The sequence below is a fragment of the Roseibium sp. genome (assembly GCF_050301095.1).
Classification (GTDB): Bacteria; Pseudomonadota; Alphaproteobacteria; order Rhizobiales; family Stappiaceae; genus Roseibium.
This window is the reverse complement of the sequence record NZ_JBNKYW010000053.1, coordinates 1-84,840: the sequence shown is the minus strand read 5'-3', so window position 1 is coordinate 84,840 and position 84,840 is coordinate 1. Positions and strand designations below refer to the sequence as shown.

The following is an 84,840-nucleotide window of genomic DNA, read 5'->3' as shown; positions in this document are numbered from 1 at the left end:
GATCGACAGAAGCCTGTGTTCGACCTGGATGACCAGGTCACGGGCTTCGGCCGCCGACATGTTGCCGCGCCCCGAAACCAGCACGACGGCCTGTTCAGGTTCTTCGTCGATGAAGAACTGGACACCGGTGGGGTTCGCCGCGAACGCCATGAAGATGGCGGCACCGGAACCGACCAGGATGAACAGGGCGGCAATGTTGCCGACGGGGTTGCCGGCGAACAGTTTCAGGATGCGAACATAGATCCCGGTGAACCCGCTGACCTTCTTGACGTCGAAGGCTTCCGTTCCGGAGAGCGCTGCGGCTTCCGACCGCTCCAGCTCGGCCCGCCTTGCCGCACGTGCCTGTGACCACCGGACAACCGGGCGCAGCACCTTGTAAGACACATAGGTTGCAACAATGAAAGTCAGAAGGCCGCACAGAACTGCGAGTCCCTGTGCCATTTCTGCCAGGCCAGTACCGGCAAGTGCTGCAGGTACGAACGGGCCCATGGCGATGGTGGCACCGAAAACCAGCCCCGCCACCAACGCCAGGATCAACGTTGCATGACGGCTCAGCCAGTGCGAGACCGCGGCAAAGATACCGCCGGTGACCGGCAGGAACACCATGGCCGTGAACAGCGAAGCGGTCAGGACGATGATGACCATGATCGGCAGGTAACTCATGAACTCGCCTGCGACGCCCGGCCAAAGGAGCATCGGCAGGAAGGCCACCAGCGTCGTTGCCGTGGACGAGACGATCGGCCAGAACATCAGCCGGGCGGCACGGATATAGGCTTCCCGGTCTTCCATGCCTTCATGGATTTTCCGGTCCGCGTATTCCGTCATCACGATGGCGCCGTCGACCAGCAGGCCGACGGTCAGCACCAGGCCGAACATGACCATGTTGTTGACCGTGTAGCCGACGCCGCCGAGGATCAGGAAGCCGACCATGAAGGAGGTCGGGATCGCGAGCCCCACCAGCAGAGCCGAGCGCAGACCGAGCGCGGCCAGCACCAGGATCATCACCAGGAAGATCGCAGTCAGGATCGAGGACTGCAGCGAACCGAGCACCTCGAAGATGTTGTTGGACTGGTCCAGCATCATGTTGACGTGGATCGTCTCCGGCCAGTCCTTTGAAGCGTTTTCAACCACGTCGCGAACGGCGGTGTTGTTCTCGATGATGTTGGTGCCGATGCGCTTGACCACCTGAAGGGCGATGGCCGGATTGCCATTGACGCGTGTGTAGGCGTTGGCGTCCTTGAACGTGCGCCGGATTTCGGCAACGTCGGCCAGGGTCACCACGCCTTCGCCGCTCTGTTTCAGCGGCAGGCTGTAAACATCTTCGGCGGTTTCGACGAGGCCGGGCACCTTGACGTTGAAGCGGCCCTTGCCGCCGTCGATGAACCCGGCAGGCACCAGCTGGTTGTTGAGTTGCAGCGAATTGAGCAATTCCTGCTGGGTGATCGAGTAGGATTCCAGCTTCTGGGTGTCGATCAGGACTTCAAGAAGTTCTTCCCGGTGACCGGTGAGGTCGGCGGACCGGACAGTGTCGATTGCCTCGATCTGGTCCTTGAGCCGGCGAGCGTGCTGATAGAGCGTGCGCTCCGGAACATTGCCCGACAGCGCGATGATCATGGTCGGAGCGAGCGCGAAGTTCATTTCCGTGATCGTCGGCTCTTCGGCCTCGTCCGGCAGCTTGCTCTTGGCCTGGTCGACCTTGTCGCGGACATCCGCGAGCGCTTCGTCCTTGTTGAACGAGATGTCGAACTCGAGGACGATGCCCGCGTGGCTTTCCGACGCGATCGCGGTGATTTCCTTCAGGCCGTCCAGCCCGCGCAACTCGGTCTCCATGGGCCGCACGAGCAGGCGTTCGGAATCTTCCGGCGAAATGCCCTGCTGAGCGATCGAAATATAGAAGATCGGCAGGTCGATGTCCGGGCTGGCTTCCTTCGGGATGGAAATATAGGTGGCGACGCCGGCTACGATCAGCGCCAGCATCATCACGAACACCGTCTTTGGGCGCCGGAGGACGCCTTCCAGCATGTCTATCATTGGCTCACCTCTGCCGTCTCGAAGACCGGTTCCACAAGTTCTCCGTCAGAGACGTATTCCTGCCCCACGGTGATGGCGACCACTTCATCCGGCAGCCCGCCAATCCACATTCCATCCTGTTCGCCGCCCAGCACCCTGACCGGGTAGAAGACGGTCCTGTTGTTCTCGTCGACGGCGCGTATGCCCACCTGACCCGCATCGTTGAGCGTCAGGATCGCCGGTGAGATCTTGTGTGCCTTTTCGGAGGCGAGCGGCAGCAGGGTGACGGCGGTCACGCCGTCCCGGGCCTCGCCGTCCGGATTGGGCAGCTCGACTTCGATACGGAAGGTCCTGGTGTCCGGGTTTGCCGACGGCGAGATGTAGCGCACCTTGCCGTGGAAGGTCTCCCCCGTCACCAGTTCGACCGTCGCCTGCATGCCCAGAGAAACGTCGCCGATGTTGAGTTCAGACACTTCGCCGATTGCGATCATCGGATCGGCGTCGACCACCGTCGCGCAAATGCCGCCTTGTTCGAGCTGCGCGCCGACATCCGCCAGCGGGCTCTGGATGACACCGTCTATCGGTGAGCGGATGACAGTATGCTCAAGCTCCAGTTCGGCTTCCTTGAGCCGTGCCTTTGCAGCATCAAGTTGGGCTTTGACCGCTGCGAGGCGGGTCTGTGTGCCGAAACCCTTGTTTTTCAGCTGCGTGGCCGCGGCGTGATCCAGCTCTGCCTGGGCAAGGGCGGCCTTGGCCTCAAGAATGCGCGCCTCACGCGTTCCCCGGTCAAGCACGCAAAGCACGTCTCCTGCCGACACATGCTCGCCCTCATGCGCGGGCAACTCGACGACATCGTCGGTGGTTTCAGAGCGGACGGCGACCTTGGCTTCGGCCTCGGTCCGGCCGCGCACTTCCAGCACCGCACGCCGGTCCTCCGCAATCAGGCGCTCGACTTTGACCCGGAAAGCCTTGACGGTTGTTTCACTGATCCGCAGAGCCGGAGGCGGCGTGGCATGTTCGCTGTCACCGACACCGCCGATCACCATTGTGCCGCTGTACATCCACGCGCCGATTGCCGCCGTCAGACCGGTGGCCAGGATGTAGGAAAATTTCACGTGCATATGTTTCTAACTCCAGAAATCCGGGCCTACTCGGCAGCTGCCACGACAGGCTTGGCTGCGTCTTCAGCAATCTTGATCAGGGCTTCGCCATGTTCTTCGAGATAGGCGAGGGTAAAATTCATGCAGGCGATCCCGTAGTCGCTTGTCCAGTCGGAACCTGGGTGCGGGCAATCGCATTCCTTGTGGCATTCCAGCAGCAGGCGCAGTTCCTCCTGCACCTGAGCCTTGCGCCGCTCGACAGCTCTTCGCACGACTTCGGGCGGAAGCAGGCCCGCGTTCAGGGCGATCAGCAGGAACGGCGACTTGAAGGTGTCCGGTGCTTGCGGTTCGCACAGGGAATTGACGAATTCGACGCGTCCGGCGTCCGTGATGGAATAAACCTTCCTGCCCGGTTTGCCGGCCTGCGGTTCCTCGCGCACGGTCACCAGGCCTTCGGACTCCAGACGGGCCAGGGCGGGATAGATCGAACCGAAACTGGCGTCATCGAAATAGCTGAACCGGCCCTCGGTGGATTCCTTCCGGATTTCGTATCCGGTGGCGTCTCCGAAGGACAGGATCGCCAGACACAGACTGCGTACACTCATCGGTATCTCCACGCACGGGAGCGTCCTCCCGGCTCGGCAGACTTCTTCAGGTCGGTGTATCGGTGGTTCGACGGCACCCGTAACCCTGTAAGAAGTGACATATGTTGGTTCGATATATCGAACAAATATATGCCCTTTCGGCGGGTTTCAAGTGTGTGATGCACAATTCTACCAAAAATAGAAGAAATTAACAGGCGCAACAAAAACGGGATTCTACTCGTTTCAAATGACAGGTTGTTGAAGACTGGCTATCGGCGCTACGCTGAGTGTGTTCTTTGCACCAGCAGCCGCCGGAGAAACCCGCATGCCCCGCTTTGGCAAGGCGTTCATTCGCCCAGGATTGCCCGCAGATCCATTGCTTCGGCTACTGACCGTCAATGGTCTTGCCGGACTGGCGGTTGCCGCCCTGGTTCTTGCCGGCATTTTCCTGACCAATATCGGCAATCTGCGCAATCTTGTGCTCAATTCTGCCGAGCCTGTCATTCCCGTAATCCTGCTCGCCTGCGGACTGGCGGTTACCCTGGGGTCGGTCGTCATAGGGTCCGCGATCATGCTGCTGGGAGAGGGCCGGCGGGGAGGCGGCACACCTCGGAAAGTCTCTCACCTGTTCACCCACAGGCAACTGCGGCCCGTTCCGGTCAAGGCGACACGTGGGACCGGCAAGCACCCGGCACACTGATGAAGCCATCACCCTCTCGCGGTGCCGCCGCTTGGCGTTAATGCGCCAAGGTGTGAGGACCGGTGCCCGCCTTGGCCGTCATTGCCGGGCGCGGGGTGAAGTCGGCAAAAACGATCATGGCGGCGGCAGCCAGAATCAACAGCAACCCTGCTGATGAAAGCCTCATCTCTCCTGTCCTTTCCCGGGCGAACTGAACGCGCATCTTGTTGGGTCCGATTCCTAAGCGTGTTGCGCCGCTTATAGGCGGGGCCATCTAAGGCCTCGGTAACAAGACATGTAAAATTTTACGCATTGACATATCTGACAGCCGGAATTTCCCGTAAAGCGAACGCGAGGCAGGTGTTCAACGGCTGCAGGACGTCCACCTGATAGCCTTTTAAAAGGGGTGTTGGAACTGGCTGGAGCATCTGTTTTTTCAGCGTGATGATTCGCTATGCGCTTGAATAAGGTACGTTTTCAGCGTTAACCAAATTCCTTAAAATTTATCTTGATATCGACCGGACCCGTTGCCTGCGGTACTTCAATGATCTACGACCTTGAGTAGGTTAGGAATTCATTAACCAATACATAGGGTTGCAATGAAGTACTTTGCTCGAAACTGGAACGTGTTTGCTTTTGCATTTTTTTTCCTCCTTGCCGCACTGGTCGTTGCCGTCAGTCCGGATCGGGCGGTTGGCCTGATGCAGACCGTGGTCGAGGACGCAGAAGAAGTCGGAGACCTGGCGCGCGGCGCCTACCGAGACATCAGCAGCGTGAACCTGCGGGAGGCTGCGGAAGAGGCCAGGTCATTCTACGTCGCGGCCCTCCGCATGCCGAGTTTGTTGTTCGAGCGCATCGCGGATCAACTGCGGGAGGTCGCGAGGTCAAAAGCCATTCACATTCAGGCGCAAGTGTCCGACCAGTTTGGAGCATGGTCCGGCGCAACGCTCATGTGACACGGCGGCTCGTCAAGTCACACGGCCGCCAGGGCCAGCGCGATTCCCTGACCGACGCCGATACACATCGTGGCAAGGGCCAGTTTTCCGCCACGCTTTTTCAGTTCGAGGGCAGCCGTTCCGGCAATGCGTGCACCTGACATTCCCAGGGGATGTCCGAGTGCAATCGCACCGCCGTTTGGATTCACATGTTCGCCGTCCTCAGGCAGGCCGAGATCGCGCATGACGGCCACGGCTTGGGCGGCAAAGGCCTCGTTCAGTTCGATGACATCGAATTCAGCCAGTGCAATGCCGTGACGGGCACAGAGCTTGCGCGTGGCGGGAGCCGGGCCAATGCCCATGATCCGCGGAGGCACGCCGGCCGTTGCACCGCCGACGATCCGGGCAATTGGCTTGAGATTGTATCTTTCAACTGCTGCCTCCGATGCTATCAGCAAGGCTGCTGCGCCATCGTTGACACCGGAGGCATTGCCCGCGGTGACCGTACCGTTTTCCCGGAAGGGCGTCTTGAGGCCGGCAAGCGTGTCAATGGTCGTATTGGCTCGCGGATGTTCGTCCTTGCTGACGAGAACCGGATCGCCCTTGACTTGCGGGATCATGACCGGAACGATTTCCTCCGCCAGGCGGCCGTTTTCCTGGGCCTTTACGGCCCGTTGCTGGCTGCGCAGGGCGAAGGCATCCTGGTCCTCGCGGGAAATGGCAAAGTCTTCCGCGACGTTCTCCGCTGTTTCCGGCATGGAATCGATGCCGTACTGGCTTTTCAGAAGTGGATTGACGAAACGCCAGCCGATCGTCGTATCGTGGATTTCGGCATTGCGTGCAAAGGCGGTGCCGGCCTTGGGCATGACAAAGGGCGCCCGCGACATGCTTTCGACGCCGCCTGCAATCGCCATGTCGATTTCACCGGCCTTGATGGCCCGGGCCGCTGTCATGACGGCATCCATGCCCGATCCGCATAGCCGGTTGAGGGTCAGCCCGGGCACAGTGTCCGGAAGGCCCGCGAGGAGGGCGGACATGCGCGCGACGTTGCGGTTGTCTTCGCCAGCCTGGTTGGCGCAGCCCAGAAACACATCGTCGATCTCCGCCCAGTCCGTATCCGGATTGCGTTCCATCAGAGCCCCGATAGGGATCGCGCCAAGATTATCCGCACGCACGGATGAAAGCGTGCCGCCGTAGCGGCCAATGGGCGTACGGACATAATCGCAGATGAAAACGTGGTGCATCTGATCTTCCCCGCTTCTGGTTCCGCTGCGGCCGATGGCCCTCCTGCCCATCGGCCGGCCTGGCTGAAGTCTTGCCGAAACACCGGAACGAAGGCAAGAAAACGTCACGCGAAAGAATTGGTCTCAGCTGTCCTGTGACGGTTCTGAATGCCTGAGGATGTCGTCTTCGTCGAGATAGGTTCCGGATTGTACCTCGATCATGCGAACCGGAATCCGGCCGGGATTGCGCAAGGTGTGCAGCGCCCCGAGAGGAACGTAGGCCGACTGGTTTTCCGTCAGCAGGCTTGTCCGTCCGTCGATCGTGATTTCCACCGTACCGGACACGACGATCCAGTGTTCGGCCCGGTGCAGATGGCTCTGCAGGCTGATGCTTTTGCCCGGATTGATCATCATGGACTGCACCGCAAACCGGTCACCTGTGTTGATGCGTTCCGTGTAGCCCCAGGGCTTGTAGGCACGCGGGTGCTGCTCGGCTTCCTTCCGGTTTTCGGCCTTCAACTGCTCGACCACGGTCTTGACGTCTTGCGCCTTGTCCTTGTGCGCTACCAGCACGCTGTCGGTGGTGGCGATCACCATGACATCTTCCAGTCCGATGACGGAGACAAGGCCGCGTTCCGCGTAGGCAAGGCAGTTTCTGCTGTCCAGAAAACGGGAATCGCCTAGCGCCGAGTTTCCGTCTTCGTCCTTGTCCAGAACGGTCCAGATCGCCGACCAGGACCCGAGATCGTCCCAGTCGGGCGCCACCGGAGCGCAGGCGACATTCGCCGCCTTTTCCATGATCGCGTAGTCGATCGAGATATTGGCGAGCTTTTCAAAGCTCGCCTGGTCCAGCCGCGTGAAGTCCAGATCACTGTGTCGGGTTGTCATGACCGCCTGAACGTCCTCGAACAACGCCGGTTGCAACTGCTTGAAAGCATCGATCATCGTCTGCGCGGAATAAAGGAAGATGCCGGCGTTCCATGCGTAGCTGCCGTCTTCCAGAAACGCCTGTGCCCGGTCGAGGTCCGGTTTCTCGACAAAGGCTTCCACCGGCCGCACGGCATCGCCGCCCGGCGCTACCTTGATATAGCCATAGCCCGTATTGGGTTCCGTCGGTGTGATGCCGAAGGTGACGATCGAGCCTCCCTTGGCCGCTTCCCGGGCGGAAAGCACAGTGTCGATGAAATGGTCTTCCTTCTGGATCAGGTGATCCGAAGGGAGCAGGAGAATGAGTGCATCGGGGTCTGTCTCGGCGGCAATCAGCGCCGCCATCAGGGCCGGAGCGGCCGTGTTGCGGCCTACCGGTTCCAGAACGATGGAGTTGGCTTCTAGGCCGAGTTCCGAAAGCTGCTCGCCGATGAGAAACCGGTGGGCATTGCTGCCGATGACGATGGGAGCGGCGAAGCCGGCGCGTCGCACGCGCTTGCAGGTTTTCTGGAAAAGGCTTTCACCACCGAACAAAGGGAGAAACTGCTTGGGCCTGTCCGGCCGCGACAGCGGCCAGAGCCGGGTCCCGACGCCACCAGACAAGATACAAGGGTAAATCATGAGCACGTCCTGAAATAATGCGGCTGGGTCCCCCGGGACGGGGCCGGTTTGATCCGGACCCTACTCATCGCCGGATCGTGTTGCAAGAACCGGACTTGACGTCTACTTATGTAATAACGTAACGCGGGCGGTCGTTCGATTCCGCGCATCAGGTTTGATTGAGCATGAAAACTTCCGAAACTCCGCTGGTTCAGTTGACGCGCGCCGGGATCCGCAAAGCGGGCGAGTGGCTGGTGCGCGGCGTCGATCTGACGGTTTCGCCGGGTGAAATCGTCACGCTGATCGGTCCGAACGGGTCCGGAAAGTCCACCACAGCCAAAATGGCTCTGGGCATCCTGAAGCCCAGCGAAGGGGCCGCCGTCAGACGGCCAGGCCTCAAGGTCGGTTACGTGCCGCAGAAGCTTGCGATCGACTGGACGTTGCCGCTGAGCGTTCAGCGGTTCCTGCGGCTGACGAACCCGCTGTCGGAAGAAGAAAGCCGCAGGGCGCTGGCGCGGACCGGGGCCGAGCGGTTGCTTCGCTCCCAGATGAGAAACCTCTCCGGCGGCGAGCTGCAGCGGGTCCTGCTGGCACGGGCGATGGCGCGTAACCCGGACCTTCTGGTGCTGGACGAACCTGTGCAGGGGGTCGACTATGCCGGCGAGATCGAAATCTACGACCTGATTTCCGAGATCCGGAGTGCGCTCGGTTGCGGCATTCTCATGATTTCCCACGACCTCCATGTGGTTATGGCGGCGGCCGATCAGGTGGTCTGCCTGAACGGTCATGTCTGTTGCCGGGGAACACCGTCCGAACTCAGTTCCAACGAAAACTACCATGCCCTTTTTGGCAGCCGGGGAGGGGCGGCGCTCGCCGTCTACGAACATCATCACGATCATGTCCACCTGCCGGACGGCAAGGTACGGCTGGCCGACGGCACCGTCTGCGAAGAATGCCCCGGCGCACATCATGATCACGCTCACCCTGATCATGCCCGCGGGAGCCATGACCACGAACACCCCAACAAGAGCGGCCGCCTGACAAATGCTGGATGATTTCTTCACACGGGCCGTTATTGCCGGGATCGGGGTTGCTCTGGTTACGGGGCCGCTCGGCTGCTTCATCATCTGGCGCCGGATGGCCTATTTCGGCGACACGCTGTCTCATGCGGCCCTTCTGGGCGTTGCCATGTCCCTGCTTCTGGACATCAACACGACCCTGGCGGTCGGCGGCGTGTCCATAATCCTCGCTCTCCTGCTGGTCGCGCTCAGGCGAAGCGATACGCTGTCCTCCGATGCCCTGCTGGGGCTGCTGTCCCATTCCGCGCTGGCCCTGGGACTGGTCTGCCTTGCCTTCATGACCTGGGTGCGGGTCGATCTCCTTGGTCTGCTGTTCGGTGACATCCTGTCGGTCACAAGGCTTGATATCGCGATGATTTATGGCGGCGGCGGGTTTGTTCTGCTTGTCCTTGTCTTCATCTGGCGCCGCCTGTTCGCTGCAACGGTCAGTCCGGACCTTGCTGCCGGCGAGGGGCTTCAGCCCGACTGGACCGAGCTGGTTTTCATCATGCTGACGGCAATCGTGATAGCCATTTCCCTCAAGATTGTCGGAGCGCTGCTGATCACCGCGCTGTTGCTCATTCCCGCGGCCATGGCACGGCGGCTGGCCGCTACACCGGAGCAGATGGCGGTGATTGCGGCCCTTGCCGGTGCGCTATCCGTCACCGGCGGGTTGTTCGCTTCGCTCAACTACGATACGCCGTCTGGCCCCTCGATCGTGGTTGCGGCGATGGTTCTTTTTTCCCTTAGCCTGTTCCCTGGCGGGGTCTTGATCAGAAAATTGAGGGCAAGAACGGGAGGAGACCGGTCATGAGTGATCATGCGCATCCTGACTTGACGAAAAACCAGGCACTGGTGTTCGGATCCCTGTCGGAAGCCGGGGGGCCGCTGACGGCCTACGCGATCCTGGATCTGCTGCGCGGCAGCGGCTTCCGCGCGCCGCTCCAGGTTTACAGGGCGCTCGACAAGCTGGTCGAATACGGCATGGTTCACCGCCTTGAGAGCCTCAATGCCTTCGTGGCCTGTTCCCACAAGGGCTGCTCGGGTCACGGTACGGCGGCCTTCGCGATTTGCGAAGAATGCGGAGACGTGAGCGAGTTTACCCCGCAAGAGGCGATCCGGCTGCTGAAAGCCTGGACCGAAGAGCAGGGGTTCCGGCTCGCCAGAACCACGATCGAATTGCGCGGTACCTGCAAGGCCTGCCAGGCCGTGAACTAGGATCAAATTGAAGGGTTTCCCCGAGAGATTTTTTCTGCTTCACGGTTCCCTAGGGGAAACAGTTGAAGAATCAGGAATTATTTCAGTTTCAAAGTGCGCGGCCACTCCGGGTTTAATCACATTTCAGGTGGAGGGCGGCCATGGCAACTGGTCTGAACCGTGAGGTCGGGTTGCGGCTACATCTACCTCTACCTCCGGAAGCAGGCTGGCGCGGAACTTCAGGGAAAACGCGATGAATTGGTTTGAACGCAAGGGGTTGGCGGCGCTCATCGGTGCTGCCGCAATGATTTGCAATGGACTGGCTTTCGCAGGCAATGGCGCATACGAAGCCGTTCGCGTGCGCTGCGGCGAGCCGATCCCGGTCGAAGACACCGGTGCCCTGGAGGAACACCTGAACGAAGGGCGGTCCGTGGCGGCAAGCCTGCCGAATGTGAGCTGCATCGCCGTGCTCTTTGCCGACAGTGCGTCGGGTCCGTATCCGTTTCATCACCAGAGTCACGTGCTGCGGTTTCAGCCGGCGGAAAACGGAAGGTACTTTTTCACGGCGAAATATGGTTTGAGCGAACGGCCGGGGCGGGATCTCTATTGGTTCAATCAAACGCCGGTAACGTTCCTTGGGGCTTCAAAATCGGGGAAGTTCGATCGCAACATCACCCGCTGGGAATTTCCCTGGACCGGTTTTTCGCTGGTAAAAGAGCATCCACTGTCTGTCCGCCGCGTTTATCAGGATCCGGAAAAAGGTTCGCATGACCAAACCCTGACGATTGTCGGATCATTTCCGATTGAAGTTGGAGGCGAGCTTGTCGACCGCCTCCATGTCGTGGTCGATGACTGGGGACGGTGGCGCAACCCGGACGATCATGAAGTGGGGTGGATGATCTATTCCGAATTCGCAAATGCAGCCATACGTCCGCGTTCGACGCTTTTTGTCAAAGGATTCCCGGGAGCGAGCCATCTCAGAAACCTTCACAGCTTGATCTTTCTCGGTGCGAACGGAGACGTTCAATTGTCCATTCCCGCGTCCGCGCTGAAATCGCTCAATGAATTTTTGTATGATTTCGACGTGCGCACCTACTGACGGCGAGCCGGTTGCCGTCACCGTTCCGGCAAGGGTCTGCATCAAAACCCGTTGCAGCTGCCGGGCAGGGCTCTTATGTTCCGCGAGCGGTATGGACAAATTTGCGTAGAGCCATGCCATTGACGGGCTGAGTTGGGGAGAGTGGCATGACCTTGTTGGTTGCCGGATTGGTTTTGTTTTTGGGAATACATTCTCTGCCGATGGTGCCGTCGGTTCGCGGGGGATTGCAGTCTAAGCTCGGCGAGAACGGCTACAAGGGACTGTTTGCCCTGGTCTCCTTCGCGGGCTTTGGCCTCCTGATCTACGGTTATGGCCTTGCGCGTATGGACGGCTCCCCGATCCTTTACGATCCGCCCCTGTGGGCACGGCATCTCACCATGCTGCTGATGCTGCCTGTCTTCATTTTCCTGGTTGCCGCATATGTTCCCTGCAGGATCAAGGTGGCCTTGAAGCACCCGATGCTGGTTGCAGTCAAACTCTGGGCCTTCGCGCATCTCCTTGCCAATGGCGACTTGGCCTCCGTGCTGCTGTTCGGCGGTTTCCTGGTCTGGGCTGTTGTCGACCGGATTTCGGTCAAGCGCCGTGGTCCGGGGGCAGGCCAGTTGGCCTTCGTTTCGGGCAAGCCGGGCAAACTGTCCGATATCGGTGTGATTCTGGCCGGGCTTGTTGTCTACGGGCTGTTTGTCTGGAAGCTGCATCCGCTTCTCATCGGCGTACCGGTCGTCTAACCTCGGCCGAAACGGGGCAAAATTCGTCAAGGAATTCGTCTTTTCAGCGAAGATTGCCCCACTTGCGCCACGATGGACCTTTTAAAGCCCGATCAGGGAATTGCCCGAACCGGTTCAAATGGATAATGTGCGCCACTCAATTGGGGGCGCGGCCCGGCGGTTTGGCTGGGCCGGCAGAGTGAATGCAGGAACAAGACACGCATGTCTGATATTTTTCGTGAAGTCGATGAAGACATCCGGCAGGAGAAATACCGTCGGCTTTGGGATCGCTTTGGCCCATGGGTGATCGGTGTTGCGGTCTTGATTGTTGTCGGCACAGGCGGCTATCGCGGCTGGCTCTATTGGCAGGAAACCCGTTCACAGAGCGCGGGCGATACCTATTTCGAAGCCGTGAATCTGTCCGAAGCGGACAAGTACCAGGAAGCCGCCGAGCTTTACGGCGAGCTGGAAGGCGCGATCGGCGGCTATCCTGCCCTGGCGAAGTTGCGGCAGGCAACGGATCTGGCGAACGCCGGCCAGACCGATGAGGCGCTGGCCGCCTTTGATGCACTTGCGGCCGACAGCAGCCTGATGGAAGCCATACAGAGTGTGGCCGCTATTCGTGCCGGCTATCTCGCCGTCGATACGCAAGACTATGCCGCCGTTGCCGATCGGGTTGAGAAGCTGACCGGGGACACCGGTCCGTTTCGCGCGGCCGCACGTGAGCTTCTTGCACTAAGTGCCTGGAAAAACGGAAATATCGAAGAGGCGAGGAAGTGGCTTTCCGCGCTCCGGGATGATCCGGAAACGCCGGTCGAAGTCGGTCGCCGCACCGGGCTCCTGGCCGATGTCATTCGCGCCGCCAACGGCGATGCGGATACGGACAGTGAAGGAAACAACTAAGTGAGACTTGCGACCGTATTTTCTTGCCGGCGCGGACTGCTGGGGGCAATGGCCCTGTCGCTTGCGCTGACCGGCTGCGGTTCGGTGAGCGAATTCACCGAGAGCGTCAATCCCTTCAGCCGGGAAAAGACGCTCCCGGGTGAGCGCCAACCCGTTTTCGACGGCGCGGATCCGGCTGCGCAGGCGCTCGGTCAGACCGCGAAGGTCGGACCGGCCACCGGTGGGCAGACCTGGACGACCGCCGGCGGCGGATTGACCAACGATCCCGGCAATGTCGCCATTTCTGTTTCCGGCAGCAAGGCCTGGCGGTCGAATGTCGGCTCTTCCGGCCGGGGACTGACATCCTCGGCCTTGCGGGTTTCGGCACGCCCCGTCAGCGATGGCAGCCGTATTTTCGTTTACAAGCCGAACGGTGAAGTGGTTGCGCTTTCAACGGCCGGCGGCCGTCTTTGGACGCAAAACCTGCGTCCGGAAGGCGAGCGCGACGTCGGTCCGGGCGGCGGCGTTGCCGTTGCGGGCGGCGTTGTCTATGCGGCCACCAGCTACAGGCAGCTTGTCGCTCTGGATGCCGGATCGGGCCAGGTAATATGGACCGCGGATCTGGACACGCCCGCCCATGGCGCGCCGGTTGCCGGCGCCGGCCATGTTTTCGTGGTCTCCCAGTCCAACGAAGTCTATGCCCTCTCCCAGGAGGACGGCAGTCTGAAGTGGTCCTATACCGGCGTTGAGGAAACCGCGGGTCTCCTGTCCGCCGCCAATCCGGCCATCTCTGGCAACCGCGTGATCGTTCCCTTCTCCTCCGGCGAGATCATGGCGATCGACATCAAGACCGGGGAACCTGCCTGGATCGACGGTGTTTCGCGCGGCTTCCGCACACTGGCCCTGTCCGGCCTTTCGGATGTCTCGGCCAGCCCGATCGTCGCAGGCAATACGGTCTATGCAACCGGGGTTGCCGGACGCACGGTTGCCGTCGACATCCGCACCGGCCAGCGCCAGTGGGAGCAGAATCTCGGCAGCGTCCACACACCGGTCGTCTCCGGCGGTGCCTTCTTCATGGTGGATCTGGACGACCGCATGGTGGCGCTCAGCCTGAAGTCGGGTGAAACGCTGTGGGCGACGTCGCTGCCGAGACCGGCAAAGAAGAAGAAACGCCGCAACTGGGCCGGTCCGGTCCTGGCCAACGGCACACTCGTCGCCTTTTCCAGCGACGGACAGATCGCCATGGTCGATGCCGCTACCGGCAAAATCATGTTGACCCAACGGACCAACACGGATGTCTATGTGTCACCGATCGTGGCTGGTGGGCGCGTGGTCGTCCTGAGCGGGACCGACGGCGTCGCGGCCTTCAACTAGAGCACCGGCGTCGCGAAGACGCCTGACAAGGCTCTGAATAATAGAAATCGGGCAACCGGTTTTCGGGAGAAATCCTGAAAACCGGTTGCTCTGGCATTCAAGGACAGGTCCATGGAGGCCTGCCTGTCAGGAGTAACTGCTGTGGGCGCTACAGTCGCCATTATCGGCCGGCCGAATGTCGGCAAGTCTACGCTTTTCAACCGTCTGGTCGGCAAACGTCTGGCGCTCGTCGATGACACGCCAGGTGTCACACGCGACCGGCGGCCAGGGGAAGCGCGTCTCGGAGACCTGCGATTCACCATCGTGGACACCGCGGGCCTGGAAGAAGCGGACAGGAACTCGCTGGAAGGGCGCATGCGCCGCCAGACGGAGGAAGCCATCGAGACCGCCGACGCGGTGCTCTTCCTGATCGACGCCCGTGCCGGCGTAACACCGCTGGACGCGCATTTTGCCGAAGTCGCCCGCAAGACCACCCGCCCGGTGATCCTTCTGGCCAACAAGGCCGAAGGCAGGGCAGGGGAAAGCGGCCTTTACGAATCCTATGCGCTGGGCCTTGGCGATCCGATCGCGATTTCCGCCGAGCACGGCGAGGGCCTTGCCGATCTCTACGACGCTCTGAAGCCCCATGTGGACCGGGTCGACGCGGAAGAAGAGGCCAAACGCGAGGAAGCCGTCACCAACGTCGATGTCAACGAGGACGGCGAGATCGTCGACGAGGAGGAGCCGGTCGGCACCCGCGAGCGGCCCTTGCGCGTCGCGATCGTCGGCCGTCCGAATGCCGGCAAGTCGACGCTGATCAACCGGATGCTAGGTGAAGACCGCATGCTGACCGGCCCGGAAGCCGGCATCACGCGTGATTCCATCTCCGTCGACTGGACCTGGCACGACCGCCACATCAAGCTGTTCGACACGGCCGGTATCCGCAAGAAGGCGCGCGTCCAGGAAAAGCTGGAGAAGCTGTCCGTCGCCGACGCTCTGCGAGCCATCAAGTTCGCCGAAGTGGTCGTGGTTACGCTCGACGCCACCATGTCCTTCGAAAAGCAGGACCTGCAGATCATCGATCTGGTGGCGCGCGAAGGCCGCGCGCTGGTGATCGCGATCAACAAATGGGACCTGATCGAAGACCGGGAAGCGGCCTGGAAAAAGATCCGGGATGCCAACGAGCGCTACTTCAACCAGATCCGCGGCGTGCAGATTGCCACCTTGTCCGGCATACAGGGACAGGGCGTCGACCGTCTGGTCGAGAGTGTCTTTACCGCCTATGAGGCCTGGAACGCCCGTGTCTCGACCGCCAAGCTGAACCGCTGGCTCGACCGGGTGACGGTGAACCATCCACCGCCCGCGGTCTCCGGTCGCCGGGTGCGCCTGCGCTATATGACCCAGCCGAAGACGCGGCCGCCGCATTTCGTGGTCTTCTGTTCCCGGCCGGAGCAACTGCCGGAGAGCTATACCCGCTACCTCGTGAACTCGCTCCGTGAGTCTTTCAATATCCACGGCACGCCAATCCGCTTGTCCTACCGCAAGGGTGAAAACCCCTACGCGACCAAGAAGAAGCGTAAAATCCAGTAGCGGAAATGGATCGTACCGACTTTCAAACGAAGCTATTCGATTGCCAAGAACAGCTTTTCTTCTGCCAACTCCCTTCAAAGGAGATTTTCGATGTCGACAGAACGGCTTGATTTCGCCGAAAGCCTGGCCCGCAAGGCGGGTGAACTCGGACTGGAGTACTTCCGCAAGCTGGACACCTTGACCATTACGCGGAAGGGCCATCAGGACCTTGTGACAGAAGCTGACCGGAACGTGGAAACGCTCATTCGTGAAGAGCTCGCAAAATCCTATCCGGACGACGGCATTCTGGGCGAAGAGCATGGCATGGAAGAAGGCACCTCCGGATATACCTGGGTCACGGATCCGATCGACGGGACGGCCAACTTCGTTGCCGGTATCCCGCAATGGTGTGTGATCATTGCCTGCGTCCATCAGGGGCAGGTCATCGTCGGCGTCATTCATGATCCTGTGTCCGGGGAAACCTTCAAGGCGGCCGCGGGTCACGGCGCTTATTTGAATGATAAACCGATTAAAAGCTCCGACAGCGAGAGCCTGGCGAATGGATCGGTCGGTGTAGGCTTCAATGGCCGGACCGCCGTCACCGACGCTGTCAACGTCGTCGGCGCGCTTGTCTCCAAGGGCGGGGTCTTCTTCCGCAACGCTTCCGGCGGCCTGATGCTGGCCTATGCCGCGGCAGGGCGTCTGATTGGCTATGTGGAGTCCCACATGAACGCCTGGGACTGCCTGGCGGGCATGCTGATCACCAGGGAAGCCGGTGGTCAGGTCATGGAGCAGGACATCAATCACGCGCTTTACCACGGCGCCCGCGTGGTCGTCGGGGCGCCGGGCGTGTTCGCCGATCTCACCGAAATCGCCGAAAGCTCCTTCTCGCCGCTGGAAGCCGCATAAGGCTTGTTGGCGCGCGCAACAAAAAAAGGAGCCCCGTGTTCGCGGGGCTCCTTTTTTGTTTCGAATTATCAGTGCTGAAAGCGGCGTTGCCTCAGAAAGTCATCCATTCGCGGCTGACGCGATCGTAGAGCTTGCCGGTTTCGAAAACCTCGGGCTTGACCAGTTCCAGAAGGTCTTCTGCGACGAGCTCAGGCGTTGGCAGGTTTTCCGGTGCTTCGCCAGGCATCGCCTTGGCGCGCAGGCCGGTGCGGGTCGGGCCGGGGTCGGCCAGATTGATCTTCATGGCGGTCTTCAGGCTTTCGTTCGCCCAGGTTCTCGCCATGGATTCGACCGCAGCCTTGCTGATCGCCTGAAGCCCCCAGAAGGGCGTACAGGTCTGGGCCTGATGCGACGTCAGGAGCAGCGCGCGGCCGGCGTCCGACTGGCGCAGCAGCGGGTCGAGCGAGCGGATCAGGCGCCAGTTGGCGGTCACATTGACCGACATCACCTTGTCGAAGTCCTTCGGGCCGATGTGGCCAATGGGCGAAAGCACGCCAAGCACGCCGGCGTTGCCGACGAAGATATCGAGCTTCTTCCAACGTTCGAAAATTGCTCCGCCCAGCCGGTCCAGAGCGTCGTAGTCGGTCAGGTCGAGCGGAACCAGCGTCGTCTGGCCGCCCGCGGCCTTGATCTCGTCATCGAGATCCTCAAGCCCGCCGACTGTGCGCGCAAGCGCGATGACATGTGCGCCCCGCGCGCCGAGCTGTTTCGCGATCTGATAGCCAATGCCGCGGGATGCGCCGGTCACAAGGGCGATCCGGCCTTCGAAATCTTTTTGCATGAATGCCTCTTGGATCAATCGGCCCGGCGGCGGCAGCGCGGCCGGGCTCTCCTGATCTTCTTAGCCGACTTCCACGAGCCGCGGAGGGCTGACAAAGTCCTGGTCTTCGGAAAGGTCGGTGAGTGGCGTCGGATAATCGCCGGTGAAGCAGTGGTCGGTGAACTGCGGGTTTTCGTCGTCGCGGCCGTCATAGCCCATGGACTTGTAGATGCCGTCGACGGACAGGAACGCCAGACTGTCGGCGCCGATATAGGCCCGCATTTCCTCCAGGCCGTATTTGGCCGCCAGCAGCTTTTCGCGAACCGGCGTGTCGATGCCGTAATAATCTGAATAGCGGATCGGCGGGCTGGCGAGGCGGAAGTGGACTTCCTTGGCGCCGGCTTCGCGGATCATCTGGACGATCTTGACCGAAGTGGTGCCGCGCACGAGGCTGTCGTCCACCAGAACAACACGTTTGCCCTCGATCTGGGCCCGGTTCGCCGAGTGTTTCATCTTCACGCCGAGCGCGCGGATCTGCTGGGTTGGTTCGATGAAGGTCCGGCCGACATAGTGGTTGCGGATGATGCCGAGCTCGAAGGGAACACCGCTTTCCTGACTGAAGCCGATCGCCGCCGGAACGCCGCTGTCGGGCACCGGAACGATGACGTCCGCCTCCACACTGGATTCCCGGGCCAGTTGGCGGCCCATTTCCCGGCGCACGTCATAGACGCTGCGGCCACCGACGACCGAGTCCGGACGCGAGAAATAGATGTACTCGAAGATGCACGGCCGGGCTGGGCGCTTGCCGAAGGGGAAGAAGGATTCAATCCCCGTCGTGGAGCAGACGATGACTTCGCCGTTTTCCACTTCCCGGATGAACTTTGCACCGATAATGTCGAGCGCACAGGTTTCGGACGCCAGGATCGGTGCGCCGTTGAGGTCGCCAAGCACAAGCGGCCGGATGCCGAGCGGGTCGCGCGCGCCGATGAGTTTCTTGGCGGTCAGCGCCACCAGCGAATAGGCGCCTTCCATCTGGGTGATCGCCTCGATGAAACGGTCGACGATCTTGCTCTTGCGCGAGCGGGCGACCAGCTGGAGAACCACTTCGGAATCCGACGTCGACTGGCAGATCGCACCGTCGCGGATCAGTTGCCGGCGCAGGGTGAGCGCGTTGGTGAAGTTGCCGTTGTGACAGACGGCAATGCCGCCGCCGTCAAGCTCGGCGAACAGCGGCTGCACGTTGCGCAGGATCGTCTCGCCGGTCGTGGAATAGCGCACATGACCGACGGCCGCCTTGCCGGTCAGCCTGCCGATGGTCTCGGCATTTGAGAAATGATCGCCGACGAGGCCGAGATGACGTTCGGCCCGGAACTGCTCATTGTCGTAAGTGACGATGCCGGCCGCTTCCTGTCCGCGATGCTGCAGGGCGTGCAGGCCAAGTGCCGTCAGAGCGCTTGCGTCCTCGTGTCCCAGAATACCGAAGACACCGCATTCTTCCCGCAAGGTGTCTGCATTGATGTCAAACGGCTCGTGCACTTCGGTTCCGCCAGTCATGGCGAACACTCCTTCGTTCTGGCCGGCCATCATGACCGGCCTTGGTCCTTGGATCTGCATTCCGGTGTTCACCACAACGCGGAATGGTCTGCATCAGAGCTGAGCCTTTTGCCGGCGTCAGTTGTTGTCCGTTGCCAGTTGCTCCAGGCCCTGGCGTTCTGAATCGCTATAGGCCGGTTCCTCGGCCGGTGCCCTGGCATCGCCGCCGGTCAGGTTCTTGTCGCGTATCTTGTCGAGGATCGCCTTTTCCGGGTCTTCCGGCAACACCGCCACAAGGCGCTCGCCGATAGACAGCAGGATCGGGCGGGACTTGGCGGTCAGAACCCAGTTCGGCTGCTTCTCGGGCTGGACGAACCAGTTGAAGAACATCATTGCCACGACGACCAGCAGGAGGCCGCGCACGGCGCCGAAGACAAACCCGAGTGTCCGGTCGAGCGCCCCGATCCGGCTGTCCAGCACGAAATCGGAAATCCGCATGGTTATGTAGCTGACGATGATCAGCGTGACCAGGAACACCGCTGCCGCGGAAACGCCCATGGCGACCAGATCATGGGATATATATTGCTTCGTGTAGGGAAGAACACGCTCATAGAGCAAAAATGCGGCGGCGGCGGCGGCCACCCAGGAGACAATGGAAAGCACTTCCCGGACAAACCCGCGGATCATTGCGAGGACCGCCGAGATGAACATGATGGCCAAGAGCACTCCGTCCAGCAGCGTAATCGGCATATCCTGAAAAATCCTCTGTCTGGCGTCTTCGAAACGCTCTCAAAACCTTCAGTTGGACCTCGTGCCCATCATGCGTCAATTGCCCGCCGAAGCACTAGCCTCGGCCGAGAGTTTGGCAACAAAGTCCCCAAGTTCCGGCAGCCCCGTCGCCCTGAAGGACGAGGCCACACCGTCCTTGAGGTTGCCCTCGGGACAATAAGCCTGATCGAAGCCGAGTTTCTCCGCTTCCTTCAGCCTGGATTGAGCCTGGGCCACCGGCCGGATGGCCCCGGACAAGCTGACTTCGCCGAAATAGACGCAATTGGCCGGAAGGGCAAGCCCGCTGAGTGAAGACACCAGGGCTGCCGCCACGGCAAGATCGGCCCCCGGTTCGTTGATCTTCAGTCCGCCGGCAACGTTCAGATAGACGTCATGCTGGGAAAAACGGACACCGCAGCGCGCTTCCAGAACCGCCAGGATCATGGAAAGCCGCGCGCTGTCCCAGCCGATCACGGCCCGCCGCGGCGTGCCGAGGGACGATTGTGCCACCAGCGCCTGGATCTCGATCAGCAGCGGGCGGGAGCCTTCCAGACCGGCAAAGACCGCGGCGCCCGGCGCTGACGTATTGCGGTCGCCGAGGAAAAGCGCGGAGGGGTTCGGCACTTCCTGAAGTCCCTTGCCGGTCATCTCGAAGACGCCGATCTCGTCCGTGGCGCCGAAGCGGTTCTTGACCGAACGCAGGATGCGGTACTGATGCGCGCCGTCACCTTCGAAATAGAGGACCGCGTCGACCATGTGCTCGACGACACGGGGGCCGGCAATCTGGCCGTCCTTTGTCACATGACCGACGAGAACCAGCGTGGTGCCGTTTTTCTTGGCGTAGCGCACCATCGCCTGAGCCGACGCGCGCACCTGAGTCACGGTGCCGGGGGGCGAGTCCACCTGGTCCGTCCAAAGGGTCTGGACGGAGTCCAGAATGAGCAGGGCAGGTGCGGTGTCGGCTTCCAGAGTTGCCAGGATATCTTCGACGCTCGTCTCGGCGGCCAGCGCCACGGGCGCTTCCGAGAGGCCGAGCCGCTCGGCCCTCAAGCGAACCTGGCCGATGGCCTCTTCGCCGGAGATATAGACGGTCTTGTGGCCGAGGTTCGCCAGCTGCGCGGCCGCCTGAATAAGCAGGGTGGACTTTCCAATACCCGGATCACCGCCGACAAGCAGGGCCGATCCGCGCACGAAGCCGCCGCCGGTCACCCGGTCGAGTTCGGCAACCTTTGTCTGGATGCGGGGGGCTTCCTTGGTGTCGCCGGAAAGGCCCACAAGTGGTACGACCCTGCCCTTGCTGCGCGAGGCGCGGCCCGGTCCGCCGCCGATGCCGCCACCGGTCTGCTCCTCGACGATGGTGTTCCAGTCGCCACAGGATTCACAGCGCCCCACCCACTTGGCGGTCACGGCCCCGCAGGACTGGCAAACGAAGGAGGTGGACCTGCGGGCCATGATGTTCGTCTTCCGCTCTTCTTCAATCAGGTGAGGGGGCCGTAGACCCGCTCGAAGCGGCGGCCGAGGCTTGTTAGATATTCGTAGTCGATGGTCTCCGCATAAGCCGCAATGTCGGCGGCGGCAACATGTGGACCCAGCATTTCCACAAAGGCGCCGCGACGGAGCAGGTTTTCAGGCACATCCGTCACGTCGAGCGTGATCATGTCCATCGAGATCCGGCCGAGGATCGGCGCCCTGTGACCTTCAATCATGGCAAAACCGCCCGGACGTTCGTCGGTGGAGCCGGCCCTGCGGAGAAGGCCGTCAGCATAGCCGGCAGCAACCACGGCATTCCTCAAGGGACGTTTCGCGGTCTGCTTTGCGCCGTAACCGATCGTATCGCCCGGCGGAACCTCGCGCACGATCATGATACGGGCCTCGACCTTGACGACCGGCCGCATCGGATTGAATCCGGTATCGAAGGCCCGCCCGCCATAGAGGGAAATGCCCGGACGGGCGAGATCGAAATGATAGTCCGGTCCCATCAGCACACCGGCGGAGTTGGCCAGCGATCTCGGAATATGGGCGAAGGGAGCCGTCACCTCGCGGAAAAGATCAAGTTGGCGACGGTTCATCGGATGGTCGGGCGTGGAGCCGCAGGCCAGATGGCTCATGACGAGCGTGGGTTCGAAAGGACCAAGCAATGCCTTGTCGGACATGGCAGCAGAAAATTCCGCCGGCGACAGTCCCAGCCGGTGGATGCCCGTATCCACATGAACGGCCGCCGGATGGTTCCGGCCGGTGGATTTGCACAGCGCAGTCCATTCCTGAAGCTCTTCAAGCGAGCCGAGGACCGGACGGATGTCGTGCTCGAGGAAATGCGCCGCCGTGCCGGGGAAGAGGCCGTCGAGCGCATAGATGACCGCGTCCGGAAGAACCTTGCGCAGCGCCAGCGCCTCTGTCGGGACGGCTACGAAGAACGTCCGGCATCCGGCCTCAAAGAGCGTCTTTGCGGCCATCTCCTGACCCAGGCCGTAGGCATCCGCCTTGATCGCCGCCGCGCATTCCGTTTCTCCCGCAAGTTTGCCTGCAAGGAACATCCAGTTGGCGGCCAACGCCTTCGGATCAATGGTCAGGCGGCCGCCATAGAGGCCGGAGGGAAAGGAATTGGAAACGGACACGACCCGGTTATTGCTCCTGCCATACACAAGAAAATGGAATCGGCGCCAACCTTAGCGCATGGGGCAGGGGAAGTGCCAATTGGAATGATGGACGCGGGAAGGCACTCAATCCATGAACAGGAACTCGATGCCGGCTTCATCGGTGCGCACCCAGCGGATTTCCCCGTGAAAGCGCAGTTTGCGGCTTTCCACCTCGATGACGACCCGGTCATTTGGCTCAAGTCCTTTCGACTTGACCGCAATGCGGCATCCACCGGCACTGATATCCTCAACGACGCAGGGACGCTGTGTCCCGCCGTGCTTGAAAAGTCCGGTCCACTTGCATCGTTTCCGCGGAAAGTCGCGGACCTCTTCCAGCAGTTTGAGAGTTGGAGACAACGTCAATTCCGGCACTCTGAGTCAAACACAATTACGCTTAAATCAACAACCTAAAGTACGCCTTGGAGTTTAATCAGGGCTTAAGCGTTGTTCTTTTTTTCGGGGGTGTTGTTCCTGGGAGGGAAGAGTTGAACGCGGACAGAGAAAAGGCCGCGGCATGTCTGCGCGCGGCCTGTTGAGAAAGACGCATCACGAGGAGGACGATTTCCCGGTTCTTCCAGTCTACTCGAAACGCTCCGGCAGATGGTCCTCTTCCGCAAGATCGGAGAAGCGGGTGTATTGGCCTTCGAAGTGCAGGTTGGCGGTACCGGTCGGGCCGTGACGCTGCTTGGCGATGATGACTTCCGCCTTGCCTTTCAGCCGTTCCATGTCCCTTTGCCAGTTCTCGTATTCGACCGTATCCGGCTCGGGCTCGGTCTTGGAAAGGTAGTATTCCTCGCGGAACACGAAGAGGATGACGTCGGCGTCCTGCTCGATGGAGCCCGATTCACGAAGGTCCGACATCATCGGCCGCTTGTCGTCGCGCGATTCCGCCTGACGGGAGAGCTGGGAGAGGGCGATGATCGGGACCTGAAGTTCCTTGGCGAGCGCCTTCAGGCCGGTGGTGATTTCCGTGATTTCCTGGACGCGGTTGCCGGAGTTCTTGTTGGAGCCCGACAGGAGCTGGATATAGTCGACCACCAGCAGGTCGAGACCGCGCTGGCGCTTCAGTCGCCGCGCCTTGGCCACCAGCGATGCGATGGAAATACCACCGGTCTGGTCGACGTGCAGCGGCACGGTTTGCATGGTCTGGGCGCAGGCTGCGAGTTTTTCGAACTCGGCCTCGGTGATATCGCCTCGGCGGATCTTGGAAGAGGAAATCTCAGCCTGTTCGGAAATGATACGCGTTGCGAGCTGCTCGGCCGACATTTCCAGCGAGAAGAAGCCGACCACACCGCCGTTGACGGTCTTCATCGAGCCGTCCGGCTGTTCCTCGGCCTTGTAGGCCTGTGCGATGTTGTAGGCGATGTTGGTCGCCAGCGACGTCTTGCCCATGGCCGGTCGCCCGGCAAGAACGATCAGGTCCGAATGCTGAAGGCCGCCCATCAGGCGGTCGAGTTCGCGAAGGCCGGTGGAAATGCCGGAGAGGGCGCCTTCACGGTTCCAGGCGGCATGGGCCATCTCGATGGTTTCGCTCAAGGCATCACCGAAGGAGACGAAACCGCCCTCGCTGCGGCCGGTTTCGGCCAGCTCGAACAGGCGCCGTTCGGCGTCATCAATCTGCTGGGTCGGCGGCACGTCGATCGGGGCATCGAAGGCGATGTTGACCATATCCTCGCCGATGCGGATCAGGTTCCGGCGGATCGCGAGATCGTAGATGGTACGGCCATAGTCCTCGGCGTTGATGATCGAGGCGGCGTCACCGGCTAGGCGAAGAAGGAACTGGGTGGCCGACAGGTCGGCGATCTTGGCGTCAGAGGGATAGAAGGTCTTCAGCGTGATCGGCGAGGCGGTCTTGCCGGCCCGGATCAGGTGGCTGATTTTCTCGTAGATATCCTGGTGCGGCGGCACGAAGAAATGGTGCGGTTCCAGAAAGTCGGAGACCCGGTAGAAGGTTTCGTTGTTGACCAGAATCGCGCCCAGGAGCTGCCGTTCGGCCTCCGCATTGTGCGGGGCAAGGCGCTGGACCTCTTCTTCCGTTTCGACCTTCTGCAATGTGCCTTTCATATCGTCCCCCGATGACCCAAGTTCATCCGGAATACTCTGTGACGGTTGTGGTCACAAGGATCAAAAACAACTGTCGCCGATTCCCACCGGCTGAGGGAAATCAGCGGGGAAAGTTTGGAATCCTGCTTGACTCCGAACGCGATTGCAGACTCGGGAGCCAAGGTCTTAGTTGTTGAATTCAATGATATTTTCGGAAAGGTTAATTGCTGGTTAACAATTCTTCGAGGGGATTCAATGCCTTGTCCAGAGTTCTGTCATCAGTGATTGAACCCAGCGGTCCGGCCCCTGGACAGGATTGCCGGCAAACAAAAAACGGCGCTGCAAGCAGCGCCGTTCAATCGTGTCTGACAAATTGGGAAAAAGCTCTTAGGCTTCTTCTTCTGCCGGAGCTTCCTCGGAAGCTTCAGCAACTTCGCCTTCGCCTTCGCCTTCAGCTTCTTCGTCTTCTTCAAATTCGAAGACGTCCTGTTCCGGGGTGGTGAGGTCTTCACCGGCTGCCTGACGGACAGCCTCGTCTTCGGAACGGGCAACGTTGACGGTGACCGAAACTTCGACTTCCGGATGAAGCAGGATCAGAACGCTGTGCAGGCCGATCGTCTTGATCGGGGTGCGCAGTTCGACCTGGCTGCGGGCAACGCTGAAGCCGGCTTCAGTGAGGCCTGCCGCGATGTCGCGGGTGGACACGGAGCCGTAGAGCTGACCGGTTTCACCAGCGGAGCGGATCATGACCAGGGATTCGCCGTCGAGCTTGGAAGCAACGGCTTCCGCTTCGGACTTGCGCTCCAGGTTGCGGGCTTCAAGCTGGGCACGTTCGTTTTCGAAACGCTCCAGGTTGGCCTTGTTGGCGCGCAGGGCCTTGCCTTGCGGCAGCAGAAAGTTACGGGCATAGCCGTCGCGGACGCGAACGGTGTCGCCCATCTGGCCGAGCTTGGCGATACGCTCAAGAAGGATAACTTGCATCTTTATTCTCCTACTGTCCCACCTTGGAGGTGGTTAGAGACCGTTTGTCCGCGGTCCCAATACGGATCCCCCGGGCGGACCCGGGAGACTGTCTCCAGATGGAGGCTTAGCTGATCACGAAAGGCAGCAGGCCGAGCAGGCGGGCGCGCTTGATCGCACGGGCCAGTTCACGCTGCTTCTTCGCGGAAACCGCGGTGATGCGGCTCGGAACGATCTTGCCGCGCTCGGAAATGTAGCGCTGCAGCAGACGGATGTCCTTGTAGTCGATCTTCGGTGCGTTGGAACCGGAGAACGGGCAGGTCTTCCGGCGACGGAAGAACGGACGGCGGCTCGGAAGCTGTGCAATATCAACCATAATCTCTTACTCCCCTTCAGCCCGGCGCGGAGCGCGGTCGCCCCGGTCGCCCCGGTCGCCACCACGACCACCACGGTCGCCACCGCCGAAGCGGTCGCCACGGCCGCCGCCACGGCGGTCGTCACGGTCGCGTTTCTGCATCATTGCGGACGGTTCTTCGTCCAGCTCGTCGACCTTGAAGGTCATGAAGCGCAGAACGTCTTCGCTGAGGCCCATCTGACGCTCCATTTCGGCAACAGCCGCATGCGGTGCGTTGATGTTCATCAGGGTGTAGTGAGCCTTGCGGTTCTTCTTGATACGGTATGCGAGGGTGCGCAGACCCCAGCTTTCCACCTTGCCGACAGTTCCGCCAGCGCCTTCGATGAGGCCCTTGTACTGTTCGACGAGTTGTTCGACCTGCTGGGCCGAAACGTCCTGGCGCGCCAGGAATATGTGCTCGTAAAGAGGCATGGAAATAGCCTTTCCTTCGGTTGACAACACAGGGCTGGCGCAAAGCCTCCTCGTAGCCCCGGAAAGGCACGAGAATTCTAACGAGAGCGGGAACACGGGAAGTCGGACCTTTTTTACGAGTCCTGGCAAACGCCCTTCCGTTCAGCCCCCGGCCAAACCCCGGATGAAGCGCGGTCTATACTCCCTTCTGGCAAAAATGCAAGGGGTTTCAAGAACGGTTTGGCGAAAACCCGAAAACCATGCCGGCAGGCCCCGGACGTACGCGACGGCGTGACCTTCGCTATCCCGGACAGGAGCCCCCCTGCTGGTAGGCCGGTAGAAAGGAGGAGCCTGTTTCGTTTACGCACCTCTTACGGGAAAACGGACAAAAGCACGCGAATTTGCGATTAGATTGTCTGCTGGGCCTTGACAGTTCGGTTAAGAGCGTATCATAGCCTCGCGCCAAGTTCGGCTGCAGCCCGCTCGGTCTGCTTTACGCTATCTATCAATGCCGGAGACCGCCGGGCGGCTGGTCCGGCATCCTCACACGTGTCACGGAGGCGCTTTCCAGATGACCATTGCATTTACATTTCCAGGGCAGGGCAGCCAGAGTGTCGGCATGGGCAAACTGCTTGCCGACACTTATGCTGAAGCAAGGGCTGTCTTCGAGGAGGTCGACGAAGCCCTCGGGCAGAAGCTTTCCGATGTCATGTGGAACGGTCCGGACGACGCCTTGACGCTGACCGCGAACGCGCAGCCGGCCCTGATGGCCGTGAGCCTAGCCACCATGCGGGTTCTGGAAGCCAGGGGCCTCGACCTGAAGTCCGTCGTTTCCTATGTGGCCGGTCATTCGCTCGGCGAGTATTCGGCCCTTGCCGCCGCCGGCAGCCTTGATGTGGCGACAGCCGCACGGCTGCTGCGCATTCGCGGCGATGCCATGCAGAATGCGGTGCCGGTCGGGCAGGGAGCGATGGCAGCGCTTCTCGGCCTTGATTTCGATGTCGCCGTCGAGGTTGCCGAGGCTGCCGCTCAGGGCGAGGTCTGTCAGGCCGCCAATGACAACGCGCCGGGGCAGGTCGTCGTTTCCGGGCACAAGGCCGCGGTCGAGCGGGCCATCGAGATTGCCAAGGCCAAGGGCGCCCGGCGCGCCGTGATGCTGCCCGTCAGCGCGCCGTTCCATTGCTCGCTGATGGCGCCGGCCGCCGACGCCATGGCTGAAGCCCTGGCCGGTGCGGATGTCAAGGCGCCCGTCGTGCCGCTGGTTGCGAACGTCCTGGCCGCACCGATCACGGATCCCGACGAGATCCGCAACCGCCTGGTGGAGCAGGTGACCGGCACCGTCCGCTGGCGCGAAAGTGTGATCTGGCTTGCCGAAAACGGCGTCGATACGCTGGTTGAAGTCGGAACCGGCAAGGTTCTTACGGGCATGGTCAAGCGTATTCACAAGGATGCCGCCGGACTTGCGGTCAATTCTCCGGAAGACATCGACGCTCTCATGGAAAAAATCACCGGCTAAGTCTTTCAAGGCCGGTGCACAGGACTTAAATCCCGCCGCAAGGCAGAAAAGGATCAGGGAAGGACCCTATATGTTCAGCTTGGAAGGGAAAAACGCACTCGTCACCGGCGCGACCGGTGGTATCGGCGAGGCTATTGCCCGGGCACTGCATGCGCAGGGCGCGACGGTTTCGCTGTCCGGTACACGTGCGGAAAAACTGGAAGCCCTGGCTGCTGATCTTGGCGAGCGGGCGTTCGTGACGCCCGCGAACCTGTCCGACCGGGCCGCTGTCGACGCGCTCCTGCCGACTGCGGAAGAGAAGATGGGGTCCGTCGACATCCTGGTCAACAACGCCGGTATCACCCGCGACAATATCTTCATGCGCATGAAGGACGAGGAGTGGGACCAGGTGCTGGAAGTCAACCTTTCGTCCGGTTTCCGTCTGTGCCGGGCTGCAATCAAGGGCATGATGAAGCGCCGCTCAGGCCGTATCGTCGGTATCACTTCGGTCGTCGGTGTGACGGGCAACCCGGGGCAGGCCAACTACGCAGCCGCGAAAGCAGGCATGATCGGCATGTACAAGTCGCTGGCCCGTGAGGTCGCCAGCCGTAACATCACCGTCAACACGATCGCGCCGGGTTTCATCGAAACCGCGATGACGGATGCCCTGAACGACAAGCAAAAAGAATCGATTTTGGGTAGTGTCCCCGCGGGCCGTTTGGGCACTTCGGCGGAGATCGCGGCTGCCGCACTCTACCTCGCCAGCGACGAAGCTGCCTACGTGACAGGCCAGACTCTGCACGTCAATGGCGGCATGGCTATGATTTAAAAGGAAGTTTCGCCGCGAAGGCAAAAAGAATCCGGACCGCGAACAAGCGGTCTGGACCGGCTGGTAAAGGGCAACAAAGTGTGTTACCAACCCGCCGATTGTTCCGAATTGCGCAGTCACGTCCGAATGTCTGTCCTGACTGCGCGCAGACATCTTGAAGACCGCGATTTCGCGCCGCCGCTTTCTAGCAAACCGGTCAGGGGCAGTTTCGCGAGAGATGAATAGACGAAAACTAAGGAAGTGAAAGATGAGCGATATTGCGGATCGGGTAAAGAAAATCGTCGTTGAGCACCTCGGTGTGGACGCTGAGAAGGTTGTGGAAGGCGCAAGCTTTATCGACGATCTCGGCGCAGACAGCCTCGACACCGTTGAACTGGTCATGGCATTCGAAGAAGAATTCGGCGTTGAAATCCCGGATACCGCAGCAGAAACCATCCTGACTGTTGGCGACGCTGTAAAGTTCCTGGAAGCCAACAAGTAAGGGCAATCGCCCTTAGTTCGGTTTGAAATGATGTTTGGGCCGGCGGAGGCTTCTCCGCCTGGCCCTTCCAACGTAAGTGCGGGTGTATGAGGCGAGTTGTCGTAACAGGGTTGGGCATGGTCACGCCGCTTGGCGGTAGTGCCGATGTCACTTGGAAGAAAATCCTCGAGGGAAAGAGCGGGGCCAACAAGGTCACCAACTTCAAAGTCGACGATTTGGCCTGTCAAATCGCCTGCCAGATCCCGCGCGGTTCCGCTGAAGACGGCGCATTCAATCCGGATGACTGGATGGATGTCAAAGAGCAGCGCAAGGTCGACGATTTCATCGTCTATGCCATGGCCGCCGCCGATCAGGCCATGGCCGATTCCGGCTACAAGGCGGAGACCTACGAGCAGCAGGTCCGTTCCGGTGTGCTGATCGGTTCCGGCATCGGTGGTCTCCAGGGCATCGAGCAGGGTGCGTATCTGCTGGCCGAAAAGGGCCCGCGGCGCATCAGCCCGTTCTTCATTCCGGGCCGACTGATCAACCTCGCCGGCGGTTATGTATCCATCCGTCACGGCCTCAAGGGTCCGAACCATGCGGTCGTGACAGCCTGTTCCACCGGTGCGCATGCCATTGGCGACGCTTCCCGCCTGATCGCCTTCGGCGACGCGGATGTGATGGTTGCCGGCGGTGCCGAGTCTCCGGTCTGCCGTCTGGCCCTTGCCGGTTTTGCCGCTTGCCGTGCGCTTTCCACCGGTTTCAACGATGCTCCGGAAAGAGGTTCGCGTCCCTATGACAAGGATCGCGACGGCTTCGTCATGGGCGAGGGCGCCGGTGTTGTCGTTCTGGAAGAATATGAACATGCGGTTCGCCGCGGCGCGAAGATCTATGCCGAAGTCATCGGCTACGGTCTTTCCGGCGACGCCTACCACATCACGGCGCCGTCCTCCGACGGAGACGGTGCTTACCGTTGCATGGAAGCTGCGCTGAACCGTGCAAAGATCACGCCGGCTGAAGTCGACTACGTCAACGCGCACGGCACGTCGACGCCGCTGGGGGATGAGATCGAACTTGGTGCCGTTACCCGCCTCGCGGGTGAGCATGCAGCCAATCTGACCATGTCCTCGACCAAGTCCTCCATCGGCCACCTGCTTGGGGCGGCCGGTGCGGTCGAGGCGATTTTCTCGGTCATGGCGATCCGTGACGGCATGGCGCCGCCGACCATCAACCTCGACAATCCGTCGGTTGAAACGGAAATCGACCTGGTGCCGCACCAGCCGAAGAAGATGGACATCAATGTTGCCCTGTCGAACTCTTTCGGCTTCGGTGGCACAAATGCGTCCCTCGTCTTCCGCAAAGTTGCCGCATAGCCCATTCAAGTTCTCTCAAGCCGGACCTTTCTCCTTGTGCCCGGCTTGAGATACTGATTGTGACAACTGGTCCGCTTGAGCCTGGCTGGCAACCCGGGCTCAGTATTGGAGGTGCGACCGATTATGCGCATTAAGCCGAAAAGCCCGCGTGAAGCCCTGCAACCCGAACAGGCTCCGGCACCGCCGCAACGTTCCCGCCACGTCCGCAATCCCTTCGTCATCCTGATCAATATGGTCATCACCCTGACGGTGTTCGGCCTGGCGGCTGTTGGCGCAGCACTCTATATCGGCAAGCATAAATTCGAAGAACCCGGACCGCTTTCCAAGGAAACCACCGTGGTGATTTCCTCCGGTGCGGGGCTGTCCGGGATCACGAGCCGCCTTACGGCCGAAGGCATCATCGACGACAGTGTGTTGGACGAGTGGGTCTTCAATCTCGGTATTCGCTTCTACAAGAACGCCACGAAGCTTCAAGCCGGCGAATATGCCTTCGCCCCCGGAGTGTCGATGCAGGAGATCATGAACGATCTCGTGGAAGGCAAGGCGGTTACCCATTCGGTGACAATCCCGGAAGGCTGGACCACCGCCCAGATCGTCGCCCGCGTTCGTGAACATCCGATCCTGACCGGTGAAATCACTGAAATTCCCGAAGAAGGGGCATTGCTGCCGGAGACATACACCTTCGCACGCGGAACACCGCGGCAAGAGGTCCTGAACCAGATGAAGGCAGCTCAGGTGAAGCTGCTGACAGAAATCTGGGAACGGCGGGTCGACGGCTTGCCGATCAACTCGCCCGAGGAACTGGTGATCCTGGCATCGATAGTTGAAAAGGAAACCGCCCTTGCGGACGAGCGTTCGCGCGTGGCTGGCGTCTTTGTCAACCGCCTCAACAAGAAGATGCGTCTTCAGTCCGATCCGACGATCCTCTACGGTCTTTATGGCGGTGAGGCCTGGCTGAAGGACCGGTCCGCGATCAAGCAGTCCGAGCTGAAAAAAGAGAACAAATACAATACCTACCAGATCGACGGACTGCCGCCGGGACCGATCGGAAATCCGGGTCGAGCCGCCATGGAGGCGGTGGCCAACCCGTCGCGCACGCAGGATCTCTATTTTGTTGCGGACGGAACCGGCGGGCATGTTTTCGCCGAGACCTACGAGCAGCATCAGGATAACGTGCGCAAGTGGCGCAAGATCGAAAAAGATCGCCGTCAGGCCGAAGAAAGCAAGTTGGAACCGGTCAATTCCAATTGATCCCGGGTTTTCCGGGCCGGTTGCCGGTCGAATAGTTCCGGAGGGGCACATGGCGCTTGCCAGCATGACGGGGTTCGCACGGGCCCTTGGGGAGTCGGGAGCGGTCCGCTGGACCTGGGAGCTCAGGTCCGTCAACGGAAAGTCCCTGGATCTGCGCATCCGTATCCCGACGGGTCTGGAAACCCTGGAGCCGAAAATCCGGGAACGGTGCAGCAAGGTTCTGCGGCGCGGGAACGTTTCGATCGGACTTGCCATGCAACGGGATCAGTCGGAGCAGCTGTTCCAGGTCAACGAATCCGCGTTGGACGCGGTGCTGTCCACCATAGAACTTCTGAAGAACCGCGTGCCCGATCTGGCTCCGCCGTCGCTGGACGGCATCCTGTCACAGAAGGGCGTGTTCGAGTTGAAGGAACCGGAAGACGATGAAGAGGTGCAGGCTGCCCTTCACAACGCGCTTCTGACCACGCTGGACGCGGCCCTGATCGACCTGGTTGACATGCGGCACACGGAAGGCCACGCGATCGCCAGGGTCGTGCGCGGACAGATCGGCACGATCGCCGATCTGACGCAATCGGCCGAAGACCTGCCCGCCCGCAGGCCGGAAGCCATCAAGGCAAGGCTCAAGAAACAGGTTTCAGAGCTTCTGGATGCGTCCGAGGGTCAGCTCGACGCGCAGCGCCTGCACCAGGAAGCCGTCCTGCTTGCAACCAAGGCGGACATCCGGGAGGAGCTCGACCGGCTGCATGCCCATGTCGCCGCCGTCCGGGAACTGATGGACACGGGCGGTGCAATCGGCCGCCGGCTCGATTTTCTTGCCCAGGAATTCAACAGGGAGGCCAATACCCTGTGTTCCAAATCCAACGACGTGGATCTGACGGCGATCGGGCTGGACCTGAAAGCCGTTATCGATCAAATGCGTGAGCAGATACAGAATCTGGAGTAGACGACATGACCGACGCAGCCGATGGAACCCCGGTCGGAACGACCGTCAGCGCGGATCAGGCCGAACAGCAACGTCGCGGCCTGATGCTTGTGCTGTCGTCCCCGTCGGGCGCCGGAAAGTCCACCATCGCGCGCCTGCTTTTGGAAAAGGAAGACAATCTGGAGTTATCGATCTCCGTAACCAGCCGTCCGCGACGTTCCAGTGAGGTGGATGGTGTCCACTATCACTTCATCGATGCCAAACGTTTCGAACAGATGCGCGACCACGACGAATTGCTGGAATGGGCCGAGGTTCACGGCAACTATTATGCAACGCCTCGGGGGCCCGTCGAGAACGCGATTGAAAACGGCCGCGATATTCTATTCGACATCGATATCCAGGGTACATTTCAGCTGTACGAGAAGATGCGGGCCGACGTTGTTTCCGTATTCATCCTGCCTCCTTCCATTGCGGAAATGAAATCGCGCCTGCACAGACGTGCGGAAGACAACGACGAAGTGATCGCCAAACGCATGCAGACCGCCGTCGGTGAAATGCGTCACTGGTCGGAATACGATTATGTCGTCGTCAATGACGATCTGGAGAGGGCCTTCGAGAATGTCCGCGCCATCCTGAGGGCCGAACGGCTCAAGCAGTTTCGCTCGCCCAAGATCGGCCCGCTCATTCAGGGCATGGTCGATGACCTGCACAAGGAACTCGGCGAGATCGGCTAGGCAATGCGGCAGTCGCCAGCCGGGTGCCGACTTGTTTCACATGCAAATAGGCTTTGAGATCAGCGCTTTGCGTCTGTGTCCGGACCGCCTGGCCCTTGTCCTTGGCACTTCGGACAGGGATGGACTTGCCAAGGCGGGTTTTTTTGCATCAAATCGGCGCATATACGAGATTCTTCAGAAGGATATTGCACCATGGCCGGTAAATTTGAACTCTATCAGGACAAGGCGGGCGAGTACCGTTTCCGGCTGAAGGCCGGTAATGGCGAAATCATCCTCGTCAGCGAAGGTTACAAGCAGAAGGCAAGCGCCGAGAACGGTATCGAATCCGTGCGCAAGAACGCCTCGGATGACGGTCGCTACGAGCGCAAGGACACGTCTTCCGGCAAGCCGATGTTCAACCTGAAGGCAAGCAATGGCCAGGTGATCGGAACCAGCGAATCCTACAGCAGCGCATCCGCCCGCGACAACGGCATCGAGTCGGTCAAGAAAAACGCCCCGGACGCCAATCTGGACGACCAGACGGCCTGATTGCGCGAACCTTTTTGAAGTTTGTGAGCCGCCCGTCAGGGCGGCTCATTTCGTTTTGCAGGAGCTGCCGCGGGCAGGGGAACCGTTGCGCTCTTTCCAGGCCGCCGTCTTCTGAAAGTGCGCTTGATAGAGCTGCGTAATGCGATCCTTCACATCCGCCAGCTTGGGATGATACCGAAGCTGTTCGTGAAAGCTGATCCAGCTTTCTGTGGTTGCAAGAGGCGTATCCGTCAGGCGGACTAGGCCTTCCGCCTCCGCGATCCAGTCCGGAAGAATGCCCATGGCGTGCCCGGACTGCAGTATCATGAAAAGCGCAACGGAATTGTTGACCGCATAATTGCCTGATCGGCCGTGCAATATTTCGGCAAGGAGCTGCGAGGACCGGAGCCGCGCCCTCGAACCGCAATATCCAGCCCAGATCTGGTTCAGCCAGGTTTCCGGATCGAAGGCCTCCGGGTGTGTTTCCAAATAAGTGGTCGAGGCATAGACGTGGAAGCTGATTTCGCCGAGTTTGCGGGCTATCAGGTGGGCTTGCCGGGGGGGGCGGTTGCCGATTGCTATGTCCGCCGAATTCCGGCTCAGATCCCAGAAGGCATCGTCGGCGTGGAGCTCGAGACGGACGCCCGGCAGGCCGGTCAGGATGCTGTCGATATGTTGCGACAGATAGTGTTGTCCCCATTCTCCGAGCGTGATTCTGCAAACCTGGTCCGGCGAATCCGCGCGTTCCAGATCGACCGCACGTCTGAAATCGGCGGCGCCGCGCGCCATTGACTGCGAGGCCTTGACAAGTCGCCGTCCGGCAGGCGTGAGAAAATATCCCGTTTGCCGACGGTCGAACAAGGTGACGTCGAGTTGTTCCTCCATGCGGGCTATATGCCGGCCGACTGTCGGCTGAGACAGCGACAGCTCCACGGCTGCCCTGCTCAAGCTGTTGTGTTCTGCCACGGAAAGGAAGACGCGAATGGCGTCCCAATCGAAATTCAGATTATTCATTTTTGTATTATATCATACGAAATCATTCAGATACATTGAACGGATGATCTGGCACTTTCAGGCCGAAACCGGAGGTGACCAAAGTGAAAATGCATTGGCTGAAACGTATTTTTCAACGATCCGAAAACCCAACCGCTTCGTCTCTTTATCTTCCCGAAGACCGTACCTTATGGCCGGATTGGGTGGTGCGGGACATTGGTCTGGACAATCCCGACAATGTCAGGGCCGTGGATGCAGGAAGATGCCGCAAGCAGGAAACATCCTCACCGATCCGGCCGGTCAGGCCTGCCGGACAACCTTGAACACATTGGCAAGGTCCACGAAGCCGGCGATATCGATTTCTTCCGCGCGTGCAGTCGGCGTCAGGCCGGCACGGACGATCAGCTCTTCGGCATCGGGCGAAAGGGCTTTCAGGCTGGCACGCAGCATCTTGCGGCGTTGTCCGAATGCTGCTGCTGTGACCCTTTCAAGGGCCGCCAGATCACAGGGCAGGGGCGAGGGATTGGGTGTCAGATGCACGACGGCGGAAGTCACCTTCGGAGGCGGTGTGAAGGCTTTCGGGCTGATATCGAACAGAATGCCGCCCTTGCATCGCCAGCCGGCAAGAACGCCAAGCCGGCCATAGGCTTTTGATCCCGGCGCTGCTGTAATCCGTTCGCCGACTTCCTTTTGAAACATGAGAGTGAGCGAGGACCAGAACGGTGGCCAGTCCGGGGTTGTGATCCAGTTCAGGAGAAGCTGGGTGCCGACATTGTAGGGAAGGTTGGCAGCAATGCGCACCTTGTCGCCGCCGGTCAGGGCGACAGGATCAAGCTTGAGCGCATCGCCCTCGATAACGTCCAGGCGACCGGGATAATGAGAGGCGATCTCCGCGAGGGCGGGCAGGCAGCGGCTGTCCTTTTCGATGGCAACCACTTTCTTCGCGCCTGCTGCCAGCAAAGCCCGGGTCAGTCCGCCAGGTCCCGGCCCGATTTCCAGTACCGTGCAGTCTTCCAGGCTGCCGGCAGACCGGGCGATGCGGGACGTCAGGTTGAGGTCGAGCAGGAAATTCTGACCGAGAGACTTTTTGGCATTGAGACCATGGGTCGCGATTACCTCGCGCAAGGGGGGCAGGTCGTCGATCTGGGCCATGTCGGTCTTACAGCCGTTCCGGATTGGCGAGGGCGTTGGCCATGCGCAACGCCGCCGCAAAACTGTCGACGCGTGCCGTACCCGTACCGGCAAGTCCGTAGGCGGTGCCGTGGTCGGGCGAGGTGCGCACGAAGGGGAGGCCAAGGGTGACGTTCACGCTCTCGTCGAACCCGATGGTCTTTGCGGGGATGAGCACCTGATCGTGATACATGCCGAGCACGCAGTCGTAGTCCTTGCGGGCGGGCGGATGAAACAGGGTGTCTGCCGAATGCGGGCCTGAAGCCAAAATGCCTTCGGCCCTTAGACGTGTCACGGCCGGCACGATCACGTCCATGTCTTCTGTCCCCATTGTCCCGTGTTCGCCCGCATGGGGGTTCAGCCCGCAGATGGCAAGGCGTGGATTGGGGTATCCGAACCGTTTCTGCAGATCGTGGGCGGTGATTTCCGCGATCTTGACGATCAGGTCTTCGGTCAGTGTCTCCGGTACGTCCTTAAGCGGAATATGGATTGTCACCGGTACGACCATGAGCTCCGGACCGGCGATCATCATAACCGGTTCGCAAGGCAGCTCCGGCCAGTATTTCCGCGCCAGGGCCCCCAGAAACTCCGTGTGACCGGGATGGGAGAAGCCGGTTCTGTAAAGCGCAGCCTTGTTGATCGGATTGGTGACAACGCCGGTGGCCAGTCCCTTGCGGACATCCTCGACACAAGCTTCGATCGAAGCGACGACGGAGGGTGCTGTTTCGGCTTGTTCCTCACCGGGGCGGTCCAGCAGGGCTGGGCCGGTCTGTACGATCGGCAGTGCCTTTGAAAATCTGCTGCTGGCATCTTCCGGAGAAACGTCTTCAAGGCGCAATCCGAGCCCAAGCGTATGCGCCCGTTCTGAAAAGAGCGCCATGTCGCCGCGCACATAGAATGGGGGCAGGCGCAGGGCCTTGCGGTTTGCCCAGGCAAGAAGGGTCAGATCCGGACCGATCCCGGCGGGTTCACCCATGGTGACTGCAAGCGGCTTTTGAGTGAAGCCCAACATGGCGGTCAGCGGTAGATAATGGTCGCGCGGCGGCGGATTTCCATGAGGTAGCGGCGGGACTGGCTTTCGCCTTCCTTCGCGCGCAGCTCATTTTCCACTTCCGTTCGCACCGCGATATCCGAGGCAATCTCACGCTTGCCGCATACGGCAATCATCTCGTAGCCGTTGGGTGACTTGGACGGTTTTGTCAGTTTGCCGGGTTGCAGGCCCTGAATCTCCTTTTTCAGGTTTTCAGGCAGTTCGGTCTCAAGACGCCTTCCGATCGGCTGGACCACCACTTCGCTGTACTTTCCCAAGATGCCCCCGGCATTGTCGCAGCCGTCGAAAGAGGCGCGGATCTGGTTGCTCTCCCGCTGACGCTTGGACTTGAAGCCTCCGGACGAGTTCTTGGGAACGACAACGATGACACGCTTCAGGTCATATTCGATGGACTTCTGGCGGTCTTCCTCGTCGGTCTTCTTGAGGGCGGCGATAATGTCGGACTCGTTGACGTCAATCTTGCCGCGAAACCGTGCGCTCAGAATACGGTTCCAGGCGAGCTGGGCTTTCAGGCGGGCTTTCAGGGTTTCCGGTTTGACACCTCCCTGACGCAGGGCGGAGGAGAGTTTGGCCGGCGTCATTTTCACATTGCGTGCAATGTTGTTGAAGGCGTTGTCGACCTCGGACTGGCTGATCTCGATTCCCATTCGGGCCGCTTCCGACAGCTTGACCTGATCGTCGACCAGTTCCTGCTGGGCCTGACGCTTTGCCGCCGCCGCGGACTTTCGCTGGGTGAGCGTGATCAGCCTGGCCCGCTGGGAAATATCGTAATCTGTGATCGGTGTATCGTTGACGATGACCTTGATCGCAGCCGAGGCCGGGGCCGGGCCGGCAAGCGGTGCCGCCAACGCTAGCGCAAGACTGAAAAATACCGGAACGAAACGAAGTCGCATTGAATAACCGTCCGTGCTGGCCCTGGGCCATACTGATTGTTTTGTGACACGATGTTTCGCACATCACAGCCACAATTTCAAAGTCTGCGAGCATGTTGCTCGATTTCGTGGCGGCATGATGGCTCGCCGGGAGCATCCAGGATTATAATTTTTCGAACTAGTTCAGAATGCCGCTGGACACCTGCGTGTTGCCGATGGTTCTCAGGCCGACCCGGAAATAGAGCATCCGGTTGACGCTGTCGCCGTCATTGCGGCTCCGGTCTTCGGAAAAGGAAACGGATAGCGAGAAGCCTTCGTCGTCGTAGCCAACACCGAGGCCGTCCTGGACGATGTTGCTGTTTTGCAGATCGTAACGCATCGAACCGAACATGCGCCAGTTTTCCTCAAGGCGCAGCGTGGCGGCTCCGAGCAGTTCCTCGCGCGGTTCGTCGATGCCGACGTCCGGCTGGGCTCCCAGGAACGCGTAAGCCAGGGAGGACACGACAGGACCGTATATGGCACTTGCCTGGGCCTGCAGGCGGTTGACGGAGAAGTCGTCCTTGTCAAGCCGGGCCTGTGCCCCGAGCTTCACGCCGTATTGTGTGTCCAGGTAAAGAGAACCCACGTAGTCGGACAGATCGCCGGCAAGGCCCGAATCCGCGGTCGCGCCCAGAATATCAGGCGTTGCATAAGAGTTCTCGCCGGCCAGGTGATAGGACCGCCCGAACAGGCCGCTCAGATAGTAGCCGCTGTCCAGCTGAAGCTTGTAGTTCAGCCCGACATTGAGGCGCGTTCCCCCTTCTGCGCGGTCGAACCCGGAGAACTTGTCGTAGTCGAAGAGGGTTGTGGTATCGAAAACGATGCTCTGTGCGTCGTCGTTCGGCAATTCGCCGATGCGCTGCTCGTCCGGTCGCGCGACAACCTGTGCCACGGGTTCGAGGATCTGGTTGCCGCCATCGAAAGTCGCGATGATCGGATAGCGGTATTCCAACCCGATCGCCGGCATGGCGCGGCCGACAAAGGTCTCTCCGGCCAGCGCTGTCACATCCGCATCGGGCGATGCCAGGAAAAAGAGATCGCCGCGCATATAGGCGAAGGGCGTGAAGGATTGTCCGAGCGGATCGATGAAGGTCCGGCGCCAGTCTCCCTTCAGGGACAGGCGCGAGAAGGTGCCGTCAACGCCCCGGAATTTTGCCGTCGTGCCGCCGTCGATCGAAAAGGCATCGGTTTCGTCCCGGGTCAGGGACGTGAAGTTGGCCGCCAGCGAAAGCTCCCCGGCCAGGATAGGATCGGCAAAAACGTAGTCATAGTCGATTACCGGCAGAACAAGCGGCTGCTTGTCCTGCAGGGAACTGCCGACCGGTGAAAACCCGTTGGCGTCGAAATCACTGTCTTCGTAATCTTCCTGCGAGAGCTGGAACGCATAGGCCCTGACCGAAAGGGCGTTGCGGTCGGTATTCCCTTCCAGGAAAATCTCGGAGGTTTCGCCGTTGTCTCCGAAACTTGCGAAGGAGTAGTCCCGGAAAAACGCACGGTCGCTCTTGTAGGTGACGTTCCATCCGAGTGTCCAGTCCTTGCCCAGACTGAAGGAGGCGCTTGAATTGACAGCTCCGCGCCAGCGGTCATCGGCCCGGGGAGTGGAAAACTGGCTCGGTTGCGCCTGGAACAGGCCTGCGGCAGAGACGCTGACCTGTCCGGCTTCGAACCTGTGCCGGTATTCCACGTCTCCGAACAACCCCTGCTTGGTCATGGGCGTGAGCGTCGTGGTCATGTCGTAATGAGGGCTGAGAGCCCAGTAGTAAGGAACGGTGACGCCGTAGCCGAGCTTGTCCGAGACCAGGCCGTAGGGCATCAGGAAACCGGACTTCCGCTTGATCGAGGGGTCCGGCATGGAAAGAAAGGGCAACCAGGCAATCGGCTTGCCGTAAACTTCGAAGGCGGCGTTTTCGAACCGGATGATCTTTTCCTGCTGGTTGTGGACGATCTTCTCGGCTCTGACACGCCAGAGCGGCGGCTTGTTCGGCGGGTTTGTCGGCTTGGTGTAAACCGTGTAGACGCCGTTTTCGATCGTCGTCACGTTGTCGCCTTCCCGGCGGGCCTTCTCGGCAAGAAAACGTGTGCGTTTTGTCGTGTCGATCTGCAAGGCGCGTGCGAAGCCTTCGGAAAAATCTTCAGACAGGGTCATCTCTTCCGTGCGGACCACATTGCCGCTGGCCTCGATGAAAATCACATTGCCAAGCGCCCTGAGCTGCTGGCTTTTCCGGTCGAAGACGATCCGATGGGCCTGAACGGTGTTGCCGTCGTAATAGACCTGCACATCACCGGTCGCGATGATCTGGTCATTGTCGAAATCATAAGTGACTTCACTGGCTTCCAGCAGAAGCTCGGAATTCGGATTGACGTGGCCGGCAAGGTCGGCCGTCAGACCCTGCGCGTCCTGCGCGCGCACGGGTGCCATGGCCGCGCTGCAAAGGGAGGCCGCCACGGCAAGCGCACTCGCTGCCGCCAGCAACCGGCCCTTTCCGGCCCAAATCTCTGTGTTCAGGGAAACTGGAAAAGACATCGCCTTACCCGTCTTCCTGATGCAAGAGAATTGTCAAACCCATAAGTACTCCAAAAATACCAGGCGCCCACGCAGCCACAAGCGGAGGCACGATACCGGCCCCTCCGAAGTCCTTTGCAAGCTCGGTTAGAACGTAAAGCACGAACCCGGACAGGATTCCACCCAGAATCATGCTTCCCAAACCGCCAAAGCGCGAAACTTTAAGGGAAACTGCCGCTGCAATCAGAATCATCGCGACCAAAAGAAGCGGCCTGGCGAGCAGTGTCTGATACTGCAAATTATAACGATACGCGGGTAACCCTGCGTTTCTCGCCAATTCGATGAAACGGGGCAGGTTCCAGAAAGAGATCGATTCGGGCGAACCTATGCTTTCGCGGACTTCGGTCGCCGTAAGGAACGTACTGAGCTGATAGCTGCCATAAGATTGTGGATCTTGCTCGGTCGTATAGACGATCGCATCGTCCAGGTACCAGATCTTGTCGCCAAGCCGGGCTTCCCTGGCTTCTATTCGTTCCCTGAAGGTGCCGGTCTTGTCGAATGTGAAAATGGTGACGCCCAATAGCCGCGTGCCGCCGTCCAGAAGCTGCTTGGCAAGCAGGACCGATTCTCCGTCCAGCCCGTCCTGACGCACCCAGACCTCGTTCGACGTCTGCATCAGAAAGCTTTGTTCGGTTCCGAAGAGGCCGGTGGCGACTTCTTCCGATTTGTGCTGAAACCAGACGGCAGCCGGGTTGTAGGCCGTAATCGACAGAACGCCGAGGACGATGCCGACGGCAATTGCCGGCATTGAGAACTGCCAGACGGATATGCCCGAGGCTCTGGTGACCACCAGTTCAAGCGCACGGCTCAACGTGACAAAAGCGGCGATGCCGCCAAAGAGAACGGCAAAGGGGATGACCTGCTCCAGCAGGAGAGGGACCCGCAAGGCCGAAATCAGCGCAACGCGAAGGACGGAAAAGCCCTCCCGGTCGCCGCCGCGCCGCACCAGTTCCAGAACGTCGAACAGAAACATGAGGACGGCCGCGAACAAGAACAAGCCAAGAATGGCTTTCAGAAATCGGGCCGAGAAATAGATGGAAAGAGTGCGGCCGAGGATCATGCGGCGCCTCCCGTCCGCCGGTTGTTGAACCGGTCAGCGACAGCGTCGAGAATATCCTGGGTCTTGAGCTGCAAGTCGGTGACCCATTTGGACTCCCGTCCGCCCTGGTCTCTGAAAATCGAAACGAGCGCGAGGGCGGAGCCGGCAAGCGGAACGACATATAGCAAAACCAGAACCGCTGTTGCCCCGCCCGAAATCGCCGTTACGCCGAAGCCGGTCGTCCTGAGCAAGACGCAACCGGCGATCGCCCCGACAAGCGCAAACCCGCGGCCCTGGCGCGTGGTGCGGGCCTTTCCCAGAAACGCAAACACAATCAATCCGAACGCGAGGCAATAGAGCGGTTGGCTGAACCGTTCGTGCAGTTCTGCCGTTAATTTGTCAGGATTCTTCAAGGCATAGGCGTCGTTGCGCCCCGGGGAAAGAAGGTTGGCGGTCGTGCGTTCGCTTGCCTTGAAAACCGGTTCACCGGCCTCCGGGATCAGATTGGACAGATCGAAGGCATAGGACTGAAAGCGGACAATCGAGATTTCGCCTTCCTGCTTAGGGCGGCGCTGAATCGTACCGTTCTGCATCACAAGAAGAGTCCGGTCGGCAGCCTCTACGATCTGCCCTGTGTCAGCCTGATACGTAAAGGCGGTTTCCGGGTCCCGGGTGTCGTGGAGGAGCAGCCCGTCCAGCGTACCCTTGCCGGAGCGGTTGCGGATATGGAAGGTCAGGCCGCTTTCCACGGTAATGAAGCGTCCAGGCTTGACGATGTTGGCGACGAGATCCGCCCGGACCCGTGTGATCTCGGTTCTCAGCTGGGCAAGGCCCATTGGGGCTACATAGAGCGACATGCTGGCGGTAAGCAGCATGACCAGGGCCGAGATCAGCATGACGGGCTTCAGAACGAGAAAACGGGAGCCCCCGCTGGCATCAATCACGATCAGCTCGCTGTCGCCGGACAAGGCGTTCAGAACAAGGATGAGAGCGATCATCAGGGCAAAGGGGGCGACGATCACGATCAGAAAGGGCAGGGCCAGCATGGTGATGCCGATGAACTGCACGATGGTCTGGCCCTTCGAGGTCACCAGATCCAGCTGGCGCAGGGCCTGGGTGGCCCACACAACACCTGTCATCGCCGCAAGCGTGAGCGTGAATGCATAGGCCGTCCGGCGCACAATGTAACGTTCGAGCGTTTTCATGTCAGTGCCGGAACTTGTCCCTTGTAAAAATAGCGAGTTTTTGGCCCAGGTTCGAATAACACGTAATGTGGTGAACGGCCCATGAATAAGAATGGTAAATATACATTAATTTTTGCGCCCCTTGCCGAAATCCTGTTGAAACCCCATGATTTGGCGGCAATCTTCATTTCAAACAATCCGGGGCCAATACGCTCTCCCGCTCCCGGCACGTCACATGAAAATCAAGAAAAACGTTAGGATCAACGCAATGAGCAAACTTGCCAAAATCTCCTTCCTGAAGGCCGAGCCTCCCAAGGGCGGTGTCGTGGTGATCCTGGCAGGTGAAGAGCTGTGCCTCGGGCCGGTCGCCGGCGACGTCGTGTCCGGCCTGGAAGGCGGCCTGAAACGCGCAGCCTCCATAGCAGGCTTCACCGGCAAGAAAAAGTCCAGTCTCGACCTGGTTGCGCCCGCGGGGAGCAACCTTGACCGTTTGATTGTCTTCGGCATCGGCAAACCGGAGGAACTGGCAGCGGACGACTGGCGGGCATTTGGCGGCGCGGTCCTTGCCGTATTGCAGAAGGCGGGCGCCGAGAAGGCTGTGGTGCTTCTCGATGGCCCGGAAAGTGTTGACCTGACCGGCGAGGCGGCCGCCGAATTCGCCATGGGTGCAAAGCTGCGCGCCTATGCGTTCGACGCCTACAAGAGCAAAAAGGCAGACGAGGAGGCGAAAAAAGATCTCGATCTGACCCTGGCCGTTGCTGATCCGAAAGGCGTTAAAAAGGCTTGGGGTGCTGCTTCCGCACTCGCTGACGGCGTGATCCTGGCGCGGGACCTCGTAAACGAACCGGCCAATGTTCTGGGGCCGGTCGAATTTGCGGCCAAGGCGGAGGCTCTGTCGAAACTTGGCGTCGAAGTCGAAATTCTCGGCGAAAAGGAAATGAAGAAACTGAAGATGGCGGCACTCCTCGGTGTCGCTCAAGGTTCGGTCCGCCCGCCACGTCTTGCCGTCATGCGCTGGAACGGCGGCAAGAAGGGGCAGGCACCGGTTGCGCTGGTCGGCAAGGGCGTCGTGTTCGACACGGGCGGCATTTCCATCAAGCCGGCAGCCGGTATGGAAGAAATGAAGGGCGACATGGGTGGTGCGGCTGCCGTGGTCGGGGCCATGCATGCCATTGCCGCACGCAAGGCTAAGGCAAATGTGGTCGGCGTGATCGGTCTCGTGGAGAACATGCCCGACGGCAATGCCCAAAGACCCGGCGACATAGTTACCGCCATGTCCGGCACGACGATCGAGATCCTGAATACGGATGCCGAAGGCCGGCTCGTCCTTGCCGATGCCCTCTGGTACACCCAGGATAGGTTCAAACCGGCAATCATGATCGACCTGGCGACCCTGACCGGCGCGGTTCTTGTCGCGCTCGGCAATCTCAATGCCGGGCTCTTTTCCAACAACGACGAACTTGCGGACAAACTGCTGGCGTCGTCAAAGACAAGCGGAGAGCCTCTGTGGCGGCTGCCGCTTTCCAAGGACTACGACAAAATCATCGACACGCCGAATGCGGACGTGAAGAACACCGGCGGACGCTGGGCCGGCTCCATTACGGCGGCGCAATTCCTGCAGCGCTTTGCAAATGATGTTCCCTGGGCGCACCTGGATATTGCCGGCACGGCCTTTGGCGCTCCAAAGGATGACATCTGCCAGAGCTGGGCGTCAGGCTACGGTGTCCGTCTGCTCAACCAGCTTGTCGCCGATCATTACGAAGGCTGATCCGTCAAAGCCTTCAGAACCGCAAATAGAAAACCCGCCGTTTCGGCGGGTTTTTTGAAATTCAATTCAGGTCGCTTAGCAAGTCTTGTAGGTCTGACAGGCGGTTGCCGGTTCGACCAGGAGCCCCATCCCGAGCGTGGCGCCGGCAACGACGGCCACCAAAGCAAAAAACACAACTACGCGCGCAAGCATTCACCATTTCCCCTGTTAAGCCGGGCCGCAAAACCGGGCCGTCGGCTCAATTCACATGATCCTCGGATCGTCCCCAGGACAAAACCTAGTCAATCGACATTTGCGAAGGGTTAATGGTACGAGTCTTGTGGCCTGTCCATGCCGGTAGTGAGTTTGTTCCCATTTGTCTGCAACGCTGTTGCACGGTTGCACCACTTTCCGGCATGAGGTGCAGGCGAAACGGGATGCAGACCTGCGATTCCAGTCTGAAAACGAGAGCCACCGACGCCGATGACCACTGAAGTTGTGTTCTATCACCTCCTGCACAAGCCGCTTGAAGCAGCCTTGCCGCAGCTGTTGCTCAAATGCATGGAACGCGACTGGAAGGTGGTGGTTCAGACCGGGACTGCCGAACGCTGCAACGCTCTGGACGCCCATCTATGGACTTTTGCCGATGACAGTTTCCTGCCGCACGGAACAAAAGCCGACGGCTTTGCGGAGCATCAGCCGATTTATCTGACCGCAGAACAGGACAATCCGAACGGGGCCGATGTCCGGTTTCTTGTCGACCGGGCCGCACCGCCATCGCTGGCGTCTTACAAGCGCGCCATCTACATTTTCGACGACAATGACCAGGATGCTGTCCGGGAAGCAAGGGAACGCTGGAAAGAGGCTAAGGCGGAAGGTTTCGAAATTGCCTATTGGCAGCAGACACAGACCGGGGGCTGGGAACGCAAGGCCTGAGTGAAGGCGGGATCAAAAGGGGAGAGGTATCATGACCAAGCTGAAGGTGTCGTCTGCCGAATTGGTAAAGCAGGCAAAGTCACGCATTGAGGAAGTGGAGACGGCGGATGCGATTGCCCTGATGGGAAATCCTGACGTGGTCTTCGTGGATCTGCGAGACGTGCGCGAGCGGCACAATTCCGGCTTCATCCCCGGCAGTTTCCACTGTCCGCGCGGTATGGCGGAATTCTGGGTCGATCCGGAGAGCCCCTATTTCAAGGATGTTTTTGCCGCGGACAAGCGCTTCATCTTCCATTGCGCCTCGGGTTGGCGCTCGGCGCTGACGGTGTCTGCGCTGAATGACATGGGCTTTGAGGCAGCCCATTTGAAAGACGGATTTTCCGGCTGGGTCAAGGCGGGGGGACCGGTGGACGAGATGTCCTGACCACCGGTCCCTTGCCGGTTAGTCGAGCTGGGTCAGGCGAAGAGCTTCTTCGGTGGTATCGCCCTGCGAACCCGTGCTTGCCGTTTCTTCTTCATCCGTCGGAGTAGCGTCGGGATCCGAAGCGTCCGCTTCTTCGGTTTCCGCCGTCGCTTCGCGGATTTCCTCGATCTTGCCGTCCAGAATGTCCGACGCCCATTCAACCATTTCGTCGTCGATCTGGTCGGACCTGTTGTCGTTGATCATTCCGGCGAGGGCTTCCCTCAGCGCTTCGTCCGTCGTGCCTTCCTCAAGCGTCTTGAGGTCGGCTTCCGCGGAGTTGTAGGTCTCTTCGGCTGCCTGGAAGTCGGCGAACTCCTGGCTCTCCAGAACGCCGTTCAGGTTGTCGATTTCCGTCTGAAGGGCTGCGATCTGTTCTTCAACCGTCGGTTCCTCGACCGGGTCAACGACCTCTTCGGCTGCAACAACCTCGACAGGCTCTTCAACGGGCTCGTCAACCGGCTCTTCCGGATTTTCGAGATCCGCGATTTGCTTCTCCAGAGCCGCGATCTGTTCGGCAATGCTGGCTTCCAGTTCCTCGGAAGTCATTTCTTCAAGGTTCAGGTCTGCAAAGCCCTCGAGCCCGTCAAGAGAGCTCAGCAGGGTTGTCCGCGTTACGCCAAACTCTTCAGCCAGGATTTCAAATGCTTCGGCTGCTTCCTGATATTCGATGTTGGCATTGACGAAATCCACGACCGAGGCCAGATGCGGATCGTTGGAATTCATATAGGCGTGGTAATTCCGTTTCAGGGAATTCAGGCGCCCGAGCCTCGCGTTCAGGTTCTTTTCTTTCAGGCGCGGGCTGAGCGTGGGCGTTGCCGACACGCTTGCGAGGGTCGTCCGTTCCGCCTTGGAAAGACGCTTGGTGGACGATTTGCCGGAACCGCGGCTGGCGACCCGGTTTTTGCCCGACTTTTTGTCAGAACCGAATACGTCGTTCAGGAAATTGTTAAGTCCCTTGCCGTTGCCGGACTTGGCCTGCTTGGTGCTGCCGCCACTCCGCTTGAACAGGCCGAAACCGCCCTTGTTGGAGCCATTCGACGCCGACTTGCCGCCCTTGCTCACCTTGCCGCTGTTGCCGCCGCCGCTTTTGTCGCCACCGCCGTTGCCGCCGCCCTTGTTGCCGCCACCGCCTTTGCCGCCGCCGCCGCCGCCGTTGCCGCCGCCATTACCACCGCCATTGCCGCCTTTGGCGAACGCCTTGTCGGCCTGGAAATGGGATAGCGGCAGGTCCGGGGCGAGTGCCGGTGTGAGCACGAGTGCTGTTGCGCCGAGTAACAGCGTTACGGTTCTGGTGAGGGCCATGGGTCGTCCTTGTGCGTGTCAGGTCCGAATATTTCATCCGGGTCAGGAAAAGAATCTCAACACGGTCTCCCGCGAAGTCACGCCAAAGGTGACAGCGGAATCCAAACGTTCAGTAAGGACAACACATCAGATTTTATTAAGTTTCATCACCTACGGAAAAAAAGAGGGGGATATTTAGGAAATACGCGCCAGCAACTGCGGAAGCTTTCCGAAATTATCCAAGCGGAAGAAGCGGTTAGAGCTGGTGGGTTCGTCTGCGTCCTCCAGCGCCCAGGTCACGTCATAGGGCACATGAATTCCATATGCGCCGGATTTTATTGCTGGCAGGACGTCGGATTTTAACGAATTGCCGGTCATCATCGCCTCCGAAGGCCCTGTTCCGTGGCGGGAAAAAAGAGTCTGGTAAGTATTTTCCGTCTTCTCCGAAACGATCTCGATGGCATCGAAATACCTGTCCAGGCCGGAGGCGGTAATTTTCCGTTCCTGATCGAAGAGGTCTCCCTTGGTTATCAGCACCAGCCGGTACCGGTCCTTAAGGGACTTCAGGGTCTCTTCCACATGCGGCAGGGGCTCCACCGGATGGGAAAGAATGTCGCGGCCCGCTTCCAGAATTTCGGAAATGACGTCCGCTCCAACCCGGCGGTCCGTTACCTCAAGAGCCGTTTCGATCATGGACAGCGTGAAACCCTTCACCCCGTATCCGTAGTGGAGCACATTGCGCCGTTCGGCCGCCAGCAGGCGGTCCATCAGGTGGTCCTTTTCCGAATAGTCCGCAAGCAGGGCCGCGAACCGGTCCTGCGTCAGGCGGAAGAAGCGTTCATTGTGCCACAGCGTGTCATCGGCATCGAAGCCGAGCGTTGTTATGGTTACACTCATCTGCCGAGTTCCTTGTTTCCTGACCCAGGGGAGAGGGAAAAAGCGTGGACCCGATTAGCTGGCTTCTTCGTATTCGGCTGAAAGCACCAGCCACTCCTCTTCCGTTTTCACCAGTTTCTTCTCACAGAAAGCGCGCTCCTTGGCGAACTTTGTCGCCCGTTCAGGTTCCCGGGTGAAAAAGTCCGGATCGGCGAGGGCCTCATCGAGTTTGTCGATCTTCTCCTGAAGGCGTGCCATTTCCTTTTCTGCCGCCTCGATTTTCTGCTTCAGCGGCTTGAGCTGGCTGCGCTTGAGCGCCGCTTCGCGGCGTTTTTCCTGAGCCGATGCCTTCTCTGCTTCTTCGGCGGCCGCCTTGTCACGGGCTTTCTGGACCGCATCCGGTCCTTGCAGGATAAGGCGCCGGTAGTCCTCCATATCGCCGTCATAGGGCTCGACCTTGCCGTTGGCTACAAGCCACAACCTGTCCGCGCAGGCTTCAACCAGGTGCCGGTCGTGGCTGATCAGCACGACGGCGCCCTGATAATCATTGAGGGCCATGACAAGCGCCTCGCGGCTGTCGATATCCAGATGGTTGGTCGGCTCGTCGAGGATCAATAGATGCGGACCGTCGAAGGTGGCGAGCCCCAGCAGAAGTCGCGCTTTTTCACCGCCGGACAGGTCTTTTGCAGGCGTCTCCATCCTGTCGGTCGGCAATCCGAAGCGGGCAACACGGGCGCGCACCTTGGCTTCCGGGGCGTCCGGCATGAGCGTGCGCACATGGGCAACGGCGCTTTCCGCCGGTCTCAACTCGTCGAGCTGGTGCTGGGCGAAAAAGGCGATCTTGAGTTTGCCCGCCTTGGTGATGTCTCCGTCCATCGCCCCGAGGCGACCTGAAATCAGCTTGGCGAAGGTGGACTTGCCGTTGCCGTTCGCGCCGAGCAGCGCAATCCGGTCGTCATTGTCGATGTTCAGCGTCAGCCGAGACAGGATCCTTGTGTTCCCGTAACCGGTCGATACACCTTCCAGCTTGATGATCGGTGGTGCAAGCTGGCTCTCCGGGTCCGGAAAATGGATCGGCTTGCCGCTTTCTTCCGTCAGGGCGGAGATCGGCTGCATCTTCTCCAGCATCTTCAGGCGCGACTGCGCCTGGCGGGCCTTGCTGGCCTTGTAGCGAAACCGGTCGACAAAGGCCTGCATGTGCTTGCGCTGGGCGTCCTGTTTCTCCTTGGCCTTTTCCGCCAGGATCATCGCTTCGCGGCGCTGCCGGTCGAAGCTGTCGTAGCCGCCGGAATAATAGGTCAGCTTGCCGCGCTCCAGGTGGACGATGCTGTCGACCGCCTTGTTGAGGAGATCCCGGTCGTGGGAGATCAGAAGTACCTGATGGGGATAGCGGGCGACATAGTTTTCCAGCCAGAGTGTGCCTTCAAGGTCAAGATAGTTGGTCGGCTCGTCGAGGAGCAGAAGATCCGGTTCCGAGAACAGGACCGCCGCCAGCGCGACCCGCATGCGCCAGCCGCCGGAGAAGGACGAGCATGGACGTTGCTGGGCGGCGGCGTCAAACCCCAGGCCCGACAGAATGGCCCCGGCGCGGGCTTCTGCCGTGTGCGCGCCGATATCCGCGAGACGGGTGTGAATTTCGGCTATCCTGTGCGGATCGCTTTCCGTCTCCGCCTCTGCAAGCAGCCGGCTGCGCTCCTTGTCGGCGGCGAGCACAACTTCCATCAGGGTTTCTTCCGTTCCCGGCGCTTCCTGGGCCACCTGGCCGATGCGGGCACGTTTGGGAATGTGAACCGATCCGGTTTCCGTGGACAGGTCACCCGTAATGATCTTGAAGAGCGTGGATTTGCCCGCACCGTTTCGCCCCACGAGCCCTGTCTTGGCCCTGGAGGGAAGCGTGACGCTGGCTTTGTCGATCAGGAGACGGTCCCCGATCCGGTAGGTAAGATCAGTGATTTGCAACATGGGCCGGATGTTTGGCGGACCGGGCCGGAGTATGCAAGAGAAAAGCCGGGCCGGCGCAGAGAACGGAGCGGGCTGTGGCAATGCTGCACAGCATGCCCGGCAATCTTCAATTCCGGACATGCCTTTCTGTCGTTCGATACCGCTTGGAAGAATGCTCAGTCTTCCGCTGCTAGGCTATCCAGGTAAAGTTCCGCAAAGCCCGCCAGCAATTCGTGGCAGAGAATGACCTCTCGCGTGTCGGGATCCCAGAAGGCGTTTTCCATTCCGCATGTCTTGGCCCGGAAGGTGATCATCTCGGGCAGCTGGTAAAACGTGTCGATTTCCCGCGCAACCAGCTCCATCAGGGTGCTCTCCTTCAGGAAGAGAGCAAGCGGTTCCAAGTCCGCCTGAGCCGGGTCGTATACGATCTTGATTTTGCCCGCAGGCGTTTCGCTGTCACGCACGAACGGGTCAGTGGTCACTTCCCAGGAGGCAGATACCTGTTCGTAGTCGATGCTGCAGGTCTCAATCCGCTCTTCCGGCAGTCCAAGTTCCAGAGCGAGGTCGATGAAAGCCTCTTCATCGGACCCGACCATCAGGCACAGCATGCGATAACCACGCTGCTGGTCCAGATCGTGCTCGTCGTAGAAGACAAGGTTGTCGTAATTTTCGTCCGCGATCAGGAACCAGCCCACCATGGCGTTGGTCAGGAAAAGGTCCATGTCTTCCGAGCCTGCGGCAAGCATGGAAACGGTCGCAAGATTATCTACGGCATCCTCTTCCTGGGCCAGGACCGGCAGACCCAACTCCGAGACCAGCATGTGCCCGCTCTCGTGATAGAGCGTGAAGAGCGTGTTGCCGGCGACAAAGACGAACAGTTCGTTCAAGTCTTCCGTGGACAGGTCTGCGAGCAGTTTTTCAAGATCTCGTCCCTCCCGCGCCGAGGCCGGGTTCTGAAAGCCGAAGGTCCCAAGCCACAGAAGCAGAGCCGCCGTTCCAAGGTATTGGGGCAGTCGGTGGACGAGGGCAGCCAATTTTGTCATTGATTTGAGGGCTTTCTCTGAAGTGCGGTAACCGCATACGCGCTGATTGAGCCCAGAATATTCGCGCCGATCCGTCTTTGCCAGCAGGATTAACGCTTGCTCGCGGCCGATTGACTTCAAAATGTCATGTCGGCGCCCCCTTGCGGGCAGGCCAGCCCCCCGTTATTAAGGCCGCGAAATTTGAATTGACCGGTCCGGCAGCTCCGCCTGATCGCTCCCGAAACGAGAAAGACGATAACATGGCGATTGAACGCACGTTTTCCATGATCAAGCCGGACGCCACCAAGCGCAATCTGACCGGCGCCATCACCGCCAAGCTGGAAGAAGCCGGCCTGCGCGTGGTTGCTTCCAAGCGCGTGTGGATGTCCCTGCGCGAAGCCGAAGCTTTCTATGCCGTTCACAAGGAACGTCCGTTCTTTGGTGAACTGACCGAGTTCATGTCGTCCGGCCCGACCGTCGTTCAGGTTCTGGAAGGCGAAGACGCCGTCGCGAAAAACCGTGAAGTCATGGGCGCGACCAATCCGGCAGAAGCTGCCGAAGGCACTATCCGCAAGGAATTCGCCCTGTCCATCGGCGAAAACTCCGTCCACGGATCCGACGCTGCTGAAACCGCTGCCCAGGAAATCGCTTTCTGGTTCTCCGGCACCGAAATCGTCGGCTAAGCCAAAATCGGACATTTGTTCGGAAAGCCGGTCCCTCGGGGCCGGCTTTTTGCATTCTGTCCCGGTTACAGCCTGATACACATTCCCACAATTGGGCGACAGCCTTCCGGGATCCGGTACGGCATATTGAAATTGTCGTGGCATTGGATTGGGAGAGACAGTATGCGCTTTAAACTGGCGCTCGCCGGTGCACTGATTGCGTTTCCGGCAGCCGCACATGACAGCTCGGCTCCGATAAGCGGAGAAGAGCCTGCCGAACACAGCCATCTGAGTGATGAATTCTGGAACCTTTTCCTGCCCGAAGCAGAAGCTTCCGCGGATATAACCGTTGACGGCAATACCCGGCACATTCAGGGCAACGGTTATCCCGTCAAACCGCCGGGGCGGTTTCCGAACCGCAACAATCCACACCGGATCTCCAAGAAGAACTACAATTTAAAAGTGCCTCTGGTTCCACGCAAGACCGGCAGGGCGACCAATGCGCATGGTTCTGTCTTCGGGATTGCCGTCAACGGCGTGGTGATGGATCCGGGCACGGCCGAATTCTGGCAGAACAACCGGCGGTCGGGCTGGAATTACGAAGCGCTGGGCGGCGCCTGCAAGCTGGGCCTCGACAAATACAATGCCCATGTGCAGCCCGACGGCACCTACCATTATCACGGGGTCCCGACTGGCGTTGTCGCGGCAAGCGGCGGCAATTCCGTTCCTGCCATGATCGGCTATGCCGCAGACGGGTTTCCGATCTACGGACCCTACGGCTATTCCGACCCGCAGAAGAAATCCCGGATGAAGAAGCTGAAAAGCAGCTACCGAGTGAAAAACGGTGCCCGGCCGGGCGGCCCGGGCGGGCGCTACAACGGCAAATTCACGCAGGACTGGACTTATGTGGCCGGCGCTGGCGATCTCGACCAATGCAATGGCCGTTTCGCGGTCACACCGGAATATCCGCACGGTACCTATCACTACGTCCTGACAGATACGTTTCCCTTCATCCCGCGCTGCTGGATGGGGTCACCTGACCGGAGTTTCATGCGCTTGAAGCGGCGGGCGGAAAACGAGGGTGTCGAGCCGGAAGACAAACCTGCGACGATCGACTTCGCCGCAATGAGCGACAACAGCGAAGCTGCCGTGACGCTCATTCAGTCGCAGGGCGGCCGTCCGCCGCAGTTTCTGCCCGGAGGGCGTCCGCCGCCGCAGGGGCTCGGTCCGCGCCATGGCGGCCCCCAAGGGGCAAGACCTCCGGGTGGCAGGGCGCCTTGCAGCGGTAGCTGAATACCCGGGTTTGGGATTGGCGTTGGCAAGTTCGGGCCGGCATCCCCATATTGTTACGAGGACAATTGAGGCGCTTGACGGCGCCTCTTCTTGTTCTTCATAACCTTGGCACGACGTCAGCCGAGTGGACCGAGATGACCCAGCAGCCTCCCAAAAGCACCTTTTCCGCCTGTCCGCACGACTGCCCGTCGACCTGCGCGCTGGAGGTTCATTTCTACCCGCACGGCGATGTCAGGCGCCTCAACGGCTCCAAGGAAAACGACTATACCGCCGGTGTCATATGCGCCAAGGTCGCCCGCTATGCCGAGCGGCTCTATCATCCGGAGCGCCTCATGAAGCCGCTGCGTCGGGTGGGCAAGAAGGGCGAAGGCCGGTTCGAGGAGATTTCCTGGGAGGCAGCGCTTGATCTGATCGCGGAAAAGTTCCTGGCGGTGGAGGCCGAATTCGGTGCGGAAAGCGTCTGGCCCTATCACTACGCCGGCACCATGGGGCTGGTTCAGCGCGACAGCATCCATCGGCTGCGCCACATCAAGGGTTATTCACGCCAGTTCGACAGCTTCTGCACCAACATGGCCTGGACCGGTTATGTCGCCGGAACCGGCAAGCTTGCCGGACCTGATCCGCGCGAAATGGCCGTGTCCGACCAGATCGTGATCTGGGGCACCAATCCGGTGGCGACCCAGGTCAACGTGATGACCCATGCCATCGCGGCCCGCAAGAAACGCGGCGCGAAGATCATCGTCGTCGACGTCTACCAGACCGAAACGATGAAGCAGGCCGATATCGGCCTGATCCTGAAACCGGGCACGGATGCGGCACTTGCCTGCGCCATCATGCATGTCCTCTTCCGCGACGGTTTTGCCGACCGGGCTTACTTGGAAAAATACACCGATTGCCCTGAGGAGCTGGAAGCGCACCTGAAGGACAAGACGCCGGAATGGGCTGCCGCTATCACCGGTCTGAAGGTTAGCCAGATCGAAGAGGTGGCACGGCTGATCGGTGAGGTGAAGAAGACCTTCTTCCGCCTGGGCTATGGCTTTACCCGCTCGCGCAACGGCGCGGTCGGCATGCATGCGGCAGCCTCCATCGCCGCGGTGACCGGCTGCTGGCAGTATGAGGGCGGCGGCGCCTTCCACAACAACGGCGCCATCTACGAGCTCAACAAGGAGATGATCGAGGCGACGTCCTTGAGGGACCCGTCCATCCGCGCCCTCGACCAGAGCCTGATCGGCCGTATCCTGACCGGTGACGAGACGGCGCTCCTCGGGGGAGGGCCGGTCAAGGCGATGCTGATCCAGAACACCAACCCGATGTCCGTTACTCCGGAGCAGGATCTGGTGCGGGAAGGCTTTGCACGGGAAGATCTCTTCACCGTCGTGCACGAGCAGTTCATGACCGAAACCGCGCAGATGGCTGACATCGTCCTGCCCGCCACCCAGTTCCTGGAGCACGACGACATCTACAAGGGCGGCGGTCATCAGTACCTTATGCTGGGTCCGAAGGCCGTTGACGCGCCGGATGGACCACGCGAAAATCTTTTTGTTCTCAATGAGATCGCCAGGCGCGTTGATTCAAAATATCACCCGGGCACCGATATGAGCGCACGCGACCATATCGACTGGATGCTTCGGAATTCCGGTTATGGCACGCTAGAAGAACTCGAAGCATCCAAATGGATCGACCTGCAGCCGGATTTCGAGACCGCCCATTACCTGACCGGCTTCGGCCACGCGGACGGCAGGTTCCACTTCAGGCCGGACTGGGGCCGCTCCGCCGCGCCCAACAAGCCGGACGGCGAGCCCTTCGGGCCGTGGAGGATCATGCCGCAACTGCCCGATCAGTGGGACAGCATCGAGCTGGCAAGCGAAGAGCACCCGCTGCGCCTGGCGACCTCTCCGGCGCGCTCTTTCCTCAATTCCACGTTCAACGAAACCGACAGTTCCCGGAAGAAAGAAGGCCGTCCGGAAGTCTGGATACGCCCGGAAGACGCGACCCGGTTCGGCATCGAGGATGGCGCCAAGGTGAAGATGGGCAACACACGCGGCGTGGTGACGCTTCATGCGCGGCTCGTGGAGACCGTCGCCCCCGGCACGGTGATCTCCGAGGGCATCTGGCCGAACGATGCTTTCGAGGACGGTCGCGGCATCAACACGCTCATCGGCGCCGACCCGGTGGCTCCATACGGCGGCGCGGCGTTTCACGATACGGCAGTGTGGGTGCGAGCGGCATAAGACCAATGCTGCGGGTTGTCGGGGCGTAGTTTGTGAGTTTGCGGCCCATCCTTCGAGACAGTGCTTCGCACTTCCTCTGGATGAGGACGAGTGCGCTGCTTCGCTGAAGTCTGCCCTCTCTACCGCCTCATCCTGAGGAGGCCGGAAGGCCGTCTCGAAGGATGGGCCGCTAGCTCCAGGTCTCTTGCGGAATTTGAAGAGAAAAGGCGGTGCATCACCCGTCCGCTCGCACTGCCTGCCACCCACAAGCCAGTCTGGTATTCGGCATGGGGCCCCTGAATGTCAGGTCTGAGATTCCAGGCGTTCATGTCCGGCGTGATCTGCCGGCCTTCCCACAGGAGTAAAGCCCCGCACGATCATTTTTCCGGGAGGCCCGCCTTTTGCAAGGCTTCGGCGTAGCGTTTGCGGTCTTCGGCTTGCGCGTAGGCAACCTGGCCGTAAGCATCCCGCTGGACGGTGCTGCCCGGTGCGAGCCGCAGGGCTTCGGCGATCGCCGCCTGCGCTTTGTCGATCTGGCCGAGCGCTGCGTGGCAGGCCGCAAGACAGCGCATCGCGGTGGCGAAATTGGGCCGCTCGCGCAGCGCCCGTTCCTCCGCGGCGACGGCTTCGGCGTAACGCCCGGCTGCGAAATAGGCGAGCCCGGCGAAATGCAGGTAGGAAAAGTTGAAGGGATCGCGCGGACTCATTCTGAGCGCCCGCTCGACAGCCTGAATAGCCTCGTCGGGGTGACCGCCCAGGGCAAGCGCCGCCGCGACATTGCCATGGGCCAGCGCAAAGTTCTCGTTGAGCTCAATTGCCCTGCGATACCAGGCGATGGCGTCGTCATAGCGGCCGGTGAAACACTCGACATAACCCGAGGCAAAGTGGCTCCATGGATCGTCGTCGTCGAGTTCGCGGGAAACGCGGGCGATTTCCCGGGCCGCGGCGACCGTGGTGTCGAAGTCCGCCCCGAAGAACAGGCGCCGCGATTCCGCAAAGGCAAGGACACTGTGTGCCTTGGCATAGCCGGGGCTTGTTGCGATTGCCTGACGCAGAAGTCGGCACGCCTCGTCGGTGTCCTCGCCTGTTTGCCGTCCTAGATGCCAAAGGCTACGGATCACGCAGCCCCAGGCGTCAAGGCTTTCCGGCGGTTTGCTCTGGATGCGATGGATCTCGGCCGCCTGGAGCTGCGGTCCGATTGCTCCCACGACGCTTTCGGTTATGTCGTCCTGCACCGCGAAGATATCGGTCATCTGACGGTCATAGCGCTCGGCCCAGAGATGATTGCCGGTTTCTCCGTCAATCAGCTGCGCCGTGATGCGCGCCCGGCCGCCGGCCAGGCGTACGCTGCCTTCCAGGACGTAGCGCACGTTGAGTTCGCGAGCGACATTGCGGATGTCCGGCGAACTGCCCTTGTAGGAGAATGTCGAGTTGCGGGCGATCACGAAGAACCAGCGCAGCTTCGAGAGAGCGGTGATGATGTCCTCCGACATGCCGTCGGCGAAGAACTCCTGATCCGGATCGCCTGACATGTTCTGGAAGGGAAGCACCGCGATCGACGGCTTGTCGGGTGGCGTGAGGTCCGGAACAGGAAGCGTGCCCGCCGGCTCCATTGCGAGTTCGATACGGTAGATCCGCATGGGGCGGGGAATGTTTTTCAACGTCTGCTCTCCACCATCGGTGAAGACAACATCGACCTTGCCGTCGACCTGACGCCAGGCATCTTCGGAGAGCACGATGCCGCAGGCGGGCGCAATTCCTTCCAGGCGCGCCGCGATGTTGACGGCGTCGCCGTAAATGTCCCCCGCGTCGAGAAGAATATCCCCGACATGAATGCCGATGCGAAAGGCGATGCGGCGATCCGCGGGTTCCGACGCCTCAGCGGTCAAAAGCGCGTTCTGCACCGCAACCCCGGCCTCCACCGCAGCAACGACCGAGTCGAAAAGAGCGAGCATGCCGTCGCCGGTCAGCTTGACGATCTCTCCGCCGGCTTCTGCAATCGCCGGGTCGATCAGCTCACGACGAAGTTTCTGCAGGCGGGCGAGCGTGCCTTCCTCGTCGGCGGCCATCAGGCGCGAGTAACTGACCATGTCGGCTGCGATTATTGCCGCCAAACGGCGTGCCATCCGTGGGCCTCCCAAGCGAATTTCTCCTGATTATTGCATAGGAGCTCTCCGCGGGGTCACTAAAACAGATAATTACGCTGCCGTCCCTTCCGCGCTGCAGCGGCGGAAATACACCCCGTCAAATCATCACCGACATGCTTGAACCGGTGTTGTCGCACCTTGATCGGGGCGCACAAAAAAGGCGGTGCATCGCCCGTCCGCTAGCACCGCCTGCCACAGTCAAGTCAGTCTGATATCCGGTATGGGGCTCCTGGATATCAGCTCTGACTCTCCTGGGCGTTCATGTCCGGCGTGACCAGCCGGCCTTCCTGCGCCTTGTAAAAATACTGGCTTGCCACCAGCCAGCCTTTCAGGGGGCGGAGGAGGGGAATGCAGGTGAGCAGTATCAGCGGCAGGGTGGTGATGAGATGCACCCAGTAGGGGGCCTGGAAAGCGATCTCCAGCCAGATGCCGAAGGCAACGGCGGGCACGCAGCCGAAGCAGATGACGAAGAAGGCCGGGCCGTCCGCCGGATCGGCGAAACTGTAATCGAGACCGCAATGATCGCATTTCGGCTTCAGTGTCAGAAATCCGTCGAACATCCGGCCTTCACCGCATCGCGGGCAACGGCCCCTGATGCCGGTTTGGACAGGAGGAAGTTTGGGCCAGTCTTGTGTTGTTGTCATGGTGTGCCCTTTGTGCCGGACCGCGATGGGATTGAGGCAGATGCCCTGTCAGTCAATGCTATAATGACAGGAAATGAATGCAATCAAAATAGAAAATGATTCCGGCAAAGCAAGTCCCCAGGCTGCGGCAAATTGGCCGCGGGCGCTGGCCGCCGCTGGTTTGCGGTGATCAAAAGAAGGCGGAGGCGCTTTGCGGTGAGGCCTGCAAGGTGCGGGCCATGACCTCCAGCGCCTCTTTCAACCCGGTCCTGTCCAGCGGTCCGCCAAGGCAAACCCGCACCGCCTCCGGCGCGGTTCCCGAGACCGTGAAGGCATCGCTTTCCGCAATGCCGATGGGTTGGCCACGCATCTGTCCGGCAAGGCTGGACCGGGTCCAGCCTGCCGGAAGCCGGAGCCAGAGATGGAAACCGTCGGGATCGGCCTCGAAGGTCTGGTCTTTCAGTATGCCGGCCGCCAGCGTCTGGCGGGCGGTGCACTCCTTGCGAAGATATGCGAGCAGCGCTTCCGCCGTTCCGTCTTCGATCCAACGGGTTGCCAGCGCTGTGGAGAGAGGTGAGGTCATCACGCTGAAAGTCCGGACTGCGCGGGAAAACTGCCAGGCGGCGTTTTTGTCGGGCGCAAGAACATAAGCAAGCCGCAGTCCGGCGCCGAGAGACTTCGCCAGCGAACCGATATACCAGGTCAACTCGGGCGCAATCGCCGCAAAGGGCGGAGAGGCAGTCCGGCTGAGCTGGCCATAAGCATCGTCCTCCAGGATCGGTACGGCGTGCTTTCGGGCGATTGCCGCCAGCGCCCTGCGCCGGGCGTGAGGAACCGTGCGCGTGGTCGGGTTTTGCAAGGTCGGGTTAACGTAAAGCGCCTTCAGGGTGCCGGACAGGCAGGCGGCTTGAAAGGCGTCCGGATCGATGCCGTCGCTATCCGTTTTCAGGCCCTGAAGTTCCAGATGTTGCTGGGCGCAGATCGAGCGGATGCCGGGATAGGTGATCTCTTCACAGGCGATCCGGTCACCCGGTGAGGCGATTGCCGCAAGAATGCCGCTCAGCGCCGCCTGGGCGCCCGGAGAAAACTGGATCGCTTCCGGTTCCGGCGAAAGTCCCACGCCGCTCAGCCATGAACAGGCAGCTTGGCGATCCGGTTCCGACGCTTCGAGCGTCTGATAACGCATCAGGGGAACCAGATCGGCGGAGAGCGACGCAAAACCTTGCTGAAGCCGCTCGATCAAATCCGGGGCCTGCACCTCCGGCGGCAGGTTCATTGTAGGGTCGGGTGTGCGAGGCCGGCGTGGATCCGAAGTCGCGGACGAGGTGGTGCGCGCGGAGGAGGGGGGGGTGACGTAGGTACCGCTGCCGACCTGAGAAGAGATGATGCCACGGCGGCGGGCCTCCGCATAGCCGCGCGCGACCGTGGTGAAGTCCAGGTCCAGCAGGCCCGCGAGTTGCCTCTGTGCGGGCAGCCGGTCCCCCTGTTTCAACTTGCCCTTCCGGATGTCCGCATCGATGGCATCTGCAATGGCAAGATAGCGAGGTGCGTTGCTGCCGGTCAGGTCGGGGCACCAGTCGGTCATTTATGGGTCGATCTCTCTAAAATTGACTGTATAATGACTGTATATCGTCTGGGGGCTGGTTTGTCACCAACTCTGTGATTGTCCGGGATGACGGGAGAAGCGTTTGACGACAGTGGTCCGATGCAACTCCTTTCCGGCGGGAAAATAAATCGACCTACTCCCGCTCCAGCACCTCGACCGACAGCACCGTCGGCAGGTGCCGGGCAATTTCCTGCCAGCTCTCGCCCTCGTCGAGGCTGGCGAAGATGGAGCCGGTGTTGGTGCCGAAATAGAGCCCGGCCGGGTCGCGGGTATCGCCCGCCATCGCCTGACGCAGCACGGTGAAATAACAGGCCTCCTGGGGCAGGCCCTTGCGCTTGGCCTGCCAGGTCCGCCCGCTGTCGGTCGATTTCCAGACGGCAGCGGCCGCATCCGGCGGATAACGGCCTTGCGCATCTCCATTCAGCGGCAGTGTCCAGACCGTCTGCGGATCTCTCGGGTGGACACGGATCGGGAACCCGAAGGTGGAAGGCAGGCCCTCGGTGATGTCGTCCCAGCTGCGCCCGCCATCGGCGGAGCGCCAGACGCCATGGTGGTTCTGCTGGTAGAGAATGTCGCCGTCCCCCGGTGCCCGCATCATGTTGTGAACGCAAAGCCCGGTCTCTCCGTCGCGCGGAGCCGCCGGATGCGCATGGCCCTCGCAGGCCGCCGCGTTCGAAAGGCGGTTGCGCCGTTCCCAGCTTCGGCCGCCATCCTCGCTTGCAAAGACGCCAGCCGCCGAAATGCCGATCCATAGCTTTTCCGGATGGGCCGGATCGGAAACGATCGTGTGCAGCACAAGGCCTGCCGCGCCCGGGTTCCAGCTCTCCGCGGACGGATGATTGGCAAGAGCATCCAGATGTTCGAAGGTTCGGCCACCGTCCCTGCTGGCCAGAAAGCGCGCCGGTTTGGTGCCGGCATAAACTGTGTTCCCTGCCAGCCCGAGTGACCAGATTTGAGAAAAATCATCTTCGAAAGGTAGCGGTTCCGGGGTCCAGTTGAGGAATTTGGCCGTTTCCGGGTCGTTCGCGGCCCAGTCGTCCAGAGTGCCCTTGGTGAGGCGGGTAAGCTCCCAGCTTGCACCGCCGTCTTCCGAGCGCCAGACACCGGCGCCGTTCCAGTCTCCGCCGCCGCCGGCGTAGAGCGTGCCGGTCCCGGGGTCGCCGATGACGTGATTGATCGGCCAGCCGTCGCAGAAGGGTCCACTGACCTTCCAGCCATGCCGCTTCACCCCGCCCGACACCAGGAATGCTCCCTTGGTCGTACCGGCCAATATGGTCAATGTCCCTTCAGCCATCCCGCTACCCTCCAATCAGGCGAAGGATACCATGGATGCGGTGGCCGCCGTTTGAAATGCCAGATTGTGCCGGAGCGGCGGACTTTGGGGTTCCGCGGATGTCCGCGGTTTTCAATGAATGGAAACTGTAATCCAGATCACAACGGGCAGTTCAGAATTGTGGCCAAATGAAGGCGGGCGAAAGAAGCGGAGAAAATCAAATGCCGTCTCGTTTTGATGACTTTCTGAAATCGGTTGTTGAATTCGCAGTTGCCGCGCAGGCCGCCGAAGCTGGCAGAAAAGCAGACAAGTATATTAAGGCACAGGTCTACATTTACACCGCGCAGGTTGAGGCTGCCGGGCACTACAAGACCGCCGCGCACATTCAGGCCGCAAGAAACGCTGTTTTTGCAGGTTGTGTTGCCCTTTGCACTATGTATGTCGGCGGATTGATCATGGGTGCGTTGTTCCGGGGGGCTGCCGCCGGGACGGCAGCCGCGGAAGGAGCCGCCGGTGCCGCCGTGGCAACCGAAGGCGCGGCAGCGGCGGAAGCGAATGCCCTGGTTCAGGCCTTGCGCGCCAGTTGGCAAGCCAGCGGCCTTAAAGCATCCACGGTTGCGCTGACGTTTGCGGAGAAAACCGCCATTGAAGTCTGTCTCGGCATCCCGATACGCGGATTGATCGGCTGCCTCGGAGCGATTGTCACCGAGTGGCACAACGGACGGGAACACTGGTCTTCGGTATCCAAGATTCCCGCACTTGCCATGGGGGGCGTTCTCAGAACCGGACCGGCTCTCGGTTTTCTCATCGGGTCTTTTGGTTCGCAGGCGGAAAACAGGCAGCGGGAGGAATTTGAGCGCCAGATCAAGACCGAGGCCGCCAAGCGCCTGATAGAAACAACCCTTGCCGACTATGCTTCGACACTTGGCAAGTCGATAAAGAATTGTGGTCGCTACGGAGAGATGGTTCTGGCGCCGCCGTTGGATATCGACAGCAAGGTGCGCGAACCCATGCAGCGGGAAGTCGACCGGATTACGGACCGGTTCGTTCGTGAGCAGACCGGCTTTTTCGGCGGCCCGGAGCGCGACGAGGTCTATGCCAGCGTCTATGGAAGCCTGGGTGCGGAGATTTGGGCACCGGTGGCATCTGATACCACCCGTGCCTTCATCTTTCTGCAGCAGGAACTGCAAAGGAAAGCAAAAGCCATGGATGCGGCCTTTGTGAACTGGTCGCGCAGTTTTTGAAAACCCTCTCAACGCGATACGGACAGGGGAGGGGCACAGTGTTCGCGTCCACCCTGTCCGGCTGTGTCTTTCCCGCCGGCCTGCTGTTTCGACCTCGACTTCGATTTCACCTACGACACCGTGACACAGGGGCTGCTGATCGGTCTTGCATATACTTTTCAGGAAGTGCCGACGTATTATCCGTTCCAGCCTTGCTCACATGGGGCCGGGTACGCGCAGCCAAAGGTGCTTGCTCTTCGGGTTGGACACCCGAGAGGTGCTGATGAACGCGGTATTGATTGAAGTTGGTGAGGAATGTCAGAGCCTTCCAGGCAGAGCCATTGGGAAAACGTCTACACCGTCAAGGCGGAGACGGACGTCAGCTGGTTTGAAGCGAATGCGGACGTATCCCTTGACCTCATCTCCAGATACGGAGCGGACAAGCACTCCCTGATCGACATCGGTGGTGGTGCCTCGCGGCTGGTGGATGCCTTGCTTGCCGAAGGCAAATTCCACGAAATTGCCGTCCTGGATCTTTCGTCAGCTGCGCTGGATGTCGCAAAAAAGCGGATCGGACCAGCGGCCCGAGCCATCGAGTGGATCGCTGAAGACGTGACCAGATGGACACCGGTCAGCACCTATGACATCTGGCACGACCGGGCTGCCTTTCATTTTCTGACCGATGCCGCCGACAGGACCGCCTATGTAACCCGCCTCAAGCAGGCGCTAAATCCCGGCGGACTGGTCATCATCGCAACCTTTGCGCCCGATGGGCCGGAGCGCTGCAGCGGATTGCCCGTGGTCCGCTATAATCCGGAAGCTCTTGCAAAGGTCCTCGGGCCGGACTTCGAGCTGGTCGACGAGCGCAGTTATGTTCACAAGACCCCCTGGGGTGCCGAACAAAGCTTTCAGTTCAGTGTCTTGCGCCGGATTGCCTGACGTTCCGCTTGCCGCATTTTTCAAGGTCTGCGAAGTTGCCTCATAATGCCGGACCTCGCGCCGGTGCCGATTGGGAGTCCCGTGATGTCCGAAGATCTCAGCAACTGGAAACCGCGTTCCCGGCCGGAGCGGCGCATTTTCGAAGGCCGCTATGTGAGGCTGGAGCATCTCGATCCGGCGCATCATGGTCTTGGCCTTTTTCAGGCCTCCACGGTGCCGGACGCCGATGAAAGGTTTCGCTGGCTGCCCGAATACCCACCGGCCTCGGAAAGCGAGTTCCACGACTGGCTCGTCATGGCGGCGGCCAGCCAGGATCCGATTTTCTATGCCGTCATCGATCGCGAGAGCGGCAAGACGGCGGGACGGCAGACCCTGATGCGGATCGATACGCAAAACGGCGTGATCGAGATCGGAAATGTCTACTGGGGGCCGCTGATCGCCCGCAAGCGCGCCGCCACCGAAGCGCTCTATCTCTTCATGAAATACGTTTTCGACGATCTGGGCTACCGGCGCTTCGAGTGGAAGTGCAACAACGATAATGTCCCCTCGAAGCGCTCGGCTCTCCGCTTCGGCTTCAAGGAGGAGGGGGTCTTCCGCCAGCATCTGATTGTCAAAGGGCGGAACCGGGACACGGCCTGGTTCTCCGTCATCGACAAGGAGTGGCCGGACCTGAGGTCGGGATATGAAGCCTGGCTCGATCCGGAAAACTTTGATTCCCAAGGACAGCAGAAGAAACCCTTGGGGGCGTTCTTTTCCGAGACCTGATCCATAAGGGCCGGACCGTCCGGGTGGGCAGTCTTGGAAAACATTTTCCCTGGTCCGGCGAAAAAGAGTTTGCCGGCCCACGCGCCTTCGCTACAGAACGCCTAATGATTGTGCAATTGCATAAGAAAAGGGCGGTTTGAATGCACGGAAGCGACTTGTCCCGGTGGCGGCTGATCTTCACGCCGGCCATGCCGCGGCCGGTGTGGAAAGATCTGGTCAGGGCAACTCTCGGCGGTTTTGCCGGAATTGCGGTCTGTGCTGTCTTTGCATGGGGCGCAAATCTTTCCGATGTCTTCCCTGTTTTCCTCATTGCTCCGCTCGGGGCCAGCGCCTTCCTTGTCTTTGCCGTTCCCAACAGCCCGCTGGCGCAGCCCTGGTCGGCAGTCGCCGGCAACACGCTTGCCGCTGTTTGCGGTGTTGCGGCCGCCAAGTTCCTTGATCCCGCATTTGCTCCCGCTGTCGGTGTGGCAATGGCTTTCGCAGCCATGATGTTCGGCCGCGCACTGCATCCTCCCGGCGGGGCGGTGGCTTTGCTGATTGCGCTCGACCCCGGGCTGCTGGAGCGGACCGGTGCGGTTGAAATCTGCCTGAATGCCGGAATCATGACAGCAGTTCTGGTCGGGGCGGGGCTCGCGTATCACAAGCTTTCCGGACGTAAGTATCCGCTCAGGGCAGGGCTCGCGCAAGGAACTGCCGTCGGGTTCTCCCGTCTCGGGCTGAGCAAGGAAGAACTGACGGATCTTCTCGCGAGATTCAATCAGTCCGCCAACCTCGGGGCGGTCGATCTGGGTCGCCTGCTGGCGGCGGCGGAGGATGAGGCGATCCATCACCGCTTTGGCGACAGGACTTGCGGGGACGTCATGACGGAGATCACAACGGCCTTCGGCGCCGGCGATCCGTTTCACGAAATCGTCCGGGTGTTTCAGCAGACCGATGAATTGGCGGTACCCGTCCTGAAGGAGGATGGCAGCATCGCCGGGATGGTCTGGCAACGTGAGGTCTTCAATCAACTTGCCCGGACAAAGAGCACGCGGCTGATTTTGCCCGCCGCTTCCGCGGGGAAGCTGATGCGGCCACCTGATGCGCTTTTCAATGCAGATGCGCCGGTCGGCGATGCGGTCGTTCACATGCTCCGGCACGGAGTGCAGCAGGTCCTGATAGAGCGCAATGGCGTTTTGAAAGGCCGTCTGACAAGATCGGACATATTGGAGCTTGCCCTTTTGTCCGGGGGTGCGCGAAAGGCGGCATAGAGCGAAACCGAGGGGACTTCGGATGATGGATGACGAGGATAATCTTGCCGGAGACCCGGTTTGCTACGCTCACAAACTGGTCGGCGGGCACATCGTAGACGAACAGACATTCCAGGACGTCAACAGGTTCCGGAAATCCGAACGCCTGCGGCTCGTCGAAAAACGAAAGCGTCTTTCGAGCGAGGAGCGGCAACAAAAGACGGCCGCTCTCATCTGCCGTCTGCGGATCTTGCCGGATTTCGAAAAGGCCCGGAAGGTTGCCGCCTATTGGCCGATCCGCGGGGAGCCTGACTTGCGCTCGTTCATGGCCGAACTGATTGACGCGGGCAAAACAGTGCTGTTGCCCGTCGTGGTCAGGAAGGATGCTCCAGTCGAATTCCATCGCTGGTATCCCGGCTGCAAGATGACGCGGGGTGTCTGGAATATTCCGGTTCCCGCTGCGGCGGAACCGGACATCCCCGATGTGGTCCTGTCGCCGCTTGTCGGTGTCGACAGGGACGGGTTTCGCCTGGGCAATGGCGGCGGCTACTACGACCGGACGCTGGCCGCCTTTCCTGAAAAACCGTTGGTTATTGGAGTGGGATTTGCCTTTTGCCGTATCCCGACGATTTTCCCGATGCCCTGGGACGTGCCGATGGACATCGTGGTGACGGAGGAAGGGGCAAACCGATAACCGGTCAACCGATAGCCGCTCGACCGGCAACCGGCGTTTCGATCAAGGCATCGATAAAGGAGGACACGAACTGGCCCCGGTTCGCCGTCCCTGATTTGGAATAGATGCTCGTTTGCTGCGCCCGCACTGTGCCTTGGGCCGTTCGTCGCAGGTCTGCAATTTCAGACACATCAAAGCCCTTGAGGGTGAGGAGCGCGACTTCCTGCTCGGTCGGCGACAGTTTCCAGGTGTCAAACCGGCTTCTGATCATCTCGCCGAAGGCGTCCGCCGCAATCCGGAGCGCGTCTTGTGCAAATTTTGAAGTCCTGTACATGCGGATCATTTCGAAGAAGCCGAAGATCACGCCACAGACCAGTGCGACGGCCGCGCAGGTTTCAAAGGCGGTGTGCAGGGTCAGACCGCTGGAGGTCAACTCCCAGAAGACGTCCCCGATGAAGAAGCAGGCACTCACGACTTGCAGCAGGATGACCGCTGCGAGCATTTTGGTTCGCCAGTTCGAGGCCAGAAATGTGAGTGCGGACCGGATGTGAGGCATCGTGCGTCTCCCTGTACAGGGAGCTTACATAAGCTTCGGCACAGCCTCTACGAATAAGCGCCTGCTTATGGACGCAAATTGCAATCGCCTGAAGATGGTTGACCGTGGACGGTTCGGCGTCAGGCCGGCAAGGCCGTTACGGTCTATGATTGAAACCATGCCGCGCGGCATGAGGAGGCAAAATGAAAAACACTCTGGCGATCCTGGCTCTGGCTCTGCTGTTCACCAGCCCGTCGGCGGCGATGGCGGACGAAAAGGGCGGGTTTTTCAAAAAACTGATTTCGGGTGATTATTCAGGCGACGATTCAACCCGTGATTCTGACGATTCCCACCGCGGATCGGGATCCTATTCGGAGCGCGAGCACAGCGACCGGAATGACAACGATCATGACAGCGGGGACGATAACGGCAGCGACGATAGCAACGACGATAACGACAACAGCGACCACGACAGCAATGACCATGATCGTGGAGACGATGACTGATCAGGCTTTGATCCGTCGTATCGAATGAGGCCGATAAACGGTTTGCTTCGCTCTTTCTGCTGCCCTTGCTGACTGGTGCCCGCTGTCGCGGGGGCAGCCGAAAGAGTGTCCGTCAGGCCGTCTCGGTTTTTGACGAGCGATTTCAGACAATGCCGCGTTTCCTTGTCCCGGAAACTCGGATTTTCCTTTTGGCGATCGGGGGGGAACTCCATGGGCTACCAAACCTCGTCATCTGTCGCCGCAATGACCTGACCGGGACAGCTCTCCACGCCTCCCTGGTCCCTGCAAGGCGGACGGAATAAGCGGTCGCCTAGTTGCGGATCCTCCATGCCTGGGAGCCGTAGCCTAGAACTCCTCAAACACCGGAAGCCCGTCTGCCAGCTTGATCCAGGGTTGTTGCCTGGAGACGAAGACATGCGCTTGCGGGGAGACGATCGACGGGTCGTCGAGCGTGGCGGCGGCAAACCAGGCATCCTTGCTCCAGTCCTGTCCGTCGACCTCCTGAACCGCCGCGTAGGTGAGCGTCGTGCCGCAGTCGCCACAGAAGCCTCTTCTGATGCCCGGCATTTTTTCGCAGATCTTGATGGTCCCGCTGGTCACGGTGAAGTCTTCCGCCGCAACCTTGGCCCAGGTGACGAAGGCACCGCCCAATGCGCGCTGACAGGATCTGCAGTGACAATGCCCGGACCATGCCGGCGCCCCCCTGATTTCGTACCGGACGGCGCCGCAGTAGCAGCCTCCCTGGTGTTCTTCCGGTTGAGTGTCCATCGCCTGCCTCGCGTAATCTTGTTAGAAATCCTTAAAAGTCGGAACTTCAGGGCCACGTTCAAGTTTGCTACTCTGGCACCATACTTGAACTTTTCACGGTTTCATGCGACTCAAATATCGTTGCATCATGTAAGAAAAACTACAGTATGGACTGGTTGAGACTTCCTCCGCTGAATAGCCTGCGCGCGTTTTCGGTTCTTGCCGAGACCGGCAGTTATACCGCTGCGGCGGAGAGGCTCAATGTCACCCATGCCGCTGTCAGCCAGCAGATCAAGACACTTGAAGGCCGCCTCGGCGTTAGCCTCGTAATCCGCGATGGCCGGGGTATCCGCATGACCGAAGACGGCGCGGCCCTGGCGCGCGACGTCGGAATCGGGTTTTCAGCCATCGGACGCGGTGTTGAGCGACTGATCGAGTCGTCGGTCGAGCGGCCCGTTCAGGTGACCATGTCACCCGCTTTCGCGACCGAATGGCTGATGCCGAAGGTCATGGATTTTCAGTATGCCCACCCGGGAATTACCTTGATGCTCAATCCCACTTCCGAGGTCGTGGAGCTCAAACCCGGGGGCATCGATGTTGCGGTCCGGTACCGCGACCGGCGCCGCCCGCAACCCGAAACACCAGCGCTCCTGATCTCCGACATGATCGTTATCGGCGCCCCGTCGCTCCTGGCGGGTCGGGATTTTCGTACGCCGGCTTCGTTGATGGAGCTGCCCTGGTTGCAGGAGCTTGGCACAAATGAAGTCGCGGACTGGTTCACATGTCACGGTGTTGTTCCTGACAAACCTCTGACGGTGCATCACATGCCGGGCAACCTCATCATGGAGGGAGTGCGCAGGGGAGACGGCATCACCTACACATCCCGTGCGTTTTTCAAGGAAGATCTTGCGTCGGGCAGGGTCGTCGAACTGTTCAGCGAACCGGTGTTCGGGGTCTATTATGTGGAGACGGCGCAGGACCCGATGCGTCCCGCCGTACGGATCTTCGTCGAATGGCTTCTGTCACGGGCGGAGACGGTATCGGTGGCGTGATGTGTGTTGTCACATGCGTTGGCAAGCGTGGCACTTTCTTCGTGACAACAAGTCGGGTCTCAGTCTTCCTTCACCGCGCAGATGGCGTAGCGGTGTTGTGTGGTCCGTTCCCATCCCTTGAAAAAGGGAAGGTGCGGGCGTTGCGCCCGGTGGATGGCTTTCAGATCGGTGTCGATCGAGACCTTTCGGAAACCCGCCTCTTTCAAAAGCGCCGCGACGGCCTCGGCGCGTGCTCCCTTCGAAAAATGGACCCTTGAAAGAATGCTGCGATGGATGGACTGCATGTCCGCCGCAGCGTCGTCAGCCCATTCAAGATTGGGGACCCCGGCTTGCTTGAACCAGCAGGAAAGCCGCGAAATCAGCCGTGCGACCGGACCCGGATTGACAAAATCGCCGTCGACAACCAGCAAACACCCGCCCGGTTTCAGGATCCGGTGCCATTCGGCAAAGGCTGCTGCCGGATCCACCAGCGTCCAGACCAGATGACGGCAAGTGAGGGCGTCGTAGTGTTCGGATGGCTCCATTGTCTGCTCTGCATCGCCGAGCAGGAAGCGAATGGAGCGTTGCCGGACCAGCGCCTTTTCCCTTGCGAGCGCGAGCATCGGCTCGGCCCAGTCCATGCCGGTGACGTCAAACTTCAGGTCGTCGAGCAGATGCGAGACGACACCGGTGCCGGAGGCGAGATCCAGAACCCGTCTGCCGTCACCCGCGCCAAGATGCTTTTTTAAAAGACGAAACCAGGCCTGCCGTTCATCTTCCGAAAAAATTTCATGCCCCGGCAGGCTATCGAATGTCTCGGCGCGTTTGCCCCAATAGTCCCTGATTTCCTCGCGCAAATCGAAGTTCGAAATCGTGTTCGTGTTTGTCATGTCCTGCTCCGATGCCACTGGTTGGAAGCGTTCTAAAAGATAAATCTTGACTCATATACTCAGGTTAAATAGGCAAAAACAAGAGTTTTATACTCAGCTTTTGTTTCTCATAAATTCCGAGGCAGACGTGAACAAAATCAATCATCTGGCAGCGTCCATGCTGTTGACTGCTGCGCTTCTTCCGTCCCCGGCCAGTGCTGGAGATCTGGTAACCGTGACCGATATCACCGGCCGAAAGGTCGAGGTCGAAGTGCCGGTGGAAAAGGTCATTCTGGGCGAGGGGCGCCAGACTTATTTCACGGCTGTTCTGGACAGCGAAGATCCGTTCAAACGTGTCGTCGGCTGGCGCGACGATTTCGAACGGGCGGATCATGACGGATACCGCCAGTATCTGGAAAGTTTCCCCGCAATCGCCGGCATTCCGAAGTTCGGCAGCATGCGGAACGGGACGTTCGACGTGGAGCAGGCAGTCGCCCTCAAGCCGGATGTCCTCATCCTGAACCTCGATGTCAAGGCGGCCACCGATGAGGGCGGCTACATCGAGAAGCTGGCCAAGGTCGGTATTCCGGTGGTCTTTGTCGACTTCCGTGCCAAGCCGATGGAAAACACTGAACCGTCGATGCGACTGATCGGCAAGCTTTACGGCAAGGAAGACAAGGCGGAGGAATTCATCGCCTTCCGTGCAGCCGAGATTGCAAAGGTGACGGATCGGCTGGCCGGGCGGACCGGCCTGAAAAAACCGGTCGTCTTCATGGAGCGCGCCGCCGGCTACTCCGACGACTGCTGCATGTCCTTCGGCAACGAGAATTTCGGCAAGATGGTCGAGATGGCCGGTGGCATCAATATGGCCAGGGACATCATTCCAGGCACCTTCGGCACGGTGAACCCGGAACAGATCATTGCGGCGAATCCCGATCAGATCATTGTCACCGGTGCCAACTGGGAACTGAACGTGCCAGGCGGAAACTGGGTCGGCGTTGGCAGCGGGGCGGACCCGGAAGTCACATCCGGAAAACTGGCGAACCTAATGACAAGACCCGGTTTTGCGGGCGTCAAGGCGGTCACAGACGGCAATGTCCACGCCATTTGGCACCAGTTCTACAACAACCCCTATCAATTCGTCGCGGTTCAGCAGTTCGCCAAGTGGCTGCATCCGGAGCTCTTCCAGGATCTCGATCCCGACGCAACCTTCAAGGAACTGCATGACCGGTTCCTGCCTGTCGACTACCGTCCGGGTTATTTCGTCTCCCTGAGGACGGGCAGCTGAAATGGCGGTTTCTGAAACCCAAATCGGTGAAACGGGGCGCGGACTTTACCGCGCCCTTGCCATGCGGCGCATCCTGCTGATCTGCGGTCTTCTTGCCGCGCTCGCGGTCAGCCTTGCGCTCGATCTTTCGCTGGGGCCGGCGCGCTATCCGCTGAGCGAGGTGCTGGCCGCACTGTTCAACCCCTCCGGTGCCGACCTCCAGACGCGGGTCGTTCTCTGGGACATCCGCATGCCGGTCGCCCTGATGGCGATTTCGGTCGGAGGTTGCCTGGCCCTTGCCGGTGCGCAGATGCAGACCATCCTGGCCAATCCGCTGGCAAGTCCCTTCACGCTCGGGATATCCGCGGCAGCGAGCTTCGGCGCCGCGCTCGGACTGGTCGCGGGTGTCGCGCTCCTACCGGCAGCCGTCGCCTACATGGTACCGTTCAACGCCTTCATCATGGCGATGGTGGCATCTCTTTTCATTTATCTCCTGTCCACGTTCCGCGGTGTCACCGTGCAAACCATCGTGCTTCTGGGGATCGCACTGGTCTTTACCTTCAACGCGCTTTTGTCCCTTCTGGAATATCTTGCGACCGAGCAGGCGCTTGCCGCCGTCGTGTTCTGGACCATGGGATCGCTCACCAAGGCCACTTGGGAGAAGGTTTATGTCACCTTCGCGGTGCTCGGTCTCTGCATCCCGTTCTTTGCCCGCCATACCTGGGCGCTGACGGCTCTTCGTCTCGGCGACGAGAAGGCGGCAAGCTTCGGTGTCAATGTCGGCGCCTTGCGTCTGAAGACGCTATTGGGTGTCAGCCTGCTTGCCGCCATCCCGGTGTCCTTTGTCGGCACCATCGGCTTTGTCGGGCTGGTCGGCCCGCATATTGCGAGGATGCTGGTGGGCGAAGATCAGCGGTTCTTTCTGCCTGCTGCCGTTCTCTGCGGCGCCCTGATGCTGTCGGCGACGTCCGTGGTGTCCAAGATGATCCTGCCTGGAGCGGTGCTTCCGATCGGGGTGATTACCGCGCTGGTGGGGGTTCCGTTCTTCTTTGCACTGATTTTTGCCGACAGGAGGCAGTCATGGTGAGTTTGAAACTTTCAGACCTTGGGGCGCGTTACGGAGCGAGCCTGACGATGGAAGGTATATCCACGCCAGTCCTATCCGGCGGCGGGCTCACCGCCGTCATAGGTCCGAACGCGGCCGGAAAATCGACCCTCTTCAAGCGGATCGCCGGTCTGTTGAAGGGGCCCGGACTGGTGGAACTGCAAGGCGTCAGCCAACCACCAAAAGAGGCAATCCGCTACATGCCTCAGGACACACACGCCAATGCGGTGCTGACGGTCTATGAATCCGTTCTGCTGGCCGCAAAACAGGGGGCGGGCTGGCGCGTCAGGGACGGGGAACTGGCGAGGATCGACCGGATCCTCCAGGCCCTTCAGATCGGCGAGCTGGCTTTCCGCAATCTTGGAGCGCTGTCCGGCGGGCAGCGCCAGCTTGTCGCCATCGCCCAGGCGCTGGTCAGGAAACCCGAAGTCCTCCTGATGGATGAGCCGACCTCGGCGCTGGATCTCTACCGGCAGGTCGAGGTACTCGGTTTCATGCAGGAGTTTGCCCGCCGGAACGGAACCCTGGTTCTGATCGCCCTGCACGACCTGAACCATGCCCTGCGGTTTTGCCAGAACACGATGGTGATTTCAGGCGGGCGTCTTGCGGCTGCCGGGCCTTCGGAAGAGGTCATCACTCAGGATCTGCTCAGGCAGATCTACCGGATCGACGCACGGATCGAGCAGTGCTCCCGTGGCGAGCGGCACATCATCATCGACAGGGCAGCGGCGTGATGCCACCTGCGCCGGTCCGGCCTCTCGTACGTTAAATCGCGGGATACGCCTGGAAACGGAATTTGCGGTGTCTCTGCGCGGAAAGACGAAGAGACACCGGCTCCTTAAGGCCAGATCAGCGCGGGAGCGACCTCTTCATCGCCCCTCGTGGTGACCCGCGCGCCGGTCACCTTCGTTTTGCCGGCAGCTACCAGCGCCAGCGCCTTCGGGTAGATCTTGTGTTCGACTTCCAGGACCCGCGCGGCGAGCGTGTCCGGCGTGTCGCCATCCAGCACCGGAACGGCGCCCTGGACGATGATCGGGCCGTCGTCCATTTCCGCCGACACGAAATGCACCGTGGCGCCGTGCAGTTTCACCCCTTCCTCCAGAGCCCTTTCGTGCGTGGCAAGGCCTTTGAACGAGGGCAGGAGGGCGGGATGGATGTTGATCATCCGGTTGGTCCAGGCGTTTACCAGGAACGGCGTCAGGATGCGCATGAACCCGGCCAGGGCGACGAGTTCGATATTGTGGTCCTTGAGGACGGTATCGACCTGACGTTCAAAAGCTTCGCGGTCGCCGGGAAAGTCCTTGTGATCGACCACGGCCGTGGGGATGCCGAAACTGGCGGCCCGCTCAAGACCCGCCGCATCCGGCCGGTTGGAGAGCACCAGCGCGATTTCGGCCGGATAGTTCGGGTCAAGCGCTGCCGAAATCAGCGCATTCATGTTCGAGCCGCGTCCGGAAATCAGAACGGCGGTTCGCTTGCGCTGTGCCATCAGGCAAGCCCCAGGGTGCCGTCGAAGAGGACGGGTTTGGCGCCGGCTGCTTCGATCCGGCCGATTTGGGTGACGGTTTCCCCGGCCTCGGTGAGGGCGTTCGAAACGGCCTCTGCCTCTTCGGCGGCGACGACCACCACCATGCCGACGCCGCAGTTGAAGGTGCGCAGCATCTCGCTTTCGGCCACGCCGCCGGTCTCGGCCAGCCAGGAGAACACCGGCGGAAACGCGATCTTGTCGAGGTCGATCCGGGCGGAGCTGTTTTCCGGCAGGACACGCGGCAGGTTTTCCGGCAGACCACCACCCGTGATATGGGCCAGCGCCTTGATCCCGGACGTTGCCTTCAGGGCGGCCAGAAGCGGCTTGACGTAGATCTTCGTCGGTTCCATCAGCGCCTGCCCAAGCGTCTTGCCTTCCGCGAATGGAGCTGCGTCGGACCATGTCAGCCCGGCCAGTTCGATGATCTTGCGAACCATGGAATAGCCGTTGGAATGAACGCCGGAGGAGGCCAGGCCGAGCAGAACGTCACCTTCCGCCACATCCTTGCGCGGCAGGATTTCGCCGCGCTCCACGGCGCCGACCGAGAAACCGGCAAGGTCGTAGTCGCCTTCCACATACATGCCCGGCATTTCTGCCGTCTCGCCGCCGATCAGCGCGGCACCTGCCATCTTGCAGCCGTCGGCAATGCCGGCGACCACATCCGTTGCGGTTGTCACATCCAGCGCGCCGGTCGCGAAATAGTCGAGGAAGAACAGCGGCTCGGCGCCCTGAACGATCAGGTCGTTGACGCACATGGCCACCAGGTCGATGCCCACTGTGCGGTGCTGGCCGGTCTCGATGGCGATCTTCAGTTTGGTGCCGACGCCGTCATTGGCAGCCACCAGGACAGGATCCGTGAAACCGGCACCCTTCAGGTCGAACAAGCCGCCGAAGCCGCCGATGTCGCTGTCCGCTCCCGGACGCGAGGTTGCCTTGACCAGGGGCTTGATCCGGTTGACCAGCTCGTTTCCGGCATCGATATCGACACCGGCATCCGCATAGGTCAGGCCATTGGTGGGAGGAGTGGTCTGGCTCATTGGGCGCTCCGGGACTGCGTGCATATGGCTTTGCCACGCGGATTACAGTCTGGAGCCTTTGAACACAAGAGGAGAACGCCGCAAAGACTACGTCCTTCTGAGGAAATCGGGTTGCCCGGTCAACGGAATTCGCAAGGCGGATGCCGCCAGGGTATAGCCGCCAAAAGTACTGCAGGGTCGTCTTTGAAGCGTGGCCGCCTCTGGACTTGACCGGGAACGGCGTTTAATTCCAACTGCGACTGGTGCCAATTTGATTTTCTCTGTCTGAAGGAACGCCCTGAATGACCCTTCGCCGTCAGGTGCAATTCTGGCTGGTCTCCCTGGCTGTATTTTGTGCCTTTCTTTATGTGTTTTCCGGCGTTCTGTTGCCATTTGTCGCCGGAATGGCTGTCGCATATCTTCTGGACCCGGTCTGCGACCGTCTTGAAGCGCTCGGCATGGCCCGCCTTTGGGCAACTCTCACCATTCTGTTTGCCTTCATCTTCGTGCTGGTGTTGTTCTTCATTCTCCTGCTGCCGCTGCTTGGCAACCAGCTTGCGCTGTTTCTGGAAAAATTTCCCGAACTTGTCCGCAAGTTGCAGGGACTGCTGTCGGAAAATATCGGCTCAAGCCTGGCGGCAGCCGTGGGCATCGATCCGCAGGACCTGCAATCCACCATGAGCAATCTGGTCGGGCAGGGGGCGTCTTTCATCGGCAAACTGGCGCAATCGGTGTGGAGCGGCGGCCAGGCGCTCCTGTCGATCCTTTCGCTCTTTGTCATCACACCGGTCGTTGCCTTTTATCTGCTGCTCGACTGGGACCACATGGTCGAACGCCTCGACAGCTGGCTACCCCGGGATCATTTGGATGAAATTCGTGCATTGGCCAAGGAAATGGATGGGGCCGTTGCCGGTTTCGTACGTGGCCAGGTGTCGGTCTGTCTCATCCTCGGGTCGTTCTACGCCGTTGCACTTGTTCTGGTCGGTCTCAATTTCGGTCTCCTGATCGGTATGGCCGCCGGTCTCGTCAGCTTCATTCCCTTTGTTGGCGCAGGGCTCGGTCTCGTGCTGTCCGTTGGCGTCGCACTGGTTCAGTTCTGGCCGGACTGGCCCTGGGTCATCGCGGTCGTGGCCGTATTCGCCGTTGGACAGTTTCTGGAAGGAAACATTCTCCAGCCGAAACTTGTTGGGGAAAGCACCGGACTTCACCCGGTCACCTTGATGTTCGCGCTGTTTGCCTTTGGATATCTCTTTGGATTTGTGGGGATGCTTGTGGCCGTTCCCGCAGCGGCGATGATCGGGGTGCTTGCGCGCTTTGCGCTGAAGCAGTACCTAGCAAGCCCGGTATACAAGGGAACCGGCGCTCCGGCGGCGGCTCCGGAAGAGTCAGAGTAAGCAGCAATATCATGGCGGAACCCCCGCGCCAGTTACCGTTAGACCTGCCCCACGAAGCCGCGCTCAGCCGGGATGACTTTCTGGTCGGCGCTTCCAATCGCGCGGCGTTCGAGCTGCTGGAGCGCTGGCCGGACTGGCCGTCTCCCGTCGTCGTTCTGGCGGGCCCCGTCGGCTCCGGCAAGACCCATATCGTCAAGGCCTTTCAGGAAGAAACCGGCGCCGCGGTCATTTCCGCACGGGACCTGCGGGAAGTGTCCGTCGAAGGGCTTGTCGCTGCGCCTGCAACGGTCGTCGAGGACGCGCATCTCGGGGTCGATAACACCGCCCTGTTTCACTTGCTCAATGCCTCCCGGCAAGCCGGCAAGACCGTGCTGATCACAAGCCGCACCTGGCCTGCCAGCTGGAAAGTCACCTTGCCCGATCTCATGTCGCGCCTGAGAGCTGCGACACCGGTGGAAATCCTGGAACCGGACGACGACCTGCTGCGCCGTGTGCTGGTCAAGCTTTTTGCCGACAGGCAGATTGCTGTCGATATTGGCGTCGTCGACTATCTGGTGGTGCGTATGGAACGTTCGCTGGAGGTGGCCATGCGGGCCGTGGAGGCCATCGATCAGGAAGCGCTTGCCGGACGTGTCAAGATCACCAAGCCGCTTGCCGGCAGGGTGCTCGAAAATGTGCATAAGGGCATTTAGCCGCAAACAACGTCGTGGAACTGTCATTTGTCCGCAGGCGCGTTCATGTTAGAGCAACGGAACCCGGGTTTACCCCCGGAATGGCTGCGCTAACACCGTAAGATGGAACACCAATTTGCTTTTGTGGCAAAGTCCGGTTTCAGGAAAGCTGGCCGACAGACTTCGCCGGTGGAGCCGGGACAGGCTGAAATGGGGAAAGTGTCATGAATGAAACTCCTGAATTTTCAGACAGCCTGTCGCCCGTCGGCAATCCCGCAGACGCAGGAGAGAGCAGCGCACCCGTTGAAGTGGTAAGCGATCTGGCCGTGTCGCCTTCACGTTTCATGAACCGGGAACTGTCCTGGCTGCAGTTCAATCGCCGCGTTCTGGAAGAGGCGATGAACGAGAACCATCCACTGCTGGAACGCCTCCGCTTCCTGTCGATTTCGGCAAACAATCTCGATGAATTTTTCATGGTGCGCGTCGCCGGTCTTCGCGGCCAGCAGCGTGCCGAAATCATGAACCTGTCGGATGACGGTCTGACGCCCAACGAACAGCTTCAGAAAATCACCGAGGCGGTGCGCGAGCTCCAGGCCTCCCAGCAGCAGATCTGGGGGGAGTTGCGCCGCGAGATCGTCGACAAGGGGATCGAGATTCTCAAGGGCGACAATCTGGCCGAGGAAGACCGGACCTGGCTGCGGGACTATTTTCTCGCCTACCTGTTTCCGGTTCTGACGCCGCTGGCAATCGACCCGGCGCATCCGTTCCCGTTCATTCCCAACCTTGGCTTTTCCATCGTCTTCGAACTCGTGCCGACAACCGGCGGCAGAGGCATGATCGCGCTGCTCAGGATCCCCAACCAGGTCGACCGGTTCGTACAGCTGCCTGACGGGCAGGGGGGAGCGGCCCGGTTCATTGCCATAGAGAAGGTGGTCTCTCTCTTTATCGGCCGTCTGTTCCCGGGTTACGAAATTCGCGGAAAGGGTGCCTTCCGGGTCATTCGCGACAGCGATCTTGAAATCGAGGAAGAAGCGGAAGATCTGGTCCGCCTGTTCGAAAGCGCGCTCAAGCGCCGCCGGCGCGGGTCCGTTATCCGTCTTGAAATCCAGGACACGACCCCGCCGGCCCTGCAGGAATTTGTCGCGGAGGCGCTGGACGTCGGGAAAAGCGAGATCTTCCAGGCGAGCGGCCTGCTGGCGCTCAACAATCTGTCGCAGATCGTCGACCTGGAACGGACCGATCTGAAGTTCGAACCCTATACGGCCCGCTTTCCCGAACGGATCCGGGAACACGGCGGCGATTGCCTGGCGGCGATCCACCAGAAGGACATCATTGTCCACCATCCTTACGAATCCTTCGACGTGGTGGTGCAATACCTCCGTCAGGCCGCACGCGATCCGGATGTGGTGGCGATCAAACAGACGCTTTACCGCACATCCAACAACTCGCCGATCGTCAAGGCGCTTGCGGAAGCTGCGGAAGCCGGAAAATCGGTCACCGCGCTGGTTGAACTGAAGGCCCGCTTTGACGAGGCCGCCAACATCAAATGGGCACGCGACCTGGAACGTGCGGGCGTTCAGGTCGTGTTCGGGTTCATCGAACTGAAGACCCATTCGAAGCTTTCGATGGTCATCAAGCGCGAGCACGGCCAGTTGAAGACCTATTGCCACATCGGAACCGGCAACTATCACCCGATCACGGCGCGGATCTACGAGGACCTGTCCTTCTTTACTGACGATCCGGAGATCGCCGAGGATGCGGCGCGCGTCTTCAATTTCATCACCGGTTATGCCCGCCCGGCGGAACTCAAGCATCTGATGGTTTCACCGGTCAATCTGCGCGAACGCATGCTGGAAATGACCGAGGCGGAAATCGACCACGCCCGGGCGGGGCGTCCGGCGCAGATCTGGATGAAGATGAACTCCCTCGTCGATCCGGAAATCATCGATGCGCTTTACCGCGCAAGCCAGGCCGGCGTTCAGATCGACCTCGTCATCCGGGGTATCTGCTGCCTGCGGCCGGGTATTGCGGGATTGTCCGAAAACATCCGGGTCAAGTCCATCGTCGGGCGCTTTCTGGAGCACTCCCGTATTTTCTGTTTCGGCAACGGCCAGGGGCTGCCGTCTCCGGAGGCGCATGTTTATATCGGTTCGGCCGATCTCATGCCGCGCAACATCGACCGGCGGGTCGAGGTTCTGGTGCCGCTGCCAACGCCGACGGTGCACGAACAGGTTCTCGACCAGATCATGGTGGCCAACCTGAAGGACAATCAGCAGAGCTGGCGCATCCTGTCCGACGGCAGCCACGAACGGATCAAACCGGGCGTGAACGAGGAGCCGTTCAATGCTCATCAGTATTTCATGACAAACCCATCTCTTTCCGGCAGGGGCAAGTCCCTGAGGGAGGATCGGCCGCGACCGTTCCTGGAACGGAATAAACGAGGTTAGTATGACAAGCCAGTTTCAGCCGGCCCGTGGCCGTCTCAACGGGTCCGGACCGGTGGCGGTCGTGGACATTGGCTCTAACTCCGTGCGCCTCGTTGTTTACGAGCGTAAGGCCCGGACCCCGACGATGCTTTTCAACGAGAAGCTTCTTGCCGGTCTCGGGCGGGGTGTCGCCGCGACGGGGCGGATGGCGGAAGATTCCGTCAGTCTGGCTTTGGGCGAACTCGCCCGTTTCAAGGCCCTGATCGAACACACCGGCTGCAAGGAGCTTTTCATCGTCGCGACAGCAGCTGCCCGCGATGCCGAAAACGGTCCGGAATTCGTGCGTGAAGTCGAACGCTTCCTGGAAACGCCTGTCCGTATTCTGGACGGGAACGAAGAAGCCTATTATTCGGCGCTCGGTGTTATCGCCGGCTTCTGGCAGCCGCGCGGGATTGTCGGCGACATGGGGGGCGGCAGCCTGGAACTGGTGGAAATCGCCGACAAGAAGCCGGGTCTTGGCGCAACCTTTCCGCTTGGAGGATTGCGTCTTTCCGAAGAAGCCGGTGGTAGCATCGACGAGGCCCGACAAATCGCCGAAACCGCGCTCAACGGTTTCGACTGGCCGGACCTGGCTCCGGGCGAGCGCACTTTCTATGCGGTTGGCGGCACCTGGCGGTCCCTCGGCCGTCTGCATCTCATTCAGAACGGCTATCCGCTGCACGTGATGCACAATTACGAGATCGGCGCGCAAGAGGCGATCGAGTTCTGCCGGAAGATCGCGGTCCCCAATCTGGAAGGCATTGCCAAGGCGGACGTCGTTTCCAAACAGCGGCGTCCGCTTGTGCCGATCGGGGCGGTCGTTCTGGAACAGGTGCTGACGGCAATGAAGGCGGATCGCCTCGTCTTCTCCGCAACCGGCGTTCGCGAAGGTCTGCTCCATGAGAAGCTTTCGCCTGAAATGCAGGCCCAGGATCCTGTTATCGAAGCAGCACGCGAGTTGAGCACGCTTCGCGCCCGCTCGCCCGCTCATGCCGATGAACTGATCGTATGGACCGATACCTTGTTCAAGGAGCTGGCGATCGAGGAGACAGCCAATGAAACCAGATTGCGCCATGCCGCCTGCCTTCTGTCCGACATCGGCTGGCGGGCGCATCCCGACTACCGCGGAGAGCAGAGCCTGAACATCATCTCCAACGCCTCCTTTGTCGGACTGGATCATGCCAGCCGTGCCTATCTGTCGGCGGCGGTCTTTTACCGCCACCAGGGGCTGAGGGAGGGCGCCTTGTCGCCTGTGATCCTGGAGTTGTTCACGGACCGCTTGCGCATCCGAGCCAAGGTTCTGGGCGCCATCCTGCGCGTCGCGTCGCTGCTGAGCGCTTCCATGGCCGGCCTGCTGCCGAAGGTCGGAATCGCGAAGACGGAGACCGGACTTGCGCTGGAACTCGGGGAAGACATCGCCAACCTGGACGGCGAGCGCCTGCGCAAACGGGCAAATCAGCTTGGCAAGGTCATCCGGACACCGGTTGAAATCCGGCTGGTATGACCAAAACAGAACGTCCGGCCGTGAGGCCGGACGCTAAGGGCAACCAAGATGTCCGAAGGCGGCTATTCCGCCGCCTGGGCCTTTGAATCCTCTGCTGCCGGCTGGTCAAGGGCGACAATCTGCCGGTTCCGGAAGGCCAGGGCAACCTCGCCGCGTTTCAGTTTGAGCGCGGGTTCTCCAAAGAGCTCCCGGCGCCAGCCTTTCATCGCGGCAACGTCGGCGCCATCGTCGGCGGCAATCTTTTCAAGGTCGTCCACCGTCGCGATAACCTTGGCGGCGACCCCATGGGCCTCGCTGACAAGCTTCAGGAGAACCTTCAATAGATCGACAGCCGCGGCCGATCCGTCCGGAGCCTGACGGCCTTTGGGCAGTTTCGGCAATTTTTCCTTGGGCAGATCAAGGGCGCGCTTCACGGCCTTCAGGATCTCGTCCGCCGACCTGGAACGTTCGAACCCTCGGGGAATCGTTCTCAATCGCGACAGGGCTTCCGCGTCCTGAGGCTGCTGGGCTGCCAGCTCGTAGATGGCATCGTCCTTGACAACCCGGCTTCGCGGTACGTTGCGGGATTGGGCCTCGCGCTCGCGCCAGGCGGCGACTTCCATCATCACCGCAAGCTCTATCGGCTTGCGTACCCGAAGCTTCAGCCGCTTCCAGGCCTGTTCCGGGTCGGCCCGGTAGGTCGTGACGGAAGTCAGGACCTCCATTTCGTCCTGTACCCAATGGCTGCGGTTCTGTTCCGCCAGGTTGGCTTTCAGGAACTGATAGGCGTCGCGCAGATGGGTGACGTCGGCGAGCGCGTAGTCCAGCTGTTTTGCCGTCAAAGGCCGTCTCGCCCAGTCCGTGAAGCGGGAAGACTTGTCGATCCTTGCACCCGTGACCTTGTAGACCAGCTGGTCGTAGGAGATGGAATCGCCGAAACCGCAAACCATTGCGGCGACCTGCGTGTCGAACAGGGGCGAGGGGATCAGTCCGCCAAGGTGATAGACGATCTCTATGTCCTGGCGCGCCGCGTGAAATACCTTTGTCACACCATCGTCGCGCATCAGGTCGAAGAAGGGCCGAAGATCCAGGCCTTCGGAAAGGGCGTCCACGATGAAGGCCATGTCCGGCCCTGCCATCTGGATCACGCAGAGCTTCGGCCAAAAGGTGGTTTCACGGAGAAATTCCGTGTCCACTGTTACATAGTCATGGGCGGCAAGGCGCTCGCAGGCAGAGGCGAGTTCTTCTGTTTTTGTAATCACATGCATGGTGAGGCACAGCTATACCCGAGTTCTGCCGCTTTGTCGCCACGAAATGGAAACTTTGGCTGTGCTGAATCTTGTAAAGGTGCAAAAAGTGCGCCTATGTTGAGGCAGGAACAATCAGGACGGGAGCTGGCAGGGGAGAGCCGATGCGCAAGATACTGGTGGTGAATTCCAAGGGCGGCTGCGGCAAGACGACAATTGCCACGAATCTCGCCGTCGCGCTGGCCGCCCGCGGTGACGACGTCGCGCTCGCCGATGCCGACCGGCAGAAATCCAGTCTCGCATGGGTCAAGCGGCGCCCGGAAAACCTGGCCGCCATAGAAGCGCTGAACTGGAGCAAGGCCGAGGCAATTGGCGGCAAGAACAAACAACTCGATGCCATCGTGATCGACGGTCCGGGCGGGCTCAAATCCGAGCATGCAAAAACCCTGATTGCCGAAGCTTCCGATATCGTTGTTCCGGTCCTTGCCTCGGCTTTCGACTGGAACGCGACACTGAAGTTTCTGGATGACATTTCGGACATCAAGCGCGTGCGCAAGGGCAAGGCGGATATTCATGTGGTCGCCAACCGGATTAACAAGCGATCGACCCAGGTGGGTGATCTGGAGAGGACATTGGCGGACAGGGGGTTCCCGCTGCTGTGCCGAATCTCCGACCGTGTGCTCTACGCCCGTCATGCTGCTGCCGGCACCGGCGTCTTCGACTATTCCGATTCGAGATCATACGAGATCAGGGGGCAGTGGCATCCGCTGCTTCAGGCGGTGGACAGCTAGCCCGTTCTCTGTCTCATGACCGGTTTGATGAGGGGATGGGCTTGCTTGCGGCAGGTCTTTCCCTTGACTTTCGCCGCGCAACATGGCTTGTGCAGCCCGACACGGCCTGCCCTTGGTGGGCCGTAATGATTTTACATGCCAAGACGAACTGCCGAGGAACGATAATGCACCCCTACCGTAGTCACACTTGCGGTGATCTCCGTCTGTCCAACGAGGGAGAGACCATCCGTCTTTCCGGCTGGGTCCATCGGGTCCGCGATCATGGCGGGGTGCTGTTCATCGATCTGCGCGACCACTACGGCGTGACGCAATGTGTGGTCGACCCGGATTCGGCTGCCTTCGGACTTGCCGAAACGGTGCGTTCCGAATGGTGCATTCGCATCGACGGCAATGTGAAGAAGCGCACGGACGAAACCATCAACCCGGATCTGCCGACCGGTGAAATTGAAGTCTTCATCCGTGAGATGGAGATCCTGGGTTCGGCCAAGGAACTGCCGCTGCCGGTCTTCGGTGATCTCGACTATCCGGAAGAAGTGCGCCTGAAGTACCGTTTCCTCGATCTGCGCCGTGAAAAGCTGCACGACAACATGATCCTGCGCTCGAATGTCGTGCGTGACCTGCGCGACCGCATGTGGGAAATCGGCTTCAACGAATTCCAGACCCCTATCATTACGGCGTCCTCGCCAGAAGGCGCGCGCGACTTCCTGGTGCCGTCCCGCCTGCATCCTGGCAGGTTCTATGCGCTGCCGCAGGCTCCGCAGCAGTTCAAACAGCTGCTGATGGTCTCCGGCTTCGACAAGTATTTCCAGATCGCGCCCTGCTTCCGCGATGAAGATCCGCGCGCTGACCGTTCTCCGACGGACTTCTACCAGCTCGATATGGAAATGTCCTTCGTCACCCAGCAGGACGTTTTCGACACCATCGAGCCCGTTCTGACGGGCTGCTTCGAGAAATTCGGCAAGGGCCGCCCGGTCAACCATGACTGGCCGCAGATCTCCTACAAGGACAGCGCACTCTGGTATGGCACCGACAAGCCGGACCTCAGGAACCCGATCAAGATGCAGATCGTTTCCGAGCATTTTGCCGGATCCGGATTTGCGATCTTCGCGAACCTGCTGCAGCAGCCGGGCACCGAAATTCGCGCCATTCCGGCCCCGAAGGGCGGCAGCCGCAAATTCTGTGACCGCATGAACAAGTTCGCCCAGGAGCAGGGCCTGCCGGGCATGGGCTATATCTTCTGGCGCAAGGCCGAGGACGGCTCGATGGAAGCCGCCGGTCCGCTGGCCAAGAACATCGGTCCGGAACGCACCGAAGCGATCCGCGTCCAGCTTGGCCTGGAAGTGGGCGATGCCGCCTTCTTCCTCGGTGGCAAGCCGAAGCAGTTCGAGCCGGTTGCGGCGAAGGCACGTGTCATCATCGGAGAGGAACTCGGCCACACCGACAAGGACCGTTTCGAGTTTGCCTGGATCGTCGACTTCCCGATCTACGAACGGGATGAGGAAACCGGCGAAATCGACTTCGAACACAACCCGTTCTCCATGCCTCAGGGGGGCCTGGAAGCACTGCAAGGCGATCCGCTCGAGGTTCTGGGCTGGCAGTACGATCTGGCCTGCAACGGCCACGAACTCCTCTCGGGCGCCATCCGGAATCACAAGCCGGAAATCATGTACAAGGCTTTCGAAATCGCCGGCTATCCGGCCGAGGAAGTCGACAACCGCTTTGGTGGCATGGTCAACGCCTTCCAGTACGGCGCCCCTCCGCATGGTGGCTGTGCGGCGGGCATCGACCGGATCGTCATGCTGCTGGCCGATGAAGCCAACATCCGCGAAGTCATGCTCTTCCCGATGAACCAGAAGGCGGAAGACCTGATGATGGGGGCGCCGAACGAGCCGACAGCCGCTCAGTTGCGTGACCTGCATTTGCGGCTGAACTTGCCGGAAGCCTAGGCAGGCCACTTGCGGTAAGGCATCAAATGAGAGTACCCCTCTCTGCAAAAGGGGTTGAGGCCGGCTCTGCTGGCCTCTTTCATGTCGGATGATTGAACACCCTCGGAAAGGCAACGCTGCGTGCGAAATCCGTTCAAATCCAAGTCCTGGACCGATCCGAATGGAACGGTTCAACTGATCAAGCGCCTGTTTGCCGAGAATTTCAGGACCTATATCCCGCAATATCTGCTGGCGTTTGTTTTCATGGGCATAATCGCGGCGACGACCGCGGCAAGCGCCTGGATCATGCGCGATGTCGTCAACCAGGTCTTCGTCGACAAGAACGAGACGATGGTCTACGTGATCGCGGCAACCGTTCTCGTGATTTTCTCTTTGAAAGGCGCTTCGACCTACGGCCAGATGGTGGTCCTTTCCCGCGTCGGAAATTCCATCGTCTCGGACCTGTCCAGGCGCATGTTCAAAGATCGGAAGA

General features: G+C 60.3%; 78 protein-coding genes and 2 pseudogenes. 43 read left to right on the top strand and 37 right to left on the bottom strand.

Annotated elements, in window-relative coordinates; genetic code table 11:
* The 3 genes from ACQY7U_RS04885 to ACQY7U_RS04875 form a co-directional block, all read right to left on the bottom strand.
* Window positions 1-2,031 (bottom strand): efflux RND transporter permease subunit (locus ACQY7U_RS04885; RefSeq protein WP_428642578.1); only part of this gene is annotated, 2,031 nt, incomplete at its 3' end.
* Window positions 2,028-3,131, bottom strand: coding sequence for an efflux RND transporter periplasmic adaptor subunit (locus ACQY7U_RS04880; protein ID WP_428642575.1), 1,104 nt, complete (start codon window positions 3,129-3,131; stop codon window positions 2,028-2,030). The genes ACQY7U_RS04885 and ACQY7U_RS04880, both read right to left, overlap by 4 nt.
* Window positions 3,132-3,157: 26 nt before the next feature.
* Window positions 3,158-3,715 carry a PadR family transcriptional regulator gene (locus ACQY7U_RS04875; RefSeq protein ID WP_428642573.1) on the bottom strand — a complete coding sequence of 186 codons (558 nt, stop codon included), beginning with the start codon at window positions 3,713-3,715 and terminating at the stop codon, window positions 3,158-3,160.
* Between the two features lie 304 nt (window positions 3,716-4,019).
* On the opposite strand from ACQY7U_RS04875, the gene ACQY7U_RS04870 reads away from it, so the two are divergent.
* Window positions 4,020-4,394, top strand: a complete 375-nt coding sequence (locus ACQY7U_RS04870; protein ID WP_428642570.1) for a hypothetical protein — start codon at window positions 4,020-4,022, stop codon at window positions 4,392-4,394.
* Between the two features lie 37 nt (window positions 4,395-4,431).
* On the opposite strand, the gene ACQY7U_RS04865 is transcribed toward ACQY7U_RS04870, so the two are convergent.
* Window positions 4,432-4,560 carry a hypothetical protein gene (locus tag ACQY7U_RS04865; RefSeq protein ID WP_428642568.1) on the bottom strand — a complete coding sequence of 43 codons (129 nt, stop codon included), beginning with the start codon at window positions 4,558-4,560 and terminating at the stop codon, window positions 4,432-4,434.
* A gap of 439 nt (window positions 4,561-4,999) precedes the next feature.
* Here ACQY7U_RS04865 and ACQY7U_RS04860 point away from each other — a divergent pair, with 439 nt between their 5' ends.
* Complete coding sequence (locus ACQY7U_RS04860) at window positions 5,000-5,329, top strand: hypothetical protein (protein ID WP_428642565.1); 330 nt, start codon at window positions 5,000-5,002, stop codon at window positions 5,327-5,329.
* A 17-nt stretch (window positions 5,330-5,346) separates the two neighbouring features.
* Here the strand turns inward: ACQY7U_RS04860 and pcaF are convergent, their stop codons facing one another.
* Entirely contained in the window at window positions 5,347-6,552 is a 1,206-nt protein-coding gene (gene pcaF, locus ACQY7U_RS04855; protein ID WP_428642563.1) for a 3-oxoadipyl-CoA thiolase, read from the bottom strand.
* Window positions 6,553-6,675: 123 nt separating this feature from the next.
* A complete protein-coding gene (locus tag ACQY7U_RS04850; RefSeq protein WP_428642561.1) occupies window positions 6,676-8,079 on the bottom strand; it encodes a mannose-1-phosphate guanylyltransferase/mannose-6-phosphate isomerase in 1,404 nt (467 codons plus the stop codon).
* 164 nt (window positions 8,080-8,243) lie between these two features.
* Between ACQY7U_RS04850 and ACQY7U_RS04845 the strand changes: the two genes are divergently transcribed.
* From ACQY7U_RS04845 to ACQY7U_RS04805, 9 genes are all read left to right on the top strand, one after another.
* Window positions 8,244-9,113 (top strand): ATP-binding cassette domain-containing protein, encoded by an 870-nt coding sequence (locus tag ACQY7U_RS04845; RefSeq protein WP_428642559.1) that lies wholly within the window; start codon window positions 8,244-8,246, stop codon window positions 9,111-9,113.
* The gene (locus ACQY7U_RS04840) at window positions 9,103-9,930 is read left to right on the top strand and encodes a metal ABC transporter permease (protein ID WP_428642557.1); all 828 of its coding nucleotides are present in this window, start codon (window positions 9,103-9,105) and stop codon (window positions 9,928-9,930) included. The genes ACQY7U_RS04845 and ACQY7U_RS04840 overlap by 11 nt, the downstream gene beginning before the upstream one ends.
* Window positions 9,927-10,334, top strand: coding sequence for a Fur family transcriptional regulator (locus tag ACQY7U_RS04835; RefSeq protein WP_428642556.1), 408 nt, complete (start codon window positions 9,927-9,929; stop codon window positions 10,332-10,334). The genes ACQY7U_RS04840 and ACQY7U_RS04835 overlap by 4 nt, the downstream gene beginning before the upstream one ends.
* A gap of 256 nt (window positions 10,335-10,590) precedes the next feature.
* Window positions 10,591-11,412, top strand: coding sequence for a hypothetical protein (locus tag ACQY7U_RS04830; protein ID WP_428642554.1), 822 nt, complete (start codon window positions 10,591-10,593; stop codon window positions 11,410-11,412).
* Window positions 11,413-11,558: 146 nt separating this feature from the next.
* On the top strand, window positions 11,559-12,140 hold the full coding sequence (locus ACQY7U_RS04825) for an NnrU family protein (protein ID WP_428642551.1): 582 nt from the start codon (window positions 11,559-11,561) through the stop codon (window positions 12,138-12,140).
* A gap of 201 nt (window positions 12,141-12,341) precedes the next feature.
* Window positions 12,342-13,022: a tetratricopeptide repeat protein gene (locus ACQY7U_RS04820; RefSeq protein ID WP_428642549.1), complete on the top strand. Its 681-nt coding sequence runs from the start codon at window positions 12,342-12,344 to the stop codon at window positions 13,020-13,022.
* Entirely contained in the window at window positions 13,023-14,375 is a 1,353-nt protein-coding gene (locus tag ACQY7U_RS04815) for a PQQ-binding-like beta-propeller repeat protein (protein ID WP_428642546.1), read from the top strand.
* A 141-nt stretch (window positions 14,376-14,516) separates the two neighbouring features.
* Window positions 14,517-15,944, top strand: a complete 1,428-nt coding sequence (gene der, locus ACQY7U_RS04810) for a ribosome biogenesis GTPase Der (RefSeq protein WP_428642544.1) — start codon at window positions 14,517-14,519, stop codon at window positions 15,942-15,944.
* Window positions 15,945-16,034: 90 nt separating this feature from the next.
* Window positions 16,035-16,832, top strand: a complete 798-nt coding sequence (locus ACQY7U_RS04805) for an inositol monophosphatase family protein (protein WP_428642542.1) — start codon at window positions 16,035-16,037, stop codon at window positions 16,830-16,832.
* A 91-nt stretch (window positions 16,833-16,923) separates the two neighbouring features.
* Here ACQY7U_RS04805 and ACQY7U_RS04800 read toward each other — a convergent pair whose 3' ends face one another.
* The 10 genes from ACQY7U_RS04800 to rpsF all read right to left on the bottom strand — a co-directional run bounded on the left by ACQY7U_RS04800 (window position 16,924) and on the right by rpsF (window position 26,397).
* Window positions 16,924-17,652 carry an SDR family NAD(P)-dependent oxidoreductase gene (locus ACQY7U_RS04800; RefSeq protein ID WP_428642540.1) on the bottom strand — a complete coding sequence of 243 codons (729 nt, stop codon included), beginning with the start codon at window positions 17,650-17,652 and terminating at the stop codon, window positions 16,924-16,926.
* 60 nt (window positions 17,653-17,712) lie between these two features.
* Window positions 17,713-19,185: an amidophosphoribosyltransferase gene (gene purF, locus ACQY7U_RS04795; protein WP_428642538.1), complete on the bottom strand. Its 1,473-nt coding sequence runs from the start codon at window positions 19,183-19,185 to the stop codon at window positions 17,713-17,715.
* Between the two features lie 117 nt (window positions 19,186-19,302).
* Entirely contained in the window at window positions 19,303-19,914 is a 612-nt protein-coding gene (locus ACQY7U_RS04790; RefSeq protein ID WP_428642535.1) for a CvpA family protein, read from the bottom strand.
* 75 nt (window positions 19,915-19,989) lie between these two features.
* Window positions 19,990-21,384, bottom strand: a complete 1,395-nt coding sequence (gene radA / locus ACQY7U_RS04785; protein WP_428642532.1) for a DNA repair protein RadA — start codon at window positions 21,382-21,384, stop codon at window positions 19,990-19,992.
* Between the two features lie 26 nt (window positions 21,385-21,410).
* A complete protein-coding gene (gene alr / locus ACQY7U_RS04780; protein ID WP_428642529.1) occupies window positions 21,411-22,547 on the bottom strand; it encodes an alanine racemase in 1,137 nt (378 codons plus the stop codon).
* A gap of 105 nt (window positions 22,548-22,652) precedes the next feature.
* Window positions 22,653-22,925 carry a PilZ domain-containing protein gene (locus ACQY7U_RS04775; protein ID WP_428642526.1) on the bottom strand — a complete coding sequence of 91 codons (273 nt, stop codon included), beginning with the start codon at window positions 22,923-22,925 and terminating at the stop codon, window positions 22,653-22,655.
* A gap of 222 nt (window positions 22,926-23,147) precedes the next feature.
* A complete protein-coding gene (locus tag ACQY7U_RS04770; RefSeq protein WP_428642524.1) occupies window positions 23,148-24,632 on the bottom strand; it encodes a replicative DNA helicase in 1,485 nt (494 codons plus the stop codon).
* A 366-nt stretch (window positions 24,633-24,998) separates the two neighbouring features.
* Window positions 24,999-25,592: a 50S ribosomal protein L9 gene (gene rplI / locus ACQY7U_RS04765; protein ID WP_428642522.1), complete on the bottom strand. Its 594-nt coding sequence runs from the start codon at window positions 25,590-25,592 to the stop codon at window positions 24,999-25,001.
* A gap of 106 nt (window positions 25,593-25,698) precedes the next feature.
* Window positions 25,699-25,947: a 30S ribosomal protein S18 gene (gene rpsR, locus ACQY7U_RS04760; RefSeq protein ID WP_029066450.1), complete on the bottom strand. Its 249-nt coding sequence runs from the start codon at window positions 25,945-25,947 to the stop codon at window positions 25,699-25,701.
* 6 nt (window positions 25,948-25,953) lie between these two features.
* Window positions 25,954-26,397 carry a 30S ribosomal protein S6 gene (rpsF, locus tag ACQY7U_RS04755; RefSeq protein ID WP_428642519.1) on the bottom strand — a complete coding sequence of 148 codons (444 nt, stop codon included), beginning with the start codon at window positions 26,395-26,397 and terminating at the stop codon, window positions 25,954-25,956.
* A gap of 550 nt (window positions 26,398-26,947) precedes the next feature.
* Here rpsF and fabD point away from each other — a divergent pair.
* The 9 genes and pseudogenes from fabD (at window position 26,948) to ACQY7U_RS04710 (ending at window position 33,968) form a co-directional block, all read left to right on the top strand.
* Entirely contained in the window at window positions 26,948-27,892 is a 945-nt protein-coding gene (fabD, locus tag ACQY7U_RS04750; RefSeq protein WP_428642517.1) for an ACP S-malonyltransferase, read from the top strand.
* Between the two features lie 70 nt (window positions 27,893-27,962).
* Window positions 27,963-28,700, top strand: coding sequence for a 3-oxoacyl-[acyl-carrier-protein] reductase (gene fabG, locus ACQY7U_RS04745; protein WP_428642515.1), 738 nt, complete (start codon window positions 27,963-27,965; stop codon window positions 28,698-28,700).
* Window positions 28,701-28,947: 247 nt separating this feature from the next.
* On the top strand, window positions 28,948-29,181 hold the full coding sequence (locus ACQY7U_RS04740) for an acyl carrier protein (RefSeq protein ID WP_008194310.1): 234 nt from the start codon (window positions 28,948-28,950) through the stop codon (window positions 29,179-29,181).
* A gap of 86 nt (window positions 29,182-29,267) precedes the next feature.
* Window positions 29,268-30,533 carry a beta-ketoacyl-ACP synthase II gene (fabF, locus tag ACQY7U_RS04735; protein WP_428642512.1) on the top strand — a complete coding sequence of 422 codons (1,266 nt, stop codon included), beginning with the start codon at window positions 29,268-29,270 and terminating at the stop codon, window positions 30,531-30,533.
* 123 nt (window positions 30,534-30,656) lie between these two features.
* A complete protein-coding gene (gene mltG, locus ACQY7U_RS04730; protein ID WP_428642510.1) occupies window positions 30,657-31,784 on the top strand; it encodes an endolytic transglycosylase MltG in 1,128 nt (375 codons plus the stop codon).
* Between the two features lie 49 nt (window positions 31,785-31,833).
* Complete coding sequence (locus tag ACQY7U_RS04725; protein WP_428642507.1) at window positions 31,834-32,727, top strand: YicC/YloC family endoribonuclease; 894 nt, start codon at window positions 31,834-31,836, stop codon at window positions 32,725-32,727.
* Between the two features lie 5 nt (window positions 32,728-32,732).
* Window positions 32,733-33,440, top strand: a complete 708-nt coding sequence (gene gmk, locus ACQY7U_RS04720; RefSeq protein ID WP_428642504.1) for a guanylate kinase — start codon at window positions 32,733-32,735, stop codon at window positions 33,438-33,440.
* A 192-nt stretch (window positions 33,441-33,632) separates the two neighbouring features.
* Window positions 33,633-33,794, top strand: a pseudogene (locus tag ACQY7U_RS04715) (YegP family protein); the annotation flags it as partial.
* A complete protein-coding gene (locus ACQY7U_RS04710) occupies window positions 33,768-33,968 on the top strand; it encodes a YegP family protein (protein WP_428642586.1) in 201 nt (66 codons plus the stop codon). The pseudogene ACQY7U_RS04715 and the gene ACQY7U_RS04710, both read left to right, overlap by 27 nt.
* 45 nt (window positions 33,969-34,013) lie before the next feature.
* Here ACQY7U_RS04710 and ACQY7U_RS04705 read toward each other — a convergent pair whose 3' ends face one another.
* The 7 genes from ACQY7U_RS04705 to lptF all read right to left on the bottom strand — a co-directional run bounded on the left by ACQY7U_RS04705 (window position 34,014) and on the right by lptF (window position 42,879).
* The gene (locus tag ACQY7U_RS04705; RefSeq protein WP_428642501.1) at window positions 34,014-34,961 is read right to left on the bottom strand and encodes a LysR family transcriptional regulator; all 948 of its coding nucleotides are present in this window, start codon (window positions 34,959-34,961) and stop codon (window positions 34,014-34,016) included.
* A gap of 279 nt (window positions 34,962-35,240) precedes the next feature.
* Entirely contained in the window at window positions 35,241-36,092 is an 852-nt protein-coding gene (gene rsmA / locus ACQY7U_RS04700) for a 16S rRNA (adenine(1518)-N(6)/adenine(1519)-N(6))-dimethyltransferase RsmA (protein WP_428642499.1), read from the bottom strand.
* Between the two features lie 7 nt (window positions 36,093-36,099).
* Entirely contained in the window at window positions 36,100-37,086 is a 987-nt protein-coding gene (gene pdxA / locus ACQY7U_RS04695; RefSeq protein WP_428642497.1) for a 4-hydroxythreonine-4-phosphate dehydrogenase PdxA, read from the bottom strand.
* A 41-nt stretch (window positions 37,087-37,127) separates the two neighbouring features.
* Complete coding sequence (locus tag ACQY7U_RS04690; protein WP_428642494.1) at window positions 37,128-38,054, bottom strand: SurA N-terminal domain-containing protein; 927 nt, start codon at window positions 38,052-38,054, stop codon at window positions 37,128-37,130.
* 157 nt (window positions 38,055-38,211) lie between these two features.
* Window positions 38,212-40,596, bottom strand: coding sequence for an LPS-assembly protein LptD (locus tag ACQY7U_RS04685; RefSeq protein WP_428642492.1), 2,385 nt, complete (start codon window positions 40,594-40,596; stop codon window positions 38,212-38,214).
* Between the two features lie 4 nt (window positions 40,597-40,600).
* Window positions 40,601-41,695, bottom strand: coding sequence for an LPS export ABC transporter permease LptG (gene lptG, locus ACQY7U_RS04680; protein ID WP_428642489.1), 1,095 nt, complete (start codon window positions 41,693-41,695; stop codon window positions 40,601-40,603).
* A complete protein-coding gene (gene lptF / locus ACQY7U_RS04675; protein ID WP_428642486.1) occupies window positions 41,692-42,879 on the bottom strand; it encodes an LPS export ABC transporter permease LptF in 1,188 nt (395 codons plus the stop codon). The genes lptG and lptF overlap by 4 nt, the downstream gene beginning before the upstream one ends.
* Before the next feature lie 247 nt (window positions 42,880-43,126).
* On the opposite strand from lptF, the gene ACQY7U_RS04670 reads away from it, so the two are divergent.
* From ACQY7U_RS04670 to ACQY7U_RS04660, 3 genes are all read left to right on the top strand, one after another.
* Window positions 43,127-44,626, top strand: a complete 1,500-nt coding sequence (locus ACQY7U_RS04670) for a leucyl aminopeptidase (protein WP_428642484.1) — start codon at window positions 43,127-43,129, stop codon at window positions 44,624-44,626.
* A 462-nt stretch (window positions 44,627-45,088) separates the two neighbouring features.
* Window positions 45,089-45,541 (top strand): DNA polymerase III subunit chi, encoded by a 453-nt coding sequence (locus ACQY7U_RS04665; RefSeq protein ID WP_428642481.1) that lies wholly within the window; start codon window positions 45,089-45,091, stop codon window positions 45,539-45,541.
* Between the two features lie 31 nt (window positions 45,542-45,572).
* The gene (locus ACQY7U_RS04660) at window positions 45,573-45,965 is read left to right on the top strand and encodes a rhodanese-like domain-containing protein (protein WP_428642478.1); all 393 of its coding nucleotides are present in this window, start codon (window positions 45,573-45,575) and stop codon (window positions 45,963-45,965) included.
* Between the two features lie 18 nt (window positions 45,966-45,983).
* Here ACQY7U_RS04660 and ACQY7U_RS04655 read toward each other — a convergent pair whose 3' ends face one another.
* From ACQY7U_RS04655 to ACQY7U_RS04640, 4 genes are all read right to left on the bottom strand, one after another.
* Window positions 45,984-47,306, bottom strand: coding sequence for a hypothetical protein (locus ACQY7U_RS04655; protein WP_428642477.1), 1,323 nt, complete (start codon window positions 47,304-47,306; stop codon window positions 45,984-45,986).
* Between the two features lie 174 nt (window positions 47,307-47,480).
* The gene (locus tag ACQY7U_RS04650) at window positions 47,481-48,182 is read right to left on the bottom strand and encodes an HAD family hydrolase (RefSeq protein ID WP_428642474.1); all 702 of its coding nucleotides are present in this window, start codon (window positions 48,180-48,182) and stop codon (window positions 47,481-47,483) included.
* Between the two features lie 54 nt (window positions 48,183-48,236).
* Window positions 48,237-50,123, bottom strand: coding sequence for an ABC-F family ATP-binding cassette domain-containing protein (locus tag ACQY7U_RS04645; RefSeq protein ID WP_428642473.1), 1,887 nt, complete (start codon window positions 50,121-50,123; stop codon window positions 48,237-48,239).
* 155 nt (window positions 50,124-50,278) lie between these two features.
* Window positions 50,279-51,145 carry a DUF4344 domain-containing metallopeptidase gene (locus ACQY7U_RS04640; protein WP_428642470.1) on the bottom strand — a complete coding sequence of 289 codons (867 nt, stop codon included), beginning with the start codon at window positions 51,143-51,145 and terminating at the stop codon, window positions 50,279-50,281.
* A gap of 239 nt (window positions 51,146-51,384) precedes the next feature.
* Here ACQY7U_RS04640 and ndk point away from each other — a divergent pair, with 239 nt between their 5' ends.
* The 3 genes from ndk (at window position 51,385) to ACQY7U_RS04625 (ending at window position 55,310) form a co-directional block, all read left to right on the top strand.
* Window positions 51,385-51,807 carry a nucleoside-diphosphate kinase gene (ndk, locus tag ACQY7U_RS04635; RefSeq protein WP_428642467.1) on the top strand — a complete coding sequence of 141 codons (423 nt, stop codon included), beginning with the start codon at window positions 51,385-51,387 and terminating at the stop codon, window positions 51,805-51,807.
* Window positions 51,808-51,969: 162 nt separating this feature from the next.
* Window positions 51,970-53,079, top strand: coding sequence for a YHYH protein (locus tag ACQY7U_RS04630; protein ID WP_428642464.1), 1,110 nt, complete (start codon window positions 51,970-51,972; stop codon window positions 53,077-53,079).
* Window positions 53,080-53,213: 134 nt separating this feature from the next.
* Window positions 53,214-55,310: a molybdopterin-containing oxidoreductase family protein gene (locus tag ACQY7U_RS04625; RefSeq protein WP_428642584.1), complete on the top strand. Its 2,097-nt coding sequence runs from the start codon at window positions 53,214-53,216 to the stop codon at window positions 55,308-55,310.
* A 356-nt stretch (window positions 55,311-55,666) separates the two neighbouring features.
* On the opposite strand, the gene ACQY7U_RS04620 is transcribed toward ACQY7U_RS04625, so the two are convergent.
* From ACQY7U_RS04620 to ACQY7U_RS04605, 4 genes are all read right to left on the bottom strand, one after another.
* A complete protein-coding gene (locus ACQY7U_RS04620; protein ID WP_428642461.1) occupies window positions 55,667-57,415 on the bottom strand; it encodes a tetratricopeptide repeat protein in 1,749 nt (582 codons plus the stop codon).
* A gap of 257 nt (window positions 57,416-57,672) precedes the next feature.
* Window positions 57,673-58,080: a DUF983 domain-containing protein gene (locus ACQY7U_RS04615; protein WP_428642458.1), complete on the bottom strand. Its 408-nt coding sequence runs from the start codon at window positions 58,078-58,080 to the stop codon at window positions 57,673-57,675.
* 169 nt (window positions 58,081-58,249) lie between these two features.
* Window positions 58,250-59,644, bottom strand: coding sequence for a PLP-dependent aminotransferase family protein (locus ACQY7U_RS04610; protein WP_428642455.1), 1,395 nt, complete (start codon window positions 59,642-59,644; stop codon window positions 58,250-58,252).
* A 154-nt stretch (window positions 59,645-59,798) separates the two neighbouring features.
* Window positions 59,799-60,959 carry an exo-alpha-sialidase gene (locus tag ACQY7U_RS04605; protein ID WP_428642453.1) on the bottom strand — a complete coding sequence of 387 codons (1,161 nt, stop codon included), beginning with the start codon at window positions 60,957-60,959 and terminating at the stop codon, window positions 59,799-59,801.
* Between the two features lie 200 nt (window positions 60,960-61,159).
* Here ACQY7U_RS04605 and ACQY7U_RS04600 point away from each other — a divergent pair, with 200 nt between their 5' ends.
* From ACQY7U_RS04600 to ACQY7U_RS04580, 5 genes are all read left to right on the top strand, one after another.
* Window positions 61,160-62,182, top strand: coding sequence for a hypothetical protein (locus ACQY7U_RS04600; RefSeq protein ID WP_428642451.1), 1,023 nt, complete (start codon window positions 61,160-61,162; stop codon window positions 62,180-62,182).
* A gap of 294 nt (window positions 62,183-62,476) precedes the next feature.
* On the top strand, window positions 62,477-63,100 hold the full coding sequence (locus tag ACQY7U_RS04595; protein ID WP_428642449.1) for a class I SAM-dependent methyltransferase: 624 nt from the start codon (window positions 62,477-62,479) through the stop codon (window positions 63,098-63,100).
* Between the two features lie 84 nt (window positions 63,101-63,184).
* On the top strand, window positions 63,185-63,865 hold the full coding sequence (locus ACQY7U_RS04590; protein ID WP_428642446.1) for a GNAT family N-acetyltransferase: 681 nt from the start codon (window positions 63,185-63,187) through the stop codon (window positions 63,863-63,865).
* Between the two features lie 140 nt (window positions 63,866-64,005).
* Entirely contained in the window at window positions 64,006-65,115 is a 1,110-nt protein-coding gene (locus tag ACQY7U_RS04585; RefSeq protein WP_428642444.1) for an HPP family protein, read from the top strand.
* A gap of 25 nt (window positions 65,116-65,140) precedes the next feature.
* Window positions 65,141-65,788, top strand: a complete 648-nt coding sequence (locus tag ACQY7U_RS04580; protein ID WP_428642442.1) for a 5-formyltetrahydrofolate cyclo-ligase — start codon at window positions 65,141-65,143, stop codon at window positions 65,786-65,788.
* Between the two features lie 4 nt (window positions 65,789-65,792).
* Here ACQY7U_RS04580 and ACQY7U_RS04575 read toward each other — a convergent pair whose 3' ends face one another.
* A complete protein-coding gene (locus ACQY7U_RS04575) occupies window positions 65,793-66,323 on the bottom strand; it encodes a helix-turn-helix transcriptional regulator (RefSeq protein WP_428642440.1) in 531 nt (176 codons plus the stop codon).
* A gap of 182 nt (window positions 66,324-66,505) precedes the next feature.
* Between ACQY7U_RS04575 and ACQY7U_RS04570 the strand changes: the two genes are divergently transcribed.
* A complete protein-coding gene (locus ACQY7U_RS04570; RefSeq protein ID WP_428642438.1) occupies window positions 66,506-66,808 on the top strand; it encodes a hypothetical protein in 303 nt (100 codons plus the stop codon).
* A gap of 345 nt (window positions 66,809-67,153) precedes the next feature.
* Here the strand turns inward: ACQY7U_RS04570 and ACQY7U_RS04565 are convergent, their stop codons facing one another.
* Window positions 67,154-67,576, bottom strand: coding sequence for a GFA family protein (locus ACQY7U_RS04565; RefSeq protein WP_428642436.1), 423 nt, complete (start codon window positions 67,574-67,576; stop codon window positions 67,154-67,156).
* Window positions 67,577-67,722: 146 nt separating this feature from the next.
* Between ACQY7U_RS04565 and ACQY7U_RS04560 the strand changes: the two genes are divergently transcribed.
* Window positions 67,723-68,607 (top strand): LysR family transcriptional regulator, encoded by an 885-nt coding sequence (locus ACQY7U_RS04560; RefSeq protein ID WP_428642434.1) that lies wholly within the window; start codon window positions 67,723-67,725, stop codon window positions 68,605-68,607.
* A gap of 59 nt (window positions 68,608-68,666) precedes the next feature.
* On the opposite strand, the gene ACQY7U_RS04555 is transcribed toward ACQY7U_RS04560, so the two are convergent.
* Window positions 68,667-69,476 (bottom strand): class I SAM-dependent methyltransferase, encoded by an 810-nt coding sequence (locus tag ACQY7U_RS04555; protein WP_428642431.1) that lies wholly within the window; start codon window positions 69,474-69,476, stop codon window positions 68,667-68,669.
* A 157-nt stretch (window positions 69,477-69,633) separates the two neighbouring features.
* Here ACQY7U_RS04555 and ACQY7U_RS04550 point away from each other — a divergent pair, with 157 nt between their 5' ends.
* Genes ACQY7U_RS04550 through ACQY7U_RS04540 form a run of 3 tightly spaced genes read left to right on the top strand, consistent with a single transcriptional unit; the run spans window position 69,634 to window position 72,561 of the window.
* Window positions 69,634-70,743 carry an ABC transporter substrate-binding protein gene (locus ACQY7U_RS04550; protein WP_428642581.1) on the top strand — a complete coding sequence of 370 codons (1,110 nt, stop codon included), beginning with the start codon at window positions 69,634-69,636 and terminating at the stop codon, window positions 70,741-70,743.
* A 1-nt stretch (window position 70,744) separates the two neighbouring features.
* The gene (locus ACQY7U_RS04545) at window positions 70,745-71,809 is read left to right on the top strand and encodes a FecCD family ABC transporter permease (protein WP_428642429.1); all 1,065 of its coding nucleotides are present in this window, start codon (window positions 70,745-70,747) and stop codon (window positions 71,807-71,809) included.
* Window positions 71,803-72,561 carry an ABC transporter ATP-binding protein gene (locus ACQY7U_RS04540; protein WP_428642427.1) on the top strand — a complete coding sequence of 253 codons (759 nt, stop codon included), beginning with the start codon at window positions 71,803-71,805 and terminating at the stop codon, window positions 72,559-72,561. Before ACQY7U_RS04545 ends, ACQY7U_RS04540 begins: the two co-directional genes overlap by 7 nt.
* 104 nt (window positions 72,562-72,665) lie before the next feature.
* On the opposite strand, the gene purN is transcribed toward ACQY7U_RS04540, so the two are convergent.
* Window positions 72,666-73,316 (bottom strand): phosphoribosylglycinamide formyltransferase, encoded by a 651-nt coding sequence (gene purN, locus ACQY7U_RS04535; RefSeq protein WP_428642425.1) that lies wholly within the window; start codon window positions 73,314-73,316, stop codon window positions 72,666-72,668.
* Window positions 73,316-74,392 carry a phosphoribosylformylglycinamidine cyclo-ligase gene (gene purM / locus ACQY7U_RS04530; RefSeq protein WP_428642423.1) on the bottom strand — a complete coding sequence of 359 codons (1,077 nt, stop codon included), beginning with the start codon at window positions 74,390-74,392 and terminating at the stop codon, window positions 73,316-73,318. Before purM ends, purN begins: the two co-directional genes overlap by 1 nt.
* A 281-nt stretch (window positions 74,393-74,673) precedes the next feature.
* Here purM and ACQY7U_RS04525 point away from each other — a divergent pair, with 281 nt between their 5' ends.
* From ACQY7U_RS04525 to ACQY7U_RS04510, 4 genes are all read left to right on the top strand, one after another.
* On the top strand, window positions 74,674-75,765 hold the full coding sequence (locus ACQY7U_RS04525) for an AI-2E family transporter (protein ID WP_428642421.1): 1,092 nt from the start codon (window positions 74,674-74,676) through the stop codon (window positions 75,763-75,765).
* Window positions 75,766-75,776: 11 nt separating this feature from the next.
* A complete protein-coding gene (locus tag ACQY7U_RS04520; RefSeq protein WP_428642418.1) occupies window positions 75,777-76,457 on the top strand; it encodes a hypothetical protein in 681 nt (226 codons plus the stop codon).
* Window positions 76,458-76,660: 203 nt separating this feature from the next.
* Window positions 76,661-78,883 carry an RNA degradosome polyphosphate kinase gene (locus ACQY7U_RS04515; RefSeq protein WP_428642417.1) on the top strand — a complete coding sequence of 741 codons (2,223 nt, stop codon included), beginning with the start codon at window positions 76,661-76,663 and terminating at the stop codon, window positions 78,881-78,883.
* A 1-nt stretch (window position 78,884) separates the two neighbouring features.
* Window positions 78,885-80,405 carry an exopolyphosphatase gene (locus ACQY7U_RS04510; protein WP_428642415.1) on the top strand — a complete coding sequence of 507 codons (1,521 nt, stop codon included), beginning with the start codon at window positions 78,885-78,887 and terminating at the stop codon, window positions 80,403-80,405.
* Window positions 80,406-80,467: 62 nt separating this feature from the next.
* Here the strand turns inward: ACQY7U_RS04510 and rnd are convergent, their stop codons facing one another.
* Window positions 80,468-81,652, bottom strand: a complete 1,185-nt coding sequence (rnd, locus tag ACQY7U_RS04505; RefSeq protein ID WP_428642413.1) for a ribonuclease D — start codon at window positions 81,650-81,652, stop codon at window positions 80,468-80,470.
* Window positions 81,653-81,795: 143 nt separating this feature from the next.
* On the opposite strand from rnd, the gene ACQY7U_RS04500 reads away from it, so the two are divergent.
* The 3 genes and pseudogenes from ACQY7U_RS04500 to ACQY7U_RS04490 form a co-directional block, all read left to right on the top strand.
* Complete coding sequence (locus ACQY7U_RS04500; protein ID WP_428642411.1) at window positions 81,796-82,422, top strand: AAA family ATPase; 627 nt, start codon at window positions 81,796-81,798, stop codon at window positions 82,420-82,422.
* 164 nt (window positions 82,423-82,586) lie between these two features.
* Window positions 82,587-84,368, top strand: a complete 1,782-nt coding sequence (gene aspS / locus ACQY7U_RS04495; protein WP_428642410.1) for an aspartate--tRNA ligase — start codon at window positions 82,587-82,589, stop codon at window positions 84,366-84,368.
* A gap of 120 nt (window positions 84,369-84,488) precedes the next feature.
* A pseudogene (locus ACQY7U_RS04490) lies at window positions 84,489-84,840 on the top strand (ABC transporter ATP-binding protein); the annotation flags it as partial.

What these genes read in the sequence shown, in the direction of transcription:
- ACQY7U_RS04600 (WP_428642451.1), top strand. Translation starts at nt 61,160, where the DNA reads ATGCCGTCTCGTTTTGATGACTTTCTGAAATCGGTTGTTGAATTCGCA.
- ACQY7U_RS04590 (WP_428642446.1), top strand. Translation starts at nt 63,185, where the DNA reads ATGTCCGAAGATCTCAGCAACTGGAAACCGCGTTCCCGGCCGGAGCGG.
- ACQY7U_RS04685 (WP_428642492.1), bottom strand. Translation starts at nt 40,596, where the DNA reads ATGTCTTTTCCAGTTTCCCTGAACACAGAGATTTGGGCCGGAAAGGGC.
- ACQY7U_RS04835 (WP_428642556.1), top strand. Translation starts at nt 9,927, where the DNA reads ATGAGTGATCATGCGCATCCTGACTTGACGAAAAACCAGGCACTGGTG.
- ACQY7U_RS04655 (WP_428642477.1), bottom strand. Translation starts at nt 47,306, where the DNA reads ATGGCCCTCACCAGAACCGTAACGCTGTTACTCGGCGCAACAGCACTC.
- ACQY7U_RS04865 (WP_428642568.1), bottom strand. Translation starts at nt 4,560, where the DNA reads ATGAGGCTTTCATCAGCAGGGTTGCTGTTGATTCTGGCTGCCGCCGCC.
- fabD (WP_428642517.1), top strand. Translation starts at nt 26,948, where the DNA reads ATGACCATTGCATTTACATTTCCAGGGCAGGGCAGCCAGAGTGTCGGC.
- fabG (WP_428642515.1), top strand. Translation starts at nt 27,963, where the DNA reads ATGTTCAGCTTGGAAGGGAAAAACGCACTCGTCACCGGCGCGACCGGT.
- ACQY7U_RS04770 (WP_428642524.1), bottom strand. Translation starts at nt 24,632, where the DNA reads ATGAAAGGCACATTGCAGAAGGTCGAAACGGAAGAAGAGGTCCAGCGC.
- ACQY7U_RS04850 (WP_428642561.1), bottom strand. Translation starts at nt 8,079, where the DNA reads ATGATTTACCCTTGTATCTTGTCTGGTGGCGTCGGGACCCGGCTCTGG.
- ACQY7U_RS04570 (WP_428642438.1), top strand. Translation starts at nt 66,506, where the DNA reads ATGAAAAACACTCTGGCGATCCTGGCTCTGGCTCTGCTGTTCACCAGC.
- ACQY7U_RS04790 (WP_428642535.1), bottom strand. Translation starts at nt 19,914, where the DNA reads ATGCCGATTACGCTGCTGGACGGAGTGCTCTTGGCCATCATGTTCATC.
- ACQY7U_RS04615 (WP_428642458.1), bottom strand. Translation starts at nt 58,080, where the DNA reads ATGACAACAACACAAGACTGGCCCAAACTTCCTCCTGTCCAAACCGGC.
- lptG (WP_428642489.1), bottom strand. Translation starts at nt 41,695, where the DNA reads ATGATCCTCGGCCGCACTCTTTCCATCTATTTCTCGGCCCGATTTCTG.
- ACQY7U_RS04690 (WP_428642494.1), bottom strand. Translation starts at nt 38,054, where the DNA reads ATGCGACTTCGTTTCGTTCCGGTATTTTTCAGTCTTGCGCTAGCGTTG.
- mltG (WP_428642510.1), top strand. Translation starts at nt 30,657, where the DNA reads ATGCGCATTAAGCCGAAAAGCCCGCGTGAAGCCCTGCAACCCGAACAG.
- fabF (WP_428642512.1), top strand. Translation starts at nt 29,268, where the DNA reads ATGAGGCGAGTTGTCGTAACAGGGTTGGGCATGGTCACGCCGCTTGGC.
- ACQY7U_RS04555 (WP_428642431.1), bottom strand. Translation starts at nt 69,476, where the DNA reads ATGACAAACACGAACACGATTTCGAACTTCGATTTGCGCGAGGAAATC.
- ACQY7U_RS04670 (WP_428642484.1), top strand. Translation starts at nt 43,127, where the DNA reads ATGAGCAAACTTGCCAAAATCTCCTTCCTGAAGGCCGAGCCTCCCAAG.
- radA (WP_428642532.1), bottom strand. Translation starts at nt 21,384, where the DNA reads ATGGCCCGCAGGTCCACCTCCTTCGTTTGCCAGTCCTGCGGGGCCGTG.
- ACQY7U_RS04820 (WP_428642549.1), top strand. Translation starts at nt 12,342, where the DNA reads ATGTCTGATATTTTTCGTGAAGTCGATGAAGACATCCGGCAGGAGAAA.
- ACQY7U_RS04620 (WP_428642461.1), bottom strand. Translation starts at nt 57,415, where the DNA reads ATGGCACGCCGTTTGGCGGCAATAATCGCAGCCGACATGGTCAGTTAC.
- ACQY7U_RS04825 (WP_428642551.1), top strand. Translation starts at nt 11,559, where the DNA reads ATGACCTTGTTGGTTGCCGGATTGGTTTTGTTTTTGGGAATACATTCT.
- ACQY7U_RS04560 (WP_428642434.1), top strand. Translation starts at nt 67,723, where the DNA reads ATGGACTGGTTGAGACTTCCTCCGCTGAATAGCCTGCGCGCGTTTTCG.
- pcaF (WP_428642563.1), bottom strand. Translation starts at nt 6,552, where the DNA reads ATGCACCACGTTTTCATCTGCGATTATGTCCGTACGCCCATTGGCCGC.
- ACQY7U_RS04650 (WP_428642474.1), bottom strand. Translation starts at nt 48,182, where the DNA reads ATGAGTGTAACCATAACAACGCTCGGCTTCGATGCCGATGACACGCTG.
- ACQY7U_RS04630 (WP_428642464.1), top strand. Translation starts at nt 51,970, where the DNA reads ATGCGCTTTAAACTGGCGCTCGCCGGTGCACTGATTGCGTTTCCGGCA.
- purM (WP_428642423.1), bottom strand. Translation starts at nt 74,392, where the DNA reads ATGAGCCAGACCACTCCTCCCACCAATGGCCTGACCTATGCGGATGCC.
- ACQY7U_RS04665 (WP_428642481.1), top strand. Translation starts at nt 45,089, where the DNA reads ATGACCACTGAAGTTGTGTTCTATCACCTCCTGCACAAGCCGCTTGAA.
- ACQY7U_RS04660 (WP_428642478.1), top strand. Translation starts at nt 45,573, where the DNA reads ATGACCAAGCTGAAGGTGTCGTCTGCCGAATTGGTAAAGCAGGCAAAG.
- ACQY7U_RS04840 (WP_428642557.1), top strand. Translation starts at nt 9,103, where the DNA reads ATGCTGGATGATTTCTTCACACGGGCCGTTATTGCCGGGATCGGGGTT.
- ACQY7U_RS04580 (WP_428642442.1), top strand. Translation starts at nt 65,141, where the DNA reads ATGGATGACGAGGATAATCTTGCCGGAGACCCGGTTTGCTACGCTCAC.
- purN (WP_428642425.1), bottom strand. Translation starts at nt 73,316, where the DNA reads ATGGCACAGCGCAAGCGAACCGCCGTTCTGATTTCCGGACGCGGCTCG.
- ACQY7U_RS04545 (WP_428642429.1), top strand. Translation starts at nt 70,745, where the DNA reads ATGGCGGTTTCTGAAACCCAAATCGGTGAAACGGGGCGCGGACTTTAC.
- ACQY7U_RS04640 (WP_428642470.1), bottom strand. Translation starts at nt 51,145, where the DNA reads ATGACAAAATTGGCTGCCCTCGTCCACCGACTGCCCCAATACCTTGGA.
- ACQY7U_RS04740 (WP_008194310.1), top strand. Translation starts at nt 28,948, where the DNA reads ATGAGCGATATTGCGGATCGGGTAAAGAAAATCGTCGTTGAGCACCTC.
- rsmA (WP_428642499.1), bottom strand. Translation starts at nt 36,092, where the DNA reads ATGGCCCAGATCGACGACCTGCCCCCCTTGCGCGAGGTAATCGCGACC.
- ACQY7U_RS04845 (WP_428642559.1), top strand. Translation starts at nt 8,244, where the DNA reads ATGAAAACTTCCGAAACTCCGCTGGTTCAGTTGACGCGCGCCGGGATC.
- ACQY7U_RS04880 (WP_428642575.1), bottom strand. Translation starts at nt 3,131, where the DNA reads ATGCACGTGAAATTTTCCTACATCCTGGCCACCGGTCTGACGGCGGCA.
- ACQY7U_RS04610 (WP_428642455.1), bottom strand. Translation starts at nt 59,644, where the DNA reads ATGACCGACTGGTGCCCCGACCTGACCGGCAGCAACGCACCTCGCTAT.
- ACQY7U_RS04500 (WP_428642411.1), top strand. Translation starts at nt 81,796, where the DNA reads ATGCGCAAGATACTGGTGGTGAATTCCAAGGGCGGCTGCGGCAAGACG.
- ACQY7U_RS04725 (WP_428642507.1), top strand. Translation starts at nt 31,834, where the DNA reads ATGGCGCTTGCCAGCATGACGGGGTTCGCACGGGCCCTTGGGGAGTCG.
- ACQY7U_RS04595 (WP_428642449.1), top strand. Translation starts at nt 62,477, where the DNA reads ATGTCAGAGCCTTCCAGGCAGAGCCATTGGGAAAACGTCTACACCGTC.
- ACQY7U_RS04515 (WP_428642417.1), top strand. Translation starts at nt 76,661, where the DNA reads ATGAATGAAACTCCTGAATTTTCAGACAGCCTGTCGCCCGTCGGCAAT.
- ACQY7U_RS04625 (WP_428642584.1), top strand. Translation starts at nt 53,214, where the DNA reads ATGACCCAGCAGCCTCCCAAAAGCACCTTTTCCGCCTGTCCGCACGAC.
- gmk (WP_428642504.1), top strand. Translation starts at nt 32,733, where the DNA reads ATGACCGACGCAGCCGATGGAACCCCGGTCGGAACGACCGTCAGCGCG.
- purF (WP_428642538.1), bottom strand. Translation starts at nt 19,185, where the DNA reads ATGACTGGCGGAACCGAAGTGCACGAGCCGTTTGACATCAATGCAGAC.
- ACQY7U_RS04870 (WP_428642570.1), top strand. Translation starts at nt 4,020, where the DNA reads ATGCCCCGCTTTGGCAAGGCGTTCATTCGCCCAGGATTGCCCGCAGAT.
- ACQY7U_RS04585 (WP_428642444.1), top strand. Translation starts at nt 64,006, where the DNA reads ATGCACGGAAGCGACTTGTCCCGGTGGCGGCTGATCTTCACGCCGGCC.
- ACQY7U_RS04520 (WP_428642418.1), top strand. Translation starts at nt 75,777, where the DNA reads ATGGCGGAACCCCCGCGCCAGTTACCGTTAGACCTGCCCCACGAAGCC.
- ACQY7U_RS04575 (WP_428642440.1), bottom strand. Translation starts at nt 66,323, where the DNA reads ATGCCTCACATCCGGTCCGCACTCACATTTCTGGCCTCGAACTGGCGA.
- ACQY7U_RS04805 (WP_428642542.1), top strand. Translation starts at nt 16,035, where the DNA reads ATGTCGACAGAACGGCTTGATTTCGCCGAAAGCCTGGCCCGCAAGGCG.
- rnd (WP_428642413.1), bottom strand. Translation starts at nt 81,652, where the DNA reads ATGCATGTGATTACAAAAACAGAAGAACTCGCCTCTGCCTGCGAGCGC.
- ACQY7U_RS04540 (WP_428642427.1), top strand. Translation starts at nt 71,803, where the DNA reads ATGGTGAGTTTGAAACTTTCAGACCTTGGGGCGCGTTACGGAGCGAGC.
- rplI (WP_428642522.1), bottom strand. Translation starts at nt 25,592, where the DNA reads ATGCAAGTTATCCTTCTTGAGCGTATCGCCAAGCTCGGCCAGATGGGC.
- ACQY7U_RS04705 (WP_428642501.1), bottom strand. Translation starts at nt 34,961, where the DNA reads ATGAATAATCTGAATTTCGATTGGGACGCCATTCGCGTCTTCCTTTCC.
- ACQY7U_RS04510 (WP_428642415.1), top strand. Translation starts at nt 78,885, where the DNA reads ATGACAAGCCAGTTTCAGCCGGCCCGTGGCCGTCTCAACGGGTCCGGA.
- rpsR (WP_029066450.1), bottom strand. Translation starts at nt 25,947, where the DNA reads ATGGTTGATATTGCACAGCTTCCGAGCCGCCGTCCGTTCTTCCGTCGC.
- ndk (WP_428642467.1), top strand. Translation starts at nt 51,385, where the DNA reads ATGGCGATTGAACGCACGTTTTCCATGATCAAGCCGGACGCCACCAAG.
- lptF (WP_428642486.1), bottom strand. Translation starts at nt 42,879, where the DNA reads ATGAAAACGCTCGAACGTTACATTGTGCGCCGGACGGCCTATGCATTC.
- ACQY7U_RS04525 (WP_428642421.1), top strand. Translation starts at nt 74,674, where the DNA reads ATGACCCTTCGCCGTCAGGTGCAATTCTGGCTGGTCTCCCTGGCTGTA.
- ACQY7U_RS04605 (WP_428642453.1), bottom strand. Translation starts at nt 60,959, where the DNA reads ATGGCTGAAGGGACATTGACCATATTGGCCGGTACGACCAAGGGAGCA.
- ACQY7U_RS04565 (WP_428642436.1), bottom strand. Translation starts at nt 67,576, where the DNA reads ATGGACACTCAACCGGAAGAACACCAGGGAGGCTGCTACTGCGGCGCC.
- pdxA (WP_428642497.1), bottom strand. Translation starts at nt 37,086, where the DNA reads ATGGGTGAACCCGCCGGGATCGGTCCGGATCTGACCCTTCTTGCCTGG.
- rpsF (WP_428642519.1), bottom strand. Translation starts at nt 26,397, where the DNA reads ATGCCTCTTTACGAGCACATATTCCTGGCGCGCCAGGACGTTTCGGCC.
- ACQY7U_RS04875 (WP_428642573.1), bottom strand. Translation starts at nt 3,715, where the DNA reads ATGAGTGTACGCAGTCTGTGTCTGGCGATCCTGTCCTTCGGAGACGCC.
- ACQY7U_RS04800 (WP_428642540.1), bottom strand. Translation starts at nt 17,652, where the DNA reads ATGCAAAAAGATTTCGAAGGCCGGATCGCCCTTGTGACCGGCGCATCC.
- aspS (WP_428642410.1), top strand. Translation starts at nt 82,587, where the DNA reads ATGCACCCCTACCGTAGTCACACTTGCGGTGATCTCCGTCTGTCCAAC.
- ACQY7U_RS04645 (WP_428642473.1), bottom strand. Translation starts at nt 50,123, where the DNA reads ATGTTGCAAATCACTGATCTTACCTACCGGATCGGGGACCGTCTCCTG.
- ACQY7U_RS04550 (WP_428642581.1), top strand. Translation starts at nt 69,634, where the DNA reads ATGCTGTTGACTGCTGCGCTTCTTCCGTCCCCGGCCAGTGCTGGAGAT.